This window comes from Thermaerobacillus caldiproteolyticus (assembly GCF_015326725.1).
Lineage (GTDB): Bacteria > Bacillota > Bacilli > Bacillales > Anoxybacillaceae > Thermaerobacillus > Thermaerobacillus caldiproteolyticus.
Genome location: NZ_CP064060.1, coordinates 400540 through 515882, shown reverse-complemented (window position 1 = coordinate 515882; position 115343 = coordinate 400540). Strand labels below are relative to the sequence as shown.

126 protein-coding genes, 3 pseudogenes and 1 riboswitch (1 of these 130 running past the window's edge) are annotated in these 115343 nt (G+C 41.0%); of the genes and pseudogenes, 33 read left to right on the top strand and 96 right to left on the bottom strand.

From position 1 onward, the window contains the following. Positions 1-18: 18 nt before the first annotated feature. From ISX45_RS02765 to safA, 8 genes are all read right to left on the bottom strand, one after another. A complete protein-coding gene (locus ISX45_RS02765; protein ID WP_181555040.1) occupies positions 19-306 on the bottom strand; it encodes a YlbG family protein in 288 nt (95 codons plus the stop codon). A gap of 51 nt (positions 307-357) precedes the next feature. Beyond that, a complete protein-coding gene (locus ISX45_RS02760; RefSeq protein ID WP_308806371.1) occupies positions 358-807 on the bottom strand; it encodes a YlbF/YmcA family competence regulator in 450 nt (149 codons plus the stop codon). 203 nt (positions 808-1010) lie between these two features. After that, complete coding sequence (locus ISX45_RS02755) at positions 1011-1403, bottom strand: hypothetical protein (protein ID WP_181555041.1); 393 nt, start codon at positions 1401-1403, stop codon at positions 1011-1013. A 38-nt stretch (positions 1404-1441) separates the two neighbouring features. Next, positions 1442-1675, bottom strand: coding sequence for a YlbE-like family protein (locus ISX45_RS02750; RefSeq protein ID WP_181555042.1), 234 nt, complete (start codon positions 1673-1675; stop codon positions 1442-1444). Positions 1676-1687: 12 nt separating this feature from the next. Next, a complete protein-coding gene (locus tag ISX45_RS02745) occupies positions 1688-2083 on the bottom strand; it encodes a YlbD family protein (protein WP_181555043.1) in 396 nt (131 codons plus the stop codon). A 671-nt stretch (positions 2084-2754) separates the two neighbouring features. Continuing rightward, positions 2755-3765: a CAP domain-containing protein gene (locus ISX45_RS02740; RefSeq protein ID WP_181555044.1), complete on the bottom strand. Its 1011-nt coding sequence runs from the start codon at positions 3763-3765 to the stop codon at positions 2755-2757. Between the two features lie 130 nt (positions 3766-3895). Further along, positions 3896-4321, bottom strand: coding sequence for a CBS domain-containing protein (locus ISX45_RS02735; protein WP_181555045.1), 426 nt, complete (start codon positions 4319-4321; stop codon positions 3896-3898). A 22-nt stretch (positions 4322-4343) separates the two neighbouring features. Further along, positions 4344-4967: a SafA/ExsA family spore coat assembly protein gene (gene safA, locus ISX45_RS02730; protein ID WP_181555046.1), complete on the bottom strand. Its 624-nt coding sequence runs from the start codon at positions 4965-4967 to the stop codon at positions 4344-4346. 183 nt (positions 4968-5150) lie between these two features. Here safA and ISX45_RS02725 point away from each other — a divergent pair, with 183 nt between their 5' ends. Next, positions 5151-5513, top strand: coding sequence for a YugN family protein (locus tag ISX45_RS02725; protein ID WP_194519921.1), 363 nt, complete (start codon positions 5151-5153; stop codon positions 5511-5513). A 7-nt stretch (positions 5514-5520) separates the two neighbouring features. Here ISX45_RS02725 and ISX45_RS02720 read toward each other — a convergent pair whose 3' ends face one another. From ISX45_RS02720 to cyoE, 8 genes are all read right to left on the bottom strand, one after another. Further along, the gene (locus ISX45_RS02720; RefSeq protein WP_181555048.1) at positions 5521-5820 is read right to left on the bottom strand and encodes a hypothetical protein; all 300 of its coding nucleotides are present in this window, start codon (positions 5818-5820) and stop codon (positions 5521-5523) included. A gap of 198 nt (positions 5821-6018) precedes the next feature. Further along, positions 6019-6486 (bottom strand): DUF420 domain-containing protein, encoded by a 468-nt coding sequence (locus ISX45_RS02715; protein ID WP_181555049.1) that lies wholly within the window; start codon positions 6484-6486, stop codon positions 6019-6021. A 113-nt stretch (positions 6487-6599) separates the two neighbouring features. Further along, a complete protein-coding gene (gene ctaG / locus ISX45_RS02710) occupies positions 6600-7502 on the bottom strand; it encodes a cytochrome c oxidase assembly factor CtaG (RefSeq protein ID WP_181555050.1) in 903 nt (300 codons plus the stop codon). 134 nt (positions 7503-7636) lie between these two features. Next, positions 7637-7969 carry a cytochrome c oxidase subunit IVB gene (gene ctaF, locus ISX45_RS02705; RefSeq protein ID WP_181555051.1) on the bottom strand — a complete coding sequence of 111 codons (333 nt, stop codon included), beginning with the start codon at positions 7967-7969 and terminating at the stop codon, positions 7637-7639. A 4-nt stretch (positions 7970-7973) separates the two neighbouring features. Then, positions 7974-8594, bottom strand: coding sequence for a cytochrome c oxidase subunit III (ctaE, locus tag ISX45_RS02700; protein ID WP_181555052.1), 621 nt, complete (start codon positions 8592-8594; stop codon positions 7974-7976). Then, positions 8594-10462 (bottom strand): cytochrome c oxidase subunit I, encoded by a 1869-nt coding sequence (ctaD, locus tag ISX45_RS02695; RefSeq protein WP_181555053.1) that lies wholly within the window; start codon positions 10460-10462, stop codon positions 8594-8596. Before ctaD ends, ctaE begins: the two co-directional genes overlap by 1 nt. A 34-nt stretch (positions 10463-10496) precedes the next feature. Further along, on the bottom strand, positions 10497-11564 hold the full coding sequence (gene coxB / locus ISX45_RS02690; protein ID WP_194519920.1) for a cytochrome c oxidase subunit II: 1068 nt from the start codon (positions 11562-11564) through the stop codon (positions 10497-10499). Positions 11565-11641: 77 nt separating this feature from the next. Next, positions 11642-12568, bottom strand: coding sequence for a heme o synthase (gene cyoE / locus ISX45_RS02685; RefSeq protein ID WP_181555055.1), 927 nt, complete (start codon positions 12566-12568; stop codon positions 11642-11644). Between the two features lie 421 nt (positions 12569-12989). Between cyoE and ISX45_RS02680 the strand changes: the two genes are divergently transcribed. Next, the gene (locus ISX45_RS02680) at positions 12990-13955 is read left to right on the top strand and encodes a COX15/CtaA family protein (protein WP_181555056.1); all 966 of its coding nucleotides are present in this window, start codon (positions 12990-12992) and stop codon (positions 13953-13955) included. 188 nt (positions 13956-14143) lie between these two features. On the opposite strand, the gene pyc is transcribed toward ISX45_RS02680, so the two are convergent. From pyc to ISX45_RS02665, 3 genes are all read right to left on the bottom strand, one after another. Then, on the bottom strand, positions 14144-17587 hold the full coding sequence (gene pyc / locus ISX45_RS02675; protein WP_181555057.1) for a pyruvate carboxylase: 3444 nt from the start codon (positions 17585-17587) through the stop codon (positions 14144-14146). A gap of 67 nt (positions 17588-17654) precedes the next feature. Further along, the gene (locus ISX45_RS02670; protein ID WP_194519919.1) at positions 17655-18875 is read right to left on the bottom strand and encodes an FtsW/RodA/SpoVE family cell cycle protein; all 1221 of its coding nucleotides are present in this window, start codon (positions 18873-18875) and stop codon (positions 17655-17657) included. Between the two features lie 123 nt (positions 18876-18998). Then, the gene (locus ISX45_RS02665; protein WP_181555243.1) at positions 18999-19286 is read right to left on the bottom strand and encodes an Fpa/YlaN family protein; all 288 of its coding nucleotides are present in this window, start codon (positions 19284-19286) and stop codon (positions 18999-19001) included. Positions 19287-19440: 154 nt separating this feature from the next. On the opposite strand from ISX45_RS02665, the gene ISX45_RS02660 reads away from it, so the two are divergent. Further along, positions 19441-19938, top strand: coding sequence for a peptidyl-prolyl cis-trans isomerase (locus ISX45_RS02660; RefSeq protein WP_181555059.1), 498 nt, complete (start codon positions 19441-19443; stop codon positions 19936-19938). 43 nt (positions 19939-19981) lie between these two features. On the opposite strand, the gene ISX45_RS02655 is transcribed toward ISX45_RS02660, so the two are convergent. Then, positions 19982-21313, bottom strand: coding sequence for a PhoH family protein (locus ISX45_RS02655; RefSeq protein WP_194519918.1), 1332 nt, complete (start codon positions 21311-21313; stop codon positions 19982-19984). 156 nt (positions 21314-21469) lie between these two features. Between ISX45_RS02655 and ISX45_RS02650 the strand changes: the two genes are divergently transcribed. After that, positions 21470-22051, top strand: coding sequence for a YhcN/YlaJ family sporulation lipoprotein (locus ISX45_RS02650; protein WP_258561015.1), 582 nt, complete (start codon positions 21470-21472; stop codon positions 22049-22051). Positions 22052-22084: 33 nt separating this feature from the next. On the opposite strand, the gene ISX45_RS02645 is transcribed toward ISX45_RS02650, so the two are convergent. Continuing rightward, entirely contained in the window at positions 22085-22540 is a 456-nt protein-coding gene (locus ISX45_RS02645; RefSeq protein WP_181555062.1) for a pyridoxamine 5'-phosphate oxidase family protein, read from the bottom strand. 135 nt (positions 22541-22675) lie between these two features. Between ISX45_RS02645 and ISX45_RS02640 the strand changes: the two genes are divergently transcribed. After that, positions 22676-22876, top strand: a complete 201-nt coding sequence (locus ISX45_RS02640) for a YlaI family protein (RefSeq protein ID WP_181555063.1) — start codon at positions 22676-22678, stop codon at positions 22874-22876. 428 nt (positions 22877-23304) lie between these two features. Here the strand turns inward: ISX45_RS02640 and ISX45_RS02635 are convergent, their stop codons facing one another. From ISX45_RS02635 to typA, 3 genes are read right to left on the bottom strand one after another with little or no spacing between them, the layout of a single operon-like run. After that, positions 23305-23592, bottom strand: a complete 288-nt coding sequence (locus ISX45_RS02635; RefSeq protein ID WP_181555064.1) for a hypothetical protein — start codon at positions 23590-23592, stop codon at positions 23305-23307. 4 nt (positions 23593-23596) lie between these two features. Next, positions 23597-23920 carry a YlaH-like family protein gene (locus tag ISX45_RS02630; RefSeq protein ID WP_181555065.1) on the bottom strand — a complete coding sequence of 108 codons (324 nt, stop codon included), beginning with the start codon at positions 23918-23920 and terminating at the stop codon, positions 23597-23599. Between the two features lie 20 nt (positions 23921-23940). Further along, positions 23941-25785: a translational GTPase TypA gene (typA, locus tag ISX45_RS02625; protein WP_194520598.1), complete on the bottom strand. Its 1845-nt coding sequence runs from the start codon at positions 25783-25785 to the stop codon at positions 23941-23943. A 114-nt stretch (positions 25786-25899) separates the two neighbouring features. Between typA and ISX45_RS02620 the strand changes: the two genes are divergently transcribed. After that, positions 25900-26085, top strand: a complete 186-nt coding sequence (locus tag ISX45_RS02620) for a DUF5325 family protein (protein WP_181555066.1) — start codon at positions 25900-25902, stop codon at positions 26083-26085. A gap of 32 nt (positions 26086-26117) precedes the next feature. Here ISX45_RS02620 and ISX45_RS02615 read toward each other — a convergent pair whose 3' ends face one another. The 4 genes from ISX45_RS02615 to ISX45_RS02600 all read right to left on the bottom strand — a co-directional run bounded on the left by ISX45_RS02615 (position 26118) and on the right by ISX45_RS02600 (position 28654). Beyond that, positions 26118-26912, bottom strand: coding sequence for an inositol monophosphatase family protein (locus ISX45_RS02615; protein ID WP_194519917.1), 795 nt, complete (start codon positions 26910-26912; stop codon positions 26118-26120). 136 nt (positions 26913-27048) lie between these two features. Continuing rightward, positions 27049-27240 (bottom strand): hypothetical protein, encoded by a 192-nt coding sequence (locus ISX45_RS02610; RefSeq protein ID WP_194519916.1) that lies wholly within the window; start codon positions 27238-27240, stop codon positions 27049-27051. Between the two features lie 164 nt (positions 27241-27404). Beyond that, the gene (locus ISX45_RS02605; RefSeq protein WP_194519915.1) at positions 27405-27677 is read right to left on the bottom strand and encodes a UPF0223 family protein; all 273 of its coding nucleotides are present in this window, start codon (positions 27675-27677) and stop codon (positions 27405-27407) included. A 17-nt stretch (positions 27678-27694) separates the two neighbouring features. Continuing rightward, complete coding sequence (locus tag ISX45_RS02600) at positions 27695-28654, bottom strand: NAD(P)H-dependent flavin oxidoreductase (RefSeq protein ID WP_194519914.1); 960 nt, start codon at positions 28652-28654, stop codon at positions 27695-27697. Positions 28655-28821: 167 nt separating this feature from the next. Between ISX45_RS02600 and ISX45_RS02595 the strand changes: the two genes are divergently transcribed. Next, positions 28822-30294 carry an aminotransferase class I/II-fold pyridoxal phosphate-dependent enzyme gene (locus ISX45_RS02595; protein ID WP_194519913.1) on the top strand — a complete coding sequence of 491 codons (1473 nt, stop codon included), beginning with the start codon at positions 28822-28824 and terminating at the stop codon, positions 30292-30294. Between the two features lie 205 nt (positions 30295-30499). Next, positions 30500-31117 carry a LysE family translocator gene (locus tag ISX45_RS02590; protein ID WP_194519912.1) on the top strand — a complete coding sequence of 206 codons (618 nt, stop codon included), beginning with the start codon at positions 30500-30502 and terminating at the stop codon, positions 31115-31117. 145 nt (positions 31118-31262) lie between these two features. Here ISX45_RS02590 and ISX45_RS02585 read toward each other — a convergent pair whose 3' ends face one another. After that, positions 31263-31385 carry a GapA-binding peptide SR1P gene (locus tag ISX45_RS02585; RefSeq protein ID WP_181555073.1) on the bottom strand — a complete coding sequence of 41 codons (123 nt, stop codon included), beginning with the start codon at positions 31383-31385 and terminating at the stop codon, positions 31263-31265. 150 nt (positions 31386-31535) lie between these two features. Next, entirely contained in the window at positions 31536-31838 is a 303-nt protein-coding gene (locus ISX45_RS02580) for a DUF3055 domain-containing protein (RefSeq protein ID WP_181555074.1), read from the bottom strand. A 126-nt stretch (positions 31839-31964) separates the two neighbouring features. Between ISX45_RS02580 and ISX45_RS02575 the strand changes: the two genes are divergently transcribed. Further along, positions 31965-32399, top strand: coding sequence for a DUF1885 family protein (locus tag ISX45_RS02575; protein ID WP_181555075.1), 435 nt, complete (start codon positions 31965-31967; stop codon positions 32397-32399). Between the two features lie 106 nt (positions 32400-32505). Here ISX45_RS02575 and ISX45_RS02570 read toward each other — a convergent pair whose 3' ends face one another. The 6 genes from ISX45_RS02570 to ISX45_RS02545 all read right to left on the bottom strand — a co-directional run bounded on the left by ISX45_RS02570 (position 32506) and on the right by ISX45_RS02545 (position 38886). Then, positions 32506-32748 (bottom strand): hypothetical protein, encoded by a 243-nt coding sequence (locus tag ISX45_RS02570; protein ID WP_181555076.1) that lies wholly within the window; start codon positions 32746-32748, stop codon positions 32506-32508. A gap of 205 nt (positions 32749-32953) precedes the next feature. Further along, complete coding sequence (gene lpdA / locus ISX45_RS02565) at positions 32954-34363, bottom strand: dihydrolipoyl dehydrogenase (RefSeq protein WP_181555077.1); 1410 nt, start codon at positions 34361-34363, stop codon at positions 32954-32956. 4 nt (positions 34364-34367) lie between these two features. Continuing rightward, a complete protein-coding gene (locus tag ISX45_RS02560; protein ID WP_181555078.1) occupies positions 34368-35675 on the bottom strand; it encodes a dihydrolipoamide acetyltransferase family protein in 1308 nt (435 codons plus the stop codon). A 90-nt stretch (positions 35676-35765) separates the two neighbouring features. Beyond that, complete coding sequence (gene pdhB / locus ISX45_RS02555) at positions 35766-36743, bottom strand: pyruvate dehydrogenase complex E1 component subunit beta (RefSeq protein ID WP_181555079.1); 978 nt, start codon at positions 36741-36743, stop codon at positions 35766-35768. Between the two features lie 3 nt (positions 36744-36746). Continuing rightward, positions 36747-37856, bottom strand: a complete 1110-nt coding sequence (gene pdhA / locus ISX45_RS02550; RefSeq protein WP_181555080.1) for a pyruvate dehydrogenase (acetyl-transferring) E1 component subunit alpha — start codon at positions 37854-37856, stop codon at positions 36747-36749. Between the two features lie 391 nt (positions 37857-38247). Then, positions 38248-38886 carry a YkyA family protein gene (locus ISX45_RS02545; RefSeq protein WP_228485613.1) on the bottom strand — a complete coding sequence of 213 codons (639 nt, stop codon included), beginning with the start codon at positions 38884-38886 and terminating at the stop codon, positions 38248-38250. 113 nt (positions 38887-38999) lie between these two features. Between ISX45_RS02545 and def the strand changes: the two genes are divergently transcribed. Beyond that, on the top strand, positions 39000-39554 hold the full coding sequence (gene def / locus ISX45_RS02540) for a peptide deformylase (protein ID WP_181555081.1): 555 nt from the start codon (positions 39000-39002) through the stop codon (positions 39552-39554). Between the two features lie 44 nt (positions 39555-39598). Here def and ISX45_RS02535 read toward each other — a convergent pair whose 3' ends face one another. Continuing rightward, positions 39599-40375 (bottom strand): Cof-type HAD-IIB family hydrolase, encoded by a 777-nt coding sequence (locus ISX45_RS02535; RefSeq protein WP_181555082.1) that lies wholly within the window; start codon positions 40373-40375, stop codon positions 39599-39601. Positions 40376-40909: 534 nt separating this feature from the next. Between ISX45_RS02535 and ISX45_RS02530 the strand changes: the two genes are divergently transcribed. Together ISX45_RS02530 and rnjA are read left to right on the top strand one after the other, a co-directional pair. After that, on the top strand, positions 40910-41119 hold the full coding sequence (locus ISX45_RS02530; RefSeq protein ID WP_181555083.1) for a DNA-dependent RNA polymerase subunit epsilon: 210 nt from the start codon (positions 40910-40912) through the stop codon (positions 41117-41119). A gap of 2 nt (positions 41120-41121) precedes the next feature. Beyond that, entirely contained in the window at positions 41122-42789 is a 1668-nt protein-coding gene (gene rnjA, locus ISX45_RS02525) for a ribonuclease J1 (protein WP_181555084.1), read from the top strand. Between the two features lie 381 nt (positions 42790-43170). Here rnjA and ISX45_RS02520 read toward each other — a convergent pair whose 3' ends face one another. The 4 genes and pseudogenes from ISX45_RS02520 to ISX45_RS02505 form a co-directional block, all read right to left on the bottom strand. Next, positions 43171-43860, bottom strand: a complete 690-nt coding sequence (locus tag ISX45_RS02520; protein ID WP_181555085.1) for a M15 family metallopeptidase — start codon at positions 43858-43860, stop codon at positions 43171-43173. Between the two features lie 1075 nt (positions 43861-44935). After that, positions 44936-45345: pseudogene (locus ISX45_RS02515) on the bottom strand (TrkA C-terminal domain-containing protein); the annotation flags it as partial. Positions 45346-45634: 289 nt separating this feature from the next. Then, on the bottom strand, positions 45635-46093 hold the full coding sequence (locus ISX45_RS02510; protein ID WP_181555086.1) for a TlpA family protein disulfide reductase: 459 nt from the start codon (positions 46091-46093) through the stop codon (positions 45635-45637). Positions 46094-46158: 65 nt separating this feature from the next. Further along, the gene (locus tag ISX45_RS02505; RefSeq protein WP_181555087.1) at positions 46159-46707 is read right to left on the bottom strand and encodes a peroxiredoxin; all 549 of its coding nucleotides are present in this window, start codon (positions 46705-46707) and stop codon (positions 46159-46161) included. 310 nt (positions 46708-47017) lie between these two features. Between ISX45_RS02505 and ISX45_RS02500 the strand changes: the two genes are divergently transcribed. Beyond that, the gene (locus ISX45_RS02500) at positions 47018-47821 is read left to right on the top strand and encodes a mechanosensitive ion channel family protein (protein ID WP_194519911.1); all 804 of its coding nucleotides are present in this window, start codon (positions 47018-47020) and stop codon (positions 47819-47821) included. Positions 47822-47967: 146 nt separating this feature from the next. On the opposite strand, the gene ISX45_RS02495 is transcribed toward ISX45_RS02500, so the two are convergent. The 4 genes from ISX45_RS02495 to ISX45_RS02480 all read right to left on the bottom strand — a co-directional run bounded on the left by ISX45_RS02495 (position 47968) and on the right by ISX45_RS02480 (position 51246). Beyond that, positions 47968-48210, bottom strand: coding sequence for a YkuS family protein (locus ISX45_RS02495; RefSeq protein WP_181555089.1), 243 nt, complete (start codon positions 48208-48210; stop codon positions 47968-47970). A 58-nt stretch (positions 48211-48268) separates the two neighbouring features. After that, positions 48269-49399: an N-acetyldiaminopimelate deacetylase gene (locus ISX45_RS02490; protein WP_194519910.1), complete on the bottom strand. Its 1131-nt coding sequence runs from the start codon at positions 49397-49399 to the stop codon at positions 48269-48271. A gap of 195 nt (positions 49400-49594) precedes the next feature. Beyond that, positions 49595-50305: a 2,3,4,5-tetrahydropyridine-2,6-dicarboxylate N-acetyltransferase gene (gene dapD, locus ISX45_RS02485; RefSeq protein ID WP_181555091.1), complete on the bottom strand. Its 711-nt coding sequence runs from the start codon at positions 50303-50305 to the stop codon at positions 49595-49597. 71 nt (positions 50306-50376) lie between these two features. After that, the gene (locus ISX45_RS02480; RefSeq protein WP_374058288.1) at positions 50377-51246 is read right to left on the bottom strand and encodes a transcriptional regulator CcpC; all 870 of its coding nucleotides are present in this window, start codon (positions 51244-51246) and stop codon (positions 50377-50379) included. Between the two features lie 119 nt (positions 51247-51365). Between ISX45_RS02480 and ISX45_RS02475 the strand changes: the two genes are divergently transcribed. After that, complete coding sequence (locus tag ISX45_RS02475; RefSeq protein WP_194519909.1) at positions 51366-52100, top strand: sulfite exporter TauE/SafE family protein; 735 nt, start codon at positions 51366-51368, stop codon at positions 52098-52100. Here ISX45_RS02475 and cbpB read toward each other — a convergent pair. The 6 genes and pseudogenes from cbpB to ISX45_RS02445 form a co-directional block, all read right to left on the bottom strand. Then, positions 52090-52542 carry a cyclic-di-AMP-binding protein CbpB gene (gene cbpB / locus ISX45_RS02470; protein WP_181555093.1) on the bottom strand — a complete coding sequence of 151 codons (453 nt, stop codon included), beginning with the start codon at positions 52540-52542 and terminating at the stop codon, positions 52090-52092. The two genes, ISX45_RS02475 and cbpB, sit on opposite strands and share 11 nt — an antisense overlap. Before the next feature lie 123 nt (positions 52543-52665). Then, the gene (abbA, locus tag ISX45_RS02465) at positions 52666-52863 is read right to left on the bottom strand and encodes an antirepressor AbbA (protein ID WP_194519908.1); all 198 of its coding nucleotides are present in this window, start codon (positions 52861-52863) and stop codon (positions 52666-52668) included. Between the two features lie 101 nt (positions 52864-52964). Beyond that, the gene (locus tag ISX45_RS02460) at positions 52965-53111 is read right to left on the bottom strand and encodes a hypothetical protein (RefSeq protein WP_181555095.1); all 147 of its coding nucleotides are present in this window, start codon (positions 53109-53111) and stop codon (positions 52965-52967) included. Between the two features lie 80 nt (positions 53112-53191). Then, a pseudogene (gene chrA, locus ISX45_RS02455) lies at positions 53192-54331 on the bottom strand (chromate efflux transporter). Positions 54332-54503: 172 nt separating this feature from the next. Then, positions 54504-54737 carry a hypothetical protein gene (locus tag ISX45_RS02450; protein ID WP_181555096.1) on the bottom strand — a complete coding sequence of 78 codons (234 nt, stop codon included), beginning with the start codon at positions 54735-54737 and terminating at the stop codon, positions 54504-54506. Positions 54738-54796: 59 nt separating this feature from the next. Further along, entirely contained in the window at positions 54797-56014 is a 1218-nt protein-coding gene (locus ISX45_RS02445; RefSeq protein WP_194519907.1) for an EAL domain-containing protein, read from the bottom strand. A 144-nt stretch (positions 56015-56158) separates the two neighbouring features. On the opposite strand from ISX45_RS02445, the gene ISX45_RS02440 reads away from it, so the two are divergent. Beyond that, complete coding sequence (locus tag ISX45_RS02440; RefSeq protein ID WP_181555098.1) at positions 56159-56947, top strand: C39 family peptidase; 789 nt, start codon at positions 56159-56161, stop codon at positions 56945-56947. Between the two features lie 188 nt (positions 56948-57135). Here the strand turns inward: ISX45_RS02440 and fadH are convergent, their stop codons facing one another. Then, a complete protein-coding gene (gene fadH / locus ISX45_RS02435) occupies positions 57136-57900 on the bottom strand; it encodes a 2,4-dienoyl-CoA reductase (protein WP_181555099.1) in 765 nt (254 codons plus the stop codon). Between the two features lie 155 nt (positions 57901-58055). Between fadH and ISX45_RS02430 the strand changes: the two genes are divergently transcribed. Continuing rightward, positions 58056-58940 (top strand): metallophosphoesterase, encoded by an 885-nt coding sequence (locus tag ISX45_RS02430; RefSeq protein WP_194519906.1) that lies wholly within the window; start codon positions 58056-58058, stop codon positions 58938-58940. A gap of 206 nt (positions 58941-59146) precedes the next feature. Here ISX45_RS02430 and ISX45_RS02425 read toward each other — a convergent pair whose 3' ends face one another. The 3 genes from ISX45_RS02425 to ISX45_RS02415 all read right to left on the bottom strand — a co-directional run bounded on the left by ISX45_RS02425 (position 59147) and on the right by ISX45_RS02415 (position 63188). Continuing rightward, positions 59147-59359: a hypothetical protein gene (locus ISX45_RS02425; RefSeq protein WP_194519905.1), complete on the bottom strand. Its 213-nt coding sequence runs from the start codon at positions 59357-59359 to the stop codon at positions 59147-59149. 182 nt (positions 59360-59541) lie between these two features. Beyond that, a complete protein-coding gene (locus tag ISX45_RS02420) occupies positions 59542-61638 on the bottom strand; it encodes an RNA degradosome polyphosphate kinase (protein ID WP_194519904.1) in 2097 nt (698 codons plus the stop codon). A gap of 14 nt (positions 61639-61652) precedes the next feature. Further along, positions 61653-63188: a Ppx/GppA family phosphatase gene (locus ISX45_RS02415; RefSeq protein WP_194519903.1), complete on the bottom strand. Its 1536-nt coding sequence runs from the start codon at positions 63186-63188 to the stop codon at positions 61653-61655. A gap of 115 nt (positions 63189-63303) precedes the next feature. Between ISX45_RS02415 and ISX45_RS02410 the strand changes: the two genes are divergently transcribed. Continuing rightward, positions 63304-63738: a YkyB family protein gene (locus ISX45_RS02410; protein WP_181555104.1), complete on the top strand. Its 435-nt coding sequence runs from the start codon at positions 63304-63306 to the stop codon at positions 63736-63738. Between the two features lie 884 nt (positions 63739-64622). On the opposite strand, the gene ISX45_RS02405 is transcribed toward ISX45_RS02410, so the two are convergent. The 3 genes from ISX45_RS02405 to ISX45_RS02395 form a co-directional block, all read right to left on the bottom strand. Continuing rightward, on the bottom strand, positions 64623-66230 hold the full coding sequence (locus ISX45_RS02405) for a GGDEF domain-containing response regulator (RefSeq protein WP_181555106.1): 1608 nt from the start codon (positions 66228-66230) through the stop codon (positions 64623-64625). Positions 66231-66299: 69 nt separating this feature from the next. Further along, a complete protein-coding gene (locus tag ISX45_RS02400) occupies positions 66300-67205 on the bottom strand; it encodes a chemotaxis protein (RefSeq protein ID WP_181555107.1) in 906 nt (301 codons plus the stop codon). A 749-nt stretch (positions 67206-67954) separates the two neighbouring features. Beyond that, on the bottom strand, positions 67955-68605 hold the full coding sequence (locus tag ISX45_RS02395) for a glycoside hydrolase domain-containing protein (RefSeq protein ID WP_181555108.1): 651 nt from the start codon (positions 68603-68605) through the stop codon (positions 67955-67957). A 167-nt stretch (positions 68606-68772) separates the two neighbouring features. Between ISX45_RS02395 and ISX45_RS02390 the strand changes: the two genes are divergently transcribed. Continuing rightward, complete coding sequence (locus ISX45_RS02390) at positions 68773-69345, top strand: TetR/AcrR family transcriptional regulator (RefSeq protein WP_181555109.1); 573 nt, start codon at positions 68773-68775, stop codon at positions 69343-69345. 74 nt (positions 69346-69419) lie between these two features. Here the strand turns inward: ISX45_RS02390 and ISX45_RS02385 are convergent, their stop codons facing one another. Then, entirely contained in the window at positions 69420-70643 is a 1224-nt protein-coding gene (locus tag ISX45_RS02385) for a PLL family lectin (protein WP_228485611.1), read from the bottom strand. Positions 70644-70782: 139 nt separating this feature from the next. On the opposite strand from ISX45_RS02385, the gene ISX45_RS02380 reads away from it, so the two are divergent. Continuing rightward, positions 70783-72306: an MDR family MFS transporter gene (locus ISX45_RS02380; protein ID WP_220129401.1), complete on the top strand. Its 1524-nt coding sequence runs from the start codon at positions 70783-70785 to the stop codon at positions 72304-72306. A gap of 126 nt (positions 72307-72432) precedes the next feature. Here ISX45_RS02380 and ISX45_RS02375 read toward each other — a convergent pair whose 3' ends face one another. Beyond that, positions 72433-72990 carry a TIGR00725 family protein gene (locus ISX45_RS02375; protein WP_228485610.1) on the bottom strand — a complete coding sequence of 186 codons (558 nt, stop codon included), beginning with the start codon at positions 72988-72990 and terminating at the stop codon, positions 72433-72435. Between the two features lie 79 nt (positions 72991-73069). Beyond that, complete coding sequence (gene corA, locus ISX45_RS02370; protein ID WP_181555112.1) at positions 73070-74035, bottom strand: magnesium/cobalt transporter CorA; 966 nt, start codon at positions 74033-74035, stop codon at positions 73070-73072. 202 nt (positions 74036-74237) lie between these two features. Between corA and ISX45_RS02365 the strand changes: the two genes are divergently transcribed. Next, positions 74238-74468 (top strand): IDEAL domain-containing protein, encoded by a 231-nt coding sequence (locus ISX45_RS02365; RefSeq protein WP_194519902.1) that lies wholly within the window; start codon positions 74238-74240, stop codon positions 74466-74468. Between the two features lie 182 nt (positions 74469-74650). After that, positions 74651-75802: an aminotransferase A gene (locus ISX45_RS02360; protein WP_194519901.1), complete on the top strand. Its 1152-nt coding sequence runs from the start codon at positions 74651-74653 to the stop codon at positions 75800-75802. A 208-nt stretch (positions 75803-76010) separates the two neighbouring features. Here ISX45_RS02360 and ISX45_RS02355 read toward each other — a convergent pair whose 3' ends face one another. From ISX45_RS02355 to ISX45_RS02300, 13 genes are all read right to left on the bottom strand, one after another. After that, entirely contained in the window at positions 76011-76994 is a 984-nt protein-coding gene (locus ISX45_RS02355) for a quinone oxidoreductase family protein (protein ID WP_194519900.1), read from the bottom strand. A 264-nt stretch (positions 76995-77258) separates the two neighbouring features. Next, complete coding sequence (locus tag ISX45_RS19845) at positions 77259-77384, bottom strand: hypothetical protein (RefSeq protein WP_267240196.1); 126 nt, start codon at positions 77382-77384, stop codon at positions 77259-77261. Positions 77385-77989: 605 nt separating this feature from the next. Continuing rightward, positions 77990-78757 (bottom strand): 2-phosphosulfolactate phosphatase, encoded by a 768-nt coding sequence (locus ISX45_RS02350; RefSeq protein WP_194519899.1) that lies wholly within the window; start codon positions 78755-78757, stop codon positions 77990-77992. A 9-nt stretch (positions 78758-78766) separates the two neighbouring features. Further along, complete coding sequence (locus tag ISX45_RS02345) at positions 78767-79822, bottom strand: phosphotransferase family protein (protein ID WP_194519898.1); 1056 nt, start codon at positions 79820-79822, stop codon at positions 78767-78769. A gap of 19 nt (positions 79823-79841) precedes the next feature. Then, positions 79842-80720, bottom strand: coding sequence for a 3-hydroxyacyl-CoA dehydrogenase family protein (locus tag ISX45_RS02340; RefSeq protein ID WP_181555119.1), 879 nt, complete (start codon positions 80718-80720; stop codon positions 79842-79844). Positions 80721-80850: 130 nt separating this feature from the next. Further along, entirely contained in the window at positions 80851-81201 is a 351-nt protein-coding gene (locus ISX45_RS02335; protein ID WP_323744657.1) for a hypothetical protein, read from the bottom strand. A gap of 94 nt (positions 81202-81295) precedes the next feature. Then, the gene (locus tag ISX45_RS02330) at positions 81296-82072 is read right to left on the bottom strand and encodes an SDR family oxidoreductase (protein WP_181555120.1); all 777 of its coding nucleotides are present in this window, start codon (positions 82070-82072) and stop codon (positions 81296-81298) included. A 16-nt stretch (positions 82073-82088) separates the two neighbouring features. Continuing rightward, positions 82089-83297 carry an acyl-CoA dehydrogenase gene (locus ISX45_RS02325; protein ID WP_194519897.1) on the bottom strand — a complete coding sequence of 403 codons (1209 nt, stop codon included), beginning with the start codon at positions 83295-83297 and terminating at the stop codon, positions 82089-82091. Positions 83298-83436: 139 nt separating this feature from the next. After that, entirely contained in the window at positions 83437-84303 is an 867-nt protein-coding gene (locus tag ISX45_RS02320; RefSeq protein WP_194519896.1) for an NAD(P)-dependent oxidoreductase, read from the bottom strand. Positions 84304-84377: 74 nt separating this feature from the next. Continuing rightward, positions 84378-84593, bottom strand: a complete 216-nt coding sequence (locus ISX45_RS02315) for a TM2 domain-containing protein (protein ID WP_181555123.1) — start codon at positions 84591-84593, stop codon at positions 84378-84380. Positions 84594-84707: 114 nt separating this feature from the next. Continuing rightward, entirely contained in the window at positions 84708-85493 is a 786-nt protein-coding gene (locus ISX45_RS02310) for an SDR family oxidoreductase (protein ID WP_181555124.1), read from the bottom strand. A gap of 114 nt (positions 85494-85607) precedes the next feature. Then, the gene (locus ISX45_RS02305) at positions 85608-85817 is read right to left on the bottom strand and encodes a hypothetical protein (protein ID WP_181555125.1); all 210 of its coding nucleotides are present in this window, start codon (positions 85815-85817) and stop codon (positions 85608-85610) included. A 70-nt stretch (positions 85818-85887) separates the two neighbouring features. Beyond that, positions 85888-87861 carry a methyl-accepting chemotaxis protein gene (locus tag ISX45_RS02300; RefSeq protein ID WP_194519895.1) on the bottom strand — a complete coding sequence of 658 codons (1974 nt, stop codon included), beginning with the start codon at positions 87859-87861 and terminating at the stop codon, positions 85888-85890. A 292-nt stretch (positions 87862-88153) separates the two neighbouring features. On the opposite strand from ISX45_RS02300, the gene ISX45_RS02295 reads away from it, so the two are divergent. After that, positions 88154-88294 carry a DUF5370 family protein gene (locus tag ISX45_RS02295; RefSeq protein WP_323744656.1) on the top strand — a complete coding sequence of 47 codons (141 nt, stop codon included), beginning with the start codon at positions 88154-88156 and terminating at the stop codon, positions 88292-88294. Between the two features lie 103 nt (positions 88295-88397). Then, complete coding sequence (locus tag ISX45_RS02290; RefSeq protein ID WP_194519894.1) at positions 88398-88601, top strand: hypothetical protein; 204 nt, start codon at positions 88398-88400, stop codon at positions 88599-88601. A gap of 305 nt (positions 88602-88906) precedes the next feature. On the opposite strand, the gene ptsP is transcribed toward ISX45_RS02290, so the two are convergent. The 4 genes from ptsP to glcT all read right to left on the bottom strand — a co-directional run bounded on the left by ptsP (position 88907) and on the right by glcT (position 94176). Further along, positions 88907-90628: a phosphoenolpyruvate--protein phosphotransferase gene (ptsP, locus tag ISX45_RS02285; RefSeq protein WP_181555129.1), complete on the bottom strand. Its 1722-nt coding sequence runs from the start codon at positions 90626-90628 to the stop codon at positions 88907-88909. Continuing rightward, positions 90628-90894 carry a phosphocarrier protein HPr gene (locus ISX45_RS02280; RefSeq protein WP_181555130.1) on the bottom strand — a complete coding sequence of 89 codons (267 nt, stop codon included), beginning with the start codon at positions 90892-90894 and terminating at the stop codon, positions 90628-90630. The genes ptsP and ISX45_RS02280 overlap by 1 nt, the downstream gene beginning before the upstream one ends. 118 nt (positions 90895-91012) lie before the next feature. After that, complete coding sequence (gene ptsG, locus ISX45_RS02275) at positions 91013-93034, bottom strand: glucose-specific PTS transporter subunit IIBC (RefSeq protein ID WP_306465172.1); 2022 nt, start codon at positions 93032-93034, stop codon at positions 91013-91015. A 290-nt stretch (positions 93035-93324) separates the two neighbouring features. Continuing rightward, positions 93325-94176 (bottom strand): glucose PTS transporter transcription antiterminator GlcT, encoded by an 852-nt coding sequence (glcT, locus tag ISX45_RS02270; RefSeq protein WP_194519892.1) that lies wholly within the window; start codon positions 94174-94176, stop codon positions 93325-93327. A 206-nt stretch (positions 94177-94382) separates the two neighbouring features. Here glcT and ISX45_RS02265 point away from each other — a divergent pair, with 206 nt between their 5' ends. The 4 genes from ISX45_RS02265 to ISX45_RS02250 all read left to right on the top strand — a co-directional run bounded on the left by ISX45_RS02265 (position 94383) and on the right by ISX45_RS02250 (position 96857). After that, positions 94383-95192: an HAD family hydrolase gene (locus ISX45_RS02265; protein WP_181555133.1), complete on the top strand. Its 810-nt coding sequence runs from the start codon at positions 94383-94385 to the stop codon at positions 95190-95192. Positions 95193-95262: 70 nt separating this feature from the next. Beyond that, positions 95263-95712 (top strand): staygreen family protein, encoded by a 450-nt coding sequence (locus ISX45_RS02260; RefSeq protein WP_181555134.1) that lies wholly within the window; start codon positions 95263-95265, stop codon positions 95710-95712. 138 nt (positions 95713-95850) lie between these two features. Continuing rightward, the gene (locus ISX45_RS02255) at positions 95851-96615 is read left to right on the top strand and encodes an alpha/beta fold hydrolase (protein ID WP_181555135.1); all 765 of its coding nucleotides are present in this window, start codon (positions 95851-95853) and stop codon (positions 96613-96615) included. 32 nt (positions 96616-96647) lie between these two features. Further along, the gene (locus ISX45_RS02250) at positions 96648-96857 is read left to right on the top strand and encodes a hypothetical protein (protein WP_181555251.1); all 210 of its coding nucleotides are present in this window, start codon (positions 96648-96650) and stop codon (positions 96855-96857) included. On the opposite strand, the gene ISX45_RS02245 is transcribed toward ISX45_RS02250, so the two are convergent. From ISX45_RS02245 to ISX45_RS02235, 3 genes are all read right to left on the bottom strand, one after another. Further along, on the bottom strand, positions 96823-97971 hold the full coding sequence (locus ISX45_RS02245; protein WP_181555136.1) for a cation:proton antiporter: 1149 nt from the start codon (positions 97969-97971) through the stop codon (positions 96823-96825). The two genes, ISX45_RS02250 and ISX45_RS02245, sit on opposite strands and share 35 nt — an antisense overlap. A gap of 375 nt (positions 97972-98346) precedes the next feature. Beyond that, positions 98347-98589, bottom strand: coding sequence for a hypothetical protein (locus ISX45_RS02240; RefSeq protein WP_181555137.1), 243 nt, complete (start codon positions 98587-98589; stop codon positions 98347-98349). Between the two features lie 83 nt (positions 98590-98672). Continuing rightward, positions 98673-101081 carry an EAL domain-containing protein gene (locus ISX45_RS02235; RefSeq protein WP_194519891.1) on the bottom strand — a complete coding sequence of 803 codons (2409 nt, stop codon included), beginning with the start codon at positions 101079-101081 and terminating at the stop codon, positions 98673-98675. A 304-nt stretch (positions 101082-101385) separates the two neighbouring features. Here ISX45_RS02235 and ISX45_RS02230 point away from each other — a divergent pair, with 304 nt between their 5' ends. After that, positions 101386-102021 (top strand): nitroreductase family protein, encoded by a 636-nt coding sequence (locus tag ISX45_RS02230; protein ID WP_194519890.1) that lies wholly within the window; start codon positions 101386-101388, stop codon positions 102019-102021. Positions 102022-102131: 110 nt separating this feature from the next. Here the strand turns inward: ISX45_RS02230 and ISX45_RS02225 are convergent, their stop codons facing one another. Beyond that, entirely contained in the window at positions 102132-103391 is a 1260-nt protein-coding gene (locus tag ISX45_RS02225) for an ATP-binding protein (protein WP_181555140.1), read from the bottom strand. Positions 103392-103498: 107 nt separating this feature from the next. Continuing rightward, positions 103499-103744, bottom strand: a complete 246-nt coding sequence (locus ISX45_RS02220; protein ID WP_194519889.1) for a YueH family protein — start codon at positions 103742-103744, stop codon at positions 103499-103501. 213 nt (positions 103745-103957) lie between these two features. On the opposite strand from ISX45_RS02220, the gene ISX45_RS02215 reads away from it, so the two are divergent. Continuing rightward, positions 103958-104848, top strand: coding sequence for a transposase (locus ISX45_RS02215; protein WP_407649661.1), 891 nt, complete (start codon positions 103958-103960; stop codon positions 104846-104848). A 104-nt stretch (positions 104849-104952) separates the two neighbouring features. Continuing rightward, entirely contained in the window at positions 104953-105102 is a 150-nt protein-coding gene (locus ISX45_RS02210; protein ID WP_181555142.1) for a hypothetical protein, read from the top strand. A gap of 42 nt (positions 105103-105144) precedes the next feature. On the opposite strand, the gene ISX45_RS02205 is transcribed toward ISX45_RS02210, so the two are convergent. From ISX45_RS02205 to ISX45_RS02190, 4 genes are all read right to left on the bottom strand, one after another. After that, a complete protein-coding gene (locus ISX45_RS02205) occupies positions 105145-105894 on the bottom strand; it encodes an SDR family NAD(P)-dependent oxidoreductase (protein WP_181555143.1) in 750 nt (249 codons plus the stop codon). Positions 105895-105924: 30 nt separating this feature from the next. Continuing rightward, positions 105925-106107, bottom strand: a complete 183-nt coding sequence (locus tag ISX45_RS02200; RefSeq protein WP_267240195.1) for a GH32 C-terminal domain-containing protein — start codon at positions 106105-106107, stop codon at positions 105925-105927. A 60-nt stretch (positions 106108-106167) separates the two neighbouring features. After that, positions 106168-106413 carry a hypothetical protein gene (locus ISX45_RS02195; protein WP_181555145.1) on the bottom strand — a complete coding sequence of 82 codons (246 nt, stop codon included), beginning with the start codon at positions 106411-106413 and terminating at the stop codon, positions 106168-106170. Between the two features lie 464 nt (positions 106414-106877). Beyond that, the gene (locus tag ISX45_RS02190; RefSeq protein ID WP_194519887.1) at positions 106878-107357 is read right to left on the bottom strand and encodes a hypothetical protein; all 480 of its coding nucleotides are present in this window, start codon (positions 107355-107357) and stop codon (positions 106878-106880) included. A gap of 191 nt (positions 107358-107548) precedes the next feature. Between ISX45_RS02190 and ISX45_RS02185 the strand changes: the two genes are divergently transcribed. The 3 genes from ISX45_RS02185 to ISX45_RS02175 all read left to right on the top strand — a co-directional run bounded on the left by ISX45_RS02185 (position 107549) and on the right by ISX45_RS02175 (position 108830). Further along, positions 107549-107743 carry a hypothetical protein gene (locus ISX45_RS02185; protein ID WP_181555147.1) on the top strand — a complete coding sequence of 65 codons (195 nt, stop codon included), beginning with the start codon at positions 107549-107551 and terminating at the stop codon, positions 107741-107743. 189 nt (positions 107744-107932) lie between these two features. Then, complete coding sequence (locus ISX45_RS02180; protein ID WP_181555148.1) at positions 107933-108520, top strand: cell wall hydrolase; 588 nt, start codon at positions 107933-107935, stop codon at positions 108518-108520. Positions 108521-108653: 133 nt separating this feature from the next. Beyond that, positions 108654-108830 (top strand): YkvS family protein, encoded by a 177-nt coding sequence (locus tag ISX45_RS02175; protein WP_181555149.1) that lies wholly within the window; start codon positions 108654-108656, stop codon positions 108828-108830. A 46-nt stretch (positions 108831-108876) separates the two neighbouring features. Here ISX45_RS02175 and ISX45_RS02170 read toward each other — a convergent pair whose 3' ends face one another. From ISX45_RS02170 to ISX45_RS02130, 9 genes and pseudogenes are all read right to left on the bottom strand, one after another. Continuing rightward, complete coding sequence (locus tag ISX45_RS02170; RefSeq protein ID WP_194519886.1) at positions 108877-109536, bottom strand: oxidoreductase; 660 nt, start codon at positions 109534-109536, stop codon at positions 108877-108879. Positions 109537-109634: 98 nt separating this feature from the next. Next, positions 109635-109979: pseudogene (gene queF / locus ISX45_RS02165) on the bottom strand (preQ(1) synthase); the annotation flags it as partial. Between the two features lie 291 nt (positions 109980-110270). After that, positions 110271-110444 (bottom strand): tunnelling fold family protein, encoded by a 174-nt coding sequence (locus tag ISX45_RS02160; protein WP_373367390.1) that lies wholly within the window; start codon positions 110442-110444, stop codon positions 110271-110273. Positions 110445-110474: 30 nt separating this feature from the next. After that, positions 110475-111206, bottom strand: a complete 732-nt coding sequence (gene queE / locus ISX45_RS02155) for a 7-carboxy-7-deazaguanine synthase QueE (protein ID WP_194519885.1) — start codon at positions 111204-111206, stop codon at positions 110475-110477. Next, entirely contained in the window at positions 111206-111643 is a 438-nt protein-coding gene (queD, locus tag ISX45_RS02150) for a 6-carboxytetrahydropterin synthase QueD (RefSeq protein ID WP_194519884.1), read from the bottom strand. Before queD ends, queE begins: the two co-directional genes overlap by 1 nt. Beyond that, positions 111643-112305 carry a 7-cyano-7-deazaguanine synthase QueC gene (gene queC, locus ISX45_RS02145; RefSeq protein ID WP_181555153.1) on the bottom strand — a complete coding sequence of 221 codons (663 nt, stop codon included), beginning with the start codon at positions 112303-112305 and terminating at the stop codon, positions 111643-111645. Before queC ends, queD begins: the two co-directional genes overlap by 1 nt. Positions 112306-112385: 80 nt before the next feature. Further along, positions 112386-112430, bottom strand: a riboswitch (PreQ1 riboswitch). Positions 112431-112491: 61 nt separating this feature from the next. Next, entirely contained in the window at positions 112492-113598 is a 1107-nt protein-coding gene (locus tag ISX45_RS02140; protein ID WP_194519883.1) for a GerAB/ArcD/ProY family transporter, read from the bottom strand. A gap of 38 nt (positions 113599-113636) precedes the next feature. Beyond that, on the bottom strand, positions 113637-114722 hold the full coding sequence (locus ISX45_RS02135) for a Ger(x)C family spore germination protein (RefSeq protein WP_181555155.1): 1086 nt from the start codon (positions 114720-114722) through the stop codon (positions 113637-113639). A 14-nt stretch (positions 114723-114736) separates the two neighbouring features. Beyond that, a protein-coding gene (locus ISX45_RS02130; RefSeq protein WP_194519882.1) for a spore germination protein crosses the window boundary here: on the bottom strand, positions 114737-115343 show its final stretch. 908 nt of this gene lie beyond the right edge of the window; 607 of the gene's 1515 nt are visible here — the last part of the coding sequence; its start codon lies beyond the right edge, outside the window; the stop codon is at positions 114737-114739.

Below are 115343 nucleotides of genomic sequence, written 5' to 3'. Positions count from 1 at the left end.
TGACTTTCTAGAAGAAAGTCAGCCTTGCTCTATGGAATAACCTAATTTGTAATCATGTTCCTTTTCATGATCTCCTTTTGATTCAAACTCCATTTTCAAAAATGGACGGTAAGAAGGTTCTACCTGCTTCACAAATGGCAGTGAAGAAATCTTTTTCATGATGTCATCGACCTGTTCCATATCACAATATAACACAACATATTTCAACCGCTTGGAGACGTAATGGATATTACCAAATTTTCTTAAATGTTTACTTTGTTTTAGTGAATATAACCAAACAATAATCCCTTGACGTCTTGGAAACATACACCCATTCCCCTTTTTGTCATTGCATTTCGACATAGATCTATTTTATGTTTATGTGCGACAGCCGCAACTTCCTCCTGCTCCGCACCCGCCTGAACAACTTGATAATGAAGTGAAGTACGGATTTCCTGTCGGCACTTTGATTTGCTCAGATACAGCTTTTCCAAGCAACACGCTAATTTCATCTAATAACGATTGCAATGCGTTTTCCGCTTTTTTAAAAGCGGCTACCGTTTCATGAAAATCAAGCTCCCTTTTCACCTCACGTATCTCTTTCATGACCGTGTGGTAATCAGGATGATATTTGCCAAAGCGTTGCACTTCCTCATATCGCTCTTTCGCTTTTGTAAAACGTGCAATAAGCTCTTGGGCAACGCGATCACTCTTTAATCGTTGCAAGCAGTGGCGATATTGCTCGGCCAATTCGGACTGAACAATCATTTTTCCCAATAACTCGGCTTTATTTAAAATCTCGAGCCGCTCGAGCGTTGCAATCATCACGTGAATTTCGCACCTCCAATATAATCATATCACGAGAACAGTAAATAAGAAAAGCAAAGCGGCAAGTTTGGCTGTCAAAGTTCACCATTGAAGTGCTTGACACCCCGGAGCAAGCTGATCGGGCGCTTGCACTAAACAGCTCTTTTAAAATTATACTTTCTTATCATTAAAAAAAGTCTGACCTATTTGTCAGACCTTCCTTGCTAAGAAATATTCACCTCAAATTCATGGGACAAGCTTGATTTCCTCCCACCATCATCAACGAGTTCTAATCGAATCGTATGTTTTCCTGTAGGCAATCCTCTTATCACAAATGCCGCTGTAAACACTTCGTTAATTTTCTTTCCATTTAAGTATACATCGATATGTCCAGCACCTTTTTGAAATGTAAACCCGGTAACAATACACTCAACAAATACGTCTTTTCCCTTTATTTCATGTTTAACATGCATCGGACTGGTGGGCTGATGCTGAGAAACGACCGGAACAATTCTATTCGAATTCGTTTCTGGTTCTGGCTTATCATTTCCGCATGCTGTCATTATTAAAAGAAAAAATAAAGAGAATACCGTTATGATTCGTTTTCGCAAAGACATCACTCCTTTACGAAGTAGTCTTTGCGTTTTTTCAAAAATTAATCGCGCATCTCTTGAAGCATATGAAGCATTAATGAAGCCATTTGCAACGAATTGACTATTTTTTCTACTTTATGCGGAATTGTTTGTTCATAATAATGAAGGGCGGCAAGCTCGAACGACTGTAGTTCGTTTGGAAAGCGTGAAAGCGTTCGATACCAACGCGGCTGCTCACGAATAAAATTTTTTAACATCGCCTTTGCTTGAATATACTGCATAACTTCCTTTCTCATCCGCTAATACCTCTAGTCCTTTCGAAATGAAAATGGATGTTGGTCATGGGGAAGAGTCCCTGATGGCTGAGATTGCTTCATTCCTTGAAACTGTCCGATGACATTTTGAATGGCCGTAATCGCTTGTTGAACATTAGCAATATGTTGTTGCATTTCATTGACATCCATATTTTTTATCGTTGACACAATTTTATTGATAACGCTGTTCATTTTTTCAGTTTGGTCAACTTTTTCATTCTTTTCATTTTTATACTTTTCCCAAATTTCATCATCTTCCCCGAACAAATACCATTCCTCATAAAACTCTTTCCATGTTTTTTGGCCGTTACGCACTTCTTGAATAATTTTCGGATGTTTTTTGACAAACCGTTTAAATTTCTCTACTGAAGGATGTAGATTTTTTGCCACACTCCCTCTACCCCCTCTTGTTTAATCAACACGTATCTATCATATACTATCAAAAAAATGCATATGGCGTGCGCCCATTTTTCGATACGATGTGAGCAAAAATTATTTTTACTATATGACACTTCCGCTAAGGAGCAAGCTGATTTCTTCGGAATCAGTGGGACTCTTTGAAGTAGACGGAAGTCCATTTCCGGCATCCGTAGTTCTCAAAATGCAGAGTGTGCCATTCCTCCTCCCACAGCACTTCCGTAGGCTAATGACCCATAGCTTACGTACCACTGCTACAGGAGTTTTTCTGTGTATCGAGCCATTAGGCTGTCTAAAGACGGTCCTTTCTCAATCAAAACCGGTTCATCCCAACGCTAAAGCCGATGGACTTTCTCGGCTGTTTTCTGTAAAGAAAGGAATTTTATCACCGTTGGCTTCATCTCGGAAATATGTACGAAAAAACCTAGGGCAAAGGAACGATTAAGAACATTCAAGAGAAAAAAGAACGATATTACCATGATCATCGCATACAGGAAGATCCTTTGTTATAATATGGAAATGAAAAATGAAAGCTTGAATGCAAATTCCAATTATCGATTCGTCCCCAAGCCCTTTCTTTCGCATCGGTGAAACGATTATTATTATGGGGGATTGAAAAAAACGGATTGCCGCTAGTCACTTCACTACCACGGTTTAAGGAAATTTTGTGTATAATATTTGTCAGCCACTCCAACACCGAGATGGGTAAATTGTCCGTTTAATAGTGTTTCGCGATGACTTTTGCTATTTAACCAACCTTCAACAGCAGCAATGGCATCAATATGCTGCGCAGCAATATTCTCACCGGCCATCTGAAATTTGATTCCTGCTGATAACAGTCGATCTTTTAAATCACCGCGGGTCGGTGATTCATGAGAAAAATACCTGTTTTCCTTCATATCTTTACTATGCTCATAAGCAACTTGTGCCGTTTTCTCGTGCCAATGCAGCGGCTTTACGCCATAGCGCTGGCGAATCACATTCGTAATATCAAAAATCTGGTAGGCATTAGCCATTTCGACCTTCTTTCGCTCTTCCGGTGATAAAGGCGATGCAGACGGTAAAGTACCTCGATAAACAAGTTCATATGGTCGCAGTTTTACGAGCGTTTCTCCATTCATTAACCGAATACTGGAAACTTTTCCGGTAAAACGATCAATATAAAGTTGTACATAGACGTTAGAAACTTTTACAATCGGCTGGGAAGCGAGATCCTGTTCCGATAGCTCAAAACGGTAAGTACCCGTACGCAATGATACATCTACATTCGAGGGTATCGGAACTTTGTTAAATACTTCTTGAAGCGGTTGACCGATTCGAAATGGCTTTACATTGACTTGTTCTCCACAGGTAAAAGCCGTCACAGCGCGACCAGCCCTGATGCCGATTTGCAAATACGTGTTAGCATGTTTATTATAAATCCACCACTTATAACCATACGCTGAATCATCGATTCGTGTTGGCTGCCCGAATTGTTTTTTTACATCTTCTTCCGTTTTTCCAATAATAGTCAAAAGACCGTTAACCACCTTCGGCTCTTTTATTGGATGATCCTTTGTCTCGCTCTTTTGAGGCGGGCTTAGCGGTGGTGTTGCGCTCGGAACAAAATAGTAAAATCCTATGATAAACAATAAAATAAACAAAAACCATTTCATAGGGCAACACTCACTTTCCTCATAAAATCCCTTATTGTCATTATATCCGTTTTTTTCGAGTGGACAAACGTAAAAAACGAAATTCCCCTTTTTACAAGGGGAATTCCATTCATCCAAACATCGTTTTTATCTAGTGCAGCTGGTTCTGTTCCGAAATTTCGCTTAAAGCACGACCAGCCCTTTCATCTGAATAGCGGTTCGTTGCTAAATCACCAAGTGAAACAATCCCGACAAGCTTTCCATTCTCGACAACAGGCAAGCGACGAATTTGATGTTGTGCCATTTGCTCTGCCGCCTCTTCAACGGATGTATCCGGTGATACCGTAATCAAATGTTCACTCATTACTTCGGTAACCTGACTAGAACCTGGTCGCTTCTCAGCTATTCCGCGCACTACTAAATCACGATCAGTAATCATGCCAATTAATTGACCATTTTCAACAATAGGAATCGCTCCGACATTTAAATCTCGCATTTTTACTGCCACTTCATATACGTTATCAAGCGGTGTACAACACTCTACATTCGTTGCCATTACGTCACGTACTGTTTGCATTTTTTCCTCTCCTTTTCATCACCTATTTGCCAATGAACATTTGCGTCCAATAATGTCCGTAAGAACCGCCTTTGGCATAGCCGACGCCGATATGTGTAAAGTCTTTTTTCAAAATGTTCGCACGATGTCCCGGACTATTCATCCAAGCATTGACTACTTCTTGTGGTGTACGTTGACCAGCTGCAATATTCTCTCCTGCTGTACGATAACTAATTCCAAAGTTTTTCATCATCGTAAATGGTGAACCATACGTCGGTGAATCGTGCTGAAAATAATTTTTATCGCGCATATCCGCTGATTTATAGCGAGCGACCCGAGCTAATTGCCAGTCGATTTGTAGTGGCGGCAGTCCGTATTTAGCCCTCTCTTGGTTCGTTAAACGCACAACTTCGTTTTCAATTTGTTTGACATCGTTTAAAATCGGAACATATACTTTTTGTCCAGGATAAATTAAATTTGGGTTAGGAAATTGCGGATTGGCTTCAATAATTTCCGATAACCCAACTTGATAACGAACAGAAATTTTCCATAAAGTATCCCCCGGTCGGACAATATATGTAGTTGTCCCTTGACCATAAGCATTTTGTGGAATACTTACACTCAATAACATCGCACTAAACAAACATGCCAGCAAATACTTTTTCATTTTTTACTCTTCCTCCTTTCTCCCTTTAGTTTCACCAAAATAATGAGCGCATATAAATTTTTTTATTATCACCAATAATGAAGTATTGATTGAAAGTTGAACGCTTTCATACTATTATAAATGAAGAGGTGTTTCGTTTTTCCATTTTTCAGGACATTGTTTGTTTGATAGGAGGAATATAAGATGAGATTTGAAAATACTGGAATCGAAAATCAGACAGCGGAATTATCTCGTTTAGACGATTTAATGGAAGAATTAGGATTTGTAAGAGCGGGCCAATGGGATTACGAACGAGTTACATACGATCGAAAATTTGAAATTAAAAATGACGTTTATTATCTTCGCGTTCAAGGCTACGCTATTGAGGGTGATGTCGATTCCCGCTATGCGCTTATTAAGTTACTTACCCCAATCCTTGGGAAATATTACTATCCACACGGCGTAGAGTATGGCGAAGACGAAAACTTCCCTTCTTCATTAGTTAGTCAATGCCAAAATATTTTAGCTCAAGTAAAAGAGGGGCTAACAAAAATTCAAAACGCATGAGAAAATCTCATGCGTTTGTTATAAGTCGTTTGACTATAAGATGCACATGTTCTACGGTAAAAGGAGTCATTGCTGCAATTTCGTCCATAATCTGCTTTTGCAGCTCTGTACATAGCGGAATAATGGAAGCACCGTACCTTATTGCTAATGCAATCCTCACCGTGCAGCAAGAATGGGTATGAAAAAAAATCTCCACCGTCGTTTCTTCCACAGCAATCTCGCTTTTTTCATTTAAACACATCATAATAATTGTCAATAATGTGGAGTGGGCCACACTCGGTCGCCGAAATCGAACTGTTCCCTTCATTCCTCCCCCTCCATACCGTACAGATGGTCGAACAACATTTTTATATTTATATGCACTTTGCTATTCTTTGTTTACTCTAGAAAATAAGAAAAGGGCAAGCGTTCTGCTAGGTGCAGTGGATCAATATTCTCTGCCTAGCGTTTCAGTCTACATTTATACTATTTATAAGGAAAAAACCCGACACATTTCGTCGGGTTACTAAAATCCTAAGATCGCTTTAATCATGGAAGTTGTTTCGCCACCGTGATAAAACACATAAAGAAGCAAATATACAACTACGCCAGTAATCGCTGTAAAAAACCAAATCACACTCGTAATCGGACCTAACCGTTTATGTCTAATGAGATTACTTTTTAATCCTGATAAAATCGTAACAAGGCCAAAAACAGCTCCAGCCGTCGCTAAACAAATATGAAATATTAAGAAAATGGTGTAGTAAATTTTGACGCTTTCGGGACCACCGAAGCTGGTATTCCCAATAAATACGGTTCTTGATACATAAATGATAAAAAACAATAGCGCAAACAACGCTGCCCATAACATCACTTTTTTATGTGCTTCGATTTTTCGTTGGCGTATTAAATACCATCCGTACCCCACCAACGCTGCACTAATAACAATACAGCTCGTACTAATCGTCGGCAAAATCGGTAATGAATGCTCCATACCTTTTCCTCACTTTATCTTGTCATACTATTAACGTATCTTATTTTAGTAAACATTCCATGTTTTTTCAATAAAAAATCTTGTACATCCGATAGGTGAAAGACAAATGATGCTTATGATTCAGAAAGATGAGACGATACAGCAGTTTCCAATTGTTCCTTCTCGCGCTCTTTTTGATACCATTCCATAAAAATGAAAAAGAGCATCGTCCCATACACAATTTCTTGAATAATTTTCATAAGTACTCCGCCGAGCTGCTGATCATGAATAAGCGGCATTGAAAGGAACATCTGCGGTCCCGTTAATTCAAGAGAAGCTAATGTTCCGGCCGGAACGCAAAGATGAAGCGCGTTCAGCCATGTTTGCGGATCGTAGTAAGTCGCATATAGCGGCTTATCGGCGAAAATAATTAATGCGCATGCGGGTGTGATCAAGATACCGTTTGCAAAAATATATACGACCTTTTTAATTCCCGTAAGCGTCTGCCAATCAGATAATTTATTAACTAAAGGCCACCACATCATGAGTGCCGCAAAGAAAATGACTGTTGTAACTGCAGCGTGTAAAAATATATTTGTTTTAACAATATCGAAAATGAACGGAACGTGATAAAAAGAGAAAAGTGCATTAAATAAAATAAGTGAGATAAGCGGCTTTGTAAAAAATGCGACCGTTCTCTTTACCGCTTTTATACGAAACATACGCTCAAACATCCAATTTGGAATTCCTAAAATGAGTAACTGGGGAATAATTAAGTTTAATACCGCCATTTGTGTCATATGGGCACTAAACATCAAATGCCCCAGCAAATCAAGCGGCGAGCCTTTGCAAATATAAAGCAGCACAATGCCCACGACAAAGTATGCTTTCTGCTTGTTCGTTGGTGGTCCTTCGTTTGTAAAACGAGTGCGCCAGGGCCCCACTATCATAAAATACAGCCATGTAATCAGCAATAGCGATATAAGGAAAAAGGGGCTCCATAGCGCAACAAAACCAAACATGCTTAATGATATCATGGATATTTTCACCTCAATTCTTTCCCTTTCATTATACTACACTCATATCGTTTGTCTATTGTTAAGCGCTATCAATCAACCTGCTTGCACAATAAAAAAGGAAATCAGCAAAAACTGATTTCCTCCATTATTTATTACCACCAAACAATCGTCATAAACGCCCAAATCGTCAAAAATGCCACAAACACACCGGCATAAAGAAACACTGACGGAACTTCATGACCTTTATGGCTCATATGCATAAAATAATACAATTGAAACGCAACTTGCACAGCTGCAAGAAGAAGAATAAATGGAACTGAAAACCAAGGTGAAAATTTGTCATAGCCAACCGCAAAAAATGCAATAAGAGTTAAGAAAATCATCAACACAAATGAAATCACTTGGTGTTTCATATCTTCCGCATTTTTCTTGCGGCGATACGCTAAGTCCACATTTGGGTTTCCTGAATTTGTATGCTGTTCCATACAATCACCCCACCATTCCCATTAAGTATACAACCGTGAAAATGAACACCCATACAACGTCAATGAAGTGCCAATAAAGGCTTGCTACATAAAACTTCGGTGCGTTGTACAGATTTAAACCACGCTTTGCGTTGCGAATCATAAGCGTCAATATCCATAATAAACCAAAAGTTACGTGAGCTCCGTGCGTACCAACTAGCGTATAGAAAGAAGAAGAAAAGGCACTTGTTGAAAATTTAAATCCTTCATGCACATACTCATTGAACTCGAAAATCTCTAACCCTAAGAAGCCTGCACCCAACAGTACCGTAACGCCAAGCCATAGTTGCATTTTCTTAAAGTCAAAGTTTTTCATGTGATACATCGCGTAAACGCTCGTTAAACTACTTGTTAATAACAGCATTGTTGCAACAAATACGAGCGGCATTTTGAATAATTCCTCTGCAGTCGGACCGTTAGCCGTTTTATCCCGCAACGCTAAGAAAGTGGCGAAGAGGGAGGCGAACATTACTGTTTCGCCACCCAAGAAAGTCCAAAATCCGATAAACTTATTTTTCCCTTCGAGGGTTGCTTTTTCAGGCGATGCAGGGAATGTTTCAGCCGTTAATTTTTCTTCAACGTGCATTATGCCTTAACCCCCTTGTTTTCAGCTTCAAGAATCTCTTCTTTATGAATATGGAAGCCATGGTCATCGATGACTGAACGTAAGAACATGGAGCCAAGCGTAATCAATAAACCAGCGATTCCTACGAACAAGCTCCAAGAATGCTGCTTATGATACATGAAGCCAAACGCTGCAATAAATAAACCAAGCGAAATGATAAACGGTAAAATTGAAGGGTTAGGCATATGAATATCACCAAGCGGTTCTGCTGGTGTTAAGCCTTTTCTACCTTCCATCTTCTCTATCCAGTAAGCATCTAAACCACGCACAAGAGGAGTTTGTGCAAAGTTATATTCTGGCGGCGGAGAAGCGACTGCCCACTCAAGCGTACGTCCATCTCCCCATGCATCTGCATCCGCTTTCTTTCCTTTTACTGTTGTAACAACAATGTTTATTAAAAGAACAACCGTTGCTGTTGCCATGAAGAACGCACCGATCGTACTAATTAAGTTGCCCGTTTCCCATCCTTGGCCAGGTAAATACGTAAATACGCGGCGTGGCATTCCCATTAATCCAAGGAAATGTTGGATAAAGAATGTTAAATGGAATCCGATAAAGAATAACCAGAATGTTACTTTACCAAGCTTCTCGCTTAACATTTTACCAAACATTTTTGGCCACCAGTAATGAGCGCCTGCCAAGAGTCCAAATACGACCCCACCAACGATTACGTAGTGGAAGTGTGCAACGACGAAATAGCTGTCGTGATATTGATAGTCTGCTGCTGCTGCCGCGTTCATAACCCCCGTTACTCCCCCCATAACGAAAGAAGGGATAAACGCAACCGCATATAACATCGGTGTTGTAAAGCGGATGTTTCCGCCCCACATTGTAAATAGCCAGTTAAAGATTTTAATACCAGTAGGAACTGCAATCGCCATTGTAGCAACTGCAAAAATTGCGTTTGCTACTGGTCCTAAACCAGCTGTGAACATATGATGAGCCCACACCATGAATCCTAAAAAGCCGATTAATACAGTTGCAAATACCATTGAAGAATATCCGAATAAACGCTTTTTAGAGAAAGTCGCAAAAATTTCCGAGAAAATACCGAATGCTGGTAATACTAAAATATATACTTCCGGATGACCGAAAATCCAGAATAAGTGCTCCCAAATAATCGTATTTCCGCCCGCAGCCGGGTCAAAGAAGTTTCCGCCAAATAATCGATCCATCATCATTAAAATTAAACCAACCGTCAATGGCGGGAACGCAAATAAGATTAACGCAGAAGCAACGAATGTTGTCCAAGTAAACAGCGGCATACGCATGTATGTCATACCTGGAGCACGCATAGTCACGATTGTTACAAGGAAGTTAATACCACCAATTAATGTACCGAACCCTGAAATCTGTAAACCTAATACGTAAAAGTCAATTCCGTGTCCCGGTGATTCTAATGATAAAGAAGCATAAGATGTCCACCCCGCATCAGGAGCACCACCTAAAAACCAAGAACAGTTGAGGAATACACCTCCAAAGAAAAACAACCAGAAGCCTAATGCATTTAAAAATGGAAACGCAACGTCGCGTGCACCAATTTGAATCGGTACAACGGCGTTCATCATCGCAAACACGAGCGGCATGGCTGCCAAGAAAATCATTGTCGTACCGTGCATCGTCAAAATTTGGTTATACAGTCCGCCGACTACGAAATCATTATTAGGAACAGCAAGCTGGATACGAATAAGCAGCGCTTCAACGCCACCCGCTAGGAAGAAAATACCACCAGCAATTAAGTAAAGGATGGCGATTTTTTTATGGTCAACCGTTGTAAGGTAGTCCCATATTACGGCACCGACACCCTTTTTACGAGCTAACGTACTCACGATTTAACCTCCCTTTTTATATAAATCCCCTTCATTACTCGACTTTTAGACTCATTAAATATTTCGTCAGAGCATTAATTTGCTCATCAGTCAAGTTTCCATATGTACCCGCCATTTTATTCCCTGGTTTCACACTATTAGGATCTTTCAACCATTTTTTTAAGTTGGCTTCAGTATGATCTAAAATACCAGCAATGCGTTCGCGATCGCCAAAGTTTGCTAAGTTTGGCGCCGTACGAGCTTGTTCTGGGCGCTTGTCAACCGGAGTAACGGCATGACACCCAATACAGCTTTTATTGAAGATTTCTTCACCTTGTTTAGCAACTGGATCAGTTACAACAGGCTTAGCGTGTTTCATTTTTTCTACCCATTGATCAAATTCTTTTCTAGGCAACGCTTTTACTTTAAAGTCCATTAACGCGTGCGACGGACCGCAAAGCTCCGCACATTTTCCGAAGAAAATACCGCCCGCTTTGTCTGCCGCCTTTTGGTCAAATTCTAACCAAAATTGGTTTTTATTCTCTGTGTTTGTATCCATTTTTCCGCCGACGGCTGGAATCCAGAACGAGTGTTTTACGTCAGATGATTTTAAGTTAAAATACACTCGCTGGTTTGTCGGAACAACTAAATCTTGGCTTGTAATAATGCCGTAGTCAGGGTATTCGAATTCCCACCAATAAAGATTCGCACGAACATTGACCACAACGGTATTTTTGTCGCGCTTCTCCTTATTCATTGGCTTCACATCAGCAAGCTTAAATGTTGCAGAAACCGTCGGAACTGCCAAAATAATTAAAAGTAAAATCGGAATGACAGTCCAAATAATTTCAAGCTTATGGCTTCCTTCCACTTGCTTTGGAATTTTCTTTTCTTCACCTTTACGTTGCCGGAAGCGAATGACAACGTATACAAAGATAATCGTGACAACAATAATTACAAGAACCATAATGGCCGTACTGAGCAGCATAAGTGAATACTGCATATGTGCTACTTCACCGGCTGGCTGAAGCGTCGATAAAAACGGCTTGCCACAGCCAGCTAATAGAAGCGCCATTACACTAAAAAGAGAAAATAAGCGCCAATTGAGTAGCCATTTTTTCATAGCCTAATCAAACCCCTCTTTCTTTAAATATATATAAATTCTTTCTCTGAAGTATTAGAAAGAATTATAAACAAGCTTTAGTCAATCGTGACAATGACCATCGTAACAAATAAAATTGTTAAATAATTTAACGAATAGATAAACATCCATTTTGCCCATTTAATGTCATCTTTCATTTTAAATCCGTAAAGTCCTAAAACAAGCCAACCCACATTTAATAACGTAGCAATGATTAAAAATGGGACGCCTAGAGAAAACAAATAAAATGGAAGTGGCAATAAGCAAGCAACCCAAACGACAATTTGCCGCTTTGTCATCGCAAAACCATGAACGACTGGCAACATTGGAATTCCTGCAGCGCGATACTCCTCGCAACGCTTCATCGCCAAAGCTAAGAAATGAGGTGGCTGCCATAAAAACATTAGCAAGAATAAAACGAGCGGAACCACATGGAAGTGCGGGTCAACTGCTGTCCAACCAATCACAGGAGGTACCGCACCAGAAACGCTCCCAATCACTGTATTTAACGTGTAATTCCGCTTAGACCACATCGTATATAAAAATACGTATGTGATAACGCCAATCAATCCAACGATAGCTGCTGTTACCGTTGTCATTAACAAGCTAAGCGTTCCCACGACCGTAAGAAGAATGCCTAGCCATAGGACACGCTTTGGATCCATCGTTCCTGTAACAGTCGGTCTTGTTTTCGTCCGCTCCATTAAATGGTCAATATCGCGGTCGATAAAGTTATTTAAGCTACAAGAACCAGCAATGATCAGCGCAGACCCAAAAAGGGTGAAAAACACGATCTGAAGGTTTTCTAGAAAACCTTCTCCCATAAAATAAAAAGCTAGCCATAAACCTGTAAACGTAGTAATTAAATTAGAATTGACAATTCCAATTTTCACAACAGATAAAATTTCTTTCCACACATTTATATGCTCGTGAGGACGTTCATTCGCTTGAACAGTCGCTTCATCGATTGCTCTCGGATTAGCCATGATTCATTCCTCCTTACTGCAGCGTAAAACCATTGCGCCGACTTACCAAAAACTATATATCTTACCGTATTGTAACACATTTTTAAATGAAACGTGTTGTCTCTATATATTAAATCACATTTTCTTGACGAATTGTGAATTTTTTTTGAATAATTTGTGTCAAATTTTCGTAGCAGTGGAAATGGCACGTTATAAATAATAAAAAACGAAAGCGCTTTAATTATATATTTCATTAATATTTCTAGCAAACTTATCGGCAATATTCAAGATTTTTCAATATAATTAAGCGGAGATTTGTTTTTCCAGCAAGATATATTGTAAAATGGTGTTGATTTATGCTAATGTGTTTGGCATAGCTAAACCTATACCTTACTAGATTATTGACATCATTTCGATTTTTCTATACAAGAAGGTGAAGATTTTGCAGCGTTCATTAAAATGGTTTTCCTTATTAACGACATTGGCGATGTTATTTGTGCTGATTGGAGGGGCTTTAGTAACAAAAACTGGATCTGGCATGGGGTGTGGTCGTTCTTGGCCGCTTTGCAACGGCGAGCTTATTCCCTCCACAATTACTCCCGAATTAGTCATCGAGCTTAGCCATCGCGTCGTGTCCGGTCTAGCCGGAGTGATGGTGCTCGTATTATCGGTTTGGGTATGGCGCGCGATTGGGCATATTCGCGAAACAAAGTTTTTAGCGATCGTTTCGTTTGTTTTTCTCGTCCTTCAAGGTTTAATTGGCGCAGCAGCTGTCGTATGGGGACAGTCTGGTTTTGTTCTTGCCTTACATTTTGGAATTTCGCTTATTTCGTTCGCCTCTGTGTTCTTATTGACATTGTTAATTTTTGAAGTCGATAAAAAATTTGATGCCGAATCGTTAGTCATCGATTCAAAAATGAAATTTCATATTTACGGAATTATCGCTTATTGTTATATCGTCGTCTATACAGGCGCGCTTGTGCGTCATAAACATGCGAGCTTAGCGTGTCCTAGTTGGCCACTTTGCTCGAATACGCGCATCATTCCTGTTCAACTTCACGAATGGATTCAAATGGGGCATCGTCTAGCTGCTGGTTTGATTATCATTTGGATTTTCATTGCGACTGTTCGCGCCGTGAAGTATCATAAGCATCAACGCGTGATTTATTGGGGATGGATCGCTGCATTCATTCTTGTATTGTTGCAAATGGGAACCGGCGCACTCATCGTGTTTACAGAATTGAATTTATACGTTGCCTTAGCGCATGCCCTCTTTATCTCTTGTTTATTTGGCGTACTCAGTTATTTAATGCTGCTAGCTGTACGCAGCAAGCGCAATCAGCAACAACAACTGTCATTGAAGCAAGAACAAGAGGTACAAACCATTTCGTCAATGATTGTAAAATAAAAAAAGCGCTGGATGTTTCCAGCGCTTTTTTCTTATCCAGCTCTCCGCTGCCAAATGACCTCCCTCTCGGCGTCAAACACCCCTGCGGATGAAGAACATTTATCTTCAAGGAAGCTAGGATAGCAACATTCACCGCTTACTCGCAGGACGTGGCAGTATTAGGAAAAACTGAACCGCTTTCTCTTTTTTTATTTTGTCAGCTCAATCAGCAAATCACCTGTTTGAATCGCATCTCCATTTTTCACATAAATATCTTTAATAATTCCAGAAAACGGTGCTTGCACCGTCGTTTCCATTTTCATCGCTTCTGTAATCATCAAATGATCGCCCTTGTTTACTTTTTCACCTTTTTCCACTAACACTTTCACGACCGTTCCCGGCATAGTTGCTGCAATATGATTTGGATTCGTTCGATCTGCTTTTACCCGCTCGGCAACGGCTGACTTAATGCTTTCATCGCGAATGATGACTTCACGCGGTTGTCCGTTCAATTCAAAATAGACGACACGCGTGCCATCCGCTTGCGGCTGACCGATGGCGACTAATTTGACAATTAGCGTTTTTCCTTTTTCAATTTCGACTTCAATTTCTTCTCCGAGCCGCATGCCATACAGGAACGTCGGCGTATCAAGAACGGAGATATCACCGAATTTTTCGACCGTTTGTGTATATTCAAGAAATACTTTCGGATAAAGGGCATAGGCGATCGCATCAAAATCCGTTACTTCCCGATCTAACGTATGGAACAATTCTTCTTTAATTTTGTTAAAATCAACTGGCTCTAACAATTCTCCCGGTCTGACCGTAATCGGTTCACGCCCTTTTAAAATGATGCGCTGCAACTCTTTCGGGAAGCCGCCGTGCGGTTGTCCTAAATACCCTTCGAACATTTCGACGACGGAATCCGGAAAATCAAGCGTTTCCCCGCGCTCATAAATATCTTTTTCCGTCAAATTGTTTTGCACCATATAAAGCGCCATATCCCCAACGACCTTAGAAGACGGTGTCACTTTGACAATATCGCCAAACATATCGTTAACGCGGCGATACATTTCTTTTACTTCATCCCAACGGTCTCCGAGTCCGACAGCTTTCGCTTGTTGCTGAAGATTGCTATATTGTCCGCCTGGCATTTCATGCATGTATACTTCCGTATGCGGAGCATTCATGCCGCTTTCAAATTCTTGATAAAACTTGCGAACATCTTCCCAATAACGAGAAAGTTGTTCTAGTCCATTAATGTCGATATGTGGTGCGCGTTCTGTTCCTTCTAACGCGTAATACAACGTATTGGCACTCGGTTGCGATGTTAACCCTGCCATGGAACTAACGGCCACATCAACAATATCGACTCCCGCTTCAATCGCTTTAGCGTACATATAAATGCCGTTTCCGCTCGTGTCATGCGTATGAAGATGAATCGGAATGTCCACCGTTTCTTTTAGCGCAGAAATAAGCACATAGGCCGCTTGCGGCTTTAACAAGCCTGCCATATCCTTAATCGCCAAAATGTGTGCACCGGCTTTCTCTAATTCTTTTGCCAACGATTTATAGTAATCGAGATTATACTTTGGACGCGCCGAGTCTAAAATATCCCCGGTATAACAAATAGCTGCTTCCGCAATTTTTCCGGTTTGTCGAACCGCATCAATCGCAACCGTCATTCCTTTAACCCAGTTTAAACTATCAAAAATGCGGAAGACATCAATGCCGGCATGGGCAGACTTTTCGACAAACTCGCGAATGACATTGTCTGGATAGTTTTTATAACCAACTGCATTGGCCGAACGCAGCAGCATTTGGAACAATACATTTGGAATTCGTTCACGCAACTTCAATAAGCGGTCCCATGGGTCCTCTTTTAAGAAACGATAAGCAACATCGAACGTTGCCCCACCCCACATCTCAAGCGAAAACAAGTTTGGCAATAATCTTGCTGTCGGTTCTGCAATATGAACTAAATCGGTCGTCCGCACTCGCGTTGCCAACAGCGACTGATGCGCATCGCGGAATGTCGTATCTGTTAAAAGCACTCGATTTTGCTCTTTAATCCAAGCGACAAGCCCTTCAGCGCCTTTTTCCTCGAGAATTTGTTTTGTTCCGTTTGGTATCGGCTTAGAATGGTCCACTTTGGGAATACGCGGCTTTTCAAAGACCGGTTTCTTTTTCTTGCCGATTCCCGGAAATCCATTAACCGTTACATTGCCGATATACGTAAGCATTTTCGTACCACGGTCTTTCCGTCTTGGGAAAACAAATAATTCCGGTGACGAATCAATAAATGATGTGTCATACTCTCCTGATAAAAACTTCGGATGTTGAACGACGTTTTCTAAAAACGGGATATTTGTTTTAATGCCACGAATACGGAACTCACGCAAGTTACGGAGCATTTTTCTTGCCGCTTGTTCAAATGTCAATGCCCACGTAGATAATTTTACAAGCAATGAGTCGTAATATGGTGTAATGACTGCTCCTTGGAAGCCATTTCCGGCATCCAGTCGGACACCGAATCCGCCGCCAGAACGGTATGCCATAATTTTGCCGGTATCAGGCATAAAGTTATTTAACGGATCTTCTGTAGTGACACGCGACTGAATTGCATAGCCGTTAATGCGAATATCCTCCTGTTTTGGAATGCCGACTTTCTGGCTATGAAGCGAATGTCCTTCGGCAATGAGAATTTGCGACTGGACGATGTCAATTCCTGTAATCATCTCTGTAATCGTGTGCTCGACTTGAATGCGAGGATTCACTTCGATAAAATAAAACTGGTCGCCAGACACAAGAAACTCTACCGTTCCTGCGTTCACGTAACCGACGTTTTTCATCAATTTGACTGCTGCTTCACAAATGTCATGGCGCAGCTTTTCTGATAGTGAAACGCTCGGTGCGACCTCTACCACTTTTTGATGGCGACGCTGCACGGAACAATCACGTTCATATAAGTGGACGATATTTCCCTCATAGTCCCCAAGAATTTGCACTTCAATATGTTTCGGTTTTTCAATGAGCTTTTCGACGTAAACTTCATCGCTACCGAAAGCGGCTTTTGCTTCCGATTTTGCACGCTCATACGCTTCTTTTACTTCCGCCTTGGAGCGAACAATCCGCATTCCGCGTCCCCCGCCACCTAAAGCAGCTTTGATGATAATCGGATAGCCGTATGCTTCTCCAAAACGAATCACTTCTTCTAAACTAGGCACCGGCCCATCGCTGCCTGGAATGACAGGGATTCCCGCTAATTCCGCTTGATGGCGCGCTTTTACCTTATCGCCGAACATATCTAAATGTTCTTCGTTTGGTCCAATAAAAATAATTCCTTCTTCTGCACAACGTTTCGCAAATTGAATATTTTCGGAAAGAAATCCGTAGCCCGGGTGAATCGCATCGACGTCATGGGCTTTTGCAATTTCAATAATTCCCTCGATATCTAAATATGCTTCGATTGGCTTTTTTCCTTCGCCAACTAAATACGCTTCATCGGCTTTATAGCGATGGTAAGAGCCGGCATCTTCTCTTGAATAAATGGCAACTGTTCGAATGCCGAGCTCATTACACGCACGAAATACACGAATGGCAATTTCACCGCGGTTTGCGACAAGTACTTTGTTGATTCGACGAATTTTCATGACACTTGCTCCTCTCCCTTCTTTCTAATAAAACTATAACGGTTTTTTCAATTTGTAAATACGTTTTCTAAAAAGTCAGACCTCTTTTTTGCAATTTTTTTGTTGGATTCATAGGTTTTGCGTTTTCTTTATACTTCGCTTCATACTTCGTAAACATCGATACGTTCACTAATACACCGAGCGAAATCATAAAAAGAACGAGAGAAGAGCCACCATAACTCACAAGCGGCAGCGGAACGCCAGTAATCGGAATCAGTCCTGTCACCCCGCCGACATTAATGAATGTCTGAATCCCGATCATCGCGGAAACACCAACCGCAATCAAACTGCCAAATGCATCGTTGCACTTTCTCGCAATCCATAATCCGCGTAGCACGATAAATGCTAGTAATCCTAACACAAATGTTACTCCAAACAGCCCTAATTCTTCGGCAATAATCGACATAATAAAGTCCGTATGCGACTCAGGTAAATATCCGTACTTTTGAATACTTTTCCCTAATCCGAGTCCCTTGATTCCTCCTAAACCGATGGCTATATAAGAATTGACTAGCTGAAACCCTTCATCATCAGCGTATTTAAACGGATCTAGAAAGCTATAAATACGCGACATGCGCTCTTTTGAAAAAATTTCATCTCCGATGAACGGGAAGAGAAGCGGAAAAACGACAGCCATAATCATCATAAAAAACAACAATTGTTTCCATAACAAACGGAAGCTCAATCCTGACGAGAGGATTAGGCAGGCAGCAATTAATAAAACAATCGTCGCTGTCCCGAAATCCGGCTGAATCGCAATAAGAAAACAAATAAATAACGTATAATAAATCGGAAATACTTTCGCCCGGGCTGGTTGTGATAGCCTTTTCTGCTTATTGGCAAATACAGCAGCCAAATAAATGATTAATCCCAATTTTGCCAGCTCAGCCGGTTGCATGTTAAAAAAACCTAACTGAAACCAGCTCGTCGCATTGTTCGCCGTATGACCGACGAACGCGACAGCAATCAAAATGACAGGCATTAGAAAAAAAATAAATTGCACAATTTTTTTGTTCGCCCATATTTTATACGGTACAATGAGCGCAAAGAAAAACCCGATCATAGCGATAATCAACCATATTTTTTGTCTTTGATAAAAATAATCGCTTGATACTCCAAAGCGAATAACGGCTGACACCATGCTGGAACTATACACCATAATCAGACCGAACGCTGAAAGCATAAAAATTGCAATAATTAAAGGGTAGTCGTAAGATTTTATAATTTTTTTCATTAACTGCTTATCCATCTTCCCTCTTCCTTACCCACTATTGTACTATAATTAATTCGTAATAAAGTTCGCTTTTCCTTCCAAAAACACAAAAACTCAAACGATTGTCACCATTTCAACCGTTTGAGTTAACGTTTATCATTATCGTACGCGTTTTTTCGTAGAGGCTTCATGAAGCGTCGAAAGCTCCCGTTCTAATGTATCAAGAAGCGCTTTCCCATCTTTTTCATCGACAAGACCTAAGCGAATCGCAAAATCGATTTCACGGGACAACCCAAACATTTGCGTATCAAGCACTTCTTCGTAAAGAGGGCATTGGGGCATTGTTAAGTTATCCATCTGTACTTGAATAAGCTTGACAATTTTATCCGCATCCGATTTTAGAAGCGCGTACGCTTTTTCACGGTAATTCATCGCATCATCTGTCACATCCATCCCTCCGTTCTCCCCTAATCCTTCTATAAATCTTAACGTGAAATGCGGAATTTTGCAAGATGAAAGACTTGTCACGAATGATTGGACATGACAAACGGCTTATTTATCATTATACTAAAAGCAATGAACCGTATAGAGGAGGATCGCCATGGACTACATTATCCCCATTACCGGAAAAGTAAAATTCTCGATTACGCTTGATCCCGGTGTATGGATTTTCGATGACCGAAAAGTCGATTTGCTTACCTATTTTTCTGGCCAAAGCGAGGAAGAACCACAAGAAGAGGATGAAATAAAAAAGATTTCTGCTTATTGGGACCGTGAAATTCAGGAAGGAGCGGTATCACCGCCAACATTAAAGACAGAAAAACGATTTGCGAAGGAAAAAATCATTACAGGAACATTCGCCATGCCCCTTGTACCGTTTTTACGAAATGCTGAGCCGCTTCCAGAAGCAACGACGCTTACAATTGTAACAGAGCATGAGGAAATAACGATTCCACTTGAACAAGCATATGAAGCCATTCTTGGGTTTTCGAAAGACGGAAAACCTTTAAAGGAAGATGGACCTGTCCATTTTTACTTCGGAGATGGTTCGAACCGTGAGAAACCGATTACGCATGTGCGTCAATTCATTGTAGGCTAAATTTGGATGTCTCATCCACGATGAGACATCCGTTTTATGCATCTTACAATAAATCAGCGGCCAGCTGCGCAAGTCCAGAACGTTCTCCTTTAATAAGGCGAACGTGCCCAGCAATTTTTTGATCTTTAAATTTTTCAACGACATACGTAAGCCCATTATTATATTCATCAAGGTATGGATGGTCAATTTGTTCCAGATCCCCCATTAAAATAATTTTACTTTTTTCTCCGACGCGAGTTAAAATCGTTTTCACTTCATGTTTCGTTAAATTTTGTGCTTCATCGATAATAATGAATTGCTCCGGCAAACTGCGCCCGCGTATATACGTGAGTGCCTCAACCTCAATCGACCCCATTCCCGCCAAAATCGCATCTAATTCTCCCGGCTTTTTCGTATTAAATAAATATTCAAGGTTGTCGAAAATCGGTTGCACCCACGGCCTTAATTTTTCTTCTTTCTCGCCGGGTAAAAAGCCAATGTCTTTTCCGACCGGAACAATCGGACGAGCGACGAGCAATTTTTTATATGTACAAAGATCTTCTGTCTGCATCAACCCTGCCGCTAGTGCAAGAAGCGTTTTTCCCGTTCCGGCTTTTCCGACTAAGGTAACAAGCGAAATATCATCGCGCAGCAATAGCTCAAGCGCCATCGTTTGCTGAACATTTCGCGGGCGAATCCCCCATACATGTTCATGATGAAAGATGAGCTTCTTCACCTTTTTCCCTGTATAATCTACAATCCCAAGCGCAGATGTAGAACCGCCCAATGTATCTTTCATGATAATAAATTGATTCGGATAAAACGGGTGATTGGCAATTTCTGACAGAACCAATTCCCCTTTTTCATAAAAGCGACTTAAATGTTCAGCGCTTATGTATAGCTCGAGAAACCCTGTATAAATATGGTCAATATCGACAACACGATCGCTTAAAAAATCCTCCGCTTGCAACCCAATCGCATCCGCTTTGACACGGACAAGCGCGTCTTTACTTACTAAAATGACGGATCTCCCATTTTCTTTCGTTTGTTCTTCAAGAGACAAATTTTTTGCCACTGCTAAAATACGATTATCATTTGTTTTTTCAACAAAAATTTCCTGAAGCTGTTGAAAGGAGCGATGATTTAACTCGATGCGCAACACTCCACCGTTCTCTAAAGGAATTTTTTCATGAAGTTTTCCATTTTCGCGCAAACGGTCGATGAGTTTTGACACTTGACGCGCATTCCTCCCAATTTCATCCATATACCGTTTTTTCGAGTCCACTTCTTCCAATACAACAGCTGGAATGACAACTTCGTTATCCTCAAAGGAAAAAATAGAGTAAGGATCTTGCAATAATACATTTGTATCTAAAACATATATTTTTTTTCCCAAATTTCCACGCCCCCCTACTTAATTTATTTTTGGACGATCTGTTTGGACGGGACTTTTGTTTATATAGTATGAGGCAATGCATAAAGATAGAAGAATGTCTGCAAAATAAAGTAAAAAAATACAACCGAGGTGTAAAACATGAAGATTGGGCGTCAGATGCTTGTTTTATTTTTTATGATGGTTGCTTTAAGTGCCTGCAATGTCACTAATAAGCAAAACGAGGCAAACGAACGATCATTGGTTCAAGTGAAAAATACCGCTGATGAGAAAATAACGAATAAATCAGGGCAAGCGATTGCAAAACATCTTGCTACATTAGCTAATCGCGTGCCAAACGTAAACGACGCAACAGCCGTTGTCGTTGGAAAGTATGCGATCGTCGGTATTGATGTCAATTCCAACATCGATGCTTCACGGGTTGGAACCATCAAATATTCCGTTGCAGAAAGTTTGCAAAAAGACCCATACGGAGCTAATGCGATTATTATCGCTGATCCTGACTTATATGCACGGTTAAATAATATTGCCAAGCAAGTAGATAACGGCCGTCCCGTACAATCCTTTATGAATGAGCTTGCCGACATTGTCGGGCGCGTTATGCCTGAAGTTCCGAGCGATTTATTTAATCAAAAAAACGAGCAACCGACAAAAGAAAACGACTCACAACTAAACAAACGCGAAGAGCAGCAGTTAAACAATCGACAAGAACAGCAATCCAATGATTATTTGAATAAATAAGAGCTTAGCCGTCATCGGCTAAGCTCTTATTTATTACGCATTGCGTAAAGCGGCCATCACTTGATTGTCTAACTTAGCAGCCGCCTGAGCATCATATGTTTTCTCATACTTCGGTTCCACCGAAATTTTCGAACCGTAAAACATAACATCACGTACTTCGGTAATGGCCACTTCTACTAAGGCTAGCTTAAGAGGAACCCCTTCTATTTTTTCGACTTTAATGCTTGCTTTCCCACTAATCGAATACGTCGATTCGTTGGCGATAAGATTGACGACAATAAGCGGATTTTGTTGAATGTTTTGCACGATGCGCGAACGGTTATCAACGGCAAAATAAATGCGGTCATCACTCGGTGCGTAAATCCACGAAACTGCACTGACATTCGGGCCGCCCGTTTCATGGTCAATCGTCGCAATCGTGACAAACCGCTCTTTTTGTAACGCTTGGAATAACGGTTCAATCAATTTTGTTTCCACTACATTTGCCATGAAAAATCCCTCCAAAACGGTATTTATTTTAATGATATCTATTTTCTCCAAAAGTGGAAAGGAAAAAAGGGTTCGATCGCTAATAAAAAAGCGTGATATAATGAAAATAAGTTTATCAAACGATGAGGTGGACTAATGAGAGTAAAATGTGTGCTTTGCGATCAAATTGATGTCCTTGATGATGAATCATTGCTTGCGAAACGGTTGCGCAACCGCCCGATTCATACATATATGTGTGAGAAATGTTATGAACGTATTGCCGAAAAAACAAAAGCGCGCCTGGCAACAGGAAAATTTCGGGTTTATCGCTCCAAAACATCTCATGATGAATGGTAAAAAACAGGTTATAGAAGGTAGCGTGACATCATATTAGGGCTGGTGTTAAAGGCGGTCCAACCGCTGACCAAAATTCAAGTATATGTGAATATCGATTTTACTCTGGTTCTTTGTACGGTTCGTTGACTCGAGTACATCGAATTTTTCTTTTGTTACTTGTTTCTATTTATTTTGGAATTACATTTGCGTTGATCGTTGAAAAGAAACAAGCCGCTCTTTTATGAAAAAACAGCTTATCGCATTTATGCTGATAGCTCCCTTGGCTTGTTCAAAAGAGACTCCTAAAATCGATGACATGCGCGCTCTATTCGCTGGACAATTGCGCACCTTTTATATACATTTAGCCGTGTGCTGTTCAAAACAACATAAGCACCACCGTTGATGTCAATAATTTCGTACAAAAAACCGAGCTCGTTACAGCTCGGTTTTTATAACGGATAATTCATATATTTTTCAGGTTCACGCTTGATTTGCTCTAGCATTACATCAATAAGCTCGGCGGGAAAACGAGTTGTTTTTCGCTCCTTCTCCTTATCATAATGAACGATGTACATGTCTTTTTCTTTTTTCACGGTCATGTTCGTGACATGAAAATCGTTCTTCAAAATTTCCACAAAGAACGCAGCTGTTTCTTGAGCAGCCTGATCATCAGGCCGCTCATTCGCAACAACTTGAATCGTCAGCCAATTATAAAGGGCATCTTGCAGGGACTTCATCGTTTCACCGCCTTATCTCTGCGTTTGCCTCTCGCTTTTTCGCTTGATGAAGACGAACTTTATAAATGATTAAGACAAGCGCAGCGACAACCAATCCTTCAGCAACCGGTAAAAACACAGCAAAAAAGGTTAAAATTGTACATCCTAACGCCAGCAACACATAAATAATGACGTTTTTTAACAACGGCAGCTTTTTGGCAAATCCAAGGCGATACACAATAGCCGAAAGAATAAGAACGGTAACATAAAGAAACCACATCCCTTGTTCGGGATGCGTATGAACTTTATATAATGAAGCAAAAAAGGAAAGCCGGTCAACCACATTCATCGTTTCCCCTCCTTATTATTTTATTTTGCTTGCTCCGCTGCTTTCTTTTTCTTCGCAAGCTTTTCCCGCTCGTTTTTATCTAAAATTTTCTTGCGCAGGCGAATCGATTGCGGCGTCACTTCACAATATTCATCATCATTTAAGTATTCTAATGCTTCCTCAAGCGTCATCAAGCGCGGCTTTTTTATCGTTACCGTTTGTTCTTTTGTGGAGGAACGAATGTTGGTGGCATGCTTCGTTTTGCAAATATTAACAACCAAATCATTTTCGCGCGTATGCTCCCCGACAATCATTCCTTCGTATACTTCCGTTCCCGGCTCAACAAAAATTGTGCCGCGATCTTCCACTTGCATAATGCCATATGTCGTCGCTTTCCCTGTTTCCATCGAAATTAATACCCCTTGACGTCGACCGCCGACTTGACCTTTTTGCACTGGTGCATAATGATCGAACGAATGATTCAAAATTCCGTACCCGCGCGTCAGCGACATAAATTCTGTGCGGTAGCCAATTAAGCCGCGTGCCGGCACCATGAAAATGAGGCGGACTTGTCCATTTTCGTTATGAACCATATCCACCATTTCTCCTTTACGCATACCGAGCGACTCCATAATCGCTCCTGTATACTCTTCAGGAATATCAATTTGCACCCGTTCAATCGGCTCACAAAGCACGCCATCGATTTCTTTCATAATCACTTCCGGTTTCGACACTTGTAATTCAAAGCCTTCGCGACGCATATTTTCAATTAAAATCGATAAATGTAGCTCTCCACGGCCAGAAACAATCCATGCATCTGGTGAGTCCGTATTCTCTACGCGCAAACTGACATCCGTTTCTAATTGCATGCGTAGACGTTCTTCAATTTTTCGCGCCGTCACATACTTTCCTTCCCGACCAGCAAACGGGCTATTGTTCACTAAAAACGTCATTTTTAACGTCGGTTCATCAATGCGCAATGCCGGCAAGGCCTCTTGATGATCAATCGGACAAACCGTTTCTCCGACATTAATATCTTCCATTCCCGATACCGCAACAATATCTCCCGCTTCCGCCTCGGTAATTTCGATTCGTTTTAAGCCTATAAAGCCAAACAGTTTCGTCACGCGAAACGTTTTCACTGAACCATCTAACTTCATTAATGCGACTTGCTGTCCAACTTTCATCGTGCCGCGAAAGATGCGACCGATACCAATTCGCCCGACATAATCGTTATAATCAAGAAGAGCCACTTGAAATTGTAACGGCTCTATCCGATTATCAATGGGAGCAGGAATATGCTCAATAATTGTCTCAAATAACGCTGTCATATCGCTATCTTGCTTGTGTGGGTCAAGGCTAGCCGTTCCATGTAATGCCGATGTATAAACGACAGGAAAATCAATTTGCTCCTCTGACGCTCCTAATTCAATAAATAAATCAATAACCTCATCGACAACCTCTTCCGGCCGCGCAAACTCGCGATCGATTTTATTAACGACAACAATCGGCGTTAACCGTTGCTCAAGCGCTTTTTTCAACACAAAGCGTGTTTGCGGCATACATCCTTCATACGCGTCCACTACAAGCAGAACCCCATCAACCATGCGCATAATGCGCTCTACTTCTCCGCCAAAATCAGCATGCCCCGGCGTATCTAAAATATTAATGCGCGTATTTTTATAATGAATCGCTGTATTTTTCGCCAAAATCGTAATGCCGCGCTCCCGCTCTAAATCGTTTCGGTCTAAAGCGCGCTCTTCTACATGTTCGTTCGCACGGAACGTTCCGGATTGGCGCAACAATTGATCCACTAACGTCGTTTTCCCATGGTCAACATGGGCAATGATTGCGATATTTCGAAGATCTTCTCGCTTTTTCACTATGGTCACTCCTATGTGTATAATCGCTCGTTTATTATATCATAAAAGAGGATAGAAAAGCGGTATGTTTTCGTGTAGACTAAAGGGAAGAAGGCATTATGAGGAAAGGGGATTTCCATGAAATCATTTCACCCGATATTTTTATTCTTTGCCATACTAGCAGCATCATCAATTATGGCGATCGGTATTTTTATCGCTGAACAAAGCGTGATCGGTATCATCGTTTCTATTATTGCCTTTATCATTATTATGGGAGTAGGGTTTGCGACGAAAAAGCGAATGCGCGAAAAAGGATTATTGTAAAAACGGGGCAACGAAAAAGCTTGTCCCGTTTTTTAGTGATGTATATATTTTTGTAAAATTTCTTCATGAAGTCCCGGTTTGGAGACGAATACAGAATTTTTTCCAAGCAAATTAAGCGGCTCACCATATAAGTTCGTCACAATACCACCGGCTTCTTCGACGATGACAAGTCCACCAGCAAAATCCCACGGCGACAATCTCATCGTAATGTAGGCATCTAAACGACCAGCAGCGATATACGCCATTTCAAGAGCGGCAGAACCGTATGAGCGCGTTCCTCTCGCTTCTTTAACAAGCGGAGCGAGCACGTTCGGGTCAATATGTTTATTTTCAGTAATCCATGTTGCATTGACAGAAATGATGGACTCACGGATGGAAATCGGCTGTAAGCGTGGAAGCTGTTTGTCATTAAGAAAAGCCCCTTCGCCTTTCTTCGCATAATAAAGCTCATCGTGAACAACATCATAGATATACCCAAGCATTCCTACACCATTTTCAAAAATGCCAATGGAAATCGCAAAATTTCGCTGTTGATGAATAAAATTCATCGTCCCATCAATCGGATCAATGATCCATACAATCCCGTCTAGTGTTGATAATTCATCACCAAATCCTTCTTCCCCAAGCACATGGTGATCCGGAAAGGTGCTTCTAATTTTCTCAATGAAAAATTGCTCTGTTTCGCGGTCGACATTCGTCACTAAGTCTTTTCGATCGGATTTCGTTTGAATCGTTAGCTCGGTCTGAAACGTTTCCTGAATTCGTTTTCCTGCTTCTTTCACCCATTGCTGAGCGTATTGGTCAATCTGTTTCCACTTCGTATCCATGCTTGTTCCTCCTACACCTTGTTGTAAAAATACAGCAGCTATAAACATATATGTACGAATATAAATTAGAATAATGCAATTTTGCGCATTCAGCAAGAAAAAACGAACCGTTTTGGTTCGCAAGTACGCCTTTTGCTTATACTTGAAGGAGACGCATTAGCTCTTGGCGTAATTTCTCTAATCTCCGCTTGCATTCTTTTTTCTTTTCTTCATCATTTTCCATCATCGCCTCATAAAGAGTCGCCAATTCGTAATCAAGTTCGAGTCGCAACACTGCCATCCGTTTTTCTCCATCCGTCCGCTTGACCTGATTCACTGTTTTTTTCATGAGCTAGGCACCCCTTTCCGTATAGTCCCCGAAGCCGCCAACATAAATAACAAAATTTTCTGATACTTATTTTGTTTATATATATTATGTTGCGAAAGGGGGCTATGCAACAAATTTGTGCCTTTGTCTATTCTCTATTGTGTACAATGCTTTCCAAAAAACTTTTACTCCATTTTAATCCAGTCACCATTTTTGGCTTCTTTCGCTTTTTTAATGACATGGTAAGAGGAATAGCCGCTTGTTTTGGTAAATTCGTCACAAAGTTTTTTCTCCTCGCTTTTGCTCGGAACAATCTCCTTAAAGCGGCGGTAAGCGTTCATGAGCTGTTCTCGTTCCATTCCTTTTTCATATACGGTTTCCACCGCTTCAAAAAATTTAATGACATCAATAATTTCTTGCGTTGTCCAATCGTACGAAATCGGGTATGAATAATTCATTGATGACACCTCCACCGTTAGTTTGCCCATCGATTGCGAATTTGTTCCGCCTCGCCGATCATCCGCTTAAATAATTCCGCTACTGTCGGAACATCACGAATCAGCCCCATCACTTGTCCGGCCCATGCGAATCCTTCGTTCGTTTTTCCTTCATAAATAAATCGACGATTTGCTTCTCCACTTATGTATTCTTTTAATTGTTCATACGTTCCACCTTGTTTTTCAATCTGCAAAATTTTCTCTGTCCATTCATTGGCGATAGCACGTCCCGGTGCACCCAGACTTCGTTTAATCACAACCGTATCATGCTCAGAACCTTTAACCAACATTTCTTTATACACCGGATGAGCATGAGCGCATTCTTTTGTTGCGATAAATCTCGTGCCCATTTCAATCCCTTCTGCTCCGAGTGCTAACGCTGCCATTAAGCCGCGCCCATCGCCAATTCCACCTGATGCGATCACCGGAATTGAAACCGAATCGACAACTTTCGGAATTAACACAAATGTCCCGGTGTCATGTTTTCCTAGATGTCCACCACCTTCTTGACCGACGACCATCACAGCATCCGCTCCTAGCTCCTCCGCTTTCACCGCCTGACGCACAGCCGCAACGAGCACTAATTTTTTCACATTCACACCTTTTAACTGATCAAAAAAAGGAGCCGGATTTCCCCCCGTTACCGATATAACAGGAACCTTTTCCTCTATCGCTACTTCAAGCATATGCGCAAATGGACGACCATGTTGTCCGATCGCGAAGTTCACACCAAAGGGACGGTCCGTTTTTTCTTTCACTTTTTTAATTTCCTCGCGTAATTTCTCTGGTGTTTCTAATGACATCGCTGTAATTTGTCCCAATCCGCCCGCATTGGAAACAGCCGCTGCCAAATCGGCGTAGGCTAAATACGCAAGTCCGCCTTGAATAATCGGATATTTAATGCCAAGTAATTCTGTTACTCGTGTTTTCCATTGCATCGTTTCTCCCTCCTCTGTATCCAGTATACTATGTTTCTACCCTCTTTACCTATTTTCCTGTTTCTTCTTATCCAAATGTCAAAAATGATTCTTTGCAAACCAGAAAATAAGTGCTATAATGCATTTGTTTTATTTCTACTTTATGCAAAAAGAGGTGTGAAGAATCGTTGTCACAGTTAGAAACACCGTTATTTACTGGACTCTTAGAACATATTAAAAAAAATCCTATTCAATTCCATATTCCCGGACATAAAAAAGGAACGGGAATGGATCCTCAATTTCGTGAATTCATTGGTGAAAATGCATTAGCCATCGACTTAATTAACATCGGCCCATTAGATGACTTACATCAGCCAAAAGGAATGATTAAGCGGGCGCAAGAGCTTGCTGCTGAAGCGTTTGGTGCCGATTATACATTTTTCTCTGTACAAGGAACAAGCGGGGCGATTATGGCGATGGTCATGTCCGTTGCAGGCCCTGGGGACAAAATCATTGTTCCGCGCAATGTTCATAAGTCTGTTATGTCAGCAATTGTGTTTTCCGGAGCTACACCAATTTTTATTCATCCGGAAATTGATAAAGAGCTCGGAATTTCTCATGGAATTACACCGGAAGCGGTAGAAAAAGCGCTAAAACAACATCCGGATGCTAAAGGGGTTCTCGTCATTAACCCAACTTACTTTGGAATTGCTGGAGATTTGAAAAAAATCGTTGAAATCACGCATTCATTTGGCGTTCCTGTCCTTGTTGACGAAGCTCATGGAGCACATATTCACTTTCATGAGGACTTACCCCTTTCAGCGATGCAAGCAGGGGCTGATATGTCAGCATCAAGTGTTCATAAACTCGGCGGTTCAATGACACAAAGCTCGATTTTAAATGTTCGTGAAGGACTTGTATCGGCGAAACGGGTTCAATCGATTTTAAGCATGTTGACAACCACTTCTACTTCCTATTTGTTGTTAGCATCATTGGATGTCGCTCGCAAACGCCTCGCTACGGAAGGACGGAAATTAGCGGAAAAAGCGATCCGTCTTGCGGAGGAAACTCGCAAACAAATTAACGAAATTCCATATTTATATTGTGTCGGAAAAGAAATTTTAGGAACAAAAGCGACATATCACTATGACCCAACGAAATTAACTATCTCAGTGAAAGAGCTTGGATTAACGGGATATGATGTCGAGAAATGGCTGCGTGAAACGTATAATATTGAAGTCGAGCTATCCGATTTGTACAACATTTTATGTATTGTTACACCGGGAGATACGGAACGAGAAATGAACATTTTAGTTACTGCTCTTCGCCATTTATCAGAGCAATTCCGCCATCAAGCAGCCAAAGGGGTTAAGCCGAAAGTGCTGTTGCCAGACATTCCAGCTCTTGCGCTAACTCCACGCGATGCATTTTATGCGGAAACAGAAGTCGTTCCATTTAACGAATCAGCGGGACGAATTATCGCAGAATTTATTATGGTGTACCCGCCAGGAATTCCTATTTTTATTCCGGGTGAAATTATTACACAAGAAAACTTAGACTATATTAAAAAGAATTTAGAAGTCGGGCTGCCGGTACAAGGACCAGAGGATGATACGTTGCAGACGTTACGTGTCATTAAAGAGTACAAACCGATTCAATAAAGAAAAGCGCAAGCGAACCGTGCTTGCGCTTTTCTATTTTAGAGGGAAGCTCAATTTTCTTTCTCAAATCACACTCCTCTTCCCCCTTCAAAAAACGTCTTGTCAAATTTAAATACCGAAAAAAAGGAGCGCGAAATTGATTCTTTATCCCTGACCTATTTGATGTATAATTGACATCAAGTAAAAATAAACGGGGGGATTGAAATTGGAATTAACGTCAATATTATCATTTTTAGGAGTGGCAATCACACTCATACCTGGCCCAGACATTTTGTTTGTGATTACCCAAAGTATATCACAGGATAAAAAAGCAGGTATCGCAACTGCACTCGGTCTTTGTTCAGGGTTAATTGTACATATAACGGCTGCAACCCTTGGAATTTCAGCAATCGTTTATCAATCAGCAGTAGCTTTTGCAGCAGTAAAATATGCTGGAGCTGCTTATTTATTATATTTAGCTTGGCAATCATTTAGAGAAAAAGAGCCTGATTTTATAATAAGCAACAACGAGCCTTTAAAGTATCAATTATTGTATAAAAAAGGAATTTTAATGAATCTTCTTAATCCGAAAGTTTCTTTATTCTTTTTAGCATTGTTACCTCAATTTGTGGATAAAACAATAGGGCATGTATCGATACAGATGCTCATTTTAGGAATAATTTTTCTCGTTCAGGCTTTAGTTATTTTTGTAACCGTTAGCGTGCTTTCAGATAAAGTGCGTTATCTATTAATAAATAATCGATTTTTCTCAAAGAAAATCAACATAATAAAAGGTTTGTTATTAGGATTTATTGGATTACAAATTGCATTCAGCAAAAAATAAAATATTCAATAATTTGCTTTTCCTGTTATAGGTAAACACAAATCAGCAAGTCTCTTTATAACAGAGCCTAATAAAAAGAAACGCGCATGTGCCCCTTCACATGCGCTTTATCTATGAAACCTTCCCCCATCGCTTGATCGTGAATTTATTCCTGTTCATCTGTTTGATGACAGTCACATTTTGAACATTTTCCGTAAAGCGTTGTTACTTTTTCATCTTCAAAGTGACCAATTGTAGAGTTACATGTTTGGCAAACAATTGTACCCATCCCCACAACCCCTTTGTGATGATATAATGATTGATTAATTTAATAATAATATATCACATTACTATTGTCAATCCTTAAATTGTATGTCACATTTATTTTTTAACATACAAAAAAACGGGCGTAAAGCCCGCTTTTTTGTATTAATTAATATTAATATTCATATTCTGGATGTAATGGTGTTGGCGGAATGACATCGGAAAAAAATTCTGCCAAATCAGCAGCTTGTTCTTTTGTCTCAATTCGGAAAATACGTTGCAAATAATCGTGGTTTTCAACATCTTTTGGATCGAGGAGGGTTGAGCGGCCTGTTTGCATACAAATGACAAGAGGTTTTCCAAAAAACATATTCGTGTACACAATCCCAAAATCATAACGCCTATCTTTTGTTGTAAATCCGACGAACCGTACTTTTACGTTTTCATAATCATCGTAAAGCTTTTCGAATAGATTCATAAACTCCCTCCTTTATAAATATACTGAATTTAATTATAATTCAAACATTATTTGAAATCAATAGCGGAATTTTCATAAAAATGTTACAATAATAAATGGGATGTTAAACATAGAGGTGATGTTCATATGTCAACCCATGCATACATAAAACTTGTTCCGCAATCGAAGCAGAAAACGATTACATTAGAAGAGGTAAAGCAATTCCTTCATTATTATCAAGACATTACAAACAAAACTGGAAAACAACTGGACTGGGGATATAAAGAGGCCGCTTTTCCTTATCAAATTATTGAAGCATCGGAAAGAAAAGAACAATGGTTGTATTTGAAAGGAGATGGATCCCGTTATCGGACAATCATCATCGGTGTCGGACAAGAACAAACAACAAATGAAGAAACAGGGGAAACAAGCGAACAATCGTTTATTCAAATAACCCTTCCTCACGGAGCCACACACGGAGATAAGGGGAAAGCAAATGAGTTTTGCAAATTTCTTGCGAAAAAACTAGAAGGAGAACTCCACTTATTTAACGGCAGAGTGATGTACTATTACAAACGATAGCCCGATAAAGCTATCGTTTTTATGTCTTTATCGTGAATCCTCATGTTCCCCCTCCATTTGAGGTGAACATTTTTGCCGCATATATTTTGTGCTCTCCTCCTTTTTCTTAGTGAAGAGTTTCCCAAAAAAAATGTTGGCAACTAAAGTAAACGCCAGCCGTAAACATCGTTGTAAAGATCGCTTTTCGTGTGCGCAAACCAATTTTTCTCGCTAATAAAAAAGCCATGTACAAAAATATGCAAAGCAACAATCCTTTAAAAAAAGCACGATCACGTCCGGATAACCATTCAATGAGCGAAAAGCTGCTCCAAATTAACATTTGTATCAAAAAGACAACATACTCTTTCATCGGACAGCCCCCTCTCCTCTTACCATACAATATGTACGTACGAGGAAAAATATAATAGAGGACAAAAAAAGAAAAAGGGGAAACTCCCCTTTTTCTATAAAGATTATCCAATACAGAGCGATTTGTGACAAGCCAAGTCCCGTCAGGGTGGCAATCCCCCAGCCATGAAGAACTTTGGCTTCAAGAACGAATCGTCTCTGCCTTTCTATTTAATAATATGAATTGGGCTACCAAGAACGGCTTCTGCTGTTTCCATCGCAATTTCCCCTAATGTTGGGTGAGCATGGATCGTCATAGCAATGTCTTCTGCCGTCATACCAGCTTCAATCGCAAGTCCTAATTCAGCAATCATGTCAGAAGCGTTTGGACCAACGATTTGTGCCCCGATGACAACACCATCGTCTTTGCGAACAACTAGTTTCATAAAGCCATCCGCATCATTTAAAGCAAGTGCACGACCGTTAGCTGCAAATGGGAACTTCGCAGTTGTTACTTCAATTCCTTCGTCTTTTGCTTGTTTTTCAAAGTAACCAACTGAAGCGCACTCTGGGTCAGAGAATACAACCGCTGGAATCGCAAGATAATCAACTTCAGACGGATGCCCTGCAATCGCTTCAGCAGCGACTTTTCCTTCATAAGAAGCTTTATGAGCAAGCGGCGGACCAGCAACAATATCACCGATCGCATAAATATTTGGAACGCTTGTACGGCATTGTTTATCGACTTCAATGAGACCGCGCTCTGTCATTTTAATGCCTAATTGTTCTAAGCCAAGTTCTTCTGTATTCGGACGGCGTCCAACTGTTACAAGCACATAGTCAGCATCGATTGTTTTTGCTTCTCCTTTTACCTCAAATGTAACGGTTACGCCGTCTTCACGCTCTTCGACACCTTTAGCTAGCGCATTCGTATACACTTCTACGCCTTTTTTCTTTAAGCGACGCTTAACAACTGCGCTCATTTGCTTTTCGAAGCCAGAAAGAATTTCGTCCGCACCTTCAAGAATTGTCACTTTTGTACCAAAGTTTGCATACGCTGTACCTAATTCAGTACCGATATAACCTCCACCAATGACAACCATTGATTTAGGAATTTCCGGTAAGTTTAATGCGCCAGTAGAGTCAAGTACACGTTTTGAGAATTTAAATGCTGGTAGTTCAATTGGACGAGAACCAGTTGCAATAATAGCGTTTTGGAATTTGTAAGTTTGCGCGCTGTTTTCCGTCATGACACGCACAGTATTTGCGTCAACGAAATATGCTTCACCGCGGACAATTTCTACTTTGTTGCCTTTTAGCAGGCCTTCAACGCCGCCTGTTAATTTTTTGACAACGCTCGCTTTCCATTCTTGAACTTTTGAGAAATCAACAGTTACATTTTCTGCTTTAATCCCCATATCTTCGGAGTGTTTAGCAGTCTCATAACGATGGCTTGCAGAAATTAATGCTTTCGATGGAATACATCCAACATTTAAGCAAACACCACCGAGATTTGCTTTTTCCACAATCGTTACTTTTTGACCTAATTGCGCAGCGCGAATCGCAGCGACATAACCACCAGGACCCGCTCCAACAACGAGCGTTTCTGTTTCAATTGCAAAATCGCCAACTACCATTGTTTTACGCCTCCATTAATAATAATTCTGGATCGTTCAATAAACGTTTAATGTGATTTAATGCATTTTGTGCAGTTGCTCCGTCGATCATACGATGGTCAAAGCTTAACGACAATGCCAATACTGGAGCAATTACAATTTCGCCGTCACGGACGATCGGTTTCTCACTAATGCGACCAATACCAAGAATTGCCACTTCTGGATGATTGATTACCGGAGTAAACCATTGACCACCGGCAGAACCGATATTCGTAATTGTGCAAGATGCGCCTTTCATTTCGTTCGGAGCCAATTTTCCTTCGCGCGCTTTTGTTGCAAGCTCATTAATTTCTTTCGCAAGTGCGAAAATTGATTTACGATCCGCATGCTTAACTACCGGTACAAGAAGCCCTTTTTCTGTATCAGCAGCGATACCGATGTTGTAATAATGTTTGTGAATGACTTCTTCTGTTGCGTCATCAATTGATGTATTTAATGTTGGGAATTCACGCAACGCTGATGTCAAGGCTTTGACAACATAAGGCAAGAACGTTAACTTGATACCTTTTTGCGCCGCAACTTCTTTGAACTTTTTGCGATGAGCCACAAGTTTTGTGACATCCACTTCGTCCATTAATGTGACGTGCGGAGCTGTATGTTTCGAATTGACCATCGCTTTGGCAATTGCACGACGGATGCCGCTCATTTTCTCGCGTGTTTCAGGGAATTCTCCTTCAAGTACAGTTGTCTGAGCAGCAGGTTTTGCTTCTGCTTTCGCAGCTTCTTTTGCTTCTACTGGCGCTACTGCTGCTTCTTGTGCTGGTGCTGCTTTTCCACCTGCAAGGAAGGCATCAATATCGCTTTTTAGAACGCGACCGTTTTTGCCTGTACCTTGGACAAGGCGAATATCGACTCCTTTTTCACGAGCGTATTTACGCACAGAAGGCATCGCAATAACGCGACGATTTGGATCAACTGCCGCTTCCGTTTGTGCAGACGCAACCGCTTGTTGAGCCGAAGCCTCTTCTTGTTTAGCTTCTTCTCCTTTTGGCTCATCATCATGGTCTTGTCCCTTAAATTTTAAATTTTCATACCCCGGAGCGTCAAATTTTATTAACGTTTGTCCAACTGTCGCAACTGTTCCTTCATCGACTAAAATTTCTAATACTTTCCCTTTTACAGGAGATGGGATTTCTACAACCGCTTTATCGTTTTGCACTTCGCAAAGTACATCGTCTTCATTTACTTCATCGCCAGGTTTTACAAACCACTTGACGATTTCACCCTCATGAATACCTTCACCGATATCCGGCAATTTAAATTCAAATGCCACTGTTCGTCGACCTCCTATTGTCTTTTAAAACATTTCCGTTCTGACATTGCTGGGGAGGAGGGAGTTTCAGACGTCTCCCTACCCTATTTATTAGAAATTCATTACTTTTTTCGCTGCTTCGATAACGTCTTTAAAGTTCGGTAACCAAACTGGTTCTGCTTGTGAGAATGGATAGACTGTATCTGGTGCAGCCACTCGCAATACAGGCGCTTCTAGGCTTAAGATGGCGCGCTCGTTAATTTCTGCAACAACGTTTGCTGCAATTCCTGCTTGTTTTTGTGCTTCTTGCACGACAATAGCGCGACCTGTTTTTTCAACAGAACCGATAATCGTTTCAATATCTAACGGTTGAACAGTACGTAAATCAACAACTTCCGCAGAAATTCCTTCTTTTTCAAGCTCAGCAGCTGCTTTTAAAGATTCATGTACCATTGCACCGTAAGTGATAATAGATACGTCTTTTCCTTCACGTTTGATGTCCGCTTTGCCGATTGGAATCGTATATTCTCCTTCTGGCACTTCTTGACGGAAGGAACGGTATAATTTCATATGCTCTAAGAAAATAACTGGATCGTTATCGCGAATCGCAGAAATTAACAATCCTTTTGCTTCATATGGTGTAGAAGGAATAACAACTTTTAAACCAGGTTGTTGTGCGACTAATCCTTCTAAGCTATCTGCGTGCAATTCCGGTGTATGAACGCCGCCACCAAATGGAGAACGGATTGTAATTGGCGCGTTGTAACGGCCGCCTGAACGATAGCGCATACGAGCCATTTGTCCAGAGATTGAGTCCATGACTTCATATACAAAGCCGAAGAATTGGATTTCAGGCACTGGACGGAATCCTTGAAGCGCTAGACCGATCGCAAGACCGCCAATTCCAGATTCAGCGAGCGGCGTGTCAAATACGCGGTCTTCCCCAAATTCCGCTTGCAATCCTTCTGTCGCACGGAACACGCCACCGTTTACCCCAACGTCTTCCCCAAATACTAACACGTTCGGGTCGTTTTTCAATTCGATGCGCAACGCATCATTGATTGCTTGAATCATTGTCATTTGCGCCATGGCTTACTTCGACTCCTTCTCTTTGTAAATTTCATACTGTTCTTGTAAATGGAACGGTAATTCTTCGTACATGATGTTAATTAAGTCGGTCACTTTTTGTTTTGGTGTTTCATCTGCTTTTTTAATCGCTTCTTTAATATCTTCTTTTGCTTGTTCGATCACGCTGTTTTCTTCTTCTTCGCTCCATAGACCTTTTTTCTCCAAGAACTTGCGGAAACGAACGATTGGATCTTTTTTCTCCCATTCATTTTCAAGTTCTTTAGTACGGTAACGAGTCGGATCGTCACCTGCCATTGTATGTGGACCATAACGGAAACATAGAGTCTCAATTAATGTTGGACCTTCACCATTAATTGCACGTTCACGAGCCTCACGCACAGCTACGTATACGGCTAATGGGTCCATTCCGTCGACTTGAATACCAGGAATACCAGCTGCTACCGCTTTTTGTGCGATCGTTTTTGCTGCTGATTGTTTTTCTACTGGTGTAGAAATCGCAAAACGGTTGTTTTGAACGACAAAAATCGCTGGCGCTTTGAATGCACCTGCAAAGTTAACTCCTTCATAAAAGTCACCTTGAGATGCTCCGCCGTCACCTGTATATGTAATCGCTACTGCTTTTTTGCCGCGTTTTTTCATTCCTAAGGCAACACCAGCAGTTTGGATAATTTGCGCACCAATGATAATTTGCGGTGGCAATACGTTGACACCCTCAGGAATTTGGTTACCGTGGAAGTGACCGCGTGAGAATAAAAACGCTTGATAAAGCGGAAGTCCATGCCAAATCATTTGCGGAACATCACGATATCCCGGTAAAATGAAGTCTTCTTTTTCCAATGCGAATTGGCTTGCGAGTTGGCTTGCTTCCTGTCCTGCTGTCGGCGCGTAGAATCCTAAACGACCTTGACGGTTTAACGAAATCGAACGTTGGTCAAGCACGCGTGTATACACCATGCGACGCATTAATTCTTTTAATTGTTCGTCGCTTAAATTCGGCATCGCTGCTTCGTTTACGACTTCGCCTTCTTCATTTAAAATTTGGAACGTTGGAAACTGCTCGGAAACTTTTTCAAGTTGTTTCTTGAAATTAAATACGGATGTTTTTGCACCCATTCGATTCACCTCTACCTTTCTTAGTATAAAAAAATAAAATCATCCATCACTGAAAGCGCTGCATTCATCATTAATGTACCCAAAACTGCTTATAAAAAGACAATATTCGCGCTTTACCGAACGCACCCGTAGCAAGAAGTGGCAGCTCATTCTCCTGTATTAATCATTTTCATAAAAAAATTAGTACAATTTCTATTTACATTTTTAAGTTTACACCTTCTCACTTTATACGTCAATTACTTTGAATTATCGTTATTCTTAGAATGATGGTATGTAATTTTTTGGATAATGAAATGAATGTTAAAAAAACTGTTATAGTATATACATCGTTCTGTATTATATTCTGTTTTATCCGATCTGAAAGAAAGAAGACTGCCTTATTCGACAGTCTTTATGATTCCAACTCATTATATAAGCGCTTCTTTTCCTTGTTATACTTTTCCGTATAAAGATTAAACTTGTTATTCGCCTCGTTCACTTCTTTATAGACATTATTAATTTGTTCAATTTGTTTTTGCAGTTGTTGAAGTGTCGCATGTTGATTTTGCAATAGCTGATATAGAACTTTTTCTAATGTTAACGCTTGTCGATAACTTTGATATAGTTCCTCGTATGCTTCGTAACGTTGGATGGCAACGTCTATTAACCCGTTTGCTTGTTGCTTCATCTCCTCATCGCGTACATTCGAAAGGTTATCTTCAGCGATATTTAGCTGTTCTTTCGCTAATTGCACCGTTTTATATTCTTTTTTTATATACTTTTCGCGATCATCTAAAATTTGTAACGCTTCTTTCGATAATCGCGCAACTTTTGGAAACTGTTTCATTCCATATGACATCATTTCGTTATAAAGTTTCATTTGTTTTTGTTCCAGCTCTGCAAGAACCGTTTGTTCCTCATTTAAATTTCGCTCATATTTTGCTATCTTTTCCATTGAAGACAACAGTTCATTTTCTGGGGCTAACACATTGCACGCTTGAAGTAAAATGATTATAACAGCAAAGATGAAACTCCATTTTCCTACTTTCAACTATGTTCCTTCCTTTCCACACGTTCTTTTGTTTTTTGTTTTTGCTTTACGATAAAAGTGCACTTTTGCTAGACTTATTCCATATATATCACTGTATAAAGGAGTGAAAAGCAATGATTACGATGAAAGATATCATTAAAGAAGGTCATCCAACCTTAAGAAAAGTTGCTGAAGCAGTTTCTCTTCCTGCTTCGGAAGAAGATAAAGAAATTTTGCGAAGCTTGCTTGAATATGTAAAAATGAGCCAAAACCCAGAGATGGTTGAAAAATACGGGTTACGCCCAGGGATTGGATTAGCTGCACCACAAATCAATGTATCGAAACGAATGATCGCTGTTCATGTGACAGATGAAAAAGGGACATTATATAGCTATGCATTATTTAACCCGAAAATTATTAGCCACTCCGTACAGATGTGCTATTTAACAAGCGGAGAAGGATGCTTATCTGTTGATCGGGACGTGCCCGGATATGTGCCTCGCTATGCTCGTATCACAGTCACAGGCACGACGCTCGAAGGTGAAGAAGTCACCCTTCGTTTAAAAGGATTGCCAGCCGTTGTATTTCAACACGAAATTGACCACTTAAATGGAATTATGTTCTACGATCATATTGATCCAAAAGATCCGTTTAAAGTTCCAGAAAACGCGATTCCGATTGAACGATGAATGAAAAGAAGGCCTATCTCACTTATGAGATAAGCCCTTTTTTGTTATTTTATTAATTCCAGCTGCTTCAATCCATATAAAATTCCTTCTTCACTCACCGGTTTCGTCACAAAATCGGCCACTTTCTTCACTTCTTCCTTCGCATTTCCCATCGCGACCCCAGTTCCGACAAATTGAAGCATTTCCATATCATTCAATCCGTCCCCGAATGCATACACATCTTCTTTGGAAATTCCAATTCTTTCAATAAGCCGGCGAATTCCTTCCGCTTTTGAGCCACCAAACGGTACAATATCCGTCGACACGTTATGCCAACGAACAAAGCGAAACTCAGGATACGCATTCACATACACATGCTCCTCTTCAGATTTGCAAAATAACAATGCTTGATAAATGTCGCGGTTCTCGTAATAGAGCGGATCAAACGGAGGATGGGCAAATTTTAAACTTTCCATGCTCACATGGATGTACGGATGGTCTTCCATGCTTGCTTTCATCTCATCCGCGTCCATAAAAACGAGGGGATGTCCGTTTTGATGAGCCTGCTCCTTTAATTCATGAAGCTTATGACGGTTTAATGGATGTTTGTAAATCACTTTCCCTTCAAACACGACATATTGGCCGTTGAAGCTCACAAAGGAGTCAATGTTTAACCGTTCCCTTAAGTCAGCAAACATAAACGGGGCTCTCCCCGTCGCAATCGCTACATACACACCGGACTCTTTCAGCTTTTGAATAGCAGCCATCGTCGAATCTGGGAGATCTTTCTTTTCATCTAGCAACGTACCATCAATATCAAAAAATACAATTTTTTTCTTCACTGTCTCTCACCTTTGTCAAAAATCTTTCCCTCTCACGCCCATTGTACGCACCTTACATCATTACCCTACTGAAAAAAGGTGGAAATGTCAAATCAATCATATGAGAATTGTTCCATTTTTATCCATGAAAAACAAGCTCTTATGCTCATATAATATAAACAAAGACAAGAAGAACATTTACTTTCGACAAGAAATGAGTACAATAAAAAGTAAGGAGTGATGAAAGATGTTGAAAAAGCTAAAGAAAAAGCTGCTTCAACAATGGAAAGATCTGCTCCGTAAAAAGTCAATCGCCTAGTCCTTACCATAGCCCTTCCAAAAACGAAGGGCTTCTTTATAAAGAACAAGCAAGTGAATGAAAATATGCGATTTCGTCAAAGATGATAAAAGAAAAAGTGTAACCCTTCCCCTATTGTTTTCCCATTTCTTTTTAGTTCCACTCTTTTGTGAAATGAAAAAACATGAAAATAACCTATATTTTATATATAATAAAAAAGTTAAGGAAATAATCGGCTAGTAAGGAGAGAGTTTGTAATGATTTTTAAAGTTTTTTATCAAGAAAATCCTGATGAAGTGCCTGTGAGAGAAAAAACAAAAACACTGTATATTGAAGCAGAATCAGAACGCGAAGTACGCCAAAAACTAAAAGATCGAACAATGAATATTGAGTACATTCAGCCGCTAGAAGGGGCTCATTTAGAATACGAAAAACAAAGCCCCAATTTTAAAGTATTGGAGATTTGATAATGAAATTTTTAAAAGCAAACCAAGTTGGCGTCTTTGCTCTCGGCGGATTGGGTGAAATCGGTAAGAATACATATGGCGTACAATTTCAAGATGAAATTATCATCATTGACGCGGGGATTAAATTCCCTGAAGATGAATTGCTTGGAATTGACTATGTTATTCCTGATTACAGCTATTTAGTGAAAAACGCCGAGAAAATTAAAGGACTCTTTATTACTCACGGGCATGAAGACCATATTGGTGGCATTCCGTATTTGCTTCGACAAGTCAATGTGCCCATTTACGGTGGAAAGCTAGCATTAGGGCTTATTCGGAACAAATTAGAAGAACACGGATTGCTAAGTCAAACAAAATTGATTGAAATTCGAGAAGATGATGTTATTCGCTTCCAGAAAACAGCAGTTACGTTTTTCCGTACAACTCATAGCATCCCGGACAGTTACGGAATCGTCGTGAAAACTCCTGCCGGGCAAATCGTCCATACAGGAGACTTTAAATTCGACTTTACTCCTGTCGGGGAGCCGGCGAACTTAACAAAGATGGCGGAAATCGGAAAAGAAGGTGTCCTCTGCTTACTTTCTGACAGCACGAACAGTGAGATTCCGCATTTCACGATGTCAGAACGCCGCGTCGGTGAAAGCATTCATGATATTTTCCGAAAAGTCCAGGGGCGGATTATTTTTGCGACATTCGCTTCAAACATTCACCGACTGCAACAGGTAACCGAGGCAGCAGTTTTGAATAACCGAAAAATTGCTGTGTTCGGTCGCAGTATGGAAGCGGCGATTGAAATTGGACAAGAACTCGGTTACATCAAATGCCCGAAAGACACATTCATTGACGCTGGTCAAATCAATCGCTTACCAGCTAACCGTGTGACGATTTTATGTACAGGAAGCCAAGGAGAGCCAATGGCAGCGTTATCGCGCATTGCGAACGGCACGCATCGCCAAATTCAAATTATTCCTGGTGACACCGTCGTGTTTTCATCTTCTCCGATTCCAGGAAATACGGTGAGTGTCAATCGTACGATTAATATGCTTTACCGCGCTGGTGCCGAAGTCATTCATGGACCGTTAAATGATATTCATACATCTGGTCACGGTGGACAAGAAGAACAGAAACTGATGATTCGTCTCATGAAACCGAAATATTTCATGCCAATTCACGGGGAATATCGCATGCAAAAAATGCATGCCAAACTGGCAGTCGATTGCGGCGTGCCAGAAGAAAATTGCTTTATCATGGATAACGGCGAAGTGCTAGGCTTAAGCGAAGACGAAGCAGGGATTGTCGGAAAAATCCCGTCTGGCTCCGTTTATATTGATGGCAGCGGTGTCGGTGATATTGGCAATATCGTCTTGCGAGACCGCCGCATCCTTTCTGAAGAGGGGCTTGTTATTGTCGTCGTCAGCATTAATATGAAAGACTTTAAAATCGCGGCAGGTCCTGATATTATCTCTCGCGGATTCGTCTATATGCGCGAATCCGGCGACTTGATTAATGATGCGCAAGCATTAATTACGAAACATCTTGAAAAAGTATTAGAACGAAAAACAAATCAATGGTCAGAAATTAAAAATGAAATTACCGATACACTCGCACCATTCCTATACGAAAAAACAAAACGTCGGCCAATGATTTTACCAATTATTATGGAAATATAAAAAAATTCAAGCGCCCTGCTTATTCCGAAAACGTGCTTGAGGACTCGCAAGGAAGCTGTTATCGTCACTGCGAGACCGAAGCGTCGTGAGGAGCTGGGCGCTTTCATTAGACATCAATGACGCATACTTTTTATTTCACAAAAGCTCATCTAAACCATATTTCACAAGAGATACACATTATATGAAGAGGATAGATACATGCAGAATAATTCTCTGCTTGTTCTATCCTTTTTTGTACTACAACATTTGAACTTTACTGCTATACGATTTTTTCAAATACAATCTGTTGTTCAACGAACGATACCCGACTCACTGAAGAAAAACGTTGCCGCAGAAGCCCTATTGGAGTCGTTTATTCATAAAAAGGTTAATTCTTTCTAGTTATGCCTTTTGCAATAGATTCAACAATTCTTGTTCTGAAACGGGATGATAAAGGGCTTGATCTGCGTTAGTCATTACAGCCCAGTATCTGTCACCGTATGACCAATGCCACCATTCCGTAAAGTAATTAACAAAACCAACAGACTGAAGAGCATGTGCGAGGATCTGGCGATTTTGAATGGCTTGTCTGCTGATGTTTGTTGCATCAAAAAAAGTTGCGTTGTCCGTTTCTTGTGGTATGGCATCAAATGGTGTACCAAGATCCAATTCGATACCATTTGAGTCAATGAGGGTTAAGTCTACTGCACCACCTGTTGGATGAGGAGCTACATTAGGAGGTGCTACATATTTCGATGCCTCAGCAATGAAATGATCTAAATCTTGATTTAAAGAATTTTCTTTCACCCGCCGTAATGCCCGCTCAAAGGCTCGCTGTTGAATATGTAAAGGTCTGTATCCTTCCTTAATGAAAAAATGGATATCTTTTGGAAGAAATTTTTTAGCTAAGGAAAGTTTATTAGCTACTGAAAGGCGGACAAAAGAAAAGTAACGACTCCTGTTAGCAAGAGATGGATCCACAATGATATCTGGATCAAAGTGAACAAGGTCAACAAATGGTTCTTGAGAAGGATGTACATTCATTGAGGAAACTAATGGATCACTCATTAGGATTTTTCTTAATTCTTTCATAAAATATCCCCTTCTTGTAATAGTTTAGCTGCCTACAAAAGCTCCAGATTCCTCCGTTCAATTTCTCCGTAAACAAATCTAAGTCTTTCATATGACAAGCAATATTTTCTATTATATATTATTCAGCCTATGCTTTCTATAAATATTTAGAAAATTCTATTATTTAACTGTATTGTCCCGATAGCGGAATAAGGAATGGGGGTGATACTGAATCGAGTTTTCACAGATTTAACTTCTGCGAAATTATATCTCAAAATATTGTTTGTTATTTTCAGCAATGTACTGTTCTGCTTGGATGAGTCTTTGCACAGTTCTTCCTTAGATAGCTTCATGTCCCTTGTTTCGATATTCTTTAGGTTTCGTTCCGTACTTATGCGCTGATAGTCGATAGTCTCTAGTTCAACAGAGCGTTTTTGAGAATAGATTTTTGAGAATTCTCTTCTTGCTTAAACATTTTGCTGTGTTGTTTATAATACTTATACTCTTGATAAACCAGTCAGGGCTCTTCACTTTCGTAGCTGATTGTGTCATGATCAGAAGTATCTCTAATGTTCGTTTAATTCCTACGGCAGAAAGAATCGATAAAACTTCATCAGTAGGAGAAGTTAGAGTGACAGCTTCGTACATCAGTTTAACCAACTCTTTTTCATGAACATCTAGCTTCATGTCATCCCCATGATGTCGTTCTACATTCCTCACAGGAACAATGTTTATCTCAGGAATTTTCCCTTCTTCTTTGTCACTGTTTATATATGAATGGGATAGGTTTACCTTAACGAAGCCAACATTTTATTGTCTCTTCATGTTTTCCTAAGAGAATAGCTACTTCTTTAAGTGTGTATTACAACACCTCAAATACGAATATACGTCGTGAGCTTTTGTCCTGACCATACCGCAACTATATTGTTGCAAACAATTAGCTTTAATGTGTTGTCGTGGCAGTAAATGGGGTCATTTAGAGGGCTTATAAAAACCAAAAAAGTACACCACTATACTTTAGCGATGTACCGTTTGATATTAACAGTAATATTTTACAGAGCAGGAACAGCTTTTTTATTTTTATAACATGTACATGTTATTCATTGCTTACAACTTTCGTTTCAAAGCGGTCAATATCTTCACCCGCGCCGATGACAACAAAATATCGCCTTTGCGGATCATTTCCGATGCAAGCGGTGAAACGATCACATTATTTTCCCGCTTAATCGCAACGATGTTAATGTTAATGTCATAGCGGTCGCGAATATCCAGTTCAAGCAACGAATGATCGTCTAAGTGTTCACCTGCAACGATTTCATGCGATGCTCATCGGAAAGCTACAAATAGTCAAGGACGTTGTTGGAAATAATGCTATAGGTGACGCGCTCCCTCATATCACGCTCCGGATGAACGATTTGGTCAGCGCCGATTTTCATGATAATCGTTTTTTGCCTTTACAGTAATATGTTTCACACCTAACTCTTTTAAAGCGCTTGCTTGAATGTTGCTGCTCTTTCATTTCGATACGGATATAAGTCATTCTCGTTTTCTTAACCGATGGTTTCTCAGTTTGCGCATTTGTTCGTTCACTTGTTACTTTATCCTTCACTATCGTTTCATCTTCTACCGCTTTTAACTTGTTCGCCTGCTCTGTCATCTCTGACGATCAGGCAATGAAACTAAAAACAACGAATGTACATACCCATCGTCTTCTATTTCATGCATGAAAGCAAGCAGCATTGCTCAAGGAAAGAAAAAAAGACCAAACATGGTTCCATGTTTGGTCTTCGTTACATTATGCTTCTGTTTTTTTATTTTCTTCAAGAACGCGGTTCACGCGTTTTTCCAACATCTTCATCCCGCTTCCTCCCGCTTGGAAATGGCGGAGTTTTCCTTCTGCATCAAACACGTAGTAAGCAGGAACATACTGGTTTTCGAACGCATCCGTTATTTTATGCTCGTTATCAACTAAAATCGGTTGAGTGATGCCGTGCTCTTCGGCTACTTTTTTTACTTGTTCAATGTCCAAATCGTTTTCCGAACGCGGCATGTGAACGGCCACAACATTTAATTCCTCTTTATAGCGATCGCGAAACTCGTTTACCTGCGGCATTGCTTCTTTACAAAGGTGGCAACTTACTGACCAAAAATGAATGAGCGTTGGCTTCTCACCAATTAATTGTTCTCTTGTCACTTCACCGTTTAAATAAGCCGTTGCTCCAGTTAATTCTGGCATTGGTTCACGTAACTTCATCATTCATCCCTCCATGTAAATAAAGGTCTAACATAGCGTTAGACCTTCCTTGTTGATATGTGAAATTATACTTCCAATGTTTTTTGGCCTGGTTTCCAGTTTGCTGGGCAAAGACCGCCAGTTTGTAAAGCTTGAAGTACGCGCAATACTTCATCAACACTGCGACCGACGTCGTTGTGATGAACAACGGCATATTTTAATTCGCCTTCTGGGTCAATAATGAATAAACCGCGAAGTGCGACACCTTCTTCTTCGATTAATACACCGTAGTCACGAGAAACAGCATGATTTGTGTCAGCTGCTAATGGATATTTGATTTCACCAAGGCCATTCTCTGTACGAGGAGTGTTAATCCATGCTTTATGAGAATATACAGAGTCAGTTGATACACCGATAACAACTGCATCTAAATCTTCAAACTCATCATAGCGGTCAGAAATCGCTGTAATTTCTGTTGGACATACGAACGTAAAATCTAACGGATAGAAGAAGAGAACCGTCCATTTACCGTTTTTTATATTTTCTTCCAAGCTGACTCTGCCGAAATCACCGTTTGGTAAAACAGCTTGCATTTCAAAACGTGGTGCTTGTTTACCAACCAGACGTTCTGCCATATGTATCCCTCCATTTTAATATTTTTAATTGAGAAAACAAACAATGTTTTCTCAACTATCTAACTTGTTCACATTTAACATTATACTAGAGAAGATATTTTTAGTCAATATTAAATGATAATTAATTTAAATAGATAGTTGTTTTTTATTACCCAATCATTCCATGTTTATTATTCCCTACATTTTCTCTTTCTTTCAAGAAGATGTCTAAAATTAGTTTAACATGTTTTAAAATAGAGATAAAATGATTCGCACTTTCATTAGTTGAAAGTGTACACATCAATGTTCAACGAAAGAAAGGATGAAACAAATGAATTGGCAGTTACCAAAAATAAATTGGGCAAACTTTTTCATGGACACTGGGATCATCATTTTGAAATTAGCGGTGATTTATCTGATTTATATCATTGTCAAAAAAGTCGGCTTCAAACTGATTGCCCGCTCCTTCCAAAAGCTTGAGGAACGAAAAGAAATTTCGCTAGGACGAAGCCGTACGCTTCAATCATTAATTACGAACATATTCTCTTACGCTCTTGTGTTCGTTTTTATTGTGACGGTTTTGGAACTTTTTAATATTAAAGCGACGGCCGTTTTAGCTGGGGCAGGGGTCGTCGGTTTAGCAGTCGGCTTTGGCGCTCAAGGTCTTGTGAGCGATGTTGTGACAGGTTTCTTTTTATTATTAGAAAAGCAAATTGACGTAGGCGATTATGTGACGACGGGATCGTTCTCCGGGATTGTCGAAGCGGTCGGGTTACGCACTACGCAAATTCGCAGCTTTGACGGCACCTTGCATTATATTCCCAACCGAATGATTACGACATTGAGCAACCACTCACGCGGAAATATGCGCGCTCTTGTCGATATTACTATTCCTTATGAAAAAAATATTGACGAAGCGATTAAAATTTTGCAATCCGCTTGTGATGCACTCGCCGAGGAGGAACCAAAAATTATTGAAGGACCGAACGTATTAGGTGTACAAAATTTAGGGACTTCAGATGTCGTGATTCGTGTCATCGCAAAAACAGAAAATATGGCGCAATGGGAAGTGGAGCGAAAAATGCGCAAAGTGCTAAAAGAAGCGCTGCAATCTCTACAAACAGAAAAAGACTAGGACGCGTCCTAGTCTTTTTACGTATTGTTTTCCGTGGCGCCTTTACTTTTTCTTGATTGTGTTCAGCTTCAATTCCCTAGTCTCTGCCTTCTTCCGGCAAAATACAAGTACTTTCCGCCAGAAAACAGCGCCTTCGTTTTACATCATTAACGTAGTCTTTCTTCAACTTTCTGACAAACTTCGTCTGCTGTTAAGCCGCTCGCTTCGATAACAGAACCAGCTGTAACGGTATTTTGAATTCCCATTACATTTGAATCTTGGCCAGTGATCACACAGCAATCGCAGCCTTTTGCATCATTTTCTTGACGGAGCGGGACTACCTCATGCCCTTTTGCTTTTAACGCTTCTTGTACATTTGTTAATGAATGCTCTACACCAATTTTCGCCATGTAACATCCACCTCCTCACTTAAATAATGTGCCTTAAGGAAGGTGGAAATATACGGGATTATTCGTTTCCTTTCCATGTCATATACGATGTCAACAGGGCAATCGCTTTGTCAATCGCCCGTTCGTCCGGAGTAAGCTTGGCATGATGCAATCCATATGGTGAATCAACACCTAGCCAAAACATAAATCCAGGAATTTCGGCAAGCATGTATCCAAAATCTTCTCCGGTCATCGCTTCTTTACAACGAACGACATGAACATCAGGAAGCTGTTCAACAAACTGCATAAACTCCGCCGTTAGCTTCTCATCGTTATATACTTGATGATACATCGAACCGTAGTCAATCGTTGCCTCGCATTGATAGCCGATTTCGATTCCTTTTACAATCGCTTCAATTCGCTCTTTTACCTTGCTCATCGACTCGACCGATAACGTACGAATCGTTCCTTCAAGACGAGCTCGTTCGGCAATGACGTTTTGTACCGTTCCTCCAGAAATTTTTCCAACTGTGATGACTGCACTATCAAGAGGATCAACATTGCGAGAAACAATCGATTGAAGCTGTGTCACGAGTGAACAAGCGGCCACAACCATATCATTCGCCAAATGTGGAAACGCTGCATGTCCCCCTTTTCCTTTTAAATCAATAAACAATTCTGATGTATTCGCAAACAATAATCCTTCTTTGGTAGCAATCGTACCGACCGGGTATTCAGGAGCAATATGCAGCGCGACAATCATATCCGGTTTCCATGTTTTCATAATTTCACTTTCCAACATTGGCCGCGCTCCGCCCGGTCCTTCTTCTGCCGGTTGAAAGATAAACAGCAAATCGTCTTTGATCGGGTGAGAGGCGAAATGGGTAAGCACGCCGAGGGCTATGCTCATATGAATATCGTGACCGCACGCATGCATGTTTCCTTCATGTTCAGAGCAATATGGTAAATTGGTTTCTTCGGTAATCGGCAATCCATCCATATCGGCACGGTAGCCAATCGTTTTCCGCGGCGCCGTTCCACGCACTTTCACAAAAATACCTGTTTTCCATGTCTTTATCTCTAATCGTTCTTGCGGTAATGTATGAATGTAATCTAATAAATATTGCTGTGTCTTAAATTCTTGAAACCCTAGTTCAGGAATTTTGTGCAGATCACGGCGGATCGCCACAAATGAGCTGAGTTGTGACATTTGTCTTCTCCTCCTTGTAAAAAAGCGTGGAATCAAGTCCACGCTCTACCTCTTGGTATCATCGGATCGCCTCCGCTTTCCTTGTCTAGCTCCAGCTCCTAGCCGCTTGAGGGCAAATAACCTTCCTCCGTCGAAGCGACAAGTGCTTCTCGCTGGAAAAACATTTGCCGTTCGCGGCTAAATGGGTCGCTTTTCTTATAACTGGCGGAGTTCTTGTTTAATTTCTGTTTTTGCTTTTGTTTTTTCGTCGATTTGTTTAATGACGCGCGCCGGCACCCCAGCGACGACCGTGTATGGCGGTACGTCTTCGATAACAACTGCACCAGCTGCCACGACAGCTCCTTTTCCGACAGTGACTCCTTCTAAAATGACCGCATTCGCACCGATAACCACATCATCTTCCACGATGACAGGTTTCGCAGAAGGCGGTTCAATAACACCTGCTAATACAGCTCCAGCGCCAACGTGGCAATTTTTCCCTACCGTTGCTCGACCGCCAAGCACCGCATTCATATCAATCATCGTTCCTTCTCCAATAACCGCACCAATGTTAATAACCGCGCCCATCATAATGACAGCATTATCGCCAATTTCTACTTGGTCACGGATAATTGCGCCCGGCTCGATGCGCGCTTTAACTCCTTTCAAATCGAGAAGCGGAATGGCAGAGTTACGACGATCATTCTCGACAACATAATCTTCAATTTTATCTTTATTAGCTTCCAACGCTGTTTGAATCTCTTGCCACTCACCAAATACAACGCCGGCATTCCCCGTAATGAACGTTTTGGCGTTTGCTCCAAAATCAATTCCTTCAAGATTTCCTTTTATGTATACTTTAACAGGTGTCGCTTTTTTGCTGTTTTGAATAAACGCAATAATTTCATTTGCATCCATCATTTTCATTGTAGCATCCTCCTTTTGTTCTCTTATTTTTTTACTTTAGCAAAACAAAGATAGCCATGACAAGCAGAAATTCATCGAATAAAATCTTTCGTGATTTTCTGAAACGCTTGCACTTGTGGAAGTTGCCATGCTGTTTCGGAGATAATCAGCCACGTATCCCTCGTCATGAACTGACCATTTTTGTCCCTTAACGGGATTTTCTTTATCTTATCATCTAGATGATAAAGAGCAATCTCCGGTAAAATCGCATAACCAATACCATGATAGGCTAATTGTTTGCAAGTCTCGATTTGGTCAACAATCACCGTTCGTTCGGGCAACGTGTGAAATCGTTCATACCACCATTGTTGAATATGAAGAGAATATGTTGAATCGCTTTTAAATTGAATAAACGGCCGATTCGTGCTACATAAATCTTCAATGCTTTCCATTTCTTGATCGACTAAAAATAACCTGTCAGTAAATAAGTGATGGGTAATCCCGCTCCAATTTGGTTTCCCCCGAACAATGCCGACATGAAAATTGTTTTCATACATCGAAGCCATAATTTCACTTGTCCATCCTGTTGTCAAAGAAACTTTTACATTTGGATATAATTCGGTAAACCGTTTTAAAATCGGGGGAAGCCAATGTTGCGCAATAATCGAGGCAACTGCCAATGTTAACGTTCCGCTTATTTCCCCGTACATTTGTCCAATTTCTTCTTTTACTCGCTTCGTTTTCGTTAACATTTCTTTAGCGAGCTGCACAATTTTTTCACCAGCTGGTGTTAACATTAAACCGCGCTGAGAACGAAAAAAGATTTTCGTATTCCAGCTGTTCTCAATGGTCTGCAAACGTTGTGATAAAGCAGACTGGGTTACATACAACCTCATCGCCGCTTTTCGCATGTTCAATTCTTCCGCCAAAACGACAAGCATCTCGTATTCGGTAATATTCAAACTCTCACCCTTTTGATAAGTTTTTCTTATCATCTTCATTCATTTTTCCGAAATGTAATTATCATGATAAAAGGTATATCATTATATTAGAAAGTTTAAATAAGAAGGAGAATACCATTATGGAATTTATCTTATTTATGATGATTGGATTTGCTACGTCATTTGTTGGGACCCTTGCTGGCGGCGGCGGCTTGATTGGAATGCCTGTTTTGCTTTTAACTGGTGTCCCCATCCATCAAGCCATTGCCGCCGCAAAATTTTCCAATACCGTCAGCTCGTTTTCAAGCTTTTTCGTGTTGCTTCGTGAAGGCAAAATCGGTTGGAAGCAAACGTTACTTTTAATCCCTATTAGCCTTTTTGGTGGCATCACAGGCGGATGGCTTGCTTCATCAATATCGGAAAAAACGATGACAGTGATTGCCATTCTATTGTTAACATTCGCGCTAAGCTTACAGCTGTTTCGAAAACAGCCAAAGCAAAAGCAACGGGCTGCTGTTTTTCCTAAAAAATTATATCCCATTCTTTATGGAATTAGTGTCTACGATGGAATGTTCGGACCGGGGCAAGCTTCATTATTAATGTACGCCTATTTGCGCACCGGTATGGAGTATTTATCTGCCATTGCTTTTACGAGATTTCAAACGTTTGTTAGCTGTTTTGGCGCCTTTGTCACATACTTATATACAGGGCATGTCAATTGGCATATCGCTCCGTTTCTAGCCATCGGTTCGTTAATTGGTGCGCAAATCTCCGTAAGGGTGGCACAAAAGCTAAAAAACAGCCACTTACGTGCAATATTAAATGCGATTACAGCTCTTTTGATCGTTCAGCTTATGTGGCATATCATTCAATAATATGATTAAAGCGCCTTACCTGTTTATTTAATCGTTTTAAGATTTCTCTTCTTGTAAAAATCCCCTCAAAATAACCGTTTTCATTTTCAACGCAGACAAACGGATGATTCACGATCAATTCGATTCCCTTCATCACGTGATCGTCTAATAACAGTCTAGGAATGTCTTTATTCATGACTTCTTCGACTTTCATCGTTTCTAAACGTTCAAATTCAATTCGCTCTAATCCTAAAATAGCGTCCATAATCATGGTTATACTAATTAATCCGTGTAGTTTATAAGATGTGTCTAACACCGGAATCGCCGAATATCCTGTTTTTGTTAATACTAACAAGGCATGATCTAAATGATTTCCCACTTGAACGTGGGCTACTTTATCAGAAGGAATGAGAAATTGAGCAATCGTCTTATCTAAAAATTCTTTACTATCTAAACTGATCATGTTGCTTTTCCGCCTTTCTCTTTTGCTTTTACCTCCTTATTCAGTTTAGCACATTTCCTGTTTCTCATAATAAAAAAATAACTATCGCCTTCAACGAGCGATAGCCTCTTTTTATGTATATAATTACATCGTTTTCTCTCTAATGCGATAATAAAGGTGCATGAGTTGTTTATATCTCTCCTCCTCTACTTGTTTATTTCCGTTTTCAATATCGGCAAGCTCACAACTAATAAGTTCCAGCGCATAATGTTGTGTAAACAAAACATCCAGAAGCAATTTTTGTTCTTCTGGAGTTAATTGTTCAAGCAGTTGTTTGTCCATGTTCTCTGTTCTCCTTCCTTCGCAGTCCATTATTATATATTCGTCTACAATAAAAAAAAGTCCTGTAAAAAAATAGAAAGCCCTCGCAAATGCGAAGGCTTTTATCCTTTGCTTGTATGAATGTTTCGCAATATAAACTGGCAAGAAGGGCATGTATAAATCACATTTTGATTGGACTGGGCGGTAAGCACTTCTTCTAAATACGCTCGTTTTTGACAGCTTGGACAAATAACAACAGGTTTTTTCACTATACTGATCGCCTCTCTTTCCTAAATGTAGCAGCTCGACAAGTTGAAGCGTATTGTACTCTCTTTTCTATAATGAGCGTTCATGACGACAAAAATACTTCCCCCGCCAATGCCGCGGCGACAACGACAAACCAAGCCGGCCATTTCCAATAAACAAGAAGAATGAAGCAAATGAGCGCAATGGTAAAATGCCATGTCGAAACAATGGAAGTTGTCCAAATCGGATTATACAATGCCGCCAATAAAATCCCAACAACACCAGCATTCACTCCGTTGAATAACGCTTGGATACGGCGATTTTGTCGCAACGATTGCCAAAAAGGAAGAGCACCAAACACAAGGAAAAATGACGGCAAAAAAATCGCTATCGTCGCAAACACTCCACCTAGCCATCCACCAGTAACTGTGCCAACATAGCTTGCAAACGTAAACAACGGTCCCGGTACAGCTTGTGCTGCCCCATATCCAGCTAAAAATTGTTCGTGGCTCATCCAAGCAGGAACCAGTTCCTTTTCAAGAAGCGGCAATACAACATGTCCACCGCCAAATACAAGCGAGCCGGCTCGGTAAAAGCTGTCTAACATCGCAATCCACTTCGATTCCGTCACCGAATGTAAAAGCGGAAATAAACCCAATAATAGAAAAAAACAAGCAAATGAAATGATTCCACCTTTTTTGGACAGTGTAAGAGAAAGAGTAGAAGAGACATGTTCCAATTTTGGCTGTAGATATACAACTCCAATAAGGCCGCTTATCAATAAAAGGAAAAGTTGTACAAAAGGGGAGGGAACTAATAACGTAATGACGGCCACAGCTGTCGCTATGGTTATTCGAAAGCGGTCAGGTGTTAATTTTTTCGCCATTTCCCATACGGCTTGGGCTACAATCGCGACCGCTACGAGCTTCAATCCCTTCATCCATCCTGACTCATAAAGATGAAACACTTCTACTATATAAGCGAACGTAAGCAAAAACAGGGCAGACGGAAGCGTAAATCCGAGCCATGCACCAATTCCACCAATCATGCCGCCACGGATGAACCCGATGCCAATTCCTACTTGACTGCTTGTCGGACCAGGCAAAAACTGACAAAGGGCAACCAAGTCTCCATATGTCTTGTCATCAATTCACTTTCGACGTTTGACATACTCATCATAAAAATAACCCAAATGGGCAATCGGACCACCGAACGACGTAAGTCCTAATTTTAACGCTGCCATAAAAATCGTTATGACACGCACGAATTGTCCTCCTCTTCCTTTTTCTTGACGCTATTATACTAAATTTTCTCACAAAAAAGGGCAATCGTATGATCCGATTACCCTTTCTATCCTCATCGTTCTTACTCTAATATAGGTAAAATCATACAGCACTCGTTACTCACTTTACCATTTAATAATAACGCAACGCTAAAAAAATAATTGAAACAGCCGCCAATAGGATTGCAAGAAGCCACGCGACAAACACAGGATTACGCAAATATGCATGTTCCTGTATTTTTTCAGGAATTGGCGTATCGTATTCCCCTTGCAGTTTTTGTTGCTGACCGAGCCGATACGTATACACAAAACCAATTACAGCGATCAATAAAACAATGATTGACAATATAAATGCAAATTGTGCCATAGCTCTCTTCACCTCACGCTTACTTTGCCACAAGTGAAGAATTTTATTCCGCTCTCTTCTCAATAATGGGCATCTTGCTCAAATAAATAACTATAAGACAAGTCGATAAATAAATAATGATGCTTATCAATTGGATAAGAATACGTACGAATCGTTTCTCCTGTCTCAATATCCGCATACAAATCAGAAAGAATACCTCGTTTGCGCGAGCGCATGCGAATAATATTTTCTAAAAAATACGGGCGCCAACTCCAATTTTTCATGTAATATTGCGGCTGCACTTCCCATGTATTATTTCGTTTAAAAATATTGGCAGACTGTTGAAACCCGTCTTCATCACAAATATAAATTCTGAAACAAACGTCACTTAGCTCGTCTGCGAGGCAAGAGAGGAGTTCATTAAAATTCGCTGCTTTTTTATATTTTGCCAACAAAGCGGCCACTCGCTGTTGAAACTGTTCAGAAATGTTATAGAGCGTTTGCAGTTTTTTCTTTTCTTGTTGAATAAAATGATGGCATTCTTGACGCAAACGGTCTTTTAACACATCACGCTCCAATAAGTATGGAGACGGTTCTGCCAGATAATACCCTTGATAATAACGCCCGCCATTTCGCCACGCATACTGTAGTTGAAAGGAAGCTTCGATGTCTTCATATAAAAGCGTTGCTCCAATTTTTCTTGCCAATAGAGAAATCGAATATAACACATCTTGATAAGCATAATTGATTGAGGTTTTACGCAATTCGCGCAAATCAATTTTTAAAATGTCCGGTGCTAACAATCCAATTCGTTCTAAATTGCTGCTGTATTCTCCAATGTTATCAACTGCAATTTTAATTCCATATGTACGAATATAGGTTAACAAGTGACTCAACTGATTGAAGTCTCCTTTAAAATGATGCTCATTAATTTCTAACACAATTCGCTCAAGCGACAGCCCTTTCGCTTGATACTGAAGAAGCATTTGTAAAAACGATTCAGCGCGGTCAAGCATAAGCAAGTTGGCATCGCGATTAATAAAGATCAAAGCAGTGTCATCATCTATGGAAAGAAAATGCTCGAACGCCTTTGTCGTTACAACTTCATCAACCTCAAGACGAAACTCTTCCGGAATGGTTTCATCTTGGAAAAATGGTCCTAAACTTACGATTTCTTCTCCCGATTGGTATCTTCCCAATACTTCATAGCCGACCACACAATGTTCATCTGCGCTGAAAATTGCCTGATAATATGGAAAGACATGTTGCAAATTTGCCATAATGTCTAGTGCATCCACGCTTCTCACCTCTTTCAGTCACTCACACCATTTTGCCATATTATATCATACTGCTTCGGTTTCATGTCGCCTTTTCTTCCCATCCATAAAGGAAAAAGCAATTGAAATACTATAAACAAACCGAGAAAAATAGGGGGATTGTTCATGAGACATATCAGCATGTTTCTTCTTCTTTTTCCATTACTCGGTTGTTCACCCGGTCATGACCACACACAATTGCCATCGAACACAAGTGTAAATGCTCCGGCGGACAAAGCACATCATCCAGCTTCAAACAAAACGCCGATTGGTCACTTGAGCCAACAGCAGCCAAAAACCGTTCAAACAAAACAGCGAAAAAAAGTGGTTCTTGATGTCCCACTCATTAGGCAAAATCCTGAATTAAAATACGGGTGCGAAGTCACAAGCTTAGCGATGGTGCTAAATTATGCAGGGATAAATATCGACAAAATGACATTAGCGAAAGAAATCAAAAAAGACCTTGATCCGAAAATTCGTAGTCAATCCGGTGATATTATCTCATGGGGAAACCCAGCTGACGGATTTGTCGGCGATATGACAGGCAAAACGAGCGGTTATGCCGTATTTGACGAACCGATTACAGAATTAATGGAAAAATATTTGCCGGAGCGTGCTGTCAATTTAACGGGACGGTCATTCGATGAATTGCTAAAATACGTTGAAAATAAACATCCTGTTGTTGTTTGGACAACAGGGGACTATCGCTTACCTGACCGTTGGGAAAGCTGGAAACACGGAAATCAGACCATAAAAACACCGCTCGACTTACATGTGGTTGTCCTTGTTGGATTTGACGATCAGTCCGTTTATATTAACGACCCATTATGGGGGAAAAAAGCCCATAAAGTTAACAAACAACAATTTATTCGCTCATGGATCGCTTTACAAAAACGTGCGGTTTCCTATCACTAGGAAACCGCACGTTTTTATGGAATGAATCTGCCTCTTTCTTTTTCATGCCTAGCAAGGCGAACGGCTTTCTTGTGCCGAACAGGGATTTATCCAAACTGCAAACACTTCTGATACAAAGAGCATCCAACTTCGAGAGTTACATACATTGTGCTTCTTATTGTCCAACTCGTCTTACAACGCTTTTCTGGTTAAAACGGATGTCGATTCAGCCATTGTCCCCCATCCATCGTAATGCATTCCCCATTAATATACGAAGCATCATCGGACAGTAAGAATGAAGCAAGTGCGGCAATTTCTTCCGGCGTGCCAAGGCGCCCAAGCGGCACGCTCTCAAGCGTTCGCCTTTCTGCCTCTTCTGATTCCCAAAGACGTTCTGCTCCGCCTGTTCGCTCAATCGGTCCCGGAGCGATGGCGTTAACGCGAACCCCATATTTTCGTCCCCATTCCACGGCGAGCGTCCGAGTCATCGCCAATACACCCGCTTTGGCACATGCAGAATGAATGACACCAGCTCCCGCGTTCCAAGCATATGTAGCAACCATGTTGATAATGGAACCTTTTTGTCCTTTTTGAATCCAGTAATTTCCCACCTCTCGGCTGCAATAAAACGTACCGTTTAACACAATATTAATGACGCTGTTCCATCCGTTAATCGAAAGCTTTTCAGCCGGACAAATAAAATTGCCTGCCGCATTGTTAATGAGTGCATCAATTCTTCCAAACTCGCTATCGGTGCGCTTCACCATTTCGGCCACCAGCTCTGGATCCCGCACATCCATTTGAATCGGCAATACCTTTCCGTTTGGCGATTCAATTTCCTTTTTTGCTTCCTCAAGTGCTTCGAGCCGCCTCCCAGTAATGACGACATTGGCTCCTTCTTCAACAAATCGCTTCGCCATATATTTTCCCATACCGCTTGAACCGCCAGTGACGATAATGACTTTTCCGTTCATCCTTCTCCCCCTCACCAAAATGACTGATTATTCATTCACATTTATCTTACTACAAATATACAAAATTTTCTAACATTGTTTTCGTCCATTTGTCGCTTTTCTATTTTTCTTTTTCCATTTATAATAAAACTAATTGTGAAAGGACGGCAAAAAAGATGGAACGTCTAGAAGTGACAAAAATGAATCGAAGAACGTTTCTAAAAAAAAGTATATGGACGGGAATCGGAGGAATGATTGCAACATCGTTTGGTTACTATTACGCTCGATTTATTGAGCCGGCGCGACTGACCGTTACCCATCATACGATTTTTCATCCGCTCATCCCCAAGGGATTTACCGGCATCAAGCTTATTCAATTTAGTGATGTCCACCTCGGCCATTATTACGGGTTACGCCGCTTTGTGCATACGGTTCAAAAAATCAACGAGTTGCAACCGGATATTGTGCTATTTACGGGAGATCTGCTGCACGAGCCAAATAAATACGCTCATATCGATGACGTCATTTCCGCTCTCGCTGGCATTCGCGCTCCTCTTGGGAAATTTAGCATTTATGGAAACCATGATCATGGCGGATATGGAACAGATACATATCGTCACATTATGAACAAAGCGGGATTTCGCATGCTTGTCAATGAGCATGTGATGATTGAGCTTATGGATAAAAGTAAAATTGCCATCGCCGGCGTGGATGATATGATGCTTGGAAACCCGAATTTTCCTGAGATGTTAAAAAACATTCCTCCCTCTACGTATACGATTGTTTTACTACATGAACCAGACGGTGCGGCAGAAACAAGCCGTTATCCTGTTCACCTACAGTTGTCTGGACATAGCCATGGCGGACAAATTCAGCTTCCGTTCATCGGTCCACTCATTACCCCACCGCTCGCCACCAAGTATTATGAAGGATTTTATCAAATTGGCGATTTAACGTTGTATGTAAACCACGGGCTAGGAACGACGAGAATGCCGCTTCGTTTTCTCACTCCACCTGAACTCACCGTTTTTACATTAAAGCATCAACCACCCGTATCATAGGGTGGTTGATTTGTAAAAGTACATACGCGATAGCGAGTATGGCAATACTTCCAATAACGAAGCAGCAATGTGAAAACAGGCGTTTCGATATTGTCTGTCACAGCAGTTGAATCCTCTTGCAATGCAAAACGCCAAAAAGGGTAATGTACCAAAAAACACGAGCGCAACGGCAACGATTAAAACGCGACACGCTTGTAAACCACGCTTCAAACCAATAGTGACAATACGGCACCAAAAGCTCTCCCTAGCGCCATTGTCCCAAGCCTCACGACGCTCTTCCCTTTCGCGCCGACAGCGGTCCCATCCCCACGATCAGACCGAGTCCGCAAACAAGCAGCCCACTGATAAGAGAAAGAGCGATATACGTCATCCCTTTCGCTTGTGAGTAATTGAACGACTTTCTTACTAAACATAGACATCGTTGTGTATCACCGTAATCCCTTATACCAATGGCTGCCTTTACCTAATCAGGAATCATGTAATAAACGAACCAACGATATTTATCACCTATGTCGCGATCAATATCGCTGACGATATAGCGGATGACGACACCAGCCGCTTGAGCTTGCCATTTTCCGTTCATACTGATATTTTATTTATTTTATTCTTCATCTTCGCTGACTCGATACGCCATATTAAACAAGATGAGCTGGCTATTGATTTTCTCTTCCCCATCGGCACACTTGACATAATGATAATCCCCGTTTTCGTCTTGCTCCCGCGCTTTTACATTATCAGCAAGCATAATCGATAAAATTTTCATAATCCGCTGTTTCAAGTGCTCCGCAAAAATCGGAACTAAAATCTCCACCCGTTTTTCCATGTTGCGCGTCATCATATCAGCCGAAGATAAAAACACTTTCTCTGCCCCATTATGATGAAAATAATAAATGCGGCTATGTTCAAGAAACCGCCCAACGATGCTGCGGACACGAATGTTTTCGCTCACACCCGGAATACGTGGTCGCAAACAGCAAATGCCGCGAACGATTAAATCAATGGTTACCCCTGCTTGCGAAGCTTCGTACATCTTCATAATCAGCTCTTTATCGGTCAACGAGTTCATTTTCGCAATGATGCGCCCGTTACCATATTGTCGATGGAAGCGAATTTCCTCATCAATCAAGCGGATAAAATCGCGACGAAGATCGAACGGAGCTACCGATAAATGGTGAAACTCTGGCTTTTCCATATAGCCGCTTAAATAGTTGAAAAAGTTCGTCGCATCTTCGCCAATTTCACGATTGGATGTAATCAATCCTAAGTCGGTATACAGTTTCGCGGTCACATCGTTGTAGTTGCCGGTTCCTAAATGAACAAATCGTTCAATTTTCCCGTTTCGCCGCCTGACGACAAGCGTAATTTTACTATGCGTTTTTAAATGAGTAATGCCATAAATCACGTGGCATCCTGCTCTTTCTAACTCTTTTGCCCATTGCACGTTATTTTCTTCGTCAAACCGTGCCCTCAGCTCCACAAGAACGGTCACTTGCTTGCCGTTTTCCACTGCGCGTTTCAATGCCTCAATAATCGGCGAATCGCCGCTCACCCGATACAACGTTTGCTTAATCGCCAACACGTGCGGATCATCCGCCGCATCAGACACAAAATCAATGACCGGTTCAAACGACTCGTACGGATGATGGAGGAGAATATCTTGTTGTGACGCTTTTTCGAAAATATCTTCATCCGAATCTAAGTCTCTCGGCGGTTGCGGAATGAGCGTTTCGTATACTAAGTGCTCTTTAAATGTCGATAGCTCTTTATAAAATTGAAATAAAAAGGTTAAATCAAGGGGACCGTCAATTTGATACACATCCCTTCCATGAATCTTTAACTCATCTAATAAATACATGAAAATAAACGGGTCAAAACCATGTTTGCTCATTTCGAGGCGAACCGCTGCTCCCCATTTTCGTTTTTTCAATTCTTTTTCAATCTCTTTCAATAAATCGCGCGCTCCCTCTTCGTGAATCGTTAAATCAGCGTTGCGCGTAATGCGAAATTGCGTAACCGACACAACGGTATATCCTTTAAATAATATATCAATATGCGCTGCAATCACGTCTTCAATCAAAATATATACAAAGCGACCTTGTTCAGATGGAAGGCGGATAAAGCGATGCAAAACCGATGGAACTTGGACAATAGCTAGCTTCCTTCGCTTCTCTTCTTCTTGCTCATCCTCTAACACAATCGCTAAATTCAAACTTTTACTGAGCAACGTCGGAAACGGACGATACGCATCGATAGCCATCGGTGTTAAAACTGGAAAAATTTGTTCAATAAAGTAATGTTGCAAATAATCCCGCTGTTCTTTTGACAGTTCGCCCATCGAAACAAGCGAAATGTGTTCCTTCTCCAACATCGGTAAAAGCACATCGTTATAAAATTGATATTGTACCCTCACCAATTCGTGTACTTTTTCGGAAATTTTCTTGAGCTGTTGCTTCGGCGTCAATCCTGCTTTATTCTCTGGCTTATTAAGTCCTGCTTTTACTTGGTCTTTTAATCCAGCCACGCGCACCATGAAAAATTCATCCAAATTCGAGCTGAAAATCGCTAAAAACTTTAGCCGTTCCAAAAGCGGATTCCTCTCATCAAACGCTTCTTGCAAGACACGCTCATTAAACGAAAGCCAGCTTAATTCTCGATTGTTATAATAGTTAGGATTGTTCAGTTCCGCTCGTTGTCCCATATAGTTTCCCTGCCTTACTTTTGTTGAAAACGTAATTCAATCGGGTGCTTCAATACTTTTTCTAAATGCTTTTTATTTTTTTCCGCTTGGTATTCTTCGGCACGAAAATCGCCGCAACAAATCACCTCAATGAGAATGCTGCCGTTTTGTTTCGAAAGCTGAACCGTTTGAACAATGTTTCGCTTCGTTTCATTTAGGCTATAGACAAATTTTAAGAGCGCTCCGAGAAAGCGGATCGTTCTTTGTTCTTCCTTTGTGAACCAATGCTGAAATGGTTCGATATATTGTTTAAATACAGTTCTATTTTTATAGGAAGCCATTAATGCTAGCTTAACGCGATCTTTATGCATCAATCCGTCAATCGTACGGTTCGCAAGTATATAAAACGTATGTTGGCTACTCGACTCTTCATCAATGTATTGTCCTAAATAAAAAACATGGGCAGCCCATTTGACATCACGCACATCATCATCCGTTAACGGATATAAGTCAAGACGGCGAATTTGTTCAATGAATTCCGTAAGCAACCGATTGACATAGTGAACGTGATGAACGTCGATGTCATAGTCTTGGGCAAGTTCAAAAAAACTCTCTTGGAGAACGCTCGGAAAAATCGGTGTACCAAACGGTTGCATCCCTTCTTCATAAAATATGCCATCACGCAATCCTTTGCGACTTAGTACAAAAACGGGAGCATCCACCACTTCATACAATACACGAAACACTTCAAGTGCCGGAATGATCGTATCAGCGCGATCTTTCGATAGTCCCTCGAGCTTTTGAATGTCTTCGAACGCCAAAGACGTTAACAATCTTTCGACCTCCATTAAATCTTTTTGATTCATCTCATATTGATGGACGCCAGCCAGCGGATAATTTTTCATAAATTGATGAACTTGCACAACGTTTCTCGCGCTTCCCCCCATTGCGATGATGGGCACACGTTTACGAGAAATCCACGGTAATAATTGAAATTGCTCCGTCAAATAGGAAGATAGACGTTGCAATTCTTCTTGTGTCGGAACGTTTCCTGAGACGAATGCTTGCTTGAGTGACAATGCACCAAATGGAAAGCTTTCATAGTGAACAAGCTGACGATTTTTGTAATACGTGATTTCCGTGCTTCCTCCGCCGATGTCAATCGTCACCGCCTCAGGAATCGGTGTTGAATTCACAACCGCAAGAAATCCGTAATATGCCTCTTCCTCTCCCGTTAACACACGAACGCGAAAATCGGTATTTTCTTCGACTAATCTGATAATTTCATTCTGATTTTTCGCTTGGCGAATCGTTGCGGTTGCCACGCATTTGACTCGCTTTAATTGATGATATCGTGTAATCTCTTGGAAGCTTCGCAACGTATCAAGAAGAATCGCAATCCCTTCGTCTGTCAATATATGATTATAATTTAAATAATTGCGAAGTCGTGCAACCGCTTTCACATTTTCAATCTCTCGCAACCGTCCGCTTTTACTTCGCTCATAAATGACTAACCGAATCGTATTGGAACCGATATCGATAATACCATATTTCTCCTTCACGTCATTCATCCTTCATCTATTATCATTTCTTATTTTTGTATTATATCAATGGAAAAGGTTGCAAACAAACGTTCATACGGTATAATAAAGATATTAGACAAGCCTAATGAAAAGGAGAGCAAGTATGGAACGCTTGGAACCAACGATAGACAACTTGGCGAAGGCGATTTTCACCGTTAACCGCCATGCCAAAACCGCTTTAAATCCTTCTTTTTTATATCTTTTAAAGAAAAAAACGATCGCCAAACTGCTTAAAGAAGGTAAAGCGAGAAAAGTCGGCTTACATTTTTCGCGAAACCCGAAATATAGCCAACAACAATCCGATGTCCTTGTCGCGATCGGCGATTACTATTTTCACATTCCTCCGACAAAAGAAGACTTCGCGAATCTCCCGCACCTTGGCGCATTAAACGACTCGTATCGCAATCCTGTCACAAGAATGCCGCTTTCCCAAGCAAAAGCATTATTGCAAGCTTATACCGGAATAAAAGAGCTTCCACACCAGCGAAAAAAGACGTATCAGAAACCTGTTTTTAAACGATTAGGCGAGAGCTACTAAGAAAAGCGCAAGCGCGTCCCAATTTCCTCCGAAAACTGTCCACGTCCTGTGGGCGAACGGCGAAATGTCGCCATCTTGATCCCTGCGATAGGCAATGTTCTTCACCCGCAGGACAGTTTGTCACCTATAGGTGGACTGGTGTGCCTCCGAGCTCTCGAGCATCACGTTTCAAGCAATGCTTTGCACAATTTTGTATCGATACCGATTCAAGAATTAAACTGGTTGCGAACGGAGCCAGACAGTTCTCTTTTTTAAAATAAAAATTCGACTTTCCTAACCTTTAAAAATGACCACTCGAAAACAGCAAACCCTTTCATCTCCACACAATACCATTCCCGTACATATGATTTCTCTTTCTTCTCAGAAATTTGTTCGTGCCGTTCCTGTTTTTATAGCACCTGTAAAATCGTCTTTGATAGTTTGACTTAGTGGATATGTCTTAATGAAATAGTCACTTTCCCCAAGCGATAATCCCTTTTCTTTTTTTAATGTTTTTACTGATAATGAGCAATTTAAATTCAAGTATTTTCCATTCAAAGGCAGAAAAAAGACAAATAGACTGAGCGAATCCAGTTTCGAAAGTGCTTATCTGCAATGTACGAATTCGCTCTTGAATCGTTTCATTCACAAGTAATGGTAAAAAAATGATCTGGAAATTCCAATAGCACTTGTTGCTCAAGAGAAGAATCAAAGGAGAGATCGGCTTCTCTGTGACTTCCTCCTTGTAGTGAAATTGCGGAACAATGCTCGGTGATATCGTTCTTTATAATCAGCGATTTGGCGTCGATGTTGATTTTCAAATGCTTTTCATATAATTAGGTATATGCAAAATGACAATAGATTGTGAACAACCACTGCTACCTAAAATGCTTCTATGCACACATTTAACTCATCCTTTTCATCATTTGGCAAATTCTTTCCTCTAATTCCAACAGTTTAAACGGCTTCGTAATATAATCGTCAGCCCCTAATTCAAGCGCGCGGGCAATATCTTTTTCACTTTGTCGCGATGTTAACATAATCACTTTATAGCGTTCAGCTCCTTTTTGTGCCCGTAACCACTGTAATACTTCAATTCCGTCCATTTTCGGCAGGACTCCGTCTAAAATAACTAAACAAGGAAGTGTATCCTGATGCCACGTTGATTCAATAAAAGAAACCCCATCTTTAAATGATCGGACATCATATTTTACATTGATTTCACACGGTGATTTTTCTAAAATATCGGTAATAATCGTCCTCATAATTGCATCATCATCGACAATGGCAATTTTGATTAATTTTTGATAAGGCTCCTCTTTCGAAGGTTTAGCGACTTGCACACGGTTTCTTCCCGCTTGTTTAGCCGCATATAACGCATGATCGGCAAGCTGCAGCCAATATTCAAGAGGCCTATTTCCCTCGCTGATTTCCACAATACCGGAAGAGAAGGTACACGAAAACGTCTTCTCTCCTTGCTGAAATAGTACGTTGCTAAATTTTGTCCGTATTCGTTCGATAATCAAACAAGCTGTATCAATGTTCGTTTTCGGGAAAAGAAGAAGAAACTCTTCACCACCAAATCGAACAACCGTATCTCCTGCTCTCGTTTCCTGACGGAGAAAACGAGCAAACTCTTTTAGCACTGTATCCCCGGCAAGATGTCCGTAATGGTCATTTACCTTTTTAAAATAGTCTAAATCGAGCACAGCCAAGCAATAAGACTCTTTAAAGCGCGTTATATCGCTTTGTAATTGCTCATACACTTGCTTTAAATATTTCCGGTTATATACATGAGTTAACTCATCTAGCAATAACAGTTCATCAATGAGCTTTTTTCGTTCTAATTGACGTTGGATTCTTACAATCAATTCATCCATATCGAACGGTTTGGCAAGAAAATCGTCAGCCCCCAGCGCATAGCTTTTCAGCCGCGTTTCTTTTTTGTTATCGTCACTAATAATCATGGTCGAAATAAATTGCTGTTTAAGCTTTTCGTTTAACATCTCAAGCAGCTCAAATCCGTGCTTTTCTTTCGTAGAAAAGTGAATGACAATACAATGAGGACGCATATCGTAAAAGAATGACACGACTTTTTCCGCTTGAGCTACTGCGATGACATACCATCCCATCGTTCCGAGTTTTTCTTTCATATGCATTAAAAACGTTGTATCATTACCAACCAACAAAATAACCGGTTGCTCGCCCTGTCCTTTTCCTTTCAAAACAGATGTAGGAGAAACGAATCCTTCATTTTCATAACATAATTTTACAATTTTAAAAATGTATTGTTTGACTTCTTCCACAGTCCATTGTTGTTTGTGCTGTTCGTCTAAATCGTTCATTAGTTGACGTGCTTCCATTCCAATTTCATCAAGCCCAATAACGGCAGCTGTTCCAGCAATGGAATGAAGAAAGCGATATAACTCAGTATAAGAAACTACCCCAACATCCTCCCATTGCTCCAACTTTTTTCGAACATTTTTTAAAAAGTGCCCCTTATACTTATTCATTCGCACTCCCCTGCTTTAATATTTTCTATCCGCATAATATAAGGCTGCCCTGTAGTGTTGGGACAGCCCCTAAAGAACATGTTTGTCAATGACTTTCACTAACTCTCCGATTTCTGGCTTACTTACTTGTGCGGTTGCTCCAACTTGCTCTCCTTTGTGACGAAGGTCATCGGTAATGAGCGAAGAGAAAATAACAACGGGCAGATGCTTTAGCTTGTCATCTTCGCGAATGCGCTTCGTGAAATGGTGTCCATCCATTTGCGGCATTTCAATATCTGTAATCACAAGCTGCACTTCATGTTCAATCGGTGTTCCTTCATTGACAATGGATTGCAAGTAATGGAGCGCATCTTCGCCGTTTTCAAAAAACTCAACAAAGGTGTATCCTGCTTCTGTTAACGTATCGTGCAGCAGTTTTCTCAACAATGGTGAGTCTTCCGCGACAACGAGCTTTTTATTCGAACGCTCTCGCTTTCCGAGTTTTTTAATTTGCTCAATATTAATTCCTGTCTCTGGGTTAATGTCAACAATCATTTTCTCAAAATCAAGCAATAAAATCATATGTTCCTCTAATTTAACGACACCGATAATTTGTCCCTCTAACCCTTGATACATTTGTGACGGCTTTTCAATTTGTTTCCACGAAATGCGATGAATCCGCGTCACGTTATGTACATGGAATACGACTTTTTGCTGATTAAATTCAGCGACAATAAATTTGTCAACGTGCGGCTGTTCCGATGGTGGAAAATTGAGTGCTTTTGCAACGTCAACGACTGGAAGTACCTCGCCGCGCAATTCAATAATCCCTTCGACATAGGCATGAGAATGAGGGACTTTCGTAACAGGGACACGATTAAGAATTTCTCTTACTTTCATAACATTAATCGCGAACTTATTATTCCCAATTAAAAATTCAACAATTTCTAGTTCATTTGTACCACTTTCTAATAAAATTTCTCGTTTTTCATTCATTTTCTACTACGTCCTTCCTTATCTAAAATAGTCTATATTTATTATATTTGGTAATAAGTTAATAAGAAACCTTTTTTCATTATATTTTTCATGAAGTTGACTAAAATAATAGTATGGTCATAAACAAGAGTGTGAGACAGCGGAGAAATTCAGGCACAAACGGAAGCATATCATTCCTGCCACATGAAGAGAAAACGAATTTTTAATAGTGAAGTCATGTGAAAGTCTAAAACATTAGCAACACTCAATGTGATACGACTTACTCGTTTGGTCGACACTTCCTCTTGTGAAATCATCCATTTTCCAGTAAACAGAAATACGATCAGTCTGATTTAAGAGTGCACGTTTTTCAAAAAGATACAGGCGAAGATATCCCTGTTTGTCATTGTTTCGATTGGACAAGAAAAGCATAAAAGAAGCCCTCCAACAACGGCGGCATCCTCTTCATGACATTCGTGTGTATGCCAAAGCAAATCACTGCGCTTGTGAGGTAATAATCCACAAGGAAGCTGCTGTCCCGAGAATGTTTCCTCATTCCCTCGATAATAAAAGAACGCAAGCACTCAATTTCGCCTGAAAACTGCTCACATCCTGCGGACAAACAGTGAATGGCGGCATCCTAGCTCCGGAATTGCCAAATGTTCTTCGCTCACAGAAGGATTTGATTAGATAAAAAGAAAACTTTAAACGTTTATATTCCCTCAATATTTTTAAAAAATAAGGTTACAACATTTTTATTGTAACCTTGTTTAGTAAAGAAACTCTAATAAACGGCGGTCAGCTAAATTCGTATCAATTGGACACGTTTCTGCATCGCGACCGTATTGCCATGCCCATACATTCGCTTTGCAATTCGGTGTAGCTGGCTGATATTTTGGCGCTTTTTGTTCTTTCGTCGTTCCCGGTCTCGGTGCCGCACTCCAAATCATCGTTTGAACAGCCACTTGATTATTTTGTTGAACAGCCTCGCAATAAGCGTTAGAAAAATCTCCTTTCGTCGGGTCAGCATATAATCCCGGTCGATACCCCGTTGGATACAAGGTCTCTACCCAGCCGCGAATCCACCCTTCATCAACCGGGAAATAATCTTCAATGTTGGCAAACAGTACTTTGTTCTTAGGAATACCAAGACGGCGTGCGTGGAAAATAGCATTACGTGCTGCTACTTGGCCATTTGCATATCCAACTGCCTCACGAAAGACATTGTAAATCGGCATTACTTTTATACCATAGTTTCGAAGTAATGTGATTTCCTCTTTGTTTAGGCCATCGGACACATTCGGTACATCGGTTAAGTAACGCCCCCAAAATTTTGGATAACCAAATTCGTTTTTTACACAATAAAATAGCTGCTCCGTGGCCCTTGCCGCAGAATCAACACCCCAAACAGCTCTCGCCATCTTCTTCCTCCTTTTTAGCTCCCGTTCTTTTTCATGTATATGACGTTATAAGCCTGTTTCATACAATAGTTCTAACCGTTGGAAACACGAACTAGAAAAAAAAGATTATAATAGGAAATATAGGCTATTAAATAGGAAATATAGACTATTCTCGTTGGAGGGTTTCGATGAATAGACAAAAACAGAAAGAAAAAATAAAAGCATTATTGCAACAAAAGGCGATTGATTTATTTCGGACACAAGGATACGAAAAAACGACGGTACTGCAAATTACAGAAAGTGCTGGAGTGGCCAAAGGAACATTTTTTAATTATTTTCGCACAAAAGAAGACATTTTGTCTTCTATTAACAGACAGCATATGAGAACAATTGAAGGAGAGTTTCGTAAATGTATGAACCATCGCAGTTCATTTGAACAGCTACATACATTTCTTACAAAGCTAGCAGAAATTAACGAACAACTTGGAAAAGAGCTTATTAAATCCGTCTGTTTTTTTTCAAAGCAAGAAGAACAAGCAACGATTCAATTATTAGTGGATATGATTGTTCCCCTTTTTGAAAAGGGAAAAGCGGCAGGAGAATTACGCAACGATGTGCCCACTATCAAACTCGCTTTAACATTTATTCAATTATATGTAGGAGTGCTGCATTACTGGTGTTCTCAGCCTTCTTCTCCTCCTCTCATTCAACTCATGAATGATGCTTTTCTAATTTTTTTTACTGGGATTAAAAAAAACTAGCGAAAGGAGATTCCACCGCTGAAAAACGATCGAAAAAACACGCTGGCTTCTCTTTTGCCAAGCGTGTTTTTCTCTCAGTCTCGAAAACGATGAAGCAACTGATTGTTTTCACCGCGAGCAAAAACATCAAGGCGACCGCGTCCCCAAGAAACCGCCGCTGGTTCTGAAGCGATTTGGCCGTCAAGGCGAAGAAAGTTACTCCAACGACGCCCGTCCCAATATTTATAAATAAGTTCGTTATTTTTTCCTCTTGCAAACACATCAAGTCGATGTTCTCCTGAAGAGGCAGCAGTTGGACTTGAGGTAAGGCGTCCTCCTAAGTCTTCCCACTCGCTCCAACGGATGCCGTCCCACCATTTATGGACGAGCTGACGTTTCGGACCACGCGCGAACACATCAATGCGATTTCTTCCCCACGAAACTGCACCAGGTGCTGATGTAATGACTCCTCCCAAGCGTTCCCACTCGCTCCAACGGATGCCATCCCACCATTTATGCACTAAATTTCGATTTTCATCACGGGCAAAAACATCAAGCCGGTTCACTCCCCAAGAGGCTACCGCAGGGCTGGAACTGAGTACACCTCCTAAATCTTCCCACTCACTCCAACGGACACCGTCCCACCATTTATGGATTAACTGATAGTTCGCTCCGCGGGCAAACACATCAACGCGATTTCTCCCCCATGAAACAGCAGCTGGAGAGGAAGTTAACACCCCTGAAAAGCTCTCCCACTCACTCCAACGGACACCGTCCCACCACTTATGAATTAAATTCCGGTTCGTCCCCCTTGCAAACACATCTAACCGATTAGGCCGCCAAGACGCCACCGCCGGACCAGATGTTAAAACTCCCCCTAAGTTTTCCCATCTGCTCCAATCCTGTCCGGGTTCATAGCCGATTTGTTTAAGTACAGCTTGAATAACGGTTTTGACGATTTTTTCGATTTCTTGTTCTGGAACACGGTACGCTTCAAGAACAATAAACATCCATGGCGCTTTCGTTTTTAAAAATTGAAAAAGTCGCTGAATTCGTTGTTGAAATGAACCGCCTGTATCACTTTTATGTTCGAGAACCGTTTGCACAATTACGCGAAACATATAACGCGATACATTGCGCGGAACATAATATTGTTGCAACTCCGTATATAATGGCTGCAACGCCGGACGAATCATTCGCCAAATGTCTTCGAGTTGCTGATTTCGCTCCGCTTGTTGACGGGTATAATAATCGATTAGCATTTCCGTAAATCCCGGTACATACGATGGAAATGCACCATACGGATCAAGGCGGTACATATGCGACCCTCCTTTAATGAAAAGTCTGTCATTCTATTGTATGACGCTGTCCAAACGACTAGCCCATTTTTTTCTTGTCACTTTAAAACAGTTGATTATAATAAATTTATCAATGATATGAATGAAAAGAGGGAAACAGATGAAAATAGGGGAAAAAGAAAGTAAACGTGGCTTTGTTGTCGCGGGCTTGCTGCTCGGCATTTTAATGGCCTCCATGGACAATACAATCGTCGCTACGGCGATGGGAACGATTGTTTCTGAGCTCGGCGGCCTTGATCAATTTATTTGGGTGACATCTGCCTATATGATCGCGAGCGTCGCCGGTATGCCAATTTTCGGGAAGCTTTCCGATATGTATGGCCGGAAACTGTTTTATGTCTCCGGTTTGACGTTATTTTTAGTCGGCTCGATTCTTTGCGGGCTTGCGCAAAATATGGTGCAGTTAAGCATTTTCCGGGCCATTCAAGGGCTTGGTAGCGGCGCATTAATGCCGATAGCTTTTACGATTATGTTTGATACGTTTCCACCGGAACAGCGCGGCAAAATGTCTGGATTATTCGGTGCTGTTTTCGGGATTTCTAGCGTATTCGGACCGCTTTTAGGCGCTTACATTACCGACTATATTGACTGGCGCTGGATATTTTATGTCAACGTCCCACTCGGACTTTTATCACTTCTTTTTGTCGTGAAGTTTTATTTTGAATCGCTTGAACACCGCGAACAAAAAATTGACTGGTGGGGAGCAATTTTGCTTGTCTCCTCTGTTCTTTGCCTTATGTTCGCCCTTGAGTTCGGCGGCAAAGAATACGCATGGAATTCAGCAACAATTATTGGATTATTCAGCGGGTTCGTTGTACTGCTCGCTCTGTTTTTATGGGTAGAAACAAAAGCAGAAGAACCGATCATTCCATTTCATTTATTTAAAAAACGCTTGTTTTCTACTGCGCAAGGAATTGGTTTTTTGTATGGAGCGACCTTCATTCTTGGAACGATTTTTATTCCCATTTTTGTCCAAGGAGTATATGGCGGTTCTGCAACAAACTCTGGGTTAATTTTAACACCGATGATGCTTGGTTCTGTCGTCGGTAGTCAAATCGGCGGGCGATTTGCAGTAAAAACTTCTTATCGCAATTTAATGATTATCTCAGGTTTTTTATTGTTCATCGGCATTTATTTATTAAGCACACTATCCGCTGATACAGCGCGCTCGCTAGTGACTGTCTATATGGTAATTACGGGAATTGGTGTTGGGTTCTCCTTCCCATTGTTAAGCATGGCCGCTGTTCATGGCATTGATATGCGCCAGCGTGGTACTGCCAACTCAACAAACACATTCTTTCGCTCGATTGGCATGACGCTAGGTGTGACGGTTTATGGCACGATTCAAAACCATCTATTGATGGATAAGTTAAAAAAAGCGCTGCCGATGATGAAACAATTCAATCCGTCTGGCGATACACGCGTGCTTCTTTCTAAAGAAGCGCGTGCCCATATCCCACCTGAAGCTTTGCAAAAGATCACCCATGCATTAGCCGACTCGATCGCGACGATGTTCACATGGGCCATCATCCCAGTCGTCATTTCGATTATCCTTATATTCATGATGGGGCCGGCGCGCTTAACAGACCAATTCTCTGCTCAAGCGAAAGAAAAGCACTCATAAAAATTGAAAGTCTCCGTTTGAGCTATAACTCCCTGCCTGTAAACAGAGTGTAGATTGGAGACCTTCTCGGAAAAATGTGAAAAGAGGGCAGCCCTTTCTTTTTCAGGGCTGCCCTCTTGGCTACTGTTAATCACCGATTCGACCGGTGTTTCTCTCTTCGTTTAGCGGCTCTTCTATTCGCTTGAATGCTAGTTCCACAGCAACTTTCGCCGAATCGCAAAACGCGATTTCAACAGTGCGGCGCTCGTCTAAATAGCCGCCTTCATAAGCGACTTCTTTCATTTTTGTCGCCCATCCACCAGTTGTTTCAATGATGACAACGGGCTTTTTATTCATATATGCTGCTGACAATTCTCCGAGTGTCCCGTTGCCGCCGCGAATCATAATCAACGCATCAGACGAATGGACAAGAACAAGGCTCCGAAAATCAAAATGGAGTCCGGTTGTAATCGGCACATCTAAATAGTCGTTGGCAACATCGGTAGAATCTCCTGCCAAAATACCAATGACGAGCCCCCCGGCTTCTTTCGCTCCTTTAGAAGCCGCTTCCATGACACCGCTTCCGCCGCCCGTTAACAAAACGGCGTTTCGTCTCGCAATTTCTGCCCCTACTTCTTCGGCAATTTTTCTTACTTCACTAGGAATTTCCCCCGATTGTCCAATGACCGCAATTCGTTTCATCATATCTTCTCCTCAATTTGCTTTTTCCTTATTTATACTCTCTTTATTCCGTAATCAGAAGTACAATCTTTTAGCGATCTTTTCAATCATTGCCTTTATGAAAGCGAAACCAACCGTTTCGTTTAAACCAAAAATACATCGCAGTCGCAATGAACGCCATAACTCCAAGTACAGCAAAATACCCGTATTTCCAATGTAATTCAGGCATGTAATCAAAATTCATTCCATAAATCCCGACAATGAATGTCAGCGGCATGAAAATCGTTGTAATGACTGTTAGCGTCATCATAATCGTATTCATTCGATTCGAGTTTAATGATAAATAACTATCGCGAATATCAGACGTAATTTCCCGATTCGCTTCAATCATTTCGACGAGCTTAAGAAGATGGTCATAAATATCATGAAAATAAAGCTGTCGTTCTCTCATTCGTTGCAATCGTTCAGAATAAATAATCCGATATAATAAATCGCGCATTGGAACAATGGTTCTTCGTAGTTTCGATAAATCACCGCGAATGTCGAATACTTTCTCAATGATTTCTTGAATCGTCTCATTTTTCGTGTTTTCCTCTAGCTCATTTAATACATCTTCAATATGGTAAATCGGTGGAAAATAATCGTCAACAAGCTTATCTAAAATATGATACATGATATGAAGAGGTCCGATTTTAAAATCTTCCTCCGTTTTTAAACGCGTCCATACTTGATTAATCCCTCTTATCGTTTGCTTATGAAACGAGACAATAAAATTTTGCCCGACAAATAAATCGACCTCTTCTGCTTCCAACGTCTTTTGCTCGATCGCATGCAAGACGACAAATAAATAGCGGTCATAAAAATCGAGTTTTGGACGCTGTACGTATTCTAAACAGTCTTCAATGGCCAGCGGATGAAAATGAAAAAAATCAGCTAGCAACTTTACCTCTTCATCCGTTGGCTCATGAAAATCGACCCAGTACCAAGAAACATCTGGGCTTTTTACAGACTGAAGAGGTACATCATAAATGACGTTAAAATCTTTTGTCACCACACATGTTCGTATCATACAAATCCCCTTTTAACAAATTCACTCTCTTTACATATCATAACCGAAATGTGTTACATCCCCAAATAAAATAAGTAACAATATGTCTTTTTTGAAAAAATTACTACGTTTGAACTTATCAAAATTTTCTTTACATTTTCTCTAAAAACGACGATAATATAAAAAAGGGAACCTTTCGTTTCCGAATAAGGGGGAATCACACATGTACGAAAAACAATATCCTCACGAAGGCATTATGATTTTTGGGAAAACGGATGAAAAAAATCATTATGGTTCGCTTGCGGAGAAGATTCTCGAACAAGCGATTTTCCATTATCAAAAACGCAAACTTATGGAAAAAATCGATGAAGCGCTCGTCACACGAAATAAGCAGCTCTTTTTAGAACTGTCAGCACAATATAATGAATTGTTAAAAAATACGGAGCATAAATGAGGAGTTAACGACGAATGATAGAATGCGAAGCCTCGGAGCAATATAGCCAATGGACAACAGATTAGGTGAGCCACTTTCTTCATACAAAAGAAGAAGTAGGCTCACCTTTTATATTTTCGTGACAATTGGGCGAACCGTGATAAAATATTGTAAAGATACCATCATGGAAGGATGAATAATTCGTGGAACATCTCATTCACTCACGTGTCAAAGACATTGAAATATCTGGAATCCGCAAATTTTTTAATATGGTGTCTCACCACCCTAATCTTATTTCTTTAACGATTGGCCAACCAGATTTCCCTACCCCGGAACATGTGAAAGAAGCAGGGATAGAAGCGATTTCCAACAATTTCACGACATATACCCATAACGCTGGATTTCTCGAGCTGCGCCAAGCGGCTTGCGATTTTGTCCGCGAGAAATATAGCTTGGACTATAGTGAAGAGGAAGTCATTGTCACTGTAGGAGCAAGCCAAGCGCTCGATATCGCGTTTCGCACGATTTTAGAAGAAGGAGTAGAAGTAATTTTACCGGGGCCGGTGTATCCAGGATATGAGCCGCTTATTCGCATGTGCGGTGCAAAACCGGTGTATGTTGACACGCGCGGCAATGGATTTCGTCTCTCTGCGGACCTCGTTGCTCCTTATATCAATGAGCGAACTCGCTGCATCGTGCTACCATATCCATCAAATCCAACGGGAGCAACACTATCGGAACAGGAACTTCTTGAATTCGCTCACTTACTGAAAGATCGACCAATTTGGATTTTATCAGACGAAATCTATAGCGAGCTCGTTTACTCGGGACGTCATTATTCCATCGCTAAATGGCTTCGCAATCAGACGATTGTCATTAACGGACTGAGCAAATCGCATTCGATGACAGGATGGCGTATCGGGTTTGTGTTTGCTCCTTCGTTTTTAATGAAACACATGTTGAAAGTGCATCAATATAGCGTGTCGTGTACGTCTTCGATCTCACAGAAAGCTGCATTCACCGCCTTAACGGCTGGAAAAGATGATGCAGAAGAAATGCGGAAGCAATATAAAGAACGAATGGAATACACCTATGATCGGCTTGTCAATATGGGGCTTCATGTTGAAAAACCGACCGGGGCATTTTATTTATTTCCATCGATAGCTTCATTTGGTCAACCGTCATTTGATTTCGCTCTTAATTTAGTCAACCAAGCAGGTGTCGCCGTCGTTCCCGGCAGTGCTTTTTCCCAATATGGAGAAGGGTACGTCCGCCTTTCATACGCCTATTCGTTCGAAACGTTAAAAGAAGGATTAGATCGACTTGAGCGGTACATATACGAAAAGCAAAAGTAAGCTTAGTCGCAATCAACAAAAGAGGTGAGAACTAGCTATATGCTGGCTTCTCACCTTTGTTCGGATAATAAGAAAATATAAAAATATTAAAAGAGAACAGTCTAACTCTCATGTGTGAAATAACCTTCGTCTTTGAAATGGCAAGCGCTTTTACAGACAAAGAACATTTGGGCTTCGAGAGCTATCCGCAGCGCTTGCGCTTTCTTCATTATGGAACGAGAATGAGTTTTCCGTATGTTTGTCGCGATTGTAATAAACGGTGTACATCGGCTGCTTGGTCAAGCGGATACACGCCGCCAATCGTCAATTGCAATGCCCCTGTTTGTACATATGTCAATAATTCCTGTAAACTTTGTTGATATAATTTGGATTTTCTCATGATTTGCGGTAAAAAGAAACCAATGACTGATAAATTTTTTCCCATCAAAACAGAAGGAGTCATCTTCGTAAACTGTCCGCTTGCGACTCCGTAAACGACAAGACGACCAAACGGCGCTAAACAAGCTAATGTTTGATGGAAAATGTCGCCCCCTGCCATCTCAAGAGCAACGTCGACTCCTTGTCCATTTGTATGGGCAAGAACACCTTCGCTCCATCCTTCTTTCGTATAGTTAATAAGAACATCAGCGCCGAGACGTTTCGCGATTTCCAGTTTTTCCTCTGTGCTTGCAGTAGCGACGACTTTCTCGGCACCGAACAATTTCGCAAGCTGGACAGCGATCGTTCCGACTCCTCCCGCAGCGGCATGAATCAACACCGTCTCCCCTTCTTCCAAGCGTCCCATCGTCTTTAAAATATGGTAAGCGCTCAATCCTTGAAGCGGAAGAGCAACAGCGGTATGAAAATCCATCCCCTCCGGAATCGGAATTACTCCTCGTTCATCTGCAAGCGTATACTCAGCATATCCTGTTGCATCATCGGAACCGAGCAATGTGACAACACGCTGTCCGACTTGAACGGATGTGACGTCCTCTCCGACTTCACGTACAATCCCAGCGACTTCAGCGCCAGGAACAAACGGGAGAGGCGTCGGGATGACATATTTTCCCTCGCGTCGCGCCGTATCCGCATAATTGACGCCGATCGCTTTCACTTCAATTAATACATTTCGCCCCGATGGTTTTGGAGTTTCTATCTCCACGACTTGCAATACTTCCGGTCCGCCGTATTGCATAAATTGGATCGCTTTCATTGTAACTCTCCTTCCAGTATCATTATGAACGAAAAAAGACTGGCCACATTGAGAGATGATCAGAAATACAGCGATTTCGCTCAATCGCTTGTCTGCCGCCCAGCTCATTAAGCCATTCGGATAAAATGATAACCGTGACTTCGGCTCCTTTGTCATGTTGACGATGGGCCATTTGCTATGTTTTTCTACACTAGCTAATACCTCGGTCAATATAAATATATGCGGCGGCTAGCCATTCCTTCTTTCGTTTTCTCTATTTCACGCCTATTCAGCGGCATGTAAATAAGTGACGATGTCAGCTAATTTCATGATCACTTCTTGCTGTCCCAATATATCATTTTTCGTATGCTTCATAAGCGATGCAAAACAGGCAAGCAGCACATTCTGCATCGTACGCACCGCTCTCCGCTCACGTACTAACGGTTCTTACCCCATAAGTAACGGCATCTGTAACTGTTAAACAGCTCGATAAATCATTGGCTCGATCACAATTTCTCCTTTCGTGATCTTTCAAAAGAAAATATAGGAATCCGTAGACGGTTAATGATGAATACGCAAATCTTGGTACATCCGTTCAATGCGCTATTCTTGAATAAATCCCAGCGTCACAACGTAATTGCAGTTCCTCGTCGACAACCGCATCCAACGTTTCGGAGCCGAATACAAATCACGCATTCGCTTGCGTATTTATCTTCCAACAATTGTTTCGACATTACAGCGATTCCGCAGAAAAAATGCGCTCGGCCATGTCCGACACTTTTTCGTCATCGTAGATTCTGCGATGGGCAGCCCGAATTGCCTCCGTTCATTCGTATAACGAAGCTCCAATTCAAGCACATACTTCCACAAAGCCGAGGTTCAATACGTTTCATTGTTCGATATCGAATAAATACAGTTCTACCTCTTTTGTCACAAACTGTATTGCTGTTTCCGATGTCATGCGATGTTCTTATATCAATTTTTCCGGCGTAAAAATATCGTTTGCGCCGTTGCCTTCATAAAGAAAATGACCGCCTCGTCACATCGGTAATCTCTCCTCCCCATTTCGTTTTTTGAAAAAGCGGAATGACGGACGTCGTTCCTTGTTCGCTAATATAATCGATGTCCGACTCAAGTCCATGCGCCATTAGCCATCGTCCGACACCCGCTGATTTTAAAATCGTTCTTCCGCTGCTTGCTGTTCTGTATTGCTGATAAAAAAGAAATGCCGCCGCTGCCGAGTCAGATAAATCATTGAGAGAAATGCCGTTCATCAGCAAACAAGCAATGAAATATCCTGCTCCGTAAAAATCTTCTAAGCAAAATCTGCCTGAAGAACCGGCACATATTGCAACAATCGTTTCTGTTTCGTGATGGCGACAAATATGCCGGGCAAGCGCTTGGCCGTTTAATAGACTTCCAACGTAAAGGTGAGACGCTGCCATCGCTTTACGAATGGCGACCGTTCCATTGGTTGTTGATAACACAATCGTCTTTCCTTCACTAATGTCTTTTAAGGAGAGCGGAGCCGGGGAATGAAAACCACCAATCGTCCTTCCTTCATACTCTCCGACAAGTTCGTAGCTATCGTTTGGAAGCAAGCGCGCGTGCTCTTTTGCTTCCAAGCCGCTCACAGCAGGAATGACTGTTTTTGCCCCAAACGAAAGAGCCGCCGTAATCGTCGATGTCGCTAGTAAAATATCAAACACGACGGCGATTTTACGATTCGCTAATGCCGTTTCGTCAATATCTTCTTTTCGGAATAAGAGATGAACTTTTGCCATACATTCACCTCAACGAAGCGAAAGCTGCCAAGCGTATTGGATGAGCGATTGCACAAATTGGCCGAAGTGGCGGAAGCGTTCATCGTTTGTTTGTCCACGTCGGAATCGGTAATAAATTTGCTGACAAATGACCGCTAGTTTAAAATAAGCAAACGTTAAATAAAAATGAATATGCGACACATCGCGTCCACTTTTTTCAGCGTATGTTTGAATAAACTCATCGCGTGTATAAAATTCCCGAAAAACAGTAACAGGCGGTTTTCCTAATCCATTTTTTAAAAACGGTGGATCGTCATCTTGAATCCAGTAGCTCATCGCTACCGCTACATCTGCAAGCGGGTCGCCCACCGTCGTCATCTCCCAATCGAACAATCCGACAATGTTTGTCACATCATCTTCTGCAAATAAGGCGTTATTTAATTTATAGTCATAGTGGATCACGGTTGCTTCGCTCGTTGCCGGAATATGTTGAATGAGCCATTTCATTAATGCATCCACTTCCTTCAACTCGTCCGTTTTCGCCCGTTCATACCGCTGAATCCAGCCGTGTACTTGCCGCTCCATAAATCCAGCCGGTTTCACCATCTCTGCTAAACGGGTCTTTTTATAATCTAACCGATGCAGTTCAACAAGCGTATCAATCATTGTTTCTGAAATATTTCGACATATTTCTCGTGTCGGATTGATATGGGACGGAAACTCCGTATCTAAGACAATACCTTTTCGCCGCTCCATGAGAAAAAACGGACTTCCAATAACGGACTCATCACCACAAAACAAAAGCGGTTTCGGCGCAAGCGGAAAAAGCGGATGAATCTCTTTTAACCATTCAAACTCCCGTTTCATATCGTGTGCTTTCGGAGCCACCGGGCCGAGCGGCGGCCGCCGCAACACGGCTTCCCATTCACCATTTGACAGCAAATACGTTAAATTCGAATGTCCAGCTGAAAATTGTTGAATACGAAGCGTTCCGTCCGGAAAATCAGGAAGCGCCATTTGTAAAAAGCGCATCAACTTCTCTACGTTCAACTCTTCCCCTTTACGAACTGGGATAATAGACGCCATATGATTTTCTCTCCTTCCATTACGAACGGTTGAGCGGCTGTTTTTCATATACATACCATCCTCTTCCTGTTTTCCGACCAAGATGCCCTTGTTTTACTTTTTCTTCAATACAAGCAAACGGTCTATCTTCCGGATCTCCCGTTTCTGCATACCGCTGCTGCATGACATAATACACGACATCAATTCCTGATAAATCCATTAATTCAAATGGTCCGATCGGATGGTTCAATGCTTTTTTGCAAATCAAATCAATATCTTTAAAATCAGCAATACCCTTCTCATACAGTGCAACCGCTTCTCGCTGAAGCGCTCCTAAAATGCGATTGGCAACAAAACCGGAAATTTCTCTGCGCAACAATACGCCTGTGCGGTTGATTTGTTTGCATACGTCCATTGTAATGTGCGCTGTTTCATCTGACGTTTGCTCACTCATCACTACTTCAATGCAATCCATCACAAGCGGCGGAAAAAAGAAATGCATGTTAATCACTTTATCAGTTCGATTCGTCACATCGGCAATGAGCGAATTGACAATGGTTGAACTGTTTGTCGCTAAAATGGCATGGGCGGGGGCGAACCGATCCAATTGCGCAAATACTTCTCGTTTGACATCTAATTTTTCAACGACCGCTTCAATAACAAAATCGGCCTCTTTTACTGCCTCTTCTAAACTGGTTGTGAATGATAATCGCGAGAAAGCCGCCTCCTTTTTCTCTTCAGTGATTTTGCCTTTATTCACCCATTTGTTCATAATGTCTTCAAGCGTCGCTTTCGCCTTCGTTAACGCATGCTCATGAATATCTTGTAGCTTCGTCGCATAACCGCCTAACGCACATAACATTGCGATTTGATGCCCCATCGAACCAGCTCCGATGACAGCAATCGTTTGAATCGTCATATAAAATCCTCCTTCTTTTTCCTGGATAGTTAGCATGTTGAAAACAAGCTACTTGGTACCGCTTCTTACCAAGTAGCTGCTTTGTTCACTGTTTTTCATTCCTTCTAAAGATTGTTTCGCAACTTCTTTGTCACTCAGTTCGCCGTTGGGATGAAAGCATTGATATCTCTATCTCCAATTTACTGCTCCTAAAATCGGCAGCACGTAAATCGCTGCGAAACTCTCCCATTTGTATTCTTTGTTCAATGAACGCTTGCAGTTCGTAGCGAAATTGGTCGCGTTTTTCACAATATCCTGTAAAAACCTCTTGCTTATCGCGAAAGAAAATGCACGCTTGTCTTTCCTGTTTCTTGATGCTATGAATGAGCATATACACGATTTCGAACAATTTTTCTTCCGCTGTTTTCGTTTGGTCTTGGATAATTTGTTTTGGTTTCTCTAGCAATCCTTCAATATAGCGAAGATGAATGTCTGTCACCAATTCTTCTTTACTCTTAAATATAGTAGTAAAGCGTCCCTTTTATAATCTCCAAAACATCGATAATATCTTGAATTGAAGCTTTTTTCTTACTCCTTTAACAGTAGGCGTGTGTGCCGCCGTCAACAACAAGTAAAGACCCCGTCACAAAATCGGAAGCGCTTGACGCCAAAAACAACACCGCTCCCTTCAAATCATTTTCGCTTCCAAATCGTTTCAGCGGCGTATTTGCTAAAATTTGCTCGCTCCCGCGTTCAATCACTACCTTTGACATCTTCGTCGGGAAAAATCCAGGAGCAATCGCATTGACGTAAATACCGTATTCCCCCCATTTGACCGCTAAATCTTTTGTAAACGTAATGACTGCACCTTTGCTTGTGTTATAGGCAATCGTATTCATAACGGCTGGATTCGTTCCGCCAAGACCGGCCACGGAAGCAATGTTAATGATTTTTCCGCAGCGCTGTTTCATCATTACTTTCCCAACAGCCTGGCTCATCAAAAATGTTCCAGTTACATTCACATTAATGACTTTTTTCCATGCCTCAAGCGGCATCTCCTCCACTGTTGCTCCCCACGTCGCTCCGCTGTTATTCACTAAAATATCGATTTGTCCAAATTCACGCACTGTTGTTTGAACGACCGCTTCGACATCATCCGGATTCGTGACATCGCATTTTAAAGCAAGAGAGCGAACTCCTAATTGTTCTAGTTTTTCTTTTACTTCTTCACACGCTTCAACCTTTCGTGAACAAACAACGACATTCGCTCCTGCCTCCGCTAGTCCAATTGCAATTTGTTCGCCAAGACCGCGCCCGCCGCCTGTGACGATCGCTGTTTTTCCAGTTAATTTAAACAATTCGAGAACATGCATCAACGATCCTCTCCCTTCATTGATATTTTCGCAGTTCTAGTTTTGCAATTTGTGCTTTGTGCACTTCATCAGGTCCGTCAGCCAGCCGCAGCGTTCTCGCGTTTGCCCAATGTGACGCAAGCGGGAAATCCTCGCTCACCCCGGCAGCGCCAAACGCTTGAATTGCCCTGTCGATAACTTTTAGTGCCACATTCGGAGCGACGACTTTAATCATTGCAATTTCCGTTCTCGCCGCCTTATTTCCAACAGTATCCATCATATAAGCTGCTTTTAATGTCAGTAAGCGCGCTTGCTCAATTTCGATGCGCGATTCGGCAATCCAATCTTGAATGACCCCTTGTTCGGCAAGAGCTTTTCCGAAAGCGACGCGTTTTTGCACGCGCTCGCACATGAGCTCAAGCGCCCGTTCTGCCGCACCAATCAAACGCATGCAGTGGTGGATTCTCCCAGGTCCTAGACGCCCTTGCGCAATCGCGAACCCTTTTCCTTCCTCCCAAATGATATTTTCTTTCGGGACGCGCACATGATCGTACGTAATTTCTGCATGACCGTGTGGCGCGTGATCATAGCCGAACACCGAAAGCATTCGTTCTATTTTCACGCCCGGCGTATCAAGCGGCACAAGAATCATTGATTGTTGTTCATGTTTTGGCGCGTTTGGATTCGTTTTTCCCATCACGATGGCGATTTTGCAGCGCGGATCACCTGCACCGGATGACCACCATTTCCGTCCGGTAATGACATATTCATTACCATCACGGATGATGCTCGCTTGAATGTTTGTCGCATCACTTGACGCCACATCAGGCTCCGTCATTGAGAAACATGAACGGATTTCGCCGTTTAATAACGGCAACAACCACCTTTGTTTTTGCTCCTCCGTGCCGTAACGAACAAGCACTTCCATATTTCCCGTATCGGGAGCGCTGCAGTTAAACACCTCAGGGGCGATCAGAGAGCGCCCCATCATTTCACAAAGCGGCGCATATTCAAAATTTGTCAAACCCGCTCCATATTCGCTGTCAGGTAAAAACAAATTCCATAAGCCTTCTTTTTTTGCTTTTTCCTTTAATTCTTCAATAATCGGCGGGACAGCTGACCAACGTGTTTCCAGCGCATTTAATTGCTGCTCATAGACTTTTTCATTTGGATAAATGTACTGTTCCATGAAAACGCTTAATTTTTTTAACAGTTCCTTCACTTTCTGCGAATACATAAAGTCCATCTATATCCCCCTTATACCGACCGGTTAGTATGTAACGTTACTTTTACTATAGACCCATTTATATAAATATTCAATATTTTTTGATAAATAACTAAAAAAGAAAGACATCTTCTCCGTTAAGATGTCTTTCCAGCATAACTTATTTATTGACATACTTTTTATATAATGCATGCGTGCCGCTATTTTCTTCACCCTCTGCAGCCAATTCTTCATACATCGCTTTGGCTAGGGCAAGCCCCGGCAGATGCAAATTCATTTTTTCCGCTTCGTCTAAGGCGATTTTCATATCTTTAATAAAATGTTTGACGTAAAATCCCGGTGCGAAATTTCCGGAGATCATTCGTGGCGCTAAGTTGCTCAACGACCAGCTTCCGGCTGCTCCTTGAGAAATGCTTTCAAGCACTTTCCACGGATCAAGGCCGGATCGTTTGGCATAAGCCAGCGCTTCACAAACACCGATCATATTCGTCGCAATCGCAATTTGATTGCACATTTTCGTATGCTGCCCAGCCCCCGCTTTTCCTTGAAGAACAATGTTCGTACCTAGCACTTCAAAAATCGGTTTGCATTCGCGAAACGCCTCTTCGTCGCCGCCGACCATAATCGTCAAGCGCCCTTCTTTCGCTCCAATATCCCCGCCGGAAACAGGAGCATCTAACGCAAATACGTTTCGTTCTTTCGCTGCTTTATAGATTTTTTCAGCCAGCGAAGGAGTAGAAGTTGTCATATCAATCAGATATGTACCTTCTCTTGTATTCGCAATTAAGCCGTTCTCACCAAAATAAACTTCCTCTACATCACGAGGATAGCCGACCATCGTAATGACAATATCCGCTTCTTTCGCTAGCGCAGCGACCGTATCTCTCCAAACAGCTCCTTCACTCAATAAATCTTCGGCCTTTTCTTTCGTGCGCGTATACACAATCAGTGGATAACCCGCTTTTAATAAGTTGCGCGCCATGCTTTTCCCCATCACACCAAGGCCAATGAAACCAATTGTTTTCATGGTTGTCCTCCTTATGAACCTGAGTATTTCCTTTTATTGTATCACACAAGAAAGAGCCTTGGTTGCCCAAAGCCCTAATCTTCTAGATGATAGTTGTATTTCTGATTAAATTTTTCGTCAGATTTAACTAAATAGAGGATTCCTTCAATGAATCCGATAATACTCGGAATTCCGGTCCACGAAAATAATAGATATAGAATGCCTTGCCCAAGCTTTCCTAAATAAAATTTATGAATGCCAAGCCCGCCTAATAAAATCGCTAAAAGCCCCGCTACGATTTTGTTTTTCAAAACGTCTGACTCCTTTCTCTACAAAGGTGCATAGTTCATTTGTATTCACCTTTGTAAGAAAGTAGCACCGCAACACGAATGCCTCTCTCGACGTCACTTAAAGACAGGGGGGCTTTAAATCGATTTCACCATGCCACCGTCAACAATGAAAGACTGACCTGTCATATATGAATTCGCTTCGGAAAGAAGGAACGTCACGACATTGGCGAATTCCTCTGGTGTACCGTAACGCCCAAGAGGAATCATGTTTTTCATGCGTGTTTCCATTTCTTCCTTCGAGATACCAAGCTTGTCGGCATTTATCTTGTCTAAAAACGCCACTCGCTCGGTGGCAATTCGTCCAGGAGCGACCGTATTAATTAAAATGTTGTATGGAGCAAACTCGGTTGCCAATGTTTTCGTTAAACCGACGATGCCAGTGCGGAATGTGTTGGATAAAAGCAATCCGGGAATCGGCTCTTTAATCGATGAAGAAGCGATATTGACAATTTTTCCTCCCTGTTTCTTTAAATACGGAAGCGCCTCGCGAATGATGCGAATATAGCTTAATAAATTGAGTTCAAATGATTTATACCAATCTTCATCGCTGATCGTTTCAAACGTTCCCGCCGGGGGACCACCGGCATTGTTCACTAGCAATTCAATCGTTCCATAGGTTTCGACCGTCTTTTTCACAAGGCGTTGAATATCTTCCACGTTTGTTACATCAGCTTGAACGTAAGCGACATTTCCTTTATGTAAGGCACGTAATTCTTTTTCTACCTCTTTTAATCTTTCTTCATCTCGGCTTGTAATCATGACATTGGCACCTTCTAGTACAAGCTGACGGGCAATCGCTTTGCCAAGCCCCTGACTGGAAGCAACGACAAGGGCCGTTTTTCCTGCTAATTGCAATTCCATGCCTTCACACTCCCTGTTGTTTTTACTATTATTATAACATTTCGGCATATGCCTCCTCTTTCCTTCTTCAAATGATAAGAATTTGATTATGAAAAGGCGATCCGTGTTGACGAATCACCTTTCTGTCCCTTCCTTCATTGAGCAAAACTGTTCCATTTGCAGATTCACTTTCACTGTTTCCGCTTCAAATGAATGTTTTCGCTCTATAGGTTCGACTCTCACTTCAGCCGTATCGCTGCCTATTGCAAGCGTGCCATTAATGACTTTTTCACGCTGTCCGTCAAAATGAGGAGGCATGATCGTTTTATCCACATCCGGCATCATTTATATTCTTTCATTCGATAAAAAAATGCACCCTCTTCTCCATTACGAAGAATTCGGGTGCTGACGTTTGTTACAATTTAAATTTTTCTACTATTTTTTGTAGTTGTCGGCTCATTTCGCTCAGTTTTTCAGCTGATTCAGTAACTGTGCTCAATGCTCGAAGCTGGTCATCAGCAGAAGCTGCCACTTCCTCAGCCGCCGCCGCGGATTGTTGGGCAATCGCTGAAATATTTTGCATTGCTTCGACTACATGATCTTTACTGTCATTCATGCTTTTCACTTCGGCTGTAATGTTCGCGATCGCCGTCGTTAATTCCTCCATCATCGTCGCAATGGTCATAAATGAATCTCCTGTTGTATGGACGGCTTTTTGCTGCTCCGCATGCATATCTTTTGAGCGTTCGACCGCTTTCATCGCTAAGTCAGCTTGTTGTTGAATGGTAGCGATTGTTTGCCGGATTAGTTCTGTTGCGTGAGCAGATTGTTCGGCAAGCTTACGCACTTCTTCCGCCACAACCGCAAATCCTTTTCCATGCTCTCCTGCTCTTGCCGCTTCGATGCTTGCGTTTAATGCAAGCAAATTGGTTTGTCCTGAAATGGCAGTAATCGTTTGAATGACTTCATCGATTTGCTTCATCTTTTCTACTAAGTCATCCATGACTTTTTCAACGGCTTGTAACTCTTCTTTTGCTTCATTGGATTTTAATTGCAATTCGTTCAACTTCTCTAAACCGTTATAACTTGCGTCTTTCGTGTTATTCGACAACGTTTGCATATCGGATGTGGATTGTGCTACTGTTTCGATTTGCGTTGACAACATCGTGGTTCGTTCATTTATCGTATCTAAATCGCTCGCTTGCTCCGTTGTTCCTTTTGCAATGTCATTAATTGCGCCTGCGACTTGCTCGCTTGTCGTCATCGTTTCTTCGGAAACAGCGCTTAAATGATCGGCGGATGCCGCTAATTCATCAATTGATTCATTGACTTGATGAATCAGAGTACGCATTTCATGAACCATATGATTAAAATGGTTCGCGAGCTGACCGATTTCATCTTTGGATTTTGTTTCAACCTGAACCGTCAAATCACCTTGCGCTACTTTTTCAAGTTGTCCTTGTAAATAAACAATTGGTTTGGCAATCGAGCGAGCAAGCAAGTAAATCACGATGATGCCAATGAGTACCGCAATAATCGTAATAATGAGCATTTTTGAAGCAATCGAATTGCTGACGGCAAACAAATCCTTTTCCTTATAAACGGCTCCAACTTTCCAACCTAGATCTGGAATGGTGATAAAATACATCATTCGTTTTTCATTGTTGAGTGTATATTCATATAAGCCGCTTTCTCTTTGAAACATGTACTTCAGAGCTGCATTATTCGACATATCTTTCCCTTTGTACTGAGGATGAACGATGGCAATGCCATTTTGGTCGAATAAAACTGGATAACCGTGATAGCCTGCGTCAATATCGTTGACAATCTTAGTTACGGCATCTAACGACATATCAATGCCGAGCACGCCAATGACTTGAGAGCCTTCTGTTACTGCTTTCGCAAGCGTAACAACATATTTTCCTGTTACTTTATCGATATATGGATCTGTCCAAACGACCTCATCCGGATGTTCCGCTGCTATTTTATACCAAGGACGAGAAGTCGGATCGAAATCAGCTGGTAAGTCTGCGTTTGGCGTTGTATACATTTTTTTATCTGCTGTCCCAATATAAATAAGCTGGGTATTTTTATGTATTTTTAAAAATGTATTAAATTCACTATCCACAGTCGACCAATTTTTATGGTCTTTCGCCATTTGCCTCATAATAGATGATTGGCTAAATTGTTTTAAGCTATTCTCTTCGCTGTGAAAACTATTCTGAATATCCCCAACTAGTTGCTCCACGATAGACTGGGCACGGCCTTCGACATCTTTTCGAATCATTTGTTTCGTTTCCACGACCCCAACGATTTGTGTAATGGTTAAGGAAGCAATCATCAGTAGTGCCATCAAGATAATAAGTTTGGTTCGCAATGTTCTGAACACTGTTTTCATTCTCCCCTTTTATACAATTCATCATTTTTTGTCGAATCTTACCATTAATTATTATAAAATTCACTAGGACTATCGTCCATAGGATTATGTTCTTATCAATGAAAAATTTGTATGACATTCCTATAACCCAGAAACACTATTAACATACATGCATTGATTTCGCTTTCAAAACCGCATGCCATCGCTGAATTACCTTCCGTCTCGACGATAAATGGTTTGTCATAAAAGATCTAGTGGCGGAAACAGAACAAATTAATTTTTTTCAGACAAGGGTGGTGAGAAAATGGGAGCTGTTGAACGAGACGGTTATATTTTTGACATTGAGTATAGCGTGATTCAGCAAAAAGGAGAGATTCTTGTATATCAAAAAGGAACATTGATTGACGAACTTTCCTTTTCTTTTAACGGAAAAAAAACCAGATGAACATCAAATTGAATCGCTTATTGATGCATATATAGAAAGAACAAGATAAGTTGTTAGCACTATGGGGGTGAGTTTTTGCTGCCATTCATGAATGCGCACCTATATGATTAGAATTCATATCCATTTTTATGAGATGCTGCCGTGTATCGAAAATAACTTTATGGTATTTAACGGAAATGTTCCACAAAAGGCAGTCATTTGTCATTATTATACAAAAGACGATTCTCCAGAGCTTATTCGCATCCAACAAGAAAGTTTTCCTCCTTCGTTTCCACAGAATTATGGCGGAATGAAGAGAGACCGATGAGTCCATGTTTTTTTGTTTCCTAAAGAACACCATGTGTGGAAGTGGAAGGGAGATGGTAGGTTCGATGGCAGGACTGCTTGTCCTTCCTACCGGCCCATACATAAGAAGAAATAACTGATAGAGGATACATTCGCGATTATCCCCCCGATGGAAACACATTGCATGTCTTGGATATTTGTGTCTCTTCCTCTCAGCGGGCGATTGCAACTAAAATTCCCCGACTATTAGACAGCAATTTGGATATGAAATAAATGCGCCAATTTTTGTCTAAAAAAATGAGCGGTGGTCATTTCCACCGCTCATTTTTATTCAATATGAAATGTTTGTTTCACAAACGCCACGACCTCTTCCGCTGTGCTCATTGATAGAAGTGTTTGCTTGAAGCGCGCTGCTTCCTCTTTCGACAGCTTCTTCATTTGTGAACGAGCACGTAAAATTGATGTAGCGCTCATGCTAAACTCGTCCAATCCTAATCCAAGCAAAATCGGAATGGCTACTGCGTCTCCAGCCATTTCTCCGCACATTCCTGCCCATTTTCCTTCTTTATGAGCCGCATCAATGACATTGCTAATGAGGCGTAAAATTGCTGGGTTGTACGGCTGGTAAAGGTAGGAGACACGCTCATTCATTCGGTCAGCTGCCATCGTATATTGAATTAAGTCGTTTGTACCAATGCTAAAGAAATCTACTTCTTTAGCAAATTGGTCGGCTAATACAGCAGCAGCTGGAATTTCAACCATCATGCCGACTTCAATGTCGTCAGCGACTTGTACGCCTTCTTGTTGAAGCTTTTCTTTTTCTTCTAAAAGAATCGCTTTAGCTTGACGGAATTCATCAAGCGTCGCAATCATCGGGAACATGATCTTTAAGTTACCGTACACGCTCGCGCGCAACAAGGCACGAAGTTGCGTGCGGAACATATCTTGCATTTCTAAGCAAAGGCGAATCGCCCGGAATCCTAAAAATGGATTCATCTCTTTTGGAAGATCTAAATACGGAAGCTCTTTGTCCCCGCCAATATCAAGCGTGCGTACAACGACAGGTTTTCCTTCCATTCGTTCTAATACTGTTTTATATGCCTCGAATTGTTCCTCTTCTGTTGGCAACTCGGAACGACCCATATACAGAAATTCCGTTCGATATAAACCGATACCTTCTGCTCCGTTTTCTAACACGCCTTTTACATCATCTGGTGTTCCGATATTGGCTGCTAATTCAACGTGATACCCATCGCTTGTCACTGTTTTTTCGTTGACAAGCTTGGCCCATTCTGCTTTTTGCGCTTCGAAACGAGCGCGTTTTTCTTCATACTGTGCCATCACATCCTCAGATGGATTGATAATAACTTGTCCATCTAATCCGTCAATAATGACCGTATCTCCATTTTTAATTTCCGATGTGACCGCCTTTGTTCCAACAACAGCTGGAATTTCCATCGAACGCGCCATAATCGCGGAATGAGATGTCCGTCCGCCGATATCAGTTGCAAATCCTTTTACATATTCACGATTTAACTGAGCCGTATCAGAAGGAGTCAAATCTTCCGCAATAACGATGACTTCTTCAGAAATTAAGCTTGGATTGGAAATCGTGACACCAAGTAAATGAGCAAGCACACGCTTCGTCACATCGCGAATATCGGCGGCGCGCTCTTTCATATATTCATTGTCCATCGCCTCAAACATCGAGATGAACATCGTCGCCGTTTCGTTCAGTGCATATTCCGCGTTCACTTGCTCAGTTTGAATTTTTTCTTTTACCGGATTTAACAGCTCTGGATCACTTAATACAAGAAGGTGCGCAGCAAAAATCGCAGCTTTGTCTTCCCCTAATTGTTGCAATGCGTGATTTTTAATGAGCTCCAGCTCATCTTTTGCCTTTGCAACCGCCGATTCAAAACGAGCCACTTCCGCTTGAGGATCGGCCACCGTTTTTTTCTCGACGACTAAATTAGGGGTTTCTAAGCGGTATGCCTTTGCGATGGCAATACCGCTTGATGCAGCAATTCCTTGAATTGTTTTCGACATTATTGTGCAAGACCTTCTTTTGCTAAAGTTTCCGTTAATGCTGCCATTGCCTCTGCTGCATCTGCTCCTTCCGCTACGATTTTGATTTGAGCACCTTGCGGAATACCTAAAGACATAACACCCATAATAGATTTTAAGTTCACTGTTTTTCCATTATATTCTAAATTAATGTCGCTGTTAAATTTGCTTGCTGTTTGGACAAGCAATGTCGCAGGACGAGCATGAATTCCAGATTCTGAAGTTACTTTAAATACTTTCTCAGCCATTTTCTTCAATCTCCTTTTCATTAATTTTTTTCCCTTGTCATCATAACAAACAGTAGGCTGATATTCAATCCAAAGGAAGCACATAGAGAAACTTTTTTGTTTCTCTATGTGCAAATCATTATTTGTCGATCGTCACGACGTTGTCTTCACCTTTTGTCACATTCCCTTGTTTTTCAACCTTCACGATTTCATCTGCTGACAAGTTCGTGAAAATAATTGGAGTGATGATAGAAGGTGCATTGTTTTTCACATAGTCTAAATCGACTTTTAATATCGGCTGTCCTTTTTTCACTTCATCGCCTTGAGCCACAAGCGCTTCAAAACCTTCACCGTTTAACTTCACGGTGTCAATACCGAAGTGAATTAAAATTTCCCGGCCGCTTGTGGATTCAATACCAATCGCATGTTTGGTTGGGAACACGTTGACGATTTTTCCATCAACAGGAGAAACGACTGTTCCTTCTGTCGGTAAAATCGCAAAACCGTCACCCATCATTTTTTGTGAAAACACTTGGTCTGGCACTTCAGAAAGCGGAAGTACTTCACCTGTTAACGGCGCGGCAATCGCTTCCGTTCCTGCTGCTGCTTGAGAAGTTGATGGTTTCGGCTCCTCTGTGACACGTGATGGAGCTCGTCCTTCCATGATGTCTTTAATTTGTCCTTTTAAAATATCTGACTTCGGACCAAAAATAGCTTGCACGTTGTTTCCAACTTCAAGAACGCCGGCAGCTCCCAACGCTTTTAAGCGGTCTTTATCAACTTGTTTAATATCGTTGACGGAAACACGTAAACGAGTAATGCACGCATCTAAATGAGCGATATTTTCTTTTCCGCCAAGCGCCGATAATACTTCATATGGAAGATCGCCTGCATCAGCCGCTACAGTTGGTGCTTCCTCTGTTGCTTTTTCACGTCCAGGCGTTGCTAAATCCCATTTCCGGATCGCAAAGCGGAATCCGAAGTAGTAAATAACAGCAAACACTAATCCAACTGGAATGACAAGCCACCATGCTGTACGGTTTGGTAACACACCAAATAACAAGAAGTCAATAACCCCGCCGGAGAATGTCATACCGATTTTCACATTTAAAATGTGCATAATCATGAACGATAATCCGGCAAAAATTGTATGAATCGCAAATAACGCTGGTGCAACGAATAAGAATGAGAACTCAATTGGCTCTGTAATCCCTGTTAAGAAAGACGTTAATGCTGCTGAACCCATAATACCAGCAACAACTTTTTTGTTTTCCGGACGCGCTTCGTGATAAATCGCAAGCGCCGCTGCTGGAAGACCGAACATCATGAATGGGAATTTACCCGTCATAAATGTTCCCGCTGTCAATGGAACACCGTCTTTTAATTGCTCGAAAAAGATTTTTTGGTCACCATGAACAACTTGACCAGCTTTGTTGACATACTCTCCAAATTCGAACCAGAACGGTGCATAGAAAATATGATGCAAACCAAATGGAATTAACGCACGTTCAATGACACCGAAAATAAACGCCGCTAATGTTTTGTTTGCGTCAATCATGTTATGTGAAAATGCGTTTAATCCATGTTGGACAGGTGGCCATACCCATGTCATGACAATTCCCAGAACAAGGGCAGACACTGCTGTGATAATTGGGACAAAACGTTTCCCAGCAAAGAATCCTAAGTATTGCGGAAGTTCGATATTGAAATACTTATTATACATATAAGCTGCTAAAATACCAACGATAATACCGCCGAATACCCCAGTTTGTAATGTCGGAATCCCTAAAACATTAGCAAATGCTGGGTCTTTACCAATCATGTCCGGAGTGACACCTAAAATGACACTCATAGTAATGTTCATGACTAAATAACCGATAATTGCGGCAAGACCAGCAACACCGTCGCCGCCTGCTAAACCAATCGCTACCCCGACGGCAAAAAGTAAAGAAAGATTAGAGAATACTACACTTCCAGACTGCTCCATTACTTTTGCAACGAGAACAATCCAGTCTGCTTTTAACGCAGGAATTTTGTCGGTTAACGCCGGGTTCTGTAAAGCGTTACCAAACGCGAGCAAAATTCCCGCTGCCGGTAAAATCGCAACAGGCAACATAAGCGCTTTACCGACCTTTTGCAATGTACCAAACATCTTTTTCATCATAACTAACCTCCTTCTCTGTATAAGTTTTGCCACAAACGTCTTGTTCATGTACGGTGGACAAATAATTTCTTGATCGGTCAGACGTCCGACAAATGTAAACATTTGCAAAAAAACAAATGAAGCAACGATTACGCAACCAGAAATAAGGAAAAACAAAAGGCATAAGCAAAGAAGAACAAAATAGAACGCTTACAACGGAAAAGAAACTAACCTTTCCCCTTGCTTGTCCCATCTTGTCTCCTTTACTCATGCCTGATCGAATCAGTAACACGTAAAGATAGACAACATTATTCGTTTTTTTCCTTTTCTGCAAGCCTTTGCAAATGCATTGTCAAATAGACGGCTTCTGCATCGTCCACCGGCAACTGTAACGTTTGTTGCATCACTTTAATCAACTTCCATGCAAGATTATAGCATAGTGGATATGCTTCTTTCAAGATTTTCGACAATTTTTTTGGTTCTTCGACTCTTTCCCCTTTTTTAATGCGCTCAATCGCATAACGCAAATGACGAATAAACCGCAAATAATGGATACTTTCCCGATCAATGACGATGCCGAGCTGCTCTTCTACAATCTCGATTAGCTTTGCAATCAATTGAGAATGTTGGTTCACCTCAGAAAGGCTTTGTTTTGAAATGCCGCTATGAATGTGCAACGCGATAAATCCTGCCTCTCCTTCCGGCAACTTTACCCCTAGCTTTCGATTAATCATGCCGACTACTTCTTGTGCAATCTCATATTCAAGAGGGTAGAGGCTTTTCGTTTCCACTAAAAACGGATTTTTTAAATCGAGCCCTTGCTCAATCCGCTTCAGCGTAAACGAAATATGATCCGTAAGAGCGACGTGGATATGCTCATTCAATGGTACATGGACGCGGCTTTTAATATGTTGCATTACTTCATTCATGACCCCGATAAATTCCTCATCGAGCTCCGGAAGCAATTTTTTATATTGTTCTTGCTCCCGCTCATTTTTTAAAATAAACCATTTTTCGACCGCGCTTTGCTCAATATAGTCTCCTTTTTTCTTTCCGAACCCAATCCCTTTTCCAAGCAGCACCACTTCATCATATTCCGGATGCGAAGCGATAAGAACGTTATTATTTAACACTTTTTCCACCCGAAAGGACTTCCCCACAAAGCCCATCTCCTTTAAATTAAACGTTTACAATACTATCATCTTACGCAACGAAACAGAAATCGTCAACGTCAAAAAATTGACGTTTTATGAAAAGATGTCATTTAAATGACAAAGAGCGAAAAAATTGTTTTCACTTCTATCGTCCGCTATAATATAGAACACGTCACAGGCGCGACGAAACCAATTGAAAGGCGGGAGTACCATTGATTAAGTTAATTGTTAGCGACTTAGATGGAACATTGCTCGGATTTGATAAAAAAATTAAGGAAGAAGATAAGCGCGCCATTCAATTAGCCATTGAGAATGGAATTGATTTCGCCGTTGCATCCGGACGGATGGATATTGAAATTTTAGAAGTGTTAAAAGAAATCGAACAAAAAGCACATCGCGTCAGTCAAAACGGTGCTTATATTTATACGAAAACAGACGTTTCTCTCCATTCCGCAGCATTCGAACCGGACATTGCGCGCCAAATTTATAAAGAAGCAAAACAATTAGAAGCCATTGTCCTCGTTTGTAACGAAAATACAAATTTTATTGAAGAAATGAATGAACATGTGAGTGAATTGCAAAAGCGGTTATTTTACGGACTATGTGAAGTTCCAAATATGAGTGGGACCATCGGTGCTGACATCCTTCCTTCCAAAATTACCGTCTTAGCAGAAAATGAAGTCATTACATCGTTTCAGCAACAAATAATGGAACGATTTGGCGATGTAGTCGATACGTTTATTTCAGAACCGCGCTGTCTTGATATCATGCCGAAAAACATCAGCAAAGGAAACGCACTTCGTTCGCTAATGAATCACTTAGATGTTCAGCCTGAAGAAACGGCTTGCTTTGGCGATGCGTTTAACGATATACCGATGTTCCGCCTTACCCCTTACAGCTTTGTGATGTCTCACGCTCATCCGGACGTAAAAAAAGAGGCGCGATATATTGTTGACTCTGTGAGTGAAGCAGTACAAATCATTCTTACCGAAATCAATCAGCCAAACCTCACGCAAAAATAAGACTCCAAACGAAAAAGGAGTCTTTTTTCATCTCTATGCATACATTGTTGAAAAAGGAGGGGATATGATCATGAAAAAGTTACAACCGCAAAAATTACATGTGCAGCGAATGGAACAAACCGATGCTATCACTCCTACAACGGGTAGAAAATATACGCTTACTCATTCCGATATGACAGGAAATCTATATTTACATATCGGGCGAACGTTTTTCGTTCAACATATCGGACCGGCACGTGATGAAGTACTAGCTGAATGGAAGCAGGTAAAACAGACGCTTATTTTGTTCGTCTATGTGTACATTGGAAATCAAAGTATGGGAAAAGACATAAACCAATGGCGAAAAAGTATTTTTGATAAAGAATTACCGCTTGCACTTGAGGCCATTCGCTATGGCGACCATCCTTTGTTTCAAGCATATCCTTCCTTAGACTTTAGCCCGATTCTTGTTCATTTTACATCCGAATATCCTGACTTGAACACAACCGAATATTACGGTTCTCCATATATGTACAAATGAGACATCCTCCCTATCCTTCTCTCTCCCAGCTGCCTGTTACACTAACGTGAAAACCCGTTCCTATCACAAAGTAATGATATTTTCCGTTCTGTCAATCCATACTAATCAAAGGACTATCCAGAATGGAGGACAAGAAAAATGCCATACATCACTATAGATGACGTCATTCAGCTTTATTATGAAGAAGAAGGGAACGGTAAACCACTTCTATTCATTCATCCTCCGGGAATGGGAAGCATGGTTTTTGCCAATCAACGAGCGTTATCAAGCGATTTTCGTGTGATTACGTATGATATGCGCGGAAATGGAAAAAGCAGTCCCTCCAACTGCCCTATTTCTATTCCTTTGCTTGCGGAAGATATAAAGCGATTGTTTGATACACTTGAACTTGAACGAGCAGTTGTTTGCAGTTATTCAAACGGAGGCTCCACCGCCTTAGAATTTGCCTTGCGCTACCCTCATCATGTCGAACAGCTTATCTTAATCGGTGGATTTTCCGAAGTATCGACAATATGGTTACATGCAGAATTTTTATTAGGCATTTACATTGTAAAAGGCCGTGCCGTCTCTTTCCTTGCGAAAGTATTAGGGCAGTCGCACGGAAAAAACACTGCCGAGAAAAAAGCGATTGCACAATATGTCAAGTTAGCGAACAAAAATGATCTGCTCGCTATGTATAAAGAGGGGCTCACATATTGCTGTACAAACCGTTTATCGCAATTAACAATGCCGCTTCTTCTTATATACGGCGCCTGTGATTACTATATGCACCCTTACGAAGCGTTATTTACGACCTATGCTCCTCACGCCAAAGTTGTCTATATTGAAAAAGCACGACATCAAATTCCAACGAAACACTTTTGCGAATTAAATGCGATTATAAAGACATACTGTTTAACATAGCCACCATTATCCATAATAAGGAGGGAAAAAGAGTGGCAAAGAAAGGACGCCAACATAAAGTCAGTCAAAAACAGCTAATCCAGCCGTTTCAAAAACGGAAGCAGAAATGGCAAAAGATAGCGTTGACACAGCAAAACAAGCGAAGACAAACCGTTCATAATAATATAAAAGCGAGGCCGGCGTTATCGGCCGGCCTCGTGTCATTGGTCAAGCCGCTTGCTGGGCCGTCGCATTTTCCTTAAAAATCGCTTTCATTAGCGGAGGAGTGACAATCGTCGTGACAAGTACAACGACAACAAGAATCGCAAATAAATCTGCCGTTAATAACTTAGTCTCTAAGCCAATCCCGGCAATAATTAAGGCGACCTCTCCGCGGGAAACCATCCCTGCACCGACAGCCAGTGAACTTCTCCATGCAAACCCAGCCAGTTTCGCCCCCAACGCGGCACCGATTAATTTCGTTAAAATAGCAAGGATGCTTAAGCTAATCATGAGCCAAAGATGCTGACCCACTCCAGAAAACTCAACCGCTACCCCGATGGACGTAAAAAAGACTGGAACAAAAATAGAGTAACCAATTGTTTCTACTTTTTCAAAAACTTCATGCTTGAAACTAGTAAAACTGATTCCCAATCCAGCGATGTAGGCTCCAATAATCGCAGCCACTCCTGTTGCTTCCGCAAAATACGCAAACGCAAAGCAAATAATGAGCGCTGCCGAAATGACCGTCTCCGTCACCCGTAACGGGGCAAACAGACGCAAGACGATCGGAATCGCTTTCCATGCTAATAAAATCGCAATTACAAAGAAGATAACTTTCTTGATAATAACGGCACCAAGGTTAACATCCCCTCCCGTCATACTCATTAAAAACGCCAAGGCAATAATGACAAGAATATCATCAATCACAGCCGCTCCTAAAATCGCAGAACCTTCTTTCGATTTCAGCTGCCCCATTTCTTTTAGCGCTTGTACAGAAATGCTGACGCTTGTGGCCGACAGTAAAAGCCCGAGAAACACCGCTTGTGCCGTCGATAATCCTATAACAAGTCCCGCTATATATCCTAGTGATAAAGGAACGACAATACCTAACACCCCAACAAATGTGGAGGCTTTTCCTGTTTTTTTAAACTGATCCATATCCGTTTCCAAGCCAGCGATAAACATTAATAAAATCACGCCAATTTGGCTAATTTCCTTCAGAATCTCTGTGTTATCGACCACTCCTAATACGGTAGGACCAAGAACGATTCCGATCAGCAATTTTCCGAGTACAGACGGCTGTCCGAGACGAACACTAATATCCCCCGCAAGTTTTGACGCAAATAAAATCGCTGCTAGCTGTAAAATTAACATTGCTCACTCTCCTTTTTTCTTCTTTGCATCGTTAATGATTACGTTTAGCGTGCGCAAAAGGGTTCATTTTTAACATAAGAAAAGCGCAATCTCCCCATTCCCATCTAAGAACGTCCCATGTTCTGGGGTATTGCCATTTCCCGCTCCCACGATGAGCAAATGTTCTTTGTCTGCCAGAAGCGCCTGTCTTTGATGTGATGGTTATTTTGCCCCCGATCTGCTTAACACATCACGTTATCACGTCATACTTTACGCAAGTTTTACATGGAGGTTTATCCAAGCAAGTAAACTGGCTGGAAGCTGAAGCTAGACAGTATTTGAAAAATTATATTTTCCTAGCCCGAAAAATAAACGGCTAAACCACTTATGATAGGTTTAGCCGTTTTCTAATAGATTACAAGTAATTTTCATTTTTGTTTTTGTTGCTTGAAGCGTTGTCTCACGGTCGATATGTTCGTTTAATACAACAACTGTTAAATCGTAAACGACCCTTGCCAGCTGCTCCACTGCCTGTTTTAAATACTGCTCCTCGTAAGCGACTCCATCCTTTACCAACAGTGTAAGCAACTCTTCTGTTCGCTTTTGAATCTCGTCCATATCACCTGCATAACTGTTCATTTCCTCATTCCCCCGTCCCGTATTCTTTTTTTATACTCATACGCGACAGGTTGGATAAATAGAACCATTCGGAGTAAAAAGGGTTATTTCCATTTTGCTATCAATGATTGTAAATCGTTAAGCACGCTCGGCAGCTGTTCAAGCGGAACAGGCTGGCTAAAGTAATAGCCTTGCATCTCATCGCATCCTTTTTCCAGTAAAAAACGAACTTGTTCTTCTGTCTCTACTCCTTCAGCTGTGACCTCTAAATTCAATCGATGTGCCAGCGAAATGATCGCTTCCACAATCTCCGCTCCTTTATGATTTTCGTCTAAATCCCGAATAAAGGAACGATCAATTTTGACAGCATCAATCGGAAAGCGATTTAAATAATTAAGCGACGAATAACTAACGCCAAAATCATCAATGGCAATCGTAATCCCTTTCTGTTTTAGTTTTTGTAAAATCCGAATAACTTCGTACGGCTCTTTCATCACCGTTGTTTCAGTAATTTCGAAGACAAACGATGAAGGGGATACGTTCGCTTCCGCAAAAATGTCACTAACCATCGTTTCCAAATGTTCATCCATAAATTGCCTTGCCGATAAATTCACCGCCATTTTCAGTGAGGTGAAGCCCATTTTTTGTAATCCTCTTAAATCGTGACACGCCTGTTGCAATACCCATGTTCCGATTTTGTCAATTACATTCGTTTCCTCCGCAATCGGAATAAACTCTGCCGGACTAATCATCCCTAATTGCGGATGTTTCCACCTTATCAAAGCTTCTACATTAACGGTTCCTAATCGTATATTCACCTTTGGTTGGTAATAAAGAGAGAACTCATGGTTCTCTAATGCCACTTGTAAATCATTTTCCAGTCGGATTTTTTTAGCAAAGATATCATGAAGCTTTGATTGATATTCAACAACGTGACTGACTCCATTCATTTTTGCGTAGTAAACCGCTTTATCCGCATTGCTGAGCAACGTCTCCACCGAGAGGTTCGCATCGCATGCATGACTAACCCCAATATTCACTGTAATATTTAGCTTTTCCCCGGCAATAAAATAAGGTTCATGCAACAAACGATCGAGCTCACGAAGCAGCGTATCGACTTCCTTTTGCTGCTCATACACGGATACAACTGCAAATTCATCATCGCCAATTCTCGCTAAAAACACGTGTTGCGATTCCATCTTTTTTAGCCGCTGTGCTACTTCTTTTAAAAGCTCATCTCCGTTGGAGTGTCCAAGAAAATCATTAATAAATTTAAAGCGGTTAATATCGATTAATAAAACCGCAACCCCTGTATGATGAAGCATAAACTCATTCAACTTTTCTTTCAAATAATTGCGATTGGCAAGCCCTGTAAGCGAATCATACTGTGCCATAAATTCGATTTCTTTCTCTTTATTTTTTTGTTCGGAAAGATCACGCATAATAAGAAATTGAGCATTTTGACCATAATAATGAATGGACGTTTCTTTTACCTGTACTTCTTTTTTCTCTCCATTCAATGATGTAAGTATCCATTCTTCCGACTCTTTGTCTCCTTTTTCAAGAAAATCGCTCAACTTCCTCCCTTGTACGTGATGCAGACAAGCGGCTTTCATCATTTCCAAGCCAGACGGATTCATATAACGAATCGCTCCGTCTATTTGAATAATAACTGGGTCTGGCAAAAATTCAATGACTTTTCGATATAATTCTTCACTGTGTCTTAACTGTTCCTGCACTTGAATTAAGTCAGTTAAATCCCTAAGCATCGACAGGCCTGCTACGATTTTTCCGTCTTTATTGAAAACTGGCGTAATATTCGCTGATACGTATGCTCTCGTGCCGTCTTTACGCATCAGTGATAATCGAATCGATGTCAAACTCTCTCCCCGACCAAGCTTCATTAAACTTCGTTGCAATCTTGTACGGTACTCCGGCAAAAACGCCAATATGTCTTTCGAAAGCATTTCCTCTTCATGCCAACCTAACAGCCGTTCTACTTCTCGATTCACAAGCAAAATTCGTCCCGCTAAATCAAAGACAATTAGCGCATCATGGGAGTGAGCGAGAAAGGAATGAAATAACTGATGAATTTCTTCCAATTGCTCTTCCTGTTCGATTTTTTCCGTAATATCCCTCGTAAAACAAATCAGGTAAGGAATCGTTCCATCTTCTTTTACAATCGGTACAATGGTCGACTCGGCAATTCGGAGTGAGTCTTTGACATTCATTTGATCCCGATAGGTCACAATCGCCTTCGTCTCAACGGCTTTTCGATATTGTCTATTTAAATGAGCGGCGATCTCTCTTGGATAAATCTCTTCAATGCACTTTCCCATATCTTCCTCAACAAGGCTAGCTAAATGAAGAGCATCGGAGCTTACACGAACATAACGAAACCGCGGCCCCTCTTCTACTTTCATTAAAAAAACAACATCAAACAGCTGGTTCATAATCGTGAACAACAACTGTTCATCGAAGACCAGCTCTTTTATTAATTCACTTTGTCTCATTTTTATTCATTCCTTTATGCAACAAAATACTAGTTGTTAATCCCCTTACTTATTTTTTCGGCAAAAAAACAATATTTTTAATATGTTTTGTTTGCATAAATTCTGTTAAAATCCTCTGATTGTTCGCCGTACCAATATCAACAAATACTGTCATCAGAAAAAGAAGGTATCCATTCCTGTAAAACACATCGTTAAAATAGTTGACAAATAGGAAGGATAACTTTATGATGATATCGCTTGCTATAATTACAAAATATTAGTTAGTTACTTTTCTAAACTGATAAAAGGAAATGGGGGAAGAAATATGGCAACTTCAATGGAAACTGCAAAAGACTTTTTTACAGTCGTAGACGAACGCCAATCCATACGCAAATATGATCCGACTGTAACGATTAGTAAAGAGGAGTTAAGCGATATCATCAAAACGGCATGCAAAGCTCCATCCGCGTGGAACTTACAACATTGGCATTTTGTTGTCATTCATGGAAAGGAAGCCCAACAGCGCTTACTTCCTATCGCTTATAACCAGCAGCAAATCGTTGATTCTTCTGCTGTTATTGCTGTATTAGGGGATTTAGAAGCAAATGAAAATACAGATGCTGTCTACGATCCATTAGTAAACGAAGGGCATATGACAAAAGAAGTTAAGGAAATACTCGCTGGACAAATTAAATCCGCATATGAAAACAAGCAGTATGCACGCGATGCTGCGTTTAGCAACGCTTCTCTTGCTGCAATGCAACTCATGCTTGCTGCTACTGCAAAAGGATGGGCAACATGCGCAATCGGCGGCTTTAACGCAGAACAATTTATGAGCGAATTCAATATTTCCAAACGCTATGTTCCTGTTATGTTAATTACGGTTGGAAAAAGCATTGCGCCTGCACATCGTTCCACACGGCTTCCGCTTGAAACGATTACGACATGGATCGAAAAATAAACGTAAAAAAGGGATAGCCTAAAAGGCATCCCTTTTTTAGAGAAAGTATAAAGTTTTAAGGGAAAACTGCCCAGTGCGGCTGAACAAGCCATCTCTCTATTGTGCAGCAGTTACTGTTTATATTTCGGCAGCGATAAATGAACATTTGTCCCATTTCCGACTTCACTGTCGATTTCTAATGTTCCTTTATGCTCCTGCATAATTTTCGTGCTTGTTGTTAATCCAAGCCCCATCCCTTTTTCCTTTAATGTAAAAAAAGGTTCACCAATTTTTTCTAAACGCTCTTTTCCGATTCCAATTCCTGTATCAGAAATCGTTATTTTGATGTTTTCTCCCTCTTCCCGTACATATAAGCGAATCGTTCCGCCTTTTGGCATTGCCTCAATTGAGTTTTTTATAATATTGATAAACACTTGAATAAGCTGATTTTTATCTCCGTAAATACACGCATGAGGTGCTGCATTTTCGACAGAGATATCTACATTATTTAAAGTCGCTTCATGGCTAATTAAATTCACGACATAGTGAATGACATCGTTCAACAAAAGCGGCCGGTAATCATTACTTTGTGGTTTCGCTAACACTAATAACTCGCTGACAATTTGATTAATTCGCTCCAATTCGTTTAACATAATATCAATATACAGATCTTTTATTTCTTTTGTTTCCTTCATCATTTGCATAAACCCTTTAATAGAAGTAAGTGGATTGCGTATCTCATGAGCAATTCCTGCCGCAAGTTCCCCTAACACCGATAACTTTTCTTTTTTCAGCAATAACGTTTCCGCTAACTTTTGTTGTGTAATATCGCGTCCAATTATGAGCAGCCCTTTTCGCTCGCCATTTTCATAAAAAAGTGGTACTTTAATCACATCAAACGTCTTCGTTTCGCCATTTGGCGTCGGAAATGACTCTTCGCTCCGAGTTAGTGTCCCACTTTTCCAAGCCTCTTCATCAGACTGAATACAATGTTCAAATGTTTCCTTAAAAAACGGAACAATTTCGCCGAGTTCTCGATCCGTTTTTCCTCGATAATCAACATGTTCCAGATGATAAAGTTTTCTCCCAAAATCGTTGACGCGAAGCCAACATCCCTTACTATCCTTAAAACAAACGAAATCCGGCATTGAATTAATTAATGTTGATAGCTGCTGTTCATCTTCCGTTGTTTTCCGCAGTTGTTCGCTTTTGTTTAACATTTGATAGAGAAAAATTCCTGAGAGAATAATAAATATACCGGCTTTTCCTATACCGATCATAAGCAGCATATAGCGGCCAACGTGCAGAAAATGAATCACTATATCTGTGAACAAAACCCAGCATATACTAAATAGTAAGTAAAAAAACACCGCTTTTCGTTTTGTCAACACCTCATCATCGAACTCCTAACATACAAAAATCATCCTATTATAAAAGCGGCGAAGCTCCAAGAGCCCCACCGCCCCCTATCTTCTCTACCGCGGTACAACAACATGATTTACATTTCGCGAACCCAATACAAGAGTTTATTGACGAATGGTTCAACATGTTCTTTTGTCAACACTTTAGTTAACGACGAAAATAGTCTTTCCTTCAACGTATCTGTTTCCTCTTCGTAGCATATAAGAAACGACCATTCGAGGTCAGGAATGGCAATAACAATATATTCTTCTTTTTTGTTTTCATAAATATATACATTCGTTGTTGTCCGTTCATCAACAACGTTTGCTTTCCGGATTTTCATGCTGCCACCTCTTCTTATATAACAAAAAAACAGCGTTATTTTTTTATACTATTCTATCAAATTCTTACTAAATATTCAAATTAAAGTCGTTTCTCCACATAGAACGTGTTGCAAAACGCATAGTGAATGCATAAATGTACACAAAAAATCCACCCGTCTTGGAAATCATATACAGTGACCTAAAAAACACATTTCCAAGGGGTGGACACTATCATGATTTCCAATTTTGTTATCGAACATGCAATGAATAGCGAAATGGATCCTCTTTTACGAGCTTTATTTCAATACATCGACCAACTTTCTTTACCAGAAACACCTTATGTGACAGGACGACCACCGATTCCGAAAAAATCATTGTTAAAATGTTTCTTTTTAAAAACCTATTTTTCCATTGATTCTTTACGTCAGTTAGTTGACACACTGAATCGCTTTGGCTACTTCCGGCGTATTTGTGGACTTAAAGAGGTTCCACATCTTTCTACGTTTTCACGTGCAGGTAAGTGGTTTCGAGAACAAGGATTTTCCGCTTTTAATGCTCAACTTCTCAAAGATTTAGGCGTTCGATATCCAAAAATCGTCATGATCGACAGTACAGCGCTCCGAAGCAGTCTTTATGATTCTCAAGCGAGATGGGGAATCTCCACTCGGTATAACTGGTTTAAAGGTTATAAATTACATCTTTGTACAACGGCAGAGGGAGTCATTTTATCCCATGTCTTCACGACTGCGAATCGAAATGATGCAGCCGTTGCGCTTGAATTATTTCCATCTTTAAAGGAATGGGAGATTGAGTTTGCCCTTGGAGATGCTGCCTATGACAGTGAAAAAGTCCGTCAAATGGCGGAACAAACAGGGATCTTTTTCGTTTCACCGATTAATCCTCGAAATGGTGATGAACGAAAAGATGCCTACGGCCGGGTGATTCCTTCGTTTTTGAAAACAGAATTCGGAAAGTGGTTGTTTCGTTTCCGTAACTCGATTGAGCAGACATTCAATCAATTAAAGAATGATGGACTAGAACAGCCACGTTGGTATGGGTTTAATCGCTATTTACTGCATGTACAATTATGCATTCTTATGCACAATTTTGAGTTTTTACTCTAGTTTTGCAACACCATCCACATAGTATAGAGAATTTTCAAAATATCATATTGACGTTTTGTGACAAAAATGTGACAATAGAAAAAAGCAAAAAGGACGTGAGAGAAATGAAAATTACGAATTTCTTTAAAAACGCACTTCTCTCTTACATGACTGTGCTTGTCGTCCTTGCGTTACTTCCAGCATTTATCATAACAAATGATATTAGTCTCGTTGATGCTTTGATTGAAGCCATTAATCGTCCTCCTTCTCAGTAAAACATAGAAGGCTGCCCTTTTCATGTTGGGCAGCCCTTTCTTTTATTCTATATAAATCATTTTTCGTGTCATTCCGCCGTCGATAACAAGATTGGTTCCTGTAATAAAATCGTTGTTATCATCGCATAAATACAGGCAAGCACGCGCGATATCGTCCGGTTTACCAACACGGCGCGCCGGATGCTGCTCATGATCAATCGCTCTTAACTGATCATAATCTCCCGTCTCAATCCAACCGGGGCTAATCGCATTGACACGAATGCGATCATCAGCAAATGATACTGCTAGTGCATGCGTTAACGATAAAATTCCTCCTTTAGAGGCGGCATACGCTTCTGAATGCGGCTCAGACATCAATGCCCTCGTCGAAGCGATATTCACAATCGCTCCGCCTGTTTCATTTTTTCGTATATATCGCGCTGCTTCGCGCGAACAGAAAAATACGCTGCGCAAATTCGTATTTAACACATCATCCCACTCTTCAACGGTCAGCTCATACGGTGATTTCCAGCGTGAAACCCCTGCATTGTTAATGAGATAATGCAAAAACCCATACGTTTCAAAGGTCATTTTCATTAGCCGTTCAATATCATGTACTTGACGAACATCCGCCTTGATAAACCGAGCTTCCAAACCTTTTTCGCGAATCGATGCAGCAAGCTGCTCCCCTTTCTCTTCGGCAATATCAGCAATGACGACATTCGCCCCTTTTTCAGCAAACATCGTCGCAATCGTTTTGCCAATCCCATTAGCTCCGCCAGTGACGACGACAACTTTTCGCGCAACACTCATATTGTCACCACCCTTTTTCGTAATAAAAACTTACCGAATCGCTTTCAACCGCCATGCATCTAACGGTGTAATGCGCATCTTTTCCGCCTGCACAAAAAATTCAACATCTTGACTGGATGGACATGGATAATGGCAATCCGTAAACACGCTTTCTCCATCGATGTCAAAAATCTCTAGCGAAGAATGATCGATCAACATATGTAGAGTTACCACGTCATTTCTTTATTTTCGCCGCCACTTGGCAAATTCCTGTTAACTCTTATCCAAAATTTGTTAAATCAATAGAAAGCGTTTCTTTCGACCTCCAAACAAAATCACGGTCTCTTCATCATTTTCTTCTGATGCTCGTACTTTAGCCGAAACATTTTCTGCTTCTCTACCTACGGCGAATTGAGCGAGATTTTCTGAACTCATTCCTTTCACGTTCGCAAGAAGATTAGGGCTGGTTTCCGTCAACGTTTCGTTCACTAGATACATGTACTGTTCACGAAGTTGCTTCAGCTCAGCTATCAGCTTCACAAGAAACATTTCGTCTTGAAAAATCGTAAGTCACTTGGAAGCGTCATCGCTCCTGACTAGCCGTTCGCTTGTGACGGCATTTTCGTTTTCCACATATCCATTCCAACTATAAAAGAAGACATCCATTTTCATCTTGAAACGTTTTGTGGTACGTAAAAATGAAGTCCCTAGTCTAAAGGACTATGATGAAGCGACGTAAACGTATCGGTTTCGTAATCCATCTTACCAACAAAATAACGGTTTTTCCAACCATCTTGATCGATGACAACACAAGCACGTGGTATTGACCAAGCAGGAATAAGTCTGGATATTACTATAAATTTCTAACTTTCCATTCCTGCAATTATTGGAACGATAGAAAAGCCCCTTTCTGTTTCCATCTTTTCCTATATCAAACGTCAACATTTTTTCCTCATTTAAAAAGATAAAAGATCGCAACAATGATTGCGATCTTTTATCACCTTTTATCGGTACGGAGTATATGGTGATGAAGAAAAAGAGCCGTATGGTGAGACAGGTGTACCGTAATAAGGTGTACCGTAATAAGGTGTACCGTAATAAGGTGTATAGCCATATGGAGCTGGTGTTGTTGTGAAAGTAGGTGCTCCCGTCATCGGTATCATCGTGCCTCCTGCAGAAAATGGCGTGCTTGGCATCGATAATGCCATATCCGGACTATCGACATCAGCAACACCAGTAGTCCATGGCACACCACACCATATCGATGGTGGGCAGCCACATGTCTGTGGTAATGAATAAGAAACAGGAGCTACAGGCATAGCCGGTACATTAGGCATAGCCGGTACATTAGGCATAGCCGGTACATTAGGCATAGCCGGTGCATTGTTTTCATTCCGTATCAACTCATCATCAAACGTTTCATCTACATCATATTCCCCATCATAGGAATAATCGTTATACATATATGGATCCCAATGATTCATATTCCTCTCCCCTTCTTTATTATTAATCAAGCATGGTCTATGACACATACCCACCATATTGTATGATGAAACAAGCAAAGGGTGTTTGCCCGTATAAAAAATGGGTGTTTATCCTAACAAAAGCAATAGTCAAACCATTCCGAGTGCGCTACAATATAAACGAATAAATGTTCATCGTTGAGGTGAGCAATATGGACGAGACAACAGCAACAAAACTACTCGATGAACTCCGCGACGGAAAAATTTCTGAACTATTGGTAAAAAAAGAAGACTTCCTTGTGTTCCGGGCTGCCCTTGTCAAACGCAGCGACTTCAAACATTTCCGCGGCATTGCCCAACGCGGCGGCGATATTCTTTATCACTATACAAAGCAACCTCGAAGCTAATAACTCGCTTAACCGATTCCACAATGGAATCGGTTATTTCATATTGACTGAGCACTTCCGAAAAAATTTCCAGAAAGCCTATAAAACTAGTTATATCAACGGAAAACAAAGATTTCCAACATTTAGCTAATGATAGGATCAAAAATCCTTGTTAGTCTAGTAACGAACGACGAACAAGGAGGGAATTTTATGAAAAAGCTCAAAAAACTTGCCCTTACCTCAGCTTGTTTTGCAGCATTTTTCTTTGCAAAAGAGGCCAGCGCATCGACAATCCATGAAGTCAAACGCGGGGAATCGCTTTGGACCATCTCCAAACATTATGGAGTGTCTGTAATAGAATTGAAGAAACAAAACAAAAAACGGGATAGTTTTATATTCCCTGGTGAAAAACTAGTCATCCCCTCTACTATTTCTCCAAGCGAGAAAGATTTATTAGCTCGGCTCGTGCATGCTGAAGCAAAAGGAGAACCGTTTGCGGGGAAAGTAGCTGTCGCAACAGTAGTATTAAATCGGGTTGATCACCCTGATTTTCCAGATACAATTCGCGAAGTTATTTATGAGCGCTCTGGCGGCCACTATGCCTTTACTCCGGTTCAAAATGGTGCCATTAATGAACCGGCAGATCGTGAATCATATCGTGCCGTTGAAGAAGCACTTGCTTTTCGCGGTTTAGGAAATGGTTCATTGTTTTTCTACAATCCAAAAACGGCGAAAAGCAATTGGCTGCGCTCTAAGCCAGTAACTGTTGTCATCGGCAATCATGTATTCGCTAAATAAATGCATATGTAATGAACGAAAGGGCGCTTTCATTCGCCCTTTTATTTTTTCAAAAAAATTAGGAACAAAAGGTCTTTACTTAAACAAGAAAATAAGGCAAACTATAACAAATACGATAAAAAGGAGAATGTAAATGAAAAAAGCAGAAGTCGGTAATATTATTGAGTTTAAAAACGGATTACGCGGCATTGTCGAAAAAGTGAATGAAAACTCTGTCATCGTTGATTTAACGTACATGGAAAACTATAAGGAGTTGGATTTACAGGAACGAACCGTCGTCAACCATAAAAATTATAAAATTATTAAATAATAGAAATAAAAAGGAGGCTGTTCCTTCAGATGGGACAGCCTCCTTTTTACGAAATATGAGAAATGTGATCGGATTCATATATATAAATCCCTTTTTGACAAGACGTAGCAGCGTAAAACATCGCTAAAGCGACCTTTTTCGCTTCAACCGGCTTATATTTCCGCCATTTTCCAATAAACAAAAATGGAAGGAGAGAAAGAAGCCATTCTGCTAGTTTTTCCGCCAGACGAAACTCTTGGCGTTTCCCAAGAAGCAACGAAGGACGAAAGATGTGTAATGACTTAATAGTCAACTGTTTTAATGCTTCTTCTGTTTCTCCTTTTACACGGTTATAAAAAAACGGAGAGCGCGGGTTAGCCCCAAGCGAAGAAACCATTAAAAAGCTTTTGACGTCACATTTTTCTGCTAGTGCCGCAGCACGCATTGTATATTCATAATCCACTTTAATAAATTGCTGCTTCGTTTTGGCTTTCTTCATCGTCGTGCCAAGACAACTAAATACATCATCAACGTGAAAATAGTGTTCGTACGATTCTAACTCATTAAAATCGACCACGACTTGCTGAAGCTTTCGGTGCTTTATCGGCAATTCCCGGCGCACGAAAATGGTGACATATCTGTATATGTCGGATTCAAGCAGCAATGTCAGCAGCTCGCTTCCGACAAGCCCACTTGCTCCAATTAACAGAGCCGTCCTTCCTTCCAAGACCAACCCCCCCAAATAAAAAAACAATTATATAAGTTTTGTAAAAAAACTCTTCGACCATATCAAACAAATCTCCCCAACAAGTGGGGAGACGTCGCTTAACGATTATCAACTTTTTCTGGATATAAATCATGATTCATTAAACGGTATTCCGCCATTTTTTCGTATTTCGTTCCTGGACGCCCCCAGTTGCAGTAAGGGTCGATCGAAATGCCGCCGCGCGGTGTAAATTTCCCCCATACTTCGATGTAACGAGGCTCCATAACTTTAATTAAATCGTTCATAATGATATTAACGCAATCTTCGTGGAAATCGCCGTGATTTCGAAAACTGAATAAATACAGTTTTAACGATTTGCTTTCGACGCATTTTTTATCAGGAATATAGCTAATATAAATCGTCGCGAAGTCCGGTTGTCCGGTTTTTGGCATCTGTTTGGAAAAACAGGTGGACTATATCATATTCTTATTCAACTGCGATATTGAATAAGAACCCTCGCGCTTCCATCATAACGATGTACTCTACTCTCTTCCTCCAACACTACTCTTACTCGCTTCATGTTGGAGTGATTTCGATAGTCTCTGCACCTTCCTCAAACGGAAATTTGAGGCTTGGCTCAGGGTTGGGGAAACTATTGGAAGAAACATTGGGTTATTACATACCTTGTAGTCCCATAGCTCCCTTTCCCTGAATTCACGAGGTTTAATCGACAGTGTCACCACTGAAGTGTGCCCTTATTGACACAAGCTTGTAAACTCCGGACAATTGAACTTCACGAAATAATCCCGATCAGGATGTTTGTTATCAAATACTTCTAAAACTTCTGGACTGTACTCAAATAAATATTTTGTTCCTTGATTGCCTAGTAACGTAATTCCTTGTAGTTCTTCGTCTTTTCTTCCTGCCATATTTCTTCTCCTTTCTGTTACTATAATTATTTAAACGCCGCGCTTATTGCCCCAAACTAACGCATGCAATTGCGGCAACACGCGCGCGTCATTCATTTCTTTCGTTTCCACCGTTTTTTCAATCAACCACTCTAGTTTGTCAAGCAGCTTTGTTCGTAATGTCGCGTTGTCACATTCCATCACTTCATCATTGCCAACTTGTAAATAAAATGAGATATACGGATAACGCTGATGTACCATTTTTGCATATTCAAAATCTCCATCATCAAAGACGACGACCTTTAAACTGACATGGTCAATGCAGCCGCTCTCCATTAACTTTTCTATGATTTCATCAAGAACAGCAAAATTGGTCGTCATCCCTGAGCTTGGAGGTTTGGGCGAAATCGTTAAATCGTCGATATGATGAAACCAATCTTGCCAACGGCTTCCTTGCGTTTCTAACGCGACGCGAATGCCGTTGTCCTTTAATAACAAAATCAACTCATCCAGCGCTTTAATTAATGCAGGATTGCCGCCGGAAATAGTCACGTGGCTAAAACGGTCGCCACCAAGTTCAAGGAGACGCTCCCAAATTTCTTCTGCTGTCATTTGTTTGATTTCGTCTTTCGCTGAGCCGTCCCATGTAAAGGCAGAGTCACACCAGCGGCATGAATAATCGCAGCCCGCCGTGCGAACAAACATCGTTTTTTGCCCAATGACCATCCCTTCTCCCTGAATCGTCGGACCGAAAATTTCAAGAACAGGGATTTTGCTTGCCATTATTGTTTCCCCGCTTTCGGGCGATACACAACATAACTAGTTGGTGACTCACGCACAAATACTTGTACACACGTTGGTCGATTTGGTAATGTATCAAGATGGGCTTGAACGATTTCAGCAATTTTTCTCGCTACCACTTCAGTAGTTGGAAAATCGTTCGCATTTACATTATTAAACATATCTTTATGATCATTCATTAACGTATGGTCGAATTTTCCATGAACAATTTTCTTTAATTGTTGAAAATTCACTAAGAAACCCGAATCATCCAATTCATTTCCAGCCACAGTAATATTTACAAAATACGTATGACCATGCATTTGTGCACATTTTCCTGCCGCCTCATGCGGAATAAAGTGCGCAGCCGCAATTTGCATATCCTTATTAAGTTCATATTGAAAATCGTGAGATACTTGTGGGTAAATTTGATGAATCATTATACATCCGCCCCTTCCTTTTCGGACAAATATTGCTCTAAGCCGCGTTTGCGCAATATACATGCTGGACATTCACCGCAGCCATCGGCAATAATGCCGTTATAGCACGTTAATGTTTTCGTTCTCACAAATTCAAACGCGCCTAGCTCATCAGCGAGCTTCCATGTTTCTGCCTTATTGAGCCACATTAACGGCGTATGAATGACAAATTGATAGTCCATCGCTAAATTTAATGTTACATTTAATGACTTAATAAAAATGTCACGGCAATCTGGGTATCCACTAAAATCCGTTTCACATACGCCTGTGACAAGATGACGCGCCCCTTTTTGTTTCGCGAGCACAGCCGCAAACGATAAAAACAACAAATTTCGCCCATCGACAAACGTCGACGGTAACTGTCCTTCTTTCTGCTCAATCGCTATATCGGTTCGCGTTAACGCGTTTGGTGCTAATTGATTTAATAGCGACATATCAAGAACCGTATGACGTACGCCAAGCTCTTTCGCAATCGAAGACGCGACTTCGATTTCGAGCTTATGGCGCTGATTATAGTTAAACGTCACCGCTTCCACTTCAGAAAAATGCTTTAATGCCCAAAATAAACATGTCGTACTATCTTGACCACCGCTGAACACAACAACGGCTTTTTCATTCTTCATCGCCATTCGCTCTCCTTTCTCGTTGCCTAAAGAAGAACGAGCATTCTAAAACAAAAACGCTATACCCCCTAAGGATATAGCCTTCCCTAGTTTTTTATAGAGGGTTGTTCTAGAACCTCTCCCGCACAATGATCATGTGCGGATTTCTTCTTTCAGTTTTTCCTTCAATACTATACCACATTCTTCTTACTGTTGAACAGTTTTTTTGAACCGTTTCGCAATCGATACATAAATATACAAAACAGGAATATACACGATGACGACATAAAAGCCTATTTTCGATGTCAACATGTTTAATTTCTCAATATTCTCTCGCTGAACGATGAACAGAGAAACGACAAATAATAAGCTTAAAATAATAGGTACAGACTTGCGCTGCTTAATAGAAAATATTCGCTTCGCGCCACGCGAAACAGCCCAGACCGCTAAACAAATAATCGGAAAAATCACAAGGACATAAATAGAAAGGACAATATACTCCATCCGTTCGATAAACGGAACTTCTGGAATTTTTGCCAATGTCAACGTCGGCCATATAATATGCTGTACTTGTTCTTCATTATAAAACACAAGCGAAATAAAAATGACGATTAAATAAATGAATGTGGTAAATGCATTCCCCCATTGTGCCCACTTATGGGACTGTTCGGGATGTTTGAGAAATGAATAATACATAAGTAGCATTTCAAACCCAAGATATTGAACCGTCATCGCTTTCGCCCCACGGAAAATATCGATCAATGAATGATCAAAGATTGGTAATAAATTGCGATAATGTGCATATTCAAGTGGAAAAAACAGCATTGGTAAAATGACCCAAAGTGGAATAACGACTCCCCAAAAACATAAACCGACGACAACCCGAAAGCCACTCAATACTGTATAATACGTGAGCAATAAAAAAATAAGGCTAAATTGCCATGCTCCTATAAGCGAAAACATCCATACTTGAATGATTTCAATATACGTGCGCAATACAGTAAGTGCGAGCAAAAAAAAGTATATCAATAACAAAACGCTAAGAAGATTCCCCAACCATTTTCCAAGGTATTGGGCATGAAGGGAAACAATGTCCTCCGCATTTGGAGCGGACTGAAAAATTTTATACACTATCCATATAAGCACATGGACAACACAACTAGCAACAATGACACTCATCCATGAGTCATGGCCTGCTTCTTTCATTACTGCTCGTTGAAAGCTAAGGACACCAACCCCTACCTGAGAACAGTGGATGATAAAAAAAACGAGAAACGGTGAAATCAAAAATCGCTCATTCCCTTGCTCGTTCATGAAAAATCTCCTCCTCGCTTCGTCCGCTTTTTAAGCATCTACTCTCCAATTCCCGTTTGAATAATGTCAACTTTCACATGCGGACGAATATCAATCTCCTTATATTCTCTGTAAAACTCTTCTTCGTTCCAGTTTCTCGTCTGGCTGCGAACAAAATCACCAATTCCGAGCGGGTCGACTTCCTTTTCTTTGAAATACTCCATTAAATTCTTTACACTCGTTTCGATATCTTTTTCCATTTTTTCCCGAACCATTTTCAATGTATTTTTTTGTGGCATATCCAACCACGATGGATAATCTTTCACCGCTGCTTGAATATGAATAGAAATCGTTAAAACAGGCCGTTCCCCTCTTTTCTTCCATTCGTAACGAGATCGGGCAAATAAATTTTGCAACAAAACACGGCTTTCTTCTTTTTTACGATAATCCGCTACCCGTAATTGATACATTCCGTTTTTCGTTTCGTTTAACAGCACTTTGACTAGAAACGAATCGCGTAAATTTACCTTCCCTACAAATCGTCCATCTTTGAATAAAGCAATCCCTTCTAGTTTTACGAAATCTCCCTTTTTCTCAAAGTACGGTAAGAAAGGGTCTCGTCCCTTGCCAAAATAGTTATACAAAAAAAGATGTAAGTTCATCTTTGGTAAGTTCATTGCACGAATGTTTTGTTCGACAAGGTTAGACAGATAGAGAGTATCGCTCAATGTTTTCTTTGCTGTAATCCGCAACAGTTCTTCCGCATCCCCTTTCGCCACTGCTAACTGCAAACGGCTCCCTATTTTATTATTGCGCGCTAAGCTATGAACAACTTCCGTAATCCCTCCTTTCGCAAATTCTTCGCCGAACAGCACAAGACGCAGCTGCCCTTCCTCAATTGGCAAAGCCGACTTAGACGAAAGTCGCGGAATTAAATCATATGTCGTAGAGGATGACGTCGTTAAAATATTAGGCTTTGTCATCGGCCCTTGCTTAAATGTTGGATAGATCGCTGTTCCGATATAGTTCCCGTTCTTAACGTCATAGCCCATCGCTTGGATAATTTGCACTTCGTCAACAACGCGATAATTTTTACACCCTGTAAGAGCGAGCATAATCAAAAGAATGAAAGCGATTCGTTTCATCAATTTGTCTCCCCTTACTCATCAATGTCTTTTTTCTGCTTGGCTTTTTTCGGATCATAGCGCCAAAATGTACGGGGACGTAAGTAACTCGGACGCCTCACTGTCCCGCTATACGATGAACGAACAAGACTATCTACAAAATCCTTCCGGCGCAATGGATAAAACGGCACTAAGTAAGGGCTGCCGAACGATTGTAACCTTCCTAAATGGATCAGAAGCAGACAAATAGCAAATACAATCCCAACACCGCCCCAAAATGCGGCAAAGAAAATAATCGGAAAGCGAATAAAGCGAATCGTATTTGACATTTTAAAAATTGGTGTCGTAAATGAAGCAAGAGCCGCTAACGCAACAATAATCAGCAATACATTACTTGTTAACGCTGCCTCAACTGAGGCTTGACCAATGACAATACCGCCAACAATCCCGAGAGTTTGCGCTACTTTTGTTGGAAGACGTGCCCCGGCTTCCCGGAGCAGTTCAATTGTAATTTCTAAAAATAACACTTCTAAAATCGGCGGAAACGGAACATTCGAACGGGAAAAGATAATAGGACCGAGCAAATCTTTCGGAATCATTTCATAATGGTATGTTAGCACTGCTACATAAATGGGAGAGGCG

Bases quoted from the DNA above. Each gene is read 5' to 3' on its own strand.
- ISX45_RS02765 (WP_181555040.1), bottom strand. From the start codon at position 306: ATGTTTCCAAGACGTCAAGGGATTATTGTTTGGTTATATTCACTAAAA.
- ISX45_RS02755 (WP_181555041.1), bottom strand. From the start codon at position 1,403: ATGTCTTTGCGAAAACGAATCATAACGGTATTCTCTTTATTTTTTCTT.
- ISX45_RS02750 (WP_181555042.1), bottom strand. From the start codon at position 1,675: ATGAGAAAGGAAGTTATGCAGTATATTCAAGCAAAGGCGATGTTAAAA.
- ISX45_RS02740 (WP_181555044.1), bottom strand. From the start codon at position 3,765: ATGAAATGGTTTTTGTTTATTTTATTGTTTATCATAGGATTTTACTAT.
- ISX45_RS02735 (WP_181555045.1), bottom strand. From the start codon at position 4,321: ATGCAAACAGTACGTGACGTAATGGCAACGAATGTAGAGTGTTGTACA.
- safA (WP_181555046.1), bottom strand. From the start codon at position 4,967: ATGAAAAAGTATTTGCTGGCATGTTTGTTTAGTGCGATGTTATTGAGT.
- ISX45_RS02725 (WP_194519921.1), top strand. From the start codon at position 5,151: ATGAGATTTGAAAATACTGGAATCGAAAATCAGACAGCGGAATTATCT.
- ISX45_RS02720 (WP_181555048.1), bottom strand. From the start codon at position 5,820: ATGAAGGGAACAGTTCGATTTCGGCGACCGAGTGTGGCCCACTCCACA.
- ISX45_RS02715 (WP_181555049.1), bottom strand. From the start codon at position 6,486: ATGGAGCATTCATTACCGATTTTGCCGACGATTAGTACGAGCTGTATT.
- ctaG (WP_181555050.1), bottom strand. From the start codon at position 7,502: ATGATATCATTAAGCATGTTTGGTTTTGTTGCGCTATGGAGCCCCTTT.
- ctaF (WP_181555051.1), bottom strand. From the start codon at position 7,969: ATGGAACAGCATACAAATTCAGGAAACCCAAATGTGGACTTAGCGTAT.
- ctaE (WP_181555052.1), bottom strand. From the start codon at position 8,594: ATGCACGTTGAAGAAAAATTAACGGCTGAAACATTCCCTGCATCGCCT.
- coxB (WP_194519920.1), bottom strand. From the start codon at position 11,564: ATGAAAAAATGGCTACTCAATTGGCGCTTATTTTCTCTTTTTAGTGTA.
- cyoE (WP_181555055.1), bottom strand. From the start codon at position 12,568: ATGGCTAATCCGAGAGCAATCGATGAAGCGACTGTTCAAGCGAATGAA.
- pyc (WP_181555057.1), bottom strand. From the start codon at position 17,587: ATGAAAATTCGTCGAATCAACAAAGTACTTGTCGCAAACCGCGGTGAA.
- ISX45_RS02670 (WP_194519919.1), bottom strand. From the start codon at position 18,875: ATGGATAAGCAGTTAATGAAAAAAATTATAAAATCTTACGACTACCCT.
- ISX45_RS02660 (WP_181555059.1), top strand. From the start codon at position 19,441: ATGGACTACATTATCCCCATTACCGGAAAAGTAAAATTCTCGATTACG.
- ISX45_RS02650 (WP_258561015.1), top strand. From the start codon at position 21,470: ATGCTTGTTTTATTTTTTATGATGGTTGCTTTAAGTGCCTGCAATGTC.
- ISX45_RS02645 (WP_181555062.1), bottom strand. From the start codon at position 22,540: ATGGCAAATGTAGTGGAAACAAAATTGATTGAACCGTTATTCCAAGCG.
- ISX45_RS02640 (WP_181555063.1), top strand. From the start codon at position 22,676: ATGAGAGTAAAATGTGTGCTTTGCGATCAAATTGATGTCCTTGATGAT.
- ISX45_RS02635 (WP_181555064.1), bottom strand. From the start codon at position 23,592: ATGAAGTCCCTGCAAGATGCCCTTTATAATTGGCTGACGATTCAAGTT.
- ISX45_RS02630 (WP_181555065.1), bottom strand. From the start codon at position 23,920: ATGAATGTGGTTGACCGGCTTTCCTTTTTTGCTTCATTATATAAAGTT.
- ISX45_RS02620 (WP_181555066.1), top strand. From the start codon at position 25,900: ATGAAATCATTTCACCCGATATTTTTATTCTTTGCCATACTAGCAGCA.
- ISX45_RS02615 (WP_194519917.1), bottom strand. From the start codon at position 26,912: ATGGATACGAAGTGGAAACAGATTGACCAATACGCTCAGCAATGGGTG.
- ISX45_RS02610 (WP_194519916.1), bottom strand. From the start codon at position 27,240: ATGAAAAAAACAGTGAATCAGGTCAAGCGGACGGATGGAGAAAAACGG.
- ISX45_RS02605 (WP_194519915.1), bottom strand. From the start codon at position 27,677: ATGAATTATTCATACCCGATTTCGTACGATTGGACAACGCAAGAAATT.
- ISX45_RS02600 (WP_194519914.1), bottom strand. From the start codon at position 28,654: ATGCAATGGAAAACACGAGTAACAGAATTACTTGGCATTAAATATCCG.
- ISX45_RS02585 (WP_181555073.1), bottom strand. From the start codon at position 31,385: ATGGGTACAATTGTTTGCCAAACATGTAACTCTACAATTGGTCACTTT.
- ISX45_RS02580 (WP_181555074.1), bottom strand. From the start codon at position 31,838: ATGAATCTATTCGAAAAGCTTTACGATGATTATGAAAACGTAAAAGTA.
- ISX45_RS02575 (WP_181555075.1), top strand. From the start codon at position 31,965: ATGTCAACCCATGCATACATAAAACTTGTTCCGCAATCGAAGCAGAAA.
- ISX45_RS02570 (WP_181555076.1), bottom strand. From the start codon at position 32,748: ATGAAAGAGTATGTTGTCTTTTTGATACAAATGTTAATTTGGAGCAGC.
- lpdA (WP_181555077.1), bottom strand. From the start codon at position 34,363: ATGGTAGTTGGCGATTTTGCAATTGAAACAGAAACGCTCGTTGTTGGA.
- pdhB (WP_181555079.1), bottom strand. From the start codon at position 36,743: ATGGCGCAAATGACAATGATTCAAGCAATCAATGATGCGTTGCGCATC.
- pdhA (WP_181555080.1), bottom strand. From the start codon at position 37,856: ATGGGTGCAAAAACATCCGTATTTAATTTCAAGAAACAACTTGAAAAA.
- def (WP_181555081.1), top strand. From the start codon at position 39,000: ATGATTACGATGAAAGATATCATTAAAGAAGGTCATCCAACCTTAAGA.
- ISX45_RS02530 (WP_181555083.1), top strand. From the start codon at position 40,910: ATGATTTTTAAAGTTTTTTATCAAGAAAATCCTGATGAAGTGCCTGTG.
- rnjA (WP_181555084.1), top strand. From the start codon at position 41,122: ATGAAATTTTTAAAAGCAAACCAAGTTGGCGTCTTTGCTCTCGGCGGA.
- ISX45_RS02520 (WP_181555085.1), bottom strand. From the start codon at position 43,860: ATGAAAGAATTAAGAAAAATCCTAATGAGTGATCCATTAGTTTCCTCA.
- ISX45_RS02510 (WP_181555086.1), bottom strand. From the start codon at position 46,093: ATGAAGTTACGTGAACCAATGCCAGAATTAACTGGAGCAACGGCTTAT.
- ISX45_RS02505 (WP_181555087.1), bottom strand. From the start codon at position 46,707: ATGGCAGAACGTCTGGTTGGTAAACAAGCACCACGTTTTGAAATGCAA.
- ISX45_RS02500 (WP_194519911.1), top strand. From the start codon at position 47,018: ATGAATTGGCAGTTACCAAAAATAAATTGGGCAAACTTTTTCATGGAC.
- ISX45_RS02495 (WP_181555089.1), bottom strand. From the start codon at position 48,210: ATGGCGAAAATTGGTGTAGAGCATTCATTAACAAATGTACAAGAAGCG.
- ISX45_RS02490 (WP_194519910.1), bottom strand. From the start codon at position 49,399: ATGTCACAACTCAGCTCATTTGTGGCGATCCGCCGTGATCTGCACAAA.
- dapD (WP_181555091.1), bottom strand. From the start codon at position 50,305: ATGAAAATGATGGATGCAAATGAAATTATTGCGTTTATTCAAAACAGC.
- ISX45_RS02475 (WP_194519909.1), top strand. From the start codon at position 51,366: ATGGAATTTATCTTATTTATGATGATTGGATTTGCTACGTCATTTGTT.
- cbpB (WP_181555093.1), bottom strand. From the start codon at position 52,542: ATGATCAGTTTAGATAGTAAAGAATTTTTAGATAAGACGATTGCTCAA.
- abbA (WP_194519908.1), bottom strand. From the start codon at position 52,863: ATGGACAAACAACTGCTTGAACAATTAACTCCAGAAGAACAAAAATTG.
- ISX45_RS02450 (WP_181555096.1), bottom strand. From the start codon at position 54,737: ATGGCACAATTTGCATTTATATTGTCAATCATTGTTTTATTGATCGCT.
- ISX45_RS02440 (WP_181555098.1), top strand. From the start codon at position 56,159: ATGAGACATATCAGCATGTTTCTTCTTCTTTTTCCATTACTCGGTTGT.
- fadH (WP_181555099.1), bottom strand. From the start codon at position 57,900: ATGAACGGAAAAGTCATTATCGTCACTGGCGGTTCAAGCGGTATGGGA.
- ISX45_RS02430 (WP_194519906.1), top strand. From the start codon at position 58,056: ATGGAACGTCTAGAAGTGACAAAAATGAATCGAAGAACGTTTCTAAAA.
- ISX45_RS02425 (WP_194519905.1), bottom strand. From the start codon at position 59,359: ATGTCTATGTTTAGTAAGAAAGTCGTTCAATTACTCACAAGCGAAAGG.
- ISX45_RS02420 (WP_194519904.1), bottom strand. From the start codon at position 61,638: ATGGGACAACGAGCGGAACTGAACAATCCTAACTATTATAACAATCGA.
- ISX45_RS02415 (WP_194519903.1), bottom strand. From the start codon at position 63,188: ATGAATGACGTGAAGGAGAAATATGGTATTATCGATATCGGTTCCAAT.
- ISX45_RS02410 (WP_181555104.1), top strand. From the start codon at position 63,304: ATGGAACGCTTGGAACCAACGATAGACAACTTGGCGAAGGCGATTTTC.
- ISX45_RS02405 (WP_181555106.1), bottom strand. From the start codon at position 66,230: ATGAATAAGTATAAGGGGCACTTTTTAAAAAATGTTCGAAAAAAGTTG.
- ISX45_RS02400 (WP_181555107.1), bottom strand. From the start codon at position 67,205: ATGAATGAAAAACGAGAAATTTTATTAGAAAGTGGTACAAATGAACTA.
- ISX45_RS02395 (WP_181555108.1), bottom strand. From the start codon at position 68,605: ATGGCGAGAGCTGTTTGGGGTGTTGATTCTGCGGCAAGGGCCACGGAG.
- ISX45_RS02390 (WP_181555109.1), top strand. From the start codon at position 68,773: ATGAATAGACAAAAACAGAAAGAAAAAATAAAAGCATTATTGCAACAA.
- ISX45_RS02385 (WP_228485611.1), bottom strand. From the start codon at position 70,643: ATGTACCGCCTTGATCCGTATGGTGCATTTCCATCGTATGTACCGGGA.
- ISX45_RS02380 (WP_220129401.1), top strand. From the start codon at position 70,783: ATGAAAATAGGGGAAAAAGAAAGTAAACGTGGCTTTGTTGTCGCGGGC.
- ISX45_RS02375 (WP_228485610.1), bottom strand. From the start codon at position 72,990: ATGATGAAACGAATTGCGGTCATTGGACAATCGGGGGAAATTCCTAGT.
- corA (WP_181555112.1), bottom strand. From the start codon at position 74,035: ATGATACGAACATGTGTGGTGACAAAAGATTTTAACGTCATTTATGAT.
- ISX45_RS02365 (WP_194519902.1), top strand. From the start codon at position 74,238: ATGTACGAAAAACAATATCCTCACGAAGGCATTATGATTTTTGGGAAA.
- ISX45_RS02355 (WP_194519900.1), bottom strand. From the start codon at position 76,994: ATGAAAGCGATCCAATTTATGCAATACGGCGGACCGGAAGTATTGCAA.
- ISX45_RS19845 (WP_267240196.1), bottom strand. From the start codon at position 77,384: ATGCAGAATGTGCTGCTTGCCTGTTTTGCATCGCTTATGAAGCATACG.
- ISX45_RS02350 (WP_194519899.1), bottom strand. From the start codon at position 78,757: ATGGCAAAAGTTCATCTCTTATTCCGAAAAGAAGATATTGACGAAACG.
- ISX45_RS02345 (WP_194519898.1), bottom strand. From the start codon at position 79,822: ATGGCGTCTATTATCCCAGTTCGTAAAGGGGAAGAGTTGAACGTAGAG.
- ISX45_RS02340 (WP_181555119.1), bottom strand. From the start codon at position 80,720: ATGACGATTCAAACGATTGCTGTCATCGGAGCTGGTTCGATGGGGCAT.
- ISX45_RS02330 (WP_181555120.1), bottom strand. From the start codon at position 82,072: ATGCATGTTCTCGAATTGTTTAAATTAACTGGAAAAACAGCGATCGTC.
- ISX45_RS02325 (WP_194519897.1), bottom strand. From the start codon at position 83,297: ATGGACTTTATGTATTCGCAGAAAGTGAAGGAACTGTTAAAAAAATTA.
- ISX45_RS02320 (WP_194519896.1), bottom strand. From the start codon at position 84,303: ATGAAAACAATTGGTTTCATTGGCCTTGGTGTGATGGGGAAAAGCATG.
- ISX45_RS02310 (WP_181555124.1), bottom strand. From the start codon at position 85,493: ATGGAATTGCAATTAGCAGGAAAAACGGCCCTTGTCGTTGCTTCCAGT.
- ISX45_RS02305 (WP_181555125.1), bottom strand. From the start codon at position 85,817: ATGATGCCGGATGTGGATAAAACGATCATGCCTCCTCATTTTGACGGA.
- ISX45_RS02295 (WP_323744656.1), top strand. From the start codon at position 88,154: ATGGGAGCTGTTGAACGAGACGGTTATATTTTTGACATTGAGTATAGC.
- ISX45_RS02290 (WP_194519894.1), top strand. From the start codon at position 88,398: ATGATTAGAATTCATATCCATTTTTATGAGATGCTGCCGTGTATCGAA.
- ptsP (WP_181555129.1), bottom strand. From the start codon at position 90,628: ATGTCGAAAACAATTCAAGGAATTGCTGCATCAAGCGGTATTGCCATC.
- ISX45_RS02280 (WP_181555130.1), bottom strand. From the start codon at position 90,894: ATGGCTGAGAAAGTATTTAAAGTAACTTCAGAATCTGGAATTCATGCT.
- ptsG (WP_306465172.1), bottom strand. From the start codon at position 93,034: ATGAAAAAGATGTTTGGTACATTGCAAAAGGTCGGTAAAGCGCTTATG.
- ISX45_RS02260 (WP_181555134.1), top strand. From the start codon at position 95,263: ATGAAAAAGTTACAACCGCAAAAATTACATGTGCAGCGAATGGAACAA.
- ISX45_RS02255 (WP_181555135.1), top strand. From the start codon at position 95,851: ATGCCATACATCACTATAGATGACGTCATTCAGCTTTATTATGAAGAA.
- ISX45_RS02245 (WP_181555136.1), bottom strand. From the start codon at position 97,971: ATGTTAATTTTACAGCTAGCAGCGATTTTATTTGCGTCAAAACTTGCG.
- ISX45_RS02240 (WP_181555137.1), bottom strand. From the start codon at position 98,589: ATGAACAGTTATGCAGGTGATATGGACGAGATTCAAAAGCGAACAGAA.
- ISX45_RS02235 (WP_194519891.1), bottom strand. From the start codon at position 101,081: ATGAGACAAAGTGAATTAATAAAAGAGCTGGTCTTCGATGAACAGTTG.
- ISX45_RS02230 (WP_194519890.1), top strand. From the start codon at position 101,386: ATGGCAACTTCAATGGAAACTGCAAAAGACTTTTTTACAGTCGTAGAC.
- ISX45_RS02220 (WP_194519889.1), bottom strand. From the start codon at position 103,744: ATGAAAATCCGGAAAGCAAACGTTGTTGATGAACGGACAACAACGAAT.
- ISX45_RS02215 (WP_407649661.1), top strand. From the start codon at position 103,958: ATGATTTCCAATTTTGTTATCGAACATGCAATGAATAGCGAAATGGAT.
- ISX45_RS02210 (WP_181555142.1), top strand. From the start codon at position 104,953: ATGAAAATTACGAATTTCTTTAAAAACGCACTTCTCTCTTACATGACT.
- ISX45_RS02205 (WP_181555143.1), bottom strand. From the start codon at position 105,894: ATGAGTGTTGCGCGAAAAGTTGTCGTCGTCACTGGCGGAGCTAATGGG.
- ISX45_RS02190 (WP_194519887.1), bottom strand. From the start codon at position 107,357: ATGAATCATTGGGATCCATATATGTATAACGATTATTCCTATGATGGG.
- ISX45_RS02185 (WP_181555147.1), top strand. From the start codon at position 107,549: ATGGACGAGACAACAGCAACAAAACTACTCGATGAACTCCGCGACGGA.
- ISX45_RS02180 (WP_181555148.1), top strand. From the start codon at position 107,933: ATGAAAAAGCTCAAAAAACTTGCCCTTACCTCAGCTTGTTTTGCAGCA.
- ISX45_RS02175 (WP_181555149.1), top strand. From the start codon at position 108,654: ATGAAAAAAGCAGAAGTCGGTAATATTATTGAGTTTAAAAACGGATTA.
- ISX45_RS02160 (WP_373367390.1), bottom strand. From the start codon at position 110,444: ATGGCAGGAAGAAAAGACGAAGAACTACAAGGAATTACGTTACTAGGC.
- queE (WP_194519885.1), bottom strand. From the start codon at position 111,206: ATGGCAAGCAAAATCCCTGTTCTTGAAATTTTCGGTCCGACGATTCAG.
- queD (WP_194519884.1), bottom strand. From the start codon at position 111,643: ATGATTCATCAAATTTACCCACAAGTATCTCACGATTTTCAATATGAA.
- queC (WP_181555153.1), bottom strand. From the start codon at position 112,305: ATGAAGAATGAAAAAGCCGTTGTTGTGTTCAGCGGTGGTCAAGATAGT.
- ISX45_RS02140 (WP_194519883.1), bottom strand. From the start codon at position 113,598: ATGAACGAGCAAGGGAATGAGCGATTTTTGATTTCACCGTTTCTCGTT.
- ISX45_RS02135 (WP_181555155.1), bottom strand. From the start codon at position 114,722: ATGAAACGAATCGCTTTCATTCTTTTGATTATGCTCGCTCTTACAGGG.